Origin of the sequence: Paenibacillus aceris, assembly GCF_017874035.1 — a bacterium.
In the GTDB taxonomy this organism is placed as follows: Bacteria; Bacillota; Bacilli; order Paenibacillales; family NBRC-103111; genus Paenibacillus_E; species Paenibacillus_E aceris.
Genome location: NZ_JAGGKV010000027.1, coordinates 1 through 93,205, shown reverse-complemented (window position 1 = coordinate 93,205; position 93,205 = coordinate 1). Strand labels below are relative to the sequence as shown.

Genomic DNA, 93,205 nt, shown 5'->3' with positions numbered 1-93,205 from the left:
CTAGATGATCAGAATTACTTCTACATTGTTGTTAATCCAATTCTGTCTTATCAATCTAAAAAGTCTTCGAGCTTACGTAAAGTAAAAACAGATGCCATTGATGCCTATGCCTTATGCGAATTTTTTTACAAGGAGGACTTCAAGCATCGTAAGAATAGAGGAGTGCAGTTACTAAATCTGCGCAATCTCACAAGACAGCATGTATCGGTAACAGGACAATTTGTTCAGATCAAGCTTCAATTCCAAGCGGTGTTAGATCAGGTATTTCCGGAGTTTAGGGGCGTTTACGGCGCTTTGTACTCTGTGGTGTCGCTGCAAACCTTGTTAGCCTTTCCAACGTCTGAGGACGTTCTCAGTGCAGGTGAGGCTAAATTAACCGAGAAGATTGCGGTTTTATGTGCAGGCCGTTCAGAAAATGGGCTAAAGAAAAGGCTCAGAAGCTCATGGCAGCTGCAATTCGAAATCCGTTTCGAAAAGCGCCATATCAAAGTCACTTATTTAGTATAAATATGTATATTAGCATGCTCCTCCATTATAAAGAGCATCTATCGACCCTAGAAAAGCAAATAGATGCACTCGCTAATGAAGTTGAAGAATATGAGATTATCCAATCCATCCCCGGCATCGGTCAGAAAATCGCGGCAACGATTATCTCTGAAGTTGGTGAGATTGATCGGTTTAATCATCCTAAAAAGCTCGTTGCCTTTGTTGGCGTAGATCCCAGTGTTCACATCTCGGGAAAGTTTACGGCTACGATTAATCGGATCACAAAACGTGGCTCCAGCAGACTCAGGCACGCCTTGTACATGGCTGTGCTCTGCGGGCTGAGGCGTACTGGGAGTAAGAAGCTCAAGGCTTTTTACGACAAAAAAATGGCCGAAGGAAAACCTCACAAAGTAGCGATGATCGCATGTGTGAACAAGTTACTACATTGGATATTTGCCATGCTTAAACGAAAAGAAGCATACCTTGAGTTGATTTAATTGGAAATCAAACGAAATCAATGAAAAACTTTCCAAAGTAATTTTGGAGGGTTATTTGGCATGCTCAGTAATTAGTATAGCACCATCTTCTCGATTTTCTATTGAAAAATCTTGACAAGTTATTAGCTGGTTTACTTCAACAGACATAAGCAATCGTTCGTGTCAGCCATCGTACGAACTCCGCCTTGACCCTCTTCTACTCTATTAACAAAATCTAAACTCCCTTCCTTTATCCTTTCAAAGCGAAAATAAAAATAAGGGTAAGCTACGCTTACCCTTACCCCAAAGTTTAAATCATAAAGCCTCCGTTAATATCGAGCGACGCACCGGTAATATAGCTTGCTTCCGGGCTGGATAAGAATATAACCAAGCTAGCGATGTCATTTGCGGTACCATATCGTCCAAGAGCGATCATATTCTTTAAAATGGAAGCCATAGAACCTTCAGCAGGATTCATATCGGTATCAACCGGACCTGGCTGAATATTATTAACTGTTACCCCTTGCGGTGCTAGATCCCTAGCAAGACCGCGAGTCATAGCGGCGACTGCGGCTTTGGACATGCTATATAAACTCATTCCGGGAAAACCGGTTACATCGGCATTTACACTGCCTATCGTAATGATTCTGTCACCACTTTGCATTTGGGGGCCGGCTGCTTGAATGGCAGCAAAAACCGCTCTAACATTAACAGCAACCGTGCGGTCGAACTCTTCCATTGTAAATTGGTCATATGGTTTAACATCAAGGATCCCTGCATTATTAACCAGTATATTTAAATGACCGAAAGTTTTAATCGCTTGAGTAACTGCTGACTTCACCGAGTCGGCATTTTCACTATTGGCTCTAATGGCCATAGCTCTCCCACCCTCAGCCTCTATGCTCTTAACCAATTCATTAGCTTTCTCAGCAGAATTGGCATACGTGAACGCTACAGCTGCGCCGTTTTTAACCAACCTTTTAACAATCGATGCCCCAATACCGCGAGAACCGCCCGTAACAAATGCCGTTTTTCCATTTAAGAAATTTGAATTCATGATATCTAGTCTCCTTTTATGTGATTTACATATGAATTTTAAGGGAATGATCATTCCAAATCAGAACAAAAAAAATTATCGTAAAAAATAAAGAGAAGTCTCTAAAATGGTATCCAATGTTTTTCGATCTGCAGCCGCGGAGGTGATGGTTATTCCATTCGTAACGTTTACAAGATATTGAGAAAGATCACGTAAATTGGGATTACCTTTTATTTCTCCATTGGCAATTCCGCGTGTAAGCAATTGAAAGAAAGCTCTTTCTCTTAAGTTGTTATTCGTACTAACTCTTGCTCGAACTTCCGGATGCTCACTCATTTCCAAGGATGCATAGACTAGTAAGCAAGTTTTAACACTATTATGTTCAAACAGTTTATTGAAAAACCTCAATAGCACTTCTTTACAAGTGCCCGGTTCATATAAGATGGAAGTAATATCGCTCGTTTTCTCCCCATAGCGATCCAGTGCCACTAAATACAAGTCTTCTTTACTTCGGAATGTCTGATAGATGCTGCTCCGATTTAGAGACAACGCACTCACCAAATCCTGCATGGATGTACCCTGGTAACCTTTTTCTCGAAAAACATCAATTGCCTTATCGATTGTCTCTTCTATCTGAAATGTTTTTAGTCTAGACATTATTCATCATCCCCTGTTACGTATGCTATCTCAATTTAGACCCACTGTCAATATTTTCGGAAACGATCATTCCAATACAAGTATATCAAAGATGCTGAGTCACATTCTTTGTTAAGTTGAACGAATAGAGGCTTTTTCATTCATCGGAACTATCCTGCCAGTTAGTTGATCGGATCTCACAGAAACGAAAACAAGCGATGGTTCGGTTCCATCGCCACGCTATAGTTCCCAGTTAGCGGAATATTTAATCTACCTCTACTCAGTTCTAGGGTTTGTGATAAACCGATAATTTCTATAAACTCGGCTTCAGCAACACGTCTTTGTCCTTCCAATTTGACGTAAAAGTTTAGTTTCCCGTTAGAACTACGAAAAAATATTGTTATAAGAATAAAAAAGGCGCATCCACCAAAAAAGAAACTTCGAAAGACCATTATCCAATTAACTGATCCTTCTTCAAGCAATAGACATCTTCCAGTAATTATTCAAGAGGGTTTACAAATTACTGGACAGCCCCCAAGTGAATTTCTCTCTCACTCGGGGAGAAAATATCAAATTTTTGGCATAACTACATAATCCCAGAATGGGATTATGCTGCTGTTGTTTAAATCCAAAAATAGCTATTTGCCAGTCGAATGACCTGCACGAGTTTTCCACAAAACTAGTCGGATTTATTCACAATTTAGCCGTGAATCCAATTGTGCAAAACAACAATTGACAGCCATCCTGTTTTCCAGTAAAGTTTAACTTATAATTAGTACCTGGTACTAATACTTGATAACAAAAAGGAGCGAGCTTCTTATGCCAGTCTCGAACCCTCTGCATGCCCGTATCTCAGCAATAGGCAGCTATGTGCCTTCGCATATTTTAAGTAACGCCGATCTGGAAAAAATGGTGGATACGAATGATGAATGGATCGTTCAGCGCACCGGCATTCGGGAACGCAGAATCGCCGCCCCCGAACAATTCACCAGCCATTTATGTATAGCTGCCGTGCAAAACTTGCTGGACCGATATCCGGAATCGCTGAACGATGTGGAACTCATCATTGTCACTACGCATACGCCAGACCTGCCCTCAACACCAGTCGCATGTATGATTCAAGCTCATTTCGGCCTTCCAGCTGTTGGCGCCTATGATCTTAACGCAACCTGCGCAGGGTTTGCCTATGCACTCCATACTGCAAGCGGACTTGTCGCGGCAGGCTTGCATCGCAAGGTGCTCGTCGTAGGCGGGGACTCCATGTCCAAAATCACAGACTACACGGACCGCTCGACCTGCATTCTATTCGGCGACGGCGCCGGGGCGGTGGTCGTGGAACGCGAAGATGAAGAGCCGGCCTTCCTAGCCCACCATGTTGGCTCGGACGGCGCCGGAGGCAAGCATGTGTACCGCACCGGCCTCGCTGAGCAGTGGCAGGACATACCGCTCACAGGCAGCGGAAAGCTTGTCCAAAACGGCAGCGAGGTATATAAATTTGCGGTATCTACGGTTCCGCAAGGGGTAGAAAAGCTGCTTGCGAAGAGCCGCATGCAGCTTGATGATTTGGATTGGTTCATCCCCCATAGCGCTAACTTACGGATGATTGCTTCTATCTGTGAAAGAAGCGGTATTCCCTTTGACAAAACGCTGTACAGCCTTGAATATTACGGCAACACCTCCGCCGCTTCGATACCGTTAGCGTTGGATCTTGGCGTCAAAGAAGGAAAAGTGCGCGCAAAAGATACGCTTCTGTTATATGGTTTCGGCGGCGGTTTAACCCATGCAGGCTTAATTATCCGTTGGGGATAAAGCACGGCTACAGCTTGCACAGCGTCTCAAACCCGTCAATGACCATGGGATATCTTCGCATTTGACCGATTCTGGCTTTCTCCTCTTGTATCTTTAAATACGATGGCTCATCGGGAGGGAGAAGCTTCGTAACATCCAATTTATGCGCTAAACGATAGCTGGCTCTTTCCAGAAGTGATACGAAGGTTTGTTTAAAAAGTCCGAATTCTCTTGGATTCTCCTGACAGAGTGCTTTGTACTGCGTAAGAATCTGATTCAGTTCATACAAAGTTTTCGCATTTGGAATTAAATTAAGAGCAAAGATTTGGACGTCGATTACTTTATGTTTCATTTGAAACTTGTAATAATTCAGATTAGCTTCATCCACAATAGACGCGGAAATGGGATGCTCCTGGTGGTAAGTCCTCATACTGCCGAGATTTACAAATAAAGCCCCCATTGTAAACAAGCGATAGCCCATTTCCACGTCATCCCAGCCATAGCCATCCCACTCCTCGAAAAAACCGGCCTGCCCAAGAAAGCTTCTCCGCACAGAAATGTTCCCGGTATAAAAGAAGATCCATGGAAACATAAACCCAGACAAATGGTCTCCATGATGCTGGAGAACTTCTTTCTGGTAATACTCCTCATGCGGCTTCATAAAAGACAAAGCATTAAGTAATTGTACATTACCTACATCTTCTTTATTTAAAAGCGTGGAGATTTGGGGATTGCTTATATATTTCCGCCATTTCTTTGTATAATCCCGCTTACACTTGCTCATTAAAGCTTTCATCTGTTCGAACTGTACGCTGCTAAATCCAGGATGAATAAGCGAGTAGACGCCCCTCAAATGTATAGTCCCTATTGCAATTTGGCGATCACGCCTTTGATGAGCCAGCACATGCTGTTCAATAAAGTCAGGGCCAACAAGCACTTCGGCATCCAGGAAAATGATGATTTTCCCGATCGCCGCTCGTATCCCCATATTTCTTGATCGGGGCCTGCCCACATTCTGCTCACACTTTATATATTTGAACACAAAAGGAAACCCATTCTTCTGCGCGATCGAAGGCGTTGAATCACCGGATGCGTTATCCACCATAATGACCTCTACTTTGGAGAGATCGAAGGTCTGATTTTGGAGGGAATACAAGGTCAGTAAATTATAGGGATACCGATTGTATGAGGGGAGCACGAGGCTAACCTCCATGGTTCTCTTCCATCCTTGATGTACGAGAAGATTCGACTTGCCATTCGAATACCAATACAGTCCAATTTCCTCACCGGATAGCGAAGAATGCATGCAGCAGCTAACTTGCCCTGGCGTTCTGGCGTGATTCCAAATCCTTAACTCCTTCATCTCACCTTGAAAACAACCATATGGCGAACATCCTCCCAAAATAAGTGACGGGTAGACCTTGCTTTTGATGCTTGGCAGTCCTTTTTTGACGAATCTTCCATTCACATAGAGAGAGGGCACCTGATCTTGATAGACTAGGGCCACATGTATCCACTGGCTTATGGAAACAGGATAAACAAGGACAGCAGGCAGATGATCAATGGAATGTTCATAGACCGAGATCCCATTCACCCCAATGGAAATGCCTACACCGGCTTCATCCCCTTGCTCTCCGCAGGCCGGTCCGATGAAGTACAACTGTCCCGTGTTTCCGTATATGCCATAAGATGACTCTGCGTCCAGACGAATTCCGGCCCCAGCCGGCTTCACCCAAAATTCATAGGTAAAAGAATTGGGGAGCTCTCTAATGACATTCTGAATGGTCGTAGATTCATTCCCGGAGAACGATATCGGTTCGTGCCGCATATAGGATTCACCCTTTCTAACGAACAGGAGCTTACTTCATTTCGTTGATTAAACGTTCGAGACTTGCTTTATATTTTTCATTAACCGCTTGAATCTCGATCCATTGTTTCTGACTATACACAACGCTGCCCATAGCATCATGCACACGATACAGAGTCAGTGATTCATTCAGCGAATGAAACTTATAGACTTGTGCAGCCCTTTTCCAGTAGTCAAAATCGTGCGTATACGGAAGGGTTTGATCAAAGAGTCCGACCTTTTGGAACACTTCCATTCTCATCATGATCGTCGAGCCGTTCACAGGGCAGCTGTTCACCAGATGCTTTAAAAAGTAGAGCCGGTCTTCAAAATGAAGGCCAACATTCGTCCTTGTGATTTGATCGTTCCCATCGATGAGATGGAAGTTCGTGTAGCTAATCGCGGCATTATGACGATGCATAAAGTCGACTTGCTTTTCTATTTTTGTAAGCTCGTAGACATCATCAGAACTCAACCAAGCGAACAGATCACCTGTTGCCCGCTGAATGCCCGCATTTAAAGCAGTCGCCGTTCCGCCGTTTGCTTTCTCCACATAAACGATCTGAGATAAGTACGGCTTTACGAGATCGGTATGCATGGTGGATCCATCACTGACGACAATGAGTTCGATATGCGGATAGGTTTGCTTCAAGACGCTTTGAATCGCCCGCTCTACATAAGGACAATTATAAAAAGGCATTACGACAGATACTTTCGGCATGCTACGCTTATCCATGAGCTCCTCCCTTCACCAATCCTTGTTCTTGGCTTGCCCTAATTCAATCAATAAATCTCCCGCTACCTCTTTAAATGCATCCTTGATTTCGTGATCAAAGGCTTTCTCCCAACCTCCGATTTTGCCCTCTCGAAATGTAGGCGATCCGAAAGGATTGATATTGCTTTCCATTCGACCTACCATCTGCTCTATTGATATAGGAGGAGTGCGTCCTTCCCACAAGTATTCGGCTATTTTCGTGATCGTCGCTCTGCGAGATGCTGGAGATTGCATCAAATCTTCGAAGGAAACCGTGCATACGCCCGGTTCATCCAACCACCCCAAAAACAAGCGGTAATAGTCCGCAAGATGGGGATATTCGATCTCAGGAATACCGTAAATAATTTGCATGTAACTTTCTTTCAGCGGGAGGTTCGGATCTGCGAATGAAAACGGATAGGGGATGGTTCGAACAAAATGAACAAAAGAAACGAGGATATCACGTAAATCCCTGATCATAAAAATTTGTTTCATCTGCAATTGCCGAAACATGGCTGCCCACTCCGGCATATGGTAGATATGTCCCGTAATCATTTCATTGTCTGCGGCACCGCGCAATACTCCATAGTGCGTCTGGACCTGGTTCGCGTTTCCTTCATACATATGTTTGAATTCATCATGCGTAACATCGGGTATGCCCAGCAGAATTTGCAGTAACAAATGGGTTCCGCTCTTGGGAATCGTATTTTGAAAGAATCCAGGAAGCTTTGAAGGTGTAGTCACAGAACTCCCCCCTTCTCAATTAATCAACGGTTGCCGTCGTACAAAACATATCGATATTATACACAAAATGGCATAAATTGGATTGTACAAGAACCTATTTTTGCTCAAAAGTCTGAACTCAGCGGCAAGCTGTTTTAATAGGAATGAGAGTCTCTCTATGTTTCTATCTATATTTGTAAAAATATGTTATTTGTACAGTCAATCTATCAATTTGCTTCATAGATTAAGAGCAGCATCATAGAAATTCCTTGATGGTGCATGTTATGAGGAGAGGGGGGATTCACCATGGTCAAACAAGTCGTTGATGCTTTTCAAAGTGTTCCTTCTAACGCAACAGGATCGATTAACAGACCGATTCCAGCAGCGCCAGGAAGCATTGTATTAGCCGATTTTGGTCTTACGTACCCAGCTAATACGAGTGTGTTTCTTGATGTCACTGTTGGCTATGCGGCTACGCTCGGATTTCCGGATGTGACATTTCGTATCATCAGAGACACACAACCGATCTTCACAATAACTTCAAGAACTTTGGCATTACTTGAGCAAGGCAATATTTCTTTTAATACAGTGGATATTAACCCGCCAGCGGGCAGCCACGATTATCGTTTAATCGCCGAAGTAACGTCTGGTCTCTTAACAGCTGCAACTGTCGTAGGCCCGGTCGCTTTCAGCGGCATTGCACTTGCCCCGTAATAAACAATAGACCTGGCCGCGGCTAGGTCTTTTTTGCGTAAACTTTCCATATTAGAACAAGCGTCCACTCCGACTAACGACCTTACTCATAAGATATCTCACATCCGATTGTATAGGAGGGAGATAGAGCGATGAAATTTACATTCCCTATTATTACGTTGTCTATGGGAGGCGCTCAGCGAATGCTCGCCGAACTCGTCAATGGTTTAGTAGAAAGAGGGCATGACGTAACGATTCTAATGCCGCGCTGCGGAATTATCGAATACGCCATGAAAGCAAGAATCATCCGTACTCGCCAGCTTGATTACATCGACGTAGATGAATTCCCCCAAAGCGACTTCATTATTTCAAACTACTACACCATCGTCTCCGGTTCGCAAGTTGCCAGTGAGCAAGGGAAGGGCGTGCATATCCGGCTAAGCCTCTGCTATGAGCCTTCTTTTCTCCCCAATAATGATATTACTTTCCGTACTTATCATTTAACGAGACATCTTCTCGTTCTGTCTGCTTGGCAGCAGCAATTAATTGCTCTAAACCACGGCGTTATGGGGCATATCGTACCGGTAGGTATCAGTCCTTCCTTTCGCAATGAACATGTCCGCGATCGCCAGAGCAGACTGCACATATCCGCCATATTAAGAAGGCCTGAATGGGGACATGTTTGGCATCGGGAGCAGGATTATTTGCTCTACCACCTCCAACTTATCAAAGAGCAATACCCTGATGTGTCAATCAATATCTTCACCCCGCCTTATGAATATTCGACTTCTCCTTATCTGCAATCCCTAAAAAAACAATACGATTTTCGTTTCCTGCAACCTGTGGACGATAAAGCCATGAGCCGGCACTATAGTGAAGCGCATATTTTTGTTAGCTCATCCACGTATGATACAGCTCAAATACCCGGTTTAGAAGCCATGAGGTGCGGGGCTGCCCTTGTTACTACCTATGCCGGCGGGAATATGGATTATTGCCGCAACGGCGATAACTGTCTGCTTTCGTATCGGTATGAAAACAATTTATCCGCTAATATCCGTCAATTAATCGAGAACCCGGCATTGCGAAAAAAGCTTGCAGCCGCAGGGGAAGAGGAAGCCGCGAAATGGACATGGAAGCGAAGTCTGGATAAGTTTGAGGATGCCCTTCATGCAATCACTGGTAAAAGAATATAAGACACTTTGGATGAAAGGAGGTGCGTAATGACTAACAAACACATTCAGTGGCAGCCATCCATAATAACGCAGATGAACCGTCAGCTCATGAATGGCCACAAAAGCTGTGTACTGTGGCTCACTGGCTTATCGGGCTCCGGGAAATCATCGTTGGCCTATGAAGTCGAAGGCATCCTTTATCAACACGGTGTCCGTGCTTATGTCTTAGATGGAGACAACCTGCGGCACGGTATCAATCGAAATCTTGGATTTTCCGCTGAAGATCGAAGTGAAAACATTCGCCGGACCGCAGAGGTTGCTAAACTCATGGTCGATGCAGGTGTGATCACGCTGGTAGCGCTGATTTCCCCTTACCGGGCGGACCGGGAATTGGCGAGATCTTTATTCGTCTCCAATGATTTTATCGAGGTTTATGTAGATTGCCCCTTACATGTGTGTGAACAGCGAGATCCGAAGGGGCTTTATGTAAAGGCAAGGTCCGGTATTATTCCTGATTTCACTGGCATTACATCCCCTTATGAACCGCCTATTCAACCGGAAATCACCATTTCCTCGAATCAACTGCCCCTACGGGAATCAGCTGCCTGTATTCTCGATTATTTGATAGCTCATACCCTCATCCCCTATCCTCAAGGATAAACGACTTCGTCGTCCTATTAGGACGAGCGCGTTTGTCAAGGTAGATGCGAAGCAAAAGTATAAAACTTATACTTTCTTATCTACTAATGAGAAAAACCTAGCCTGCGGCTAGGTCCTTGTCTGCCCTGCCATAAATAGGGGAACTCCATTCCCTTATTTATGTAAATAGCGAAATTTTGTGGGTTTGGGGGAACTACAGGCTCTTATTCCACCTCCATTCTATTGTCCAAATAGGTGTCAAAATGGCGAAATAGCGGACCCTAGTTCCCGCTCCCTCACGCAAAGGGACCTTTTTGGCAAAATAGCGGCCTGTAGTTCCCCGAAATGCTATCATGTTGAGAAAAACCACCCCCCGCCATAATGGCATTTTCAAAGATACCTCATGAACCTTGGGTGTTTTTTTATTTGCGAATCAGCGCCTCTAAGGATTTTCTGTAGTTATATTGTACTTGATGAATTTCTTTCGTGATGGACGAGGCATATTTCTGACTCCCCATTTCGGGATGCACACGGTACAACACAAGCGGTTCATCCAAGTAATAAAAGTCATATTTATGCAGGAGCCGCATCCACATGTCATAATCCTGGGTGTATTTCAGACTTTCGTTGAATAAACCGACTTCATTCCATACATCCATGTTCAGCATCACGGTACAGCCATTAATAAAACATCCTCTGAGCATCGTTTTAATAAATTGCCCCCTCTCCGGATAAGTGATTCCTGCCTTTCCTCCCATTACCCTGCAGTTATTTGAATCGATATGATAATAAGCGCCGTAGCTAACCGAAACCCCATGCTCCTGCATGAAAGCTACCTGTCTCGCTACTTTATCAGGTTCATAGAGATCGTCGGAGCTAAGCCAGCTGAAATACTTTCCGGAAGCCCGCCTAATTCCCGCATTTAGGGCACTGCCCGTCCCTCCGTTCCTTTTGGCCAAATAGACGATTCTTCCCAAGTAGGGATTGATTTTGTCCAGATGTTTGGAAGAACCGTCATTCACAACAATGACCTCAATATGGGGATAGCTTTGTTTAAGCGCACTCTCTATCGCTTGATGAACATAAGCGCAGTTATAGAAAGGAATAACAATCGAAACAAGCGGATCCTGACTCACGGTTTTCTCCTCCCTTACCTAATTGCTAGATTCATCCTCCTTGTACATAGAAGATCTTCAATATGTTATTGCTATGGTCTGCTAAATGTTCCTGGCCTGGCTTAGTTCGAGTTATACGTCTATATAGAGATAATTACTCGCAGTTTAGCGTACGAATCGAAACTTTTTTACATACCCATTTATTGGATAAAATGGGATTGAGTCCACTACAAAACTTTCAACTGCGAATAATTTGTTACTATATGTTGAAAAGGAGTGAAACCGTTCATGATGAGAGGTAAACATGCATTGGTAACAGGTGCCGCGGGCTTTATCGGCAGTCATCTCGTTCATCAGCTTGTTCTTGAGGGGGCCAAAGTGCGAGCCTTTATTCGATATAATTCCAGTAATTCACGTGGCTTTATCGATACGCTTCCTACTAACATTCAAAAAGAGATTGAAGTTATTAAAGGAGATTTGCGCGATCCCCATGCCGTATATCGTGCTGTCAAAGGGAACGACACCATTTTTCACCTTGGCGCATTAATCGCCATTCCTTATTCCTATCTCCATCCCAATGATGTTGTGCAAACGAATGTGCTCGGCACCTTGCATGTCGCACAAGCGGCATTGGAATTAGGCACATCCAGACTCGTTCATACATCCACAAGCGAAGTTTACGGCAGCGCCCGATATGTACCAATGGATGAGACTCATCCACTGCAAGGCCAATCTCCTTATTCGGCCAGTAAAATCGGTGCGGATAAAATTATCGAAAGTTTTTGCTGTTCTTACGCACTGCCGGCCGTAACGGTTCGCCCTTTCAATTCCTACGGTCCTCGTCAATCCATGAGAGCTGTAATACCTACGATCATTAATCAAGCACTTCACCAATCCGAGATTGTGCTCGGTAACTTAACGTCATCCCGGGACCTTACCTTCGTAGAAGATACTGCCCGTGCTTTTGTATGCGCAGCCGTTCATGATGAAGCCATCGGACAGGTCATTAATGCGGGATCAGGAACAGAAATATCAGTCGGCGAGTTAGCGGACAAAGTCAAACAGATAATTGGACGAGAGCTCCCTGTACGTGTAGCAGACGAGCGTGTACGTCCGGAGAAAAGCGAGGTCGACCGCCTCTTCTCCGATAGCAGTAAAGCAGCTTCGCTGATCGGTTGGAAACCAACCGTCACCCTGGAGCAAGGCTTAGCCCGAACGATCGACTGGATAAAAAGCCATCCAGAGCTTTATCGTCCAGATGAATATGTAGTATAAGGGGATGATTCTGTGGAAGTTGTCATAATGACGGGAGGAAAAGGGATGCGTATGGCTCCCTATACAAAAGTACTGCCGAAAGGATTATTACCCGTCGGAGAGCAGCCCATTCTAGAGATTATTGTAAAACAGCTTCGTAATTATGGCTTTACCACGATTACCATGGCATGCGGCTATTTATCCGGACTGATTCAAACTTATTTCGGGGATGGAAGCTCTAGAGGCGTCGACATTTCTTATCATGTCGAACGTGAACCCTTAGGCACGATTGGTCCATTAAAGTGTCTCCGGCGGATGTCAGGACCTTTCTTGCTTATTAATTGCGATGTTCTCACAACACTAGACTTCGCTAAGTTTAGAGATTTTCACATCCAAGGAGGCAGTTTGCTTACCATTGCCTCCCAAAAAAAAGGAATTCCAATCCAGCTTGGCGTTCTCGAAACGAAGGAAGACTACGTGACTAACATCGTCGAGAAACCAACTCATACCGCTTGCGTAAGTATGGGCATTTACATGATGAATCCAGAAATCACCGATTATATCCCAACCAATGAGTTCTTTGACATTCCTGATTTGATACATGCCGTTTTAGCGGCTAACGAAAAGGTTCGGCATTTCGAAAATAATGATTTTTGGCTTGATATCGGGTGTCCTTCCGATTATACCCTTGCGAATGAAGAGTACAGCAAAATTAAAGCCTTATTGCTTCCCGGTGAATCCTGATGACGGAATCTCCACTCGTTCTGTTAACGGGCATAAACGGATTCGTCGGACAGCATATGGCCGCCTTTTTATTTGCTCAAAATATGAACGTTCTGGGGATTGGACGAAGCACCAGCTGCCCCCTTCAACACGCACATCTGCAGTACGTCTCAGGCGATTTGACGCAAGTTTCCTTCGTCAAACAGCTTCTGCAAGATCATAAGGTTACCTACATCATCCATCTTGCAGGAGTAAACGATGTGAACATTTCGTATGCCAGCCCTGCTGAAGTCATCCATGCGAATGCCTGGGGAACACTGAATATCCTGGAAGCCGTAAGAACTTGTCCGGATAAGCACCTCCGTGCCTGTTTGGCTGTCGGTACGGCCTATGAATATAAGCTTCAAGATGAGCCTTTAACCGAATCATCGCAGCTTCAGCCTGTAAGTCCTTATGCATGGAGCAAGCAGCTGATGTCCTCTCTCATGCAAATGTATGGACGCGTTTATTCGATTCCCACCGTTGTCGCAAGGACGTTTAATCTGATCGGTCCCGGACCTGCAGCAGGCGTTTGCGCGCAGCTTGCCAAACAAGTAGCTAGGATGGAAAAAGGCCTCATCCCTCCCAAACTCGTTATCGGAAACATGGACGTGCAGCGGGATTTTCTGGATGTGCGCGATGCCGTCGCCGCTTATTTCTCGCTTTTGCAAGTAGCAGCGGGTTCACCTGGTGAAATCTATAATGTATGCAGCGGAACAGCTTATACGATCCGCGCCATTGTTAGTTTGCTAGAGCAATATGCCTCTGTTCCGTTTGAAGTATCGATTCAGGAACATTTACTGCGCCGTCAGGAAGCCAGCGTTGTGCTTGGGGATGCTGCGAAGCTGAAAGATGCTTCCGGCTGGGAGCCAATAATTCCATGGCAGCAATCCATCTTGGATACATTAAATTATTATCGGAATCTATAACGGAACTTCACATAATAAGGAGGCATTCGATATGAAAATCATGACCGTTCTAGGTACACGTCCGGAAATTATCCGGTTAAGTTTAGTGATATCCAAACTCGATCTCCTTGCCGATTCACATATTCTCGTACATTCCGGACAAAATTATGACCGTTCGTTAAGCGACGTATTTTTTGACCAAATGGGAATTCGAAAACCGGATGTTCACATCCAGCTTCAAGCACAAACCGTTGGTGAGCAGATTGCCCAAATGTTCACCCAGGTCGAGAAGGTGCTGATCCAAGAGAAGCCGGATCGAATGCTCGTGCTGGGAGATACGAATAGTGCACTAACAGCCATTATTGGCGAACGTCACGGCATTCCTGTTTATCACATGGAAGCCGGGAATCGTTGTTACGATACGCGTGTGCCTGAGGAAATCAACCGTAAAGCCATTGATGCAATCTCTACCTGCAATATGCCTTACACGCCTGGTGCTAGGGAGAATTTGCTCCGAGACGGAGTCCCTCCGCAGCGAATTTGGATGACAGGCAATCCGATTTATGAAGTTATGCAGCACTATAAAGAGCATGCGAACAGGAGCACCATTCTTACAGACTTGGGACTGCAGGATAAAGGCTATCTTCTTGTGACGGCACACCGTGCGGAAAATGTGGACGATGCTTCCCGCCTGCAGCAAATTGTCCAAGGTTTGAATCTATTGGCAGACGACCTTCAGGTGCCTATCATTTGCAGTACGCATCCAAGGACGCAAGACCGGCTGATCAAATCGGGGATAACCGGCTATAATCCTCTCATTCAATTTCTCCCTCCTTTTGGATTTTTCGACTTTCTGAAACTGCAAATGCATGCGGCCTGTGTCATTACAGACAGTGGAACGGTTCAAGAGGAAAGCTGCATTCTCGGTGTCCCTGCTGTCACGATTCGGCAGAGCACGGAAAGACCGGAAACTTTAATTTGTGGAAGCAACCTCCTTTCCGGGCTTGTACCTGAACGCATTCATGCTTGTGTTAAGTTAATGCTGAATTCCCATCTTACATGGGATTATCCGGAAGGCTATCTGGACCCTCATGTTTCTTCGAAGGTTGTCAATATTGTGCTGGGAGGACAAAGCTATGTTCACTAATCAAACGCTTCTCGTGACCGGAGGTACCGGGTCATGGGGACAGGAGCTTGTTCGAAAGCTGCTGTTGGAACAACCAAGGGAAATACGGATCTTCTCCCGTAACGAATTCACGCAAGTACGGATGCAGCGCGAATTTCAATTTAACCCAAAGCTTAAATTTATTATTGGCGACGTCCGGGATCTGGAAGCGCTCGATGCAGCTTGCAAAAACGTAGATTACTTATTCCATTTAGCTGCCCTCAAGCATGTTCCTGTCTGTGAGGACCAGCCGGATGAAGCACTCAAGACCAATGTCAAAGGAACTGAAAATGTCATTCGGGCCAGCATACGAAATCAAGTCAAAAAAGTTATCGATGTTTCCACAGACAAAGCTGTGAATCCAATAAATTTTTATGGAATGACCAAGGCACTCGGTGAGAAACTGATGATTCGGGCCAACAGCCTCGACACCTCAACCCGGTTTGTCTGTATTCGAGGCGGGAATGTGCTCGGCACCAACGGAAGTGTTGTCCCTTTTTTCAAGAACCGCATTCTGCAAGGAGAAGATCTCCCTCTCACAGATAAAGAAATGACTCGCTTTTTCCTAACTCTGTCGGAAGCCATTGACCTGCTGTTAAGTGCCGCACGTGCCGCTATTGGAGGAGAAACCTTTGTCATGAAAATGAACGCCTGCCGGATTACCGACATCACCGATGTTCTCCTCGACCGCTTATCTACCAAGACGCTTCATGTCAGAGAGGTCGGCATCCGTCCTGGTGAGAAGCTTCATGAAGTGCTGATCTCCGAGCATGAAACCCCCTATACCTATCAGTATAGCGATAAGTACTTCGTCATTCTTCCTTCTAATGCTGACCCTGATCTCTATAGCCACTATAACCATCTGCCTAAAACGATGATTACACAGTATGCTTCGAATGACCTGCTCATGAACACAAACGAAGTTCAAGAAATGCTTGAACAAGGAGGTTTCCTTCCATGAAGCTGCTCATCATCGGGGGCCGTGGCATGGCAGGGCACATCGTAAAACAATATTTCAGCGCTCAACCTCATGTTGAAGTCTGGGATACCGCACGAACCGCACTCCAGGGAGATCCCCATTCCTTAGCGTTGGATATCCGGGATACGGGGCGTGTGCAGGAACTGCTTGACTATATCAAACCTGATGTCGTGATTAATGCTGTTGGCCTTCTCAATGAGGAGGCTAGGCTGCATCAGGCTGAGGCGATAGAAGTAAACAGTTTGTTTCCGCATTTACTGGCACAATGGGCAGAGCTTTACTTCTTCAGGCTTATTCATATTAGTACAGACTGCGTATTCTCAGGTCTGCGGGGGAATTATACCGAATCCGATACTGCCGACGGTGCGACGATATATGCCAAAACCAAAAGCTTGGGCGAGGTAACAGGTCCGAACATCTTAACGATCCGCACCTCGATTATCGGCCCAGAATTAAAAGAAAATGGGATCGGACTGTTCCATTGGTTCATGCAGCAAAAAGGTGAGATCCCCGGCTATGGCCAAGTATTCTGGAATGGCGTGACAACTTTGGAGCTTGCCAAAGCAATTCACTGGTGCCTCCGGCATCCGGCGATTCACGGACTTGTCCACTTGGCAGGTCAACCTAAGCTTTCCAAATATGAGCTGCTGCAGATGCTGCAAATGCAGTTTGCTAAAGATGACGTGACTATTTGCAGAAATGACCAATATGTCTCGGATAAAAGCCTTCTCACCACTCGGACTGATTTCACTTATGCCGTTTCTGATTACCCTCGGATGATCGCCGAGCTGCACGCTTGGATGACCCTTCACCATCAAGGACTATACAAGTACCAAGGATAAACGAATTCGTCGTCCTTTTAGGACGAGCGCGTTTGTCAAGGTAGATGCGAAGCAAAAGTATTAGAAAGAAACCTCGTCTTTTCGTAATAGCCGCATCACGACATCACGAAAGAGAGGTTTCTTACTCTTCATTAAGAGGCTGAATACATATGCTCAAATCCATCCTCGAATCCTTTGTTGAAGCCATCCGAGTAGCCTGTATCGTATCCTTTGTCAAAGCCTTGATTATATCCTCCGCTTCGAATCAGCGACAAAGTGGATCTCCGTTTCTTGACGATCTTTCTAAGCCGTTTTTTTACAATTATTTTTTTCGGTTTTACTTTGGTTCTTATTTTGCGTTTGGAACTCAGCGATTTGCCCTTCCGCGGTGATCCAGCACGCTTTCGGCGTGCAGTTCTTTTAACGCTCATCGTACCTAACTCCTTTATACGTTATTCGCTACAATTGAGGCTGGCGCAATAATAGGCATTCCTTGTGCATATTGCTCCAAAGATTGCCCGTCGATCGTTACTTGATGCCGCTCCTTCAAATGCCAAAACAACATCGCCCAATCATTGATAAAGCGGTGCAGCTTATCGCCTTTGACTTGATAGACGATGTTTTCGGAAGTTCTGACAAGCAAGCCGTCCGGAAACGGTCCTTCTGTCTTCACGACTTGAGCCAGATGAGCCAACTTCTCCTCCACAGCCTGTGAAGAGATCGGGGGACCGATGCGCCAACTCCGCAAGTCAACCTGAGAGATACGGCTTGCAAGAAGCGACATCCCCCCTTCGATCGGATGCCGGATGCCATTTTCAACCCAGTACAACTGCGGCAACACACCTCGAACGATCGTATGGCTCGGATAGAAGTCATTCATAGAGGCCGTGCTTCCGCCCAACTTCTGTTGAACCTCATGAAGTAAGCTATGCGAGTCACCCCACTTGCGCGAGTAAAAGTCGAGGTTTTTGCTATACACTTTCTCGAATTGATCCCCCAGCGCCTTAATGGAAACACTGCCGACATGGTGAATAAAAGTGTCTTTGGCCACGACGAGTTCAAGTCCCATCATCCGTGCTCTGAACCCGAAATCATCATCCTCGCAGTTGCCGATTTCGAAGCCTTCATCCAAATAACTGAGACGCTCGAACACATTACGCCGCATGAGCACGCAGAAGCCTGTTAACCTCCCTGCAGGCACCCACTTTCCAGGGTCAGACTTATTAAACGCCTTTGCGAAGCGGTGCATCTCCTCCGTAGAGGTGTAATGTGTCTCAATCAACTGCTCGCCGCTGATGTAATTGGTAACAGGCCCGACAAGGCCGATCTTCTCGCTGCTATGCAGACAAGTCAGCATATTGGTCAGCCAATTCTTCGTTACGATCGTGTCGTTATTGAGGAAGAGTAGCGTATCACCTCGCGCCAACCTGAGCCCTTGATTCGTTCCGCCGGCGAAGCCGAGGTTCGATTTAAACACGCGATAGCGAACCTTCCCCTTCAATGACTTCAAGTAGGCGGCGGTATCGTCGGTTGAAGCATTATCAATAATAATGATTTCGAAAGGCTCTGGTGTATAAGCATAAATACTGTCTATGCAGTTCTGAAGATGAACCCGCTGATCATTCGTCGTGACAATGATAATGCTAGTGCCTCCAAAAGGCTGAGAATAGCTGACAACACCAGCTTCCCAACCGTTTTGATAACCATAGTCATGAGCGTTGTCATAACCCAGGTTGTAGCCCATGCGGTACAATTGATTAAATTTTTTGCTTCGCTTAGATCTCCTTGCCGTGAACGACCGTCTTTCTATTCTTCTCACCTGTAAGGCGCCTCCCCTTTGACAATAGCATCCGCCAAATGACCGAAATCAATAGCGACTTTGCCCAAAGCCGATGCAATCCACTCTGAGATAATAACCGCTGAAATGCCTGCGGACACGAGCGCGATATCAAATTCATGCTGTTCGATAGCTGACTTAATCCTTGGGATGTCCTTTACACCATGAACCGGTGAAATTTCGCCTACAATTTCAACATGATGTTGGCGAAGCACATCCCCGAGCTGCGGTGCAAGGTTGCCTACAAGTAAAACCCGGCGGCCTTGTGTAATACGGGACAAATACCCCGTCTGATAGATATAATAATTGACTAATGAATCCGTTAATGTAAGTTGATGATAGTCGATATTTTCAAGTTTAAAAACAGCAAACGCGAGCGGTTGAAAGTTTCGTACGCGCAGCTTCGGGATTCCTACTATAGTCGCTCCGCGCACCGCTGCCAGCAGCTCACCCTTCACTTCCAAATCGGGTACTTCGACGCCTGCATACGGAAGAAAAGGCCCATCTTCTTTAATTTGCTCGATGGACATAACCGTCTCTTGCGCCAAGGTCAACAGCTCCCCATCGCCCAATCGAACTAGGGAAAAAGGAGTGCGGTTATTTAATGCGGCAATAATTCTTTCGCCTAAGTCCTGTGCTGTAACCAGATGAAGGATTTGCGGGCGCAGATGCTCGACCCCGACAGCAATGATTTGTTCGATAGACACTTCCGGCAGTATCTGATAATCTGGCAGACATTTATCAACGAAGGCATCGCCGCCTGCATGTTTACCATCCAGGAAACCTTTACCGAAGCCCTTATCATAGCCATGATCAAAGCCGCTGTTATAAGTTGGCAGCCCTTCTTGGAGCGATTGCGTTACGGGCGGTCGTACGTATACAACTTTCAACCGCTTCGACTTGGAACGCTTCCGGAGTTTTTTCGCAGCAGCTGACCGGAATTTTCGTTTACGGCTGCCTTTTGAGTTGCCTGATGAGAAAGAGATCATATAACCTTTACGCTTCGCATCACGCTGTTTCTTTTGAAGGGGTAACATCGTATCACCTGCCTTAACAATCTGTTCAATGAAAAATAAGATCCAACATGTGCACGATCCGATTGCGGTACGTATGGTCACGCATCGTTCTTTGAAGTCCTTGCAATGCGATTTGCCTGCGTTCTTCTTCGTGGTGAAGGTAATAATTGATTTTGGACATAAGATCCTGCGGAGAATCATAAGTTGCAATCTCCTGCCCAGGCGTATACATCGTGCCTAAGTTCGCACGACCATCTGTCAGCTGCAGTTGGCCGCAGGCGCTAATTTCAAACGAGCGGGGATTGATCGAGTGCGCTGGGATTAAACGGGTATTTTGATTGGTAGAATCGTCAATTGACCGGTGCAAATTGATCACGATTTTAGCACCATTGTAGTAACTCGCGCTATTTTCAGGCGACATCCATACTCCTGTTTTGATTTTGCTCTCCAACAAAGCATAATTGCGTAACCGATCCCACCAATAGCCGGCGATTAACAACTTCTTGCCGGCAAGCTCATGAGCAATTTGTTCAAAGAAGGCAACACGGTTCCAGAAGGCAACCCCGATAAAACAAATATCAACCCGGTATTCGGCACTAACAGGCATTGGGTGATAGATTGAGCGATTAACGCCAAATGGCAAATGATAGACTTCACTGCAGCCCGCCTCCTGATATAAGGGCACACAGCTTTGTTCTAGTGTAAACACAACATCGTAATGTTTGGCTATATCGATGGTGACATCGGTGTAGTAAGGATCGTCAGCGAACCACACAGCTGTCTTAATACCCATTGCCCTTACTTCATCCACGACTTGAACCTTGAGAAGTTCAACAGAGTTCAGCGATAATAGGAGATCAGGTCGAAAGGATCTAGCTGCATCCAAAACATCATCATAAGGGGCAAGCGTCAGCACTTCCGCACAAAGTGCCTCTAATTCAGCTAGAATGCCCTGATCCATAGGGCGGTAAGACCAGTTGCCAGAAGATACATACATGACTTTGATAGCTCTTCGAGAGCCGATCTCCGGAATTCGCCCCATAATGGCTTCACATCGGCCCAAATGATAACCATGCTGCCATCCGCTGCCATAACCATCCGCGTGTCCCCGATTCCAATCGCTTCGTCTTCCTTTCAATGTACTCACCTCTTCGAAATAGCGGATTCGCCATTCATAATCGTTAACATTTGATGTAAGCGGCCCCGGTAGGTATGTTCTTGAAGTGTACGAGATAAGCCCTTTAAGGCGATACGCTGCCGCTCCTCTTCATGATTCAAGTAATATTCGATCTTCGCTACCAGCTCCTGCGGGGAGCTAAATGTATCCAATTCTTCACCAGGCGTATATAAACTTGATAATTCTTGGCGTACATCCGTTAGCTGAAGCGTGCCGCAAGCTGCAATGTCAATAACTCGAGGATTAGGTGAATAAGCAGGAATGCGTCTACTGTTGCTGTTATGAGACTCATCATCGATGGATCGATGCAGATTTATCACGATTTTCGAGGCATGATAATGCTTGGCGGTTTCTTTAGGATCTAACCAGTAGCCTTGAATTTTGGATGCCAGTTTATCATAGGATCGAAGGCGATCCCACCAAAATCCATTAATCATGATATCTTTATCTTTGAGATAATCTGCAATTTCATCGATAAAGTGTACCCGATTCCAGAACGCGGTGCCTATAAAACAAATATCTTTGCGATATGAAGTAGGCACGTGCTCAATCATGGTGCTATCAGGATTAATGCCGAACGGAAGATAGTAAACATGATTGCAGCCTAGTGACTTATACAAATCTACACAACTGCTCTCCAGAGTAAATATGAAATCATAATTGGGTACAATCTTTATCGTGTGATCCGTATGATAAGGGTCATCGGACAGCCATATTGCCGTGCGGATGCCCAAAGAACGGAGTTCCTGCACTTTATCGACCGGGAATGAGGGCGCAAGCGTAAATAGCATTAGAACGAAATCTGGTCGGGTTTCCTCGGCAATTCTAACAAAATTGTCTTCAGGATTTACCACGATAACCTCGCGTACCAGCTTCCGCAGGCCATCCGCAATGCCTCCATCTAGAGAAACATAAGGAGCTCCATCGGCCCTCACGTACATGATCTTCAGATCCCACAGAATACCGCTCTCTTGCGGTATATCCCGGACGACTCTTTGACAGCGTCCCATATGATACCCATACGACCATCCCTTCGAGTACCCAACTCGTCGGCCGGCTTCCCAGTCCTGATTCATCGGAGTCGGCCGGGCCGTGCTGGGCCGCAGCTTCTTTCGTTCTCTTATGGCCTTCATCCTTGATCACCCCTGATCTCCTGTGTATCCCTTAAGTTGAAGGTATTCTCGCAATGAACTTTTCCACTCTGGCATTGGATAAATGCGGTTCATCTTTCCATTATCCAGAACACTGTAGGCAGGTCTTTGACACACGGACGGATATTGGCTGGATGGCACAGGCGTCGCTTCGTACGTTAGCTCGCATAAGGAAAATGCCTGGGTAGCCAGCTCATACCAACTGCACGCACCCTCTCCTGAGCAATGATAAATGCCGTATTCTGACACATTTTCATCGATAAAGAATTTAATAGCTCTAGCCACATCTAACGTATGGGTGGGTGACATGACAACATCGTTAACAACAGAAACCGGTTTCCCCTGCTTAACAAGACGAAGCATGGTTTCAATGAAATTTCCTCCTTTACCGCTAGATCCTGCAATTCCATATAAGGAGGAAACACGAAATATAAAATAGTGATCCAGATAGTCCGCGATAACTTTCTCGCCTGATGCTTTGGAATTCCCGTACACATTAAGCGGATGAGGTTCGTCCTCTTCGGTATAAGGCGTACCTTTGACCCCGTCAAATACATAATCTGTGCTGAAATGAATCAGGGTGATGCCGTACTGCTTGCAAAAGGTGGCCATCCGCAATACCGCAACAGCATTAACCATCAGTGCTTTTAACGGCTCTGTTTCGCATTGTTCCGTATTGTGAAAGGCCGTGCAATTGATTAGTATGTGAAACGGACCTAACTTCTCCAAGAAAGGAATAATTGATTCCGTATCCTCCACATTCAATTGATCGCGTGTAACGGCGATAATCTCATAGTGATTATTTCCTGCGAATTGACTGCGGATATCTGAACCTAACTGACCATTAGCGCCTAGCAGCGCGATTCTTCGCATCACTCATTCCATCCCTTGAGCTCCATGATGCCTCCATACAATTTGACATCTTCAATAATCCGATGCCACTTCATCAGCTCGCTGTACCAATTTAATGTAATCGTTTGAGCCATATCCGTCACTTCGCCCGCTTCCAGCGCATTGTAAATTTCAAGCGCTCCTTGGGCAGCCGTCCACTTTCCTGTCCATTGCAAATCCTTTTCAATTTTGTCAAAGCTGACACGATAAGAACGGTGGTCGGGTGCGCCGTACCAGTCAATACTGACTTGCTTGGGGATGCTGCTAGCAACCTCTTCAGCCAATTGACCAAGCTGGTAGTTATTACGATCAGAGCCAACGTTATAGATTTGTCCGTTAATAACATCTGGGGCGGCTTCGAGCAGCAGGCACATGACGTCTGTCGTATCTTGGACATGGACGAAAGGTCTCCATTGAGAACCGTCTCTCATTAATGGAATGCTGCCGTTTTGCCACGCGCCAAGCGCCATGCCGTTAATGGCCAGATCGAAGCGGATACGGGGGGAATGACCATATACGGTAGCCTGCCGAATGACAACAACCGTAAAGGAATCATCTGCTAACGGAAGGACGCCATGCTCCGCCATTTCGTTTGCTTTGGCATAGGTTGTAAGCGGATTGGTGGGGGATGTTTCATTGACGATAACCTCTGGCGGCTGAAAGCCGTATAGGCTGCAAGAGGAAGGAAGAATGTAACGTTTTACTCCCAGTTTCTTGGCTTTATGTGCCGTGCTGACACGGGAGATATGATTAATTTGATAAGTCGCTTCCTGAAACAGCTCTCCGCTGGGGTCATTGGAGATGGCCACCAAATCGATGACCGCCTCTACATCGGCGAAGACCTCTTCCTTTAGACGACGGGAATCTTCTTTGATGAGAACAAGATTCGGATGATCCGGGAGCTTATCGATGCCAAAGAAGAAACGGTCTACCGCTTTTACTTTGTAGCCTTTATCCAGCAGCTTGGGGACCAGTACACTTCCGATATATCCCCCGGCTCCCGTTACCAAGATTGTCTTCATAATGTTCCTCCTTAGCGTATTTAATTAAAGTTATTGTCCGCTTGCTGAAGGGGCGGATGTTGACGATCCTTAGCTGACAGAATGGGATCCGACATCGGCCAATCAATAGCAAGCTGCGGATCGTTCCACTGAATGCCCCGATCATGTTCCGGGGAGTAGTATTGATCGACTTTGTACATGAGTTGTGTATGAGGAACGAGTGTGCATACACCGTGCGCAAAACCCTGAGGCACCAAAATTTGACGCTTGTTCTCAGCACTCAAGATGACGCCAATCCACTCGCCATACGTTGGCGAGCTCTTTCGAATGTCTACAACGACGTCATAGACAGCGCCAGATAAGACTCGAACTAGCTTCGTCTGCGCTTTTGGCGCCAACTGATAGTGAAGGCCACGCAGTATACCCGCCTCTACGGATAAGGAGTGATTATCTTGAACGAACTCGCAGTGAATACCCAGCTGCGCCAGCTGCTCTCGATTGTAGCTTTCCATGAAGAAGCCACGATGATCGCCATGCGCTTTCGGTTCTAACAGCAGCACCCCGGGCAGTTTCGTCGAAACCACTTTCATGCCTGTGAGCCTCCTCGTAAATGTGTGATTTGATCGACCACATAAGCAGCAAACGGCATGGAACATGTGAAAGCCGGAGACACAGCGTTAAGCACATGCATGGAATGATGATCGCCTTCTATAACGAAGTCTTGCACTAGTTCCAACGTTTCTTTGTTTAACAGCTGCGCACGAATCCCTGGACGCAAGTAGTGTCCGAAGCCGTCCGGGTCGATATTCCAAACCATACTCATACCTAAACCGATGAAATAGGATCTTATATATTTTCGCATTTCCTCGAATACCAATCGTCTGAAATGAAAGGAATTCGTGAGAAACAATTTAGCCTCATAGCCTACGATTTGCAAAAATTCCTTCCAGCGGAACCCCCGGAAGCCCGAATAGTTTTCGCGCCAGAAAGCTGGAATCGCAGTAGGGCCAATCTTAATGCTGCCGTCTACAGTTTTGGTATAGTGCACGCCAAGAAAAGGGTTGCCCAAATTGGGAACCGGATAAATATTCGTTCGCACATCCGTTTTATTTTTCGTATATTTCAAGTAAATGCCCTTAAACGGAATGATGGTATAGTTCAATCCAAATCCAAAATCATGGGCAATGCTATCTGCATAGAGACCGGCCGCATTGATTAAATATTTAAATTTAAAGGTATTCTTGCTTGTAAAAACAAGATCCCCTTTATGCTTCTTATATTGGGTCTGAAAATAAAACGATACACCGCGAGCCATATTGTCATACTTGAGCATCTGGCAGACCTCGAGGGGATCCACCGATGCCGTTGTAGGAGAAAAGAGCGCTTTACGATGCGTCTTGGCATTAGGATCAATGACATGAACATCCGCCTCATCGATCCACTTCAGTTCAACCCCATTGATGTCGGCTCTCCGCTTCAGCTCTTCGAGTCCGGCTAGCTCGGACTCATCCTTCGCAACAACCAGTTTTCCGCATTCATTTAGGCTAAGCCCATTCTTCTTACAGTAAGCCCTCATCGCCTGATTACCTTCTTTGGTAAACTTGGCTTTTAGACTGTTTGCCGTATAATAGAAACCGGCATGCAGCACACCGCTGTTACGGCCACTCGCATGCGCTGCGACATCCTCTTCTTTTTCCAGAATGCATACGGTAGCCCCAGGCTCTCTCAGCTTAAGCTCACGCGCTATGGTGAGTCCGATAACGCCGGCTCCGATAATGACATAATCATACGCCTTCACTGTCACTGCCCATCACCTGTGTTTATTTTCGGGTATTCTCGCAGCTTTTCGGTTGCTTCATACCAGGAAGGAAACGTCCCGGCATCAATCCACCAACCGTCTAATATGTGATAGGTCAGTTTCCCTTTTGCCGCATACAAATTGTTTACGTCTGTTATCTCCATCTCACCGCGTGCGGATGGCTCGATCCCTTTGATCAGACCGAACACGGAAGAATCATACATATAGATACCTGTTACACAATAGGAGGATTGCGGATTTTCAGGCTTCTCATCAATTCGTTTAATCAATTCGCCGTCCATAACCGGAACTCCATAGCGCCTTGGATCATCGACTGCTTTCAGAAACACTTTTGCACCGTCCGGCTGCATGTCGAACTCTTTTACATAAGCAGTCAAAGAAGATTCAAATAAATTATCGCCTAGTAAGACGATCAGCTTCTCACCTGGGTGCACGATGCTTTCAGCAAGCTCCAGAGCCTCGGCAATCCCGCCGGCCTCCTCCTGGATTTTGTAGGTAATCTTGACTCCCCAATTCTTGCCGCTGCCCAAAAAATCGATATAAAGAGCTGCTGACTGCTTTCCCGTTACGAGCAGGATATCGCTGATTCCCGCTTCTCTCAATTTCTCTATTGCATAATAAATCATCGGATATTTGCCGACGGGAAGCAGGTGTTTGTTAATCATTTGGGTCAATGGCCGGAGACGAGTTCCCGTTCCACCTGCAAGAATAACTCCCTTCATCGCAACGCCCACCCTTTCATTAAGACTGCTTATATAAATTGATGTGGATCCACGCCCCATTTCTCAATAAAAAGATCTCGCGAGCGCTGCACAATCGCCTTAAACTGCTGCTTGCTCTTTTTGCCGAAGCTGGCGCTGCCATGATGGAAAATAAAAGTATCCTCCGCCATCATCAGCTTGAATCCTGCATGCCTTGCCCGGTAACAATAATCGTCATCCTCGAAATGTCCGGGGCTGAATCGTTCATCTAATAAACCGATACGATCCATCACTTCTCTTTTAAATAAGAAGCAAAAACCGATAAGACGCTGCACCTCGGTATAGGTTCCTTTTTTTTGTTCATTATAGTTAACCGTCATCTCTTCGAGCGTTGTATAAGGCTCTATAATTTTCTGCCTGCCGCTAGCATAGTTGGTCATCGGCCCCACAATGCCGACATCCGGGCTGTGATAAAGGCAATCCAGCATATTTACCAACCAATTCGGCGTCAACAGCACGTCATTATTCAATAATAGAATGGTGCTGCCCTTAGCCAATTTCATACCCGTATTGCAAGCTACCGGAAATCCTTTGTTGTCATGAAATGAAACGAAAGGGACCCGTTCCTGGATCAAAAAATCGAGAGTACCGTCGGTAGATCCATTATCGACAACAATAATTTCATACGGAGTTTGCGTGTGAAGTCGAATGGAATAGATGCAATCCATCAGCAATGCTTTTTCATTAAAAGTTGGAATAATGATACTGGTTGCATTCAATGGAATCCCTCCCCAAGTGCGGAACGCTTCCGGATTGCATCCTTATACTGAAGCCGACTGCTGTAGCTGCTGAGTAACATATGCATGGCCTCCAAATGGTCGCCAAGGATGAGACTCGAGACCGGATTGGATGCTCCCGTATTCAATTTGGTCACCTTATTGCTAGAAATTACATCGATGCTGGCAGGTGCACATATCTTAAGTTCAAGCTGTATAGCCAGTGACTGGGCTTTAGGAGGTACTGCCAAATTGGCTGCCCCTATTTGTTCAATCGCTTTTCGGGAGAGCATGTGAGGAATGGCTGTCATGGAATTCGTTTTTAAATCCGGTCTGCCTTGAATGGCGTTCAAGAACTGTTTCATCATCGTTACGCTGTCGCGATATGCGAACTGACCGATGAAGGGAGTCATATCGTTAAGGGCTACGTCCGCCCCCCGGTCAATAGCTCGAATAAACGGAGCCAGTTGTACCGCTTTAACCGGGATATCCCCATCGATAAACAGCACCATGTCTGCTGTAACTAATCTGGCCCCAATCGACCGTCCCACGTCATGACCGACGGAATCCGGATAATGAACAACCGTCGCAAGCGGGCATTGTCTGGAAATTGAGAAGCTATTATCCGTTGATCCATTGACAACGATAATGATTTCCTTCATAGGAAGACGCTGCAGCTGCTCAAGGACGCTTGCAATCGTAGATCCTTCATTAAAGACTGTGACGACTGCCGAGAGACTCTTCAGTGTTGGAACCAGTACCCCATCGGGTTTATCGATGCCCGCTTGTGCGCAGTAACCTGCAAGATAAGCTTCCGAGCATCTTTCATATAAGGCATCCGGAATTCTGCGCCCTTCTCCCAAGTAGAAGTAATACCACAGAAAATTGATATAGCGGATAGGCTGCTCCTCTTCCGGAAGCGGATGATCCACTGCATATCTGCGGCCTGCCTTCTGCGCCATGAGTATCCAAGGCATCGATGGCGTTATTCGTCTTCTTCTTTTCGTATACATGCTCTTTCTTCTAAACGGCCTCTTCTTAGGTAATTGTTGTACGATGGCTTTTCGTTTCATAACATCACCCCACAAAGGATCGATCCCGGGATAAATCTGTCTGGAGACCACGCTCGTTCGTATCCTGCAGTAACCATTCGATGGCTTCCAAGTGGTCTCCGACAATGAGATGCCGCAGCGGATCTACCTTGAATGCTTTCCTTCTTCGCGGATTCATCCGACCCACATTCACTTCATGCACCTTATGAAGATCAAGCCCTTTGCGAATAGCTATCGTTTGAGCTAGCGGAGGTACAGATAAATGTTTAGCTTCTATTTGTTCCAGCGCTCTTCTGCTTAACGCGTGAGGAATTGTCGTCATGGATGCTCCACGCAAATCAGGACGGGAAAGAGCGAGATTCAAAGCATGCTTTGCTAATACAACAGGATGTACTTCGTCCGTAAGAACTTTGCCTGTGTAACTGTTCAGCGCCACATCGACGCCTCGTTCAACTGCATAGATGAAAGGTTTCAAATCCCTCGCCTGTATCACAATATCGGCATCGGTAAACAGCAGGATGTCCCCTCTTGCATGCATCGCACCAATACTTCGACCTACATCATGGCCTAACGATTCCTTGAAGGATATCACTCTTGCCCCCATCTTCCTGGCAATGTTCTCTGTCCCATCCGTTGAGCCGTTACAGACAACGATTACTTCTGTAAAAGGATGTACCAATCGAGCCTGACGAATGACGGCGGCCAACGTCTTGCTTTCATTCATTGCCGGTATGACGACCGAAACTTTGGGTGATTCATGTTCGGATAAAGGTTTGGAGGCAAGGCGAGGTTTCGCTTTCGGCTTCAAGCTCTTTCGTATCACTCGCTTCTTCATATCCACGTCCTCCTGAGCCAATTGCCATTTAGTTTCGTTCCCATTGTATGTTTATCCATTTCGAAGGGCACGGCATACGTTTAAGCCCTTTGCAAGATTTCATGAAAATGGGACATTTATCCCTCTTACCTTTTCTTATATAAGTCCTAACTGAGATAACCGTTTTTTAACTTGTTGACCTACAACCCAAGGTGAGTACTCGGAGCGGATGGTTTGTTTACCATTATGCGCAATAGCCATTCTCCATTTGGTATCCTGAACCAACCTCTGCATGTAATGAGCCGCATGCTCTGTATCTGGTTTAGCCCATACTTGATGCGCTTTATAAGGCCCTATATCCCGACCAACCGGAACAAGCTTATAATTCACTGGACAAGAGTTGTCAGCGTTCATGAAGTCGGTATTTCCAGACCAATTCGTGCCGATAACCGGCTTACCTAGGTACATAGCTTCTGCCATGACAAGGCCAAATCCCTCCGAGCGATGCAGGGAAACAAAGCAATCCGTAGAGTTAATCAGCGTATCCACCTGATCACGGTTCATAATTTGTTGAATGAGATAAATGTTGGAGTAACCTTCCATTTGCTGCAGAAGATCTTCAAGATCCCGTGGGTTGGAGTTTGGATTATTGACTTTTACGACCAAACCAACTGTCAAATCGCTAGGTCGAAAAGCCTTCTTGAACGCTCTGATAACGGCTTGGGGGTTTTTTCTCGCTTTCGTACTGTGCGTGTCGTACATACATAAAAAAAGAAATTGCTCTTCAGGGAGCCCAAAAGATTTTCGGTCAAATGAACGGTCATTTTTCACATGAATAGCATGAGGAATTTTCACAACGGGGTGAGGAGACTTCATCTTAACGGCATCTACAATAAATTGAGACGGCGCCCAAACCTCGTTGACCAGCTCAAAGCTGCTGCACCACTCATCCGGGAAATCCGGCAGTTCCCATGCCCAGTACCCGATATTGAAGCGATTGTTAAAAATTTCCCGACCCAGCGGGTGGAAAGGCCGGTCATAGGCATCACGTAAATTACTGGCATTCATATGAAAAAAGTTAACATGAAACGGGACCTCATCCATTTCCTTATGAATCCATGTCAGATCTTTATTTCTTGCCGACCTGGCGCCCGGATCAGCAAAATTAACGATGCCAAAAGGAAGCTCTACAGTGTCGAATGACTTTGCCATTAATCGGCACGCTTCACCTATTCCGATTTCCGTACGAATGTAACCGATCAGGTTTACACCTTTCTGTAAAACCAATGGGGCAGGATTCGGCGGAGGTTCGATGACTTGCGGTTTCGCTTGGGGTTCGATGTATGGCGGTATTACTTCGGGATCAACTGTTTCTGTTAACGTTGGAGGCTGATGCAACTCATATGTTCCTACAGGTTGTTCTACCGGCATTGTGGCTAGCACTACTTGTCTTTTTCTCATAGGCTTATTAAGCAAAGATCTCCTCGTCTTGAACGGCTGTTTTTTCTTCGCGCTTGTCTTCATAATTCGCTTTTGAGCTGTATCTTTTAGCTGCTTTCTTGTTTTTACAACAGAGGTTTTCCTCATCGATTTCACTCCTTACTTGTCTAAATAGGTCATTCTCACTAACCTTCCTCCATACTATGAATACCTGTTTGTAGATTCATACGCATGAACCCAGCTTGGCTAAAAATTGGCGAATGACTAGAAGGATCGATGAATTTGCTTATTGCCAAAAGGGAATGGAATTAAAATAACCCCTCCTCATCTAACCTTAGATGAAGAGGGGGACTTTGAATGGACTTTTGCTCGCGGATTCACCCACGGCTGCGCTGGAGTCCCTGTATGTTTCTCACTGATCTGTATGCCTGTAATCTTTCTCGTTAGAACCTGCTGATATTTCGCAATAATGTCTAAGTTCTCCGCTACTTGCTTTGCTAATGGCGGTGAAGCCTCAATACACTGTGTCACACTCTCAATAATACGCGCCAAAGCGCGTTGACTGAGAGCCAGTGATTCTAACAAATCCAATTTGATAAGTTGTTTTCTATCCTCGGACCTCATTTTTCCATACCGCTTCCTACACCGAACAAATCTCCGAAGCCGCCACCCGCACCTCCGCTTGAAGCCTCCTCGCCTTTTCCAAGCAATACCCCCATATGTTTGGCAAACGCAACCTCCATCTTGGTAACCCCTTCAATGACAGACAGCAGCTGCGCATGAATGTTTTGCGATTCCTTGACATGCGCTGCGTTGTCTTCATAGGCAGCTGTAGATAAATGATTGCAAATCCAGTTTCTGGATTTCTCCGCATGGACAGCTTTGGCTTCTAATATTAAAGCCACATTGTACTGGATTTTCACCATGGCATCCAAGATAGATAAGTAGCTTTCCGTTCTGTCCATTGTCTTCACCTCTATCCTTATTCGTAGCTAGGAGTTTCCTTCATCATATTCATAATAGGCGTTATATTATCCACCAGAGCATCCTCTAAATCTGCTAGATTATTTAGATAGGTGGCTATTCCTTTCGCAACGTCAAGAGAATGTTCCATCAAAGGGTTGATATCTCCAAAAGATGGATCCTTATCCGGTATTTGCCCCACCATCTCTGCCATATGAGCAACAATGAAGCGTTTGGCCTCCAAGATGTCAGCCAGCTTGTGTTGAGACTTCGCCATATGCTCCAGCATCGAAGTAATCTTTTCCTCCACACGTATTCCTCCCTTGTATTCGCAATGGCTCAGTCTTCCGTTCTTCCCCTTTAGCATATGCGGTTCTATACGTATTGGGACTCCTCATCGGCAAAAACAAGTTTGGCTCCTTTACCAGAGCAGTCCCTTATAATGATCTGTTGTTGGCTTAGCATCTAAAATGCGCACCAAATCGATCACCTTCTTTGACGGCAAGATGTCCAGGATGAAATCACGGTTCTCCTGGTTTTTATGGGTTACAACAACGAGATCTGCGAATTCCTTAATTTCCTGCAAATCGGGTGCAAGCAGTTTGGCCAAATGCGGCACCGTAGATTCGATATAATTTTTATTCGCGCCCATCAATTGGGATGTAAGCACATTGTTATCATAAATCTTAATTTCATAGCCTTTGCCCAATAGCCGTTCCAACAGCTTCACTACGGGACTTTCTCGCAAATCGTCTGTCCCGGATTTAAAGGCCAAGCCCAGCACACCGACTCGAACCATCCCCTCCGCTACAATCATGTCGAGCGCCCTCTCAATCAACATCGCATTACTGCGCTCAACAGAGGACAGCACGGACAGTTCCACATTTCTCGAACGCGCCATAGCGTTAAGAGCCCTCAGGTCCTTAGGCAAGCAGGAGCCTCCATAAGCGAAACCAGGCATTAGATAGGCTGGCGATATATTCAAATGACGGTCTTTTACAAACAAGCCCATGAGTGTATGCGGGTCGACATTCATTGAATGACACAGAGCAGCAACTTCGTTTGCGAATACGACCTTCAAAGCATGGAAGGAATTGTTCACGTATTTGATCATCTCCGCCACTTCTCTGTCCGTCTCCAAAATGGGAGCAGGAATGGGGCTGTAGATCTGCCTAAGCATCTCCAAGGCCTTCTCATTTCGAGTCCCTATTAACGTATAAGGCGGATTAAAGTAATCCTCAATGCTGGTGCCTTCACGCAGAAACTCCGGATTACTGACGACGGCAAAATCCTCATCTACACGTTTCCCGGACCGGGCAATCCTCAGTTCAATCTCCCGGCATGTTCCAGGAGGCACGGTGGATCGAATGATGATGGTCTGAAATTTCTCGCTTCCCTTTATCGCTTCGCTGATTTGATCAGCCACATGCCGAATAAAGGAGAGATCGGGATAACCGTTTTTATCGGAAGGGGTCCCTACGCAGACTAGACAAATATCGGCTTGAGAGACTGCCGTCTGGATGTCGCTCCTTGCCGATAACCGGCCTTGTTTGTGCTGATCTTCCACCAGTTCAGCTATGCCTTTCTCAACGATCGTCGGCTTTCCCTGATTGATCAGATCCACTTTGTGCAGATTCACATCCACACCGATGACTTGATTACCCATTTCGGCCAGACAGGCAGCCGATACGCATCCTACATAACCAAGACCAAATACAGCTATTGTATAAGCAGTCATAGGCATATTCATCCCCTGTACTTTTCAATTTCATGAATGACCTTCTTCGCGGTTTCCCTCATACTATAAGTCTGCGTAAGCTCTTGTTTCGCGGTTTTGGCCTTCTCCTTTGCCTCCACCCGATTTGCCCATACAAGCCTCATCTTCTTTTGCAAGTCCGCTATGGAGGGATCTGCCCAGTAATGCCCGTTAAAAATCGGGTTATCATTACCGGAAATCTGAACTAGCCCTTTAATATCAACCAGATAGGAATTGTGTTCGTGCATAAAATCCGTATGTCCGCTCCAATTCGTTCCGATCACCGGTATTTCCATCAGCATAGCTTCAAAAAAAGGCCTCCCCCAGCCTTCGCCTCTCGTTGGGAGGACGAACGCATCGCAAGCGCGGTATAAGCTGACGATATCGCTAGGCACCAGCATATGGTCAATGATATAAATGCCGGGGCGCTTCCGTTTCGCCTTAGGGTGAGTATTTATGAATTGTTCAATGATTTCCGTCTGCCGGCTATCGCGCAATTTGATGACCAATGCAGCCTGATCCTCCTGCGAGAATTCGTTCAAATAAGCTTCGAGCAAAAGATCATACCCCTTGCGTTTCTTTAAATCGAAAACGGACAAAAACTTAAAAGACTTCGAAATCGGTAGAGATAATACGGGTCCTTCCGGAGAAAACCCCCGATAATCGAAAAAATTAGGAATTAGACGTAGAGGAACCTTTACGCCGGATGAAGTGAATGTCGTCTGATTGAACTTGCTCTGTACCCAAACTTCATCGAATTTGTTTAATTCGTGCACCCAGCTGTCCGGAATCCGGTCCGTCTCGAACGTCGTTCGGGCAATGTTAATGCGGAAATCGGGGTTGAAACGGGCAAAGGAGCCGATCCAGTTGTACAAATAGACATCGTTGGAAGGTAATCGATTGTTCTCAAAGGAAGAAATATAGTCGATTTCCTTCGGATGCAGTACCGTATATTTATCAGATGGATCCCTGGCTTTTATCCGGACACGATATCCTGCTTGGTCAAGTATCCTTAGCAGCATACGATTTCCCTCGGCAAGTCCGTGTCCGTTATAAAAGATGCCCTCAAGCAGAATATTCATCCGTTTCCCCGCCTTTCCGCTTCATTTGAATAAGTGCTGGTACTTATCCATTTCCCGAACTACACTCCTTGCTACTTCTTGCAGATTGTATCTGGTCAACAAATCATTGCGGGCTTTGCGGCCAATCGCCTTCGCTTCTTCCGGATGCTCATAAACGTATCTCATCTTTCTCTGCAGATCCTTTAGTGAAGGCTCCGCCCAATAATGCCCGTTAAACAGTTCATCCTCGGCATTCTCAATGCGGACCAGCCTTTTGACCTTCACAAGGTAGGAATTATCCTCATCCATGAATTCGGTATGGCCGCTCCAATTCGTACCAATAACAGGCATTTCCATCAACATCGCTTCAAAAAAAGGTCTTCCCCATCCCTCTCCTCTTGTCGGGAGCACAAAGGCGTCGCACAGCCGGTAAAGCTTCAGAATATCCTCCATTTGGAGCATATGATCGACAATATAGATGGCAGGGCGATCTTTCCGAGGTTTAGGATGGTCTGCAATAAATTGCTCGATCTTCTCGCTTTTACTGCTGTCCCGGATTTTGACCACTAAAGCCACATGATCGTCTTTTGAAAATTCGTTCAGATAAGCATTGAGCAGGACATCGTATCCCTTACGTTTTTTTAAATCGAAGACAGAGAGAAATTTAAAGGAAGGAGGAAAGGCATAAGGTAAGAGAGGACCTTGGGGTGCAAACTCGTTCAAGTCAAAAAAGTTAGGAATTAAGCGTATTGGAGCGGTCACGCCGGATGAGGTAAACGTCTGTTGATTAAACGTGCTTTGCACCCATACTTCATTAAACTTGTTTAACTCTGAAACCCAAGAATCTGGAATCCGATCCGTCTCAAATGTCGTACGCGCGATGTTCACACGAAAATCGGCTTGATACCGAACATGCGAACCGACCCAGTTGTACATATAAATATCGTTTGAGGATAACTGTGTATTTTCAAAGGTGGAGATGTAATTCACTTCATCGGATGGCAGAACCTTATGCTTTTCGGCCGTATCCCTGGCTAAAATACGCACACGATACCCGGCTTTGTCGAGTATCCGCAGCAGAATGCGGTTCCCTTCAGCAAGTCCGTGCCCGTTATAAAATTTACCATCCAATAAGATGTTCACTATTCTCACCTTCCTCTGCCTGAAACTTATTCAATTCCTTCGTCACTCTCGCAGCAATTTCGTTAGGCTTATAAGTACGGAGCAAGTCGCTTCGCGCCTTCTTCCCCATTTGTTTGGATTCAGCCGCATGTTCGAACACATACCTCATTTTATTCTGCAGGTCTTGGATAGAAGGCTGTGCCCATAGATGACCGTTAAACATGGGATAATCGCTGTTTTTAATTCGGATCAAACGATCAACCTGAACAAGGAAAGCATTCGATTCGTTCATAAAATCCGTTTGTCCGCTCCATCCCGTACCGATCACAGGCATTTCCATCAGCATGGCTTCAAAAAAAGGTCTCCCCCATCCTTCACCGCGCGTAGGCAGGACGAATGCATGACACGATTTATATAATCCGAGCAGCTCGCGCGTAGTCAGCATTTGATCGATCATATAAATCGTTGGCATTTCCCGTTTGGATTTATGATGCTCATCGATGATGCTCTCCAATTTATGAATACCGCCGCTGTTTCGGATCTTAACGACCAGAGCCACATCATCCATTTGTGAAAACTCATTTAGAAAGGCTTCGAGCAAGATGTCGTAGCCTTTGCGCTGCTGCAAATCAAACACAGCTAAAAACAAAAAGGATTTGGAAACAGGCAGCGATAAGGGCTTTACGCAGAGATCATAAGCGTTAATATCGAAAAAGTTGGGAATCAGCCGCAGCGGCACCTCCACACCGGATTTCGCAAAGGTGTCGACGTTGAATGTGCTCTGTACCCAAACTTCATTGAATTTGTTTAGCTCCGGTACCCAGTCGTCGGGAATGCGATCCGTTTCAAATGTCGTCCGCGCAATATTAATGCGGAAATCCGGATTATATCGAATGGACGACCCAACAAAGTTGCATAAGTAAATGTCGTTAGATCGCAATTTGTTTTTTTCAAATGAAGAGATGAAGGCAACTTCTTTAGGATCTAAGACTAGGTTTTTTTCATGTGAATCCCTGGCCAGTATCCGGACCTGATAACCGGCTCGATACAAGATACGCAGTAGAATGCGATTCCCTTCAGCGAAACCATGTCCGTTATAAAAGATACCCTCCAAGAGAATGTTCATGAATACTCACCTTCCATGCCATGGATTAAACGGAACGACCAACGGCGAATTTATTGATTTCTTTGGCTACATGTTTGGCAACTTTGCGCAAACTGTACGTCTTCAGCAGGTCTTGCCGGGCCCTCCTGCCGCAGGCTTTGGCTTCATCCTGATGTTCATAGACGAACCTCATCTTGCGCTGTACATCTTTCGTGGATGGCTCAGCCCAATAATGTCCTTCATATTTGGACGGATCAGGGTGATCCTTCAGACGGACAGGGATTAACTTTTTCACACGAATGAGATAGGAATTCTCTTCGTTCATATACTCCAATTGCCCGCTCCAACGGGTGCCAATCGTCGGCATTTCCATCAGCATCGCCTCAAAGAAAGGACGGCCCCATCCTTCCCCACGGGTAGGCAGTACAAAAGCGCTGCAAGCCCTATATAGGCTTAGCAGCTCTGGCGTTAAGAGCATTTGATCCATGATGTAGACCGGCGGACGCTCCATTTTGGATTTAGGATGAGCCTCGATCATCCTCTCCAGCTTTTCAACACCGTCGCGATCCCGGACCTTGATCACAAGAGCCACATCGTCGCTTCGTGAGAATTCATTTAAATAGGCACGAAGCAGCACATCGTACCCCTTACGTTCAATTAAATCGAATACCGAAAGAAATTTGAACGTTTGAGATAGCGGCAGAGGAAACTTGTCACCCTGCGGGAGATAAGCCGGATCGTTAAAGAAATAGGGAATAAACCGAAGAGGAGCCTTCACACCGGAAAATTCGAATGTTTTCATATTAAAATGGCATTGCACCCAGACCTCGTCGAATTGATTTAACGTAGATACCCATGAAGCAGGTATGCGGTCTGTTTCGAACGTCGTGTGCGCAATATTGATGCGAAAATCAGGACGGGTATGAAGCGCTGAGCCAGATCCCCGGAAAAGGAATATATCGTTAGAAGTTAATTCCGTATGTTCAAAGGAAGATAAATACTGCTTTTCCTCGCTTGTCAAAGCAAGCTTTTTGTCAGCTTCATTGTCCCTAGGTTCAATACGAACACGATATCCGCACCCATGAAGAATGCGCAGGAGCGCTCGATTGCCCTCTGCATAGCCGCTGCCCGTATAGAAGTAGCCCTTGAATAAAATATTCAATCAGGGGTCACCATCCTCTCTAGACCTCTATCTCCAATATATTTACACCAGTTAGTGCCCGTGTTGGGCAAACCTCCTAGTTCAAAGATCTATTTGTAAATTTATTGTTAAATGGATGAAAACTAAATGAGAAAGTTAGTACATCAGCCCCTGCTGTATCGATTTATTTGCATAACATACTACATATAGGAAATATCTTTTTCGAGACTAGTCAAATGCTTATGAAAAAGTTGTTCACGAAAACTCTAAGGAGGTTTTCTCATGTTTCAAGACGTATCTGTGCTTATCCCCTTTAAGTCAGACAATGGTCCCCGAGATGCCGCTTTCCAATGGATTAAAAAATTTTATAGCAAAGCAATGCCGGATGCCGAAATCTGTGTCGGAGAGGATAACAGCGAACTTTTCAACAGATCCAAAGCCATCAATAACGCCTTCAAGCAATCCACAAGAAACATCATTGTCGTGGCCGATAATGATACCATTTTCGATCCTGCCATCATTACCCAATCGATTGCACTCCTCGATCGCTATGCTTGGATCGTCCCTTTTCACGATGTGCTAAACATTTCGGAGGAAAACTCCAAAAAAATTTACGAAAGCAAAGCCAAGTGGCCATTAAAGGTCAAAATCAAGGACTATCGCCGCAAAGATTTCTCCCGCTGGGCTGGGAAATTAAATGTGCTGCCGCGCAAAACATTCAAAAAGGTCGGCGGGTTTGACGAACGATTTATTGGGTGGGGCTGCGAGGATACTGCCTTTGCCTTATCGGTTAACATGCGCTGCGGAGCCTATCACCGGTTAAGTTCCGATGTATATCATCTATGGCATCCTTATGTAGGCACGAAAGGCAACCCGAATCATGATGCGAATGAAGCGATTCTTAAACAATACAAAAAAGCGAAGAGTAGGGAAGCGATGAAGAAGCTGATCCTGGAACGTGGAAAATTCGTGTAAAAAAAAACAAGTGGAAGATTGAGGTGGAAACTCATTGACGCAGTCCGAATCAGACCTAGCGATTCCCTCAAAAAGGGACTATCAGACCATCCGTCAGTGGTTTAAGACGGGCCGATCTTTAAAATACAAGCATAAATTGAAGCAATTCCATTTCCACCAATCCGTGCCTTTTCCGGAGCCAAAAACGATTGAAAAAAAGCTCCACTGGTACTTCCGCAGATGCAGTGCAAAGTGGAAAGAAGATACGTTGTTCCCTACCATTCACACCGCTGTGATCAAAAAGGGCAGAATCTACGGAGCCAGAGGTATTGTGCTGACGCCAGAGAATAAACTCATCCGGCACATATCCTATCCGCATATTCTTGCCGGCAAGGACCGACTGCCCGAACCGGTCTATCTCAATAAAACCGTTGCTTATCTATCCTTCCGATATCCGAATAACTATTTTCATTGGATGTTTGACGTTCTTCCACGCATTGCGCTTCTCCGTGAATGTAAGGTCAACATTGATAAATACGTGATCAGCCCTCCCGGGAACTTTCCGTACAAAGAAATGCTGCGAGCTCTTGGAATTCCTGAGAAGAAAGTCATCATTGCTTCCGAGGACTTCCACATCAAAGCAAATAAAGTGGTCGTTGTTGATAAATACTCCAAGTGGGCGCCCTATGTCCATGTTTATCCCGAATGGACCAGCAAATTTCTGCGGGATGAATTATCCGGCTGCAACACCAAAGGAACCTCCAAAAAGTATGAACGGCTTTATGTAAGCCGCGCTCATGCAGGCGGGCGCAAGATGACGAACGAAGATGAAGTTGTCAGATGTCTTGAATCTCACGGGTTTCACTGCATCCATCCCGATACCATGTCATTCGCGGAACAGATCAGGGCTTTTCAATCGGCGGACATCATCGTATCGCCGCATGGCGCCTCATTGGCCAATTTAGTCTTCACGAAACCCGGAACGAAGCTGATCGAAATCTTTTCCCCGAACTATGTCAGAGATTACTACCTGGTCATAGCCGCCCATATGAAACTCGATTACTATTATTTGATCGGCGACGGTAAGCGCCCGATTAGAGATCACAAGTATACGAAAGGCCTGTATGACGATATCACCGTGAACATCGATGGTTTAACAAAGATTTTGCAGAAAGCCGGTGTTCACAAATAAGTGTATATATAAGGAAGTGAGCACATGGGCAATGTGAACAAAACGAGCATTCCCGACGGTTATTACACGGTTGTAAAAGAGTGGATTCGAGCAAATGGCTTGCGTAAAAAAAAGCATATGAAAAAGCTGGACTTTGGCGATCCCATTGATCTCATCGAGCCCGTTGGCTTGGAGGATCCGACGTTTTGGACAGTTCGATTCTCCGAAGCTGGGAAGCCTTTTAAGCAGAGAAACGGAATTGTCGACATCATCCCCCAAGGGATCATTTACGGCACGAAGCCGGATGTGATGACACCTGATCACAAGCTGGTATGGAGCCATTCGCGAGAAAAGCATAAGCTTCCCGAGGAGCATTCCATCTTTCAGCTAGACCGTTTGCCGGCACTAAAACAGACGTCATCCATCATAGCTTTGCTAAGCATCAAGGACAGCGGCATCTATTATCATTGGATGATGGATGTCCTTCCGCGTCTTCATATGCTCAAGGTTTGCGGAATCAAGCCAGATCAATACGTCATCAACGGGACCAAGATCGCCCCCTTTCAATATGAAACATTGGAAGCGCTTGGCATTCCCAAGGACAAGGTGATTGAAAGCCACGAGGGACTGTGCTTGCAGGCGAAACAGCTCGTGATTCCTTACTTCACCAGAGGCATACGGCCCAAATGGGCAGCCGACTTTCTGAAGCAAGAGCTAATGATTAACAAAAAAATAAAGCCAGTTCAAGGCTACGAAAGATTGTTCATAAGCCGTTCCAAGGCTAGGAAACGTATGCTGCTTAATGAATCGGACATTTATGATACCTTGGAGCCGTACGGCTTTCAATATGTCATCCTTGAGGACTTGACGGTAGCTCAGCAGATTCAGCTCTTTGCTTCAGCCAAAGTCATCGTTGCCCCGCATGGCGCAGGTTTGACAAACGCCGTGTTTAGCCCCCCGGGCACGACAATCATCGAATTATGCGCACCAAGCCTTGTTCACAATTGTTATCCCATCCTGAGCAGTCTGGTCGGACATAAACATTACTACGTCATCGGCGAAGGGGAGCGGCCTCCTGAGTATATCGATCCCCATGACAGGAGCGCGGATATTGCCATAAATATGGACGACTTCAGAGAGATCATGAGCATAGCTGGCATCACATGACAAATATCCGATACGCTGACTCCTCCACTGGAGCCGCATATCGGATATTTATTTACGTCTATTTCTTTCTTTTTAAGTACCATTTGATATAATCATCAATGGTTTTCGGCAAAGCTTTTTTGGCATATTTGATATGCCTGTAAAGTCTTTCTTTCGCATCCTCATCTACAAGCCAATCGCTTGACATGGAATAGATGAGTTTGTAAATCTCTTCATTTTTAATTTCAAGGATCCTGTCTACGTATGAATTTAATTGTTTGGTGTCGTCCAAAAGGGTGTTGCACCAACGGTATATTTCTTTTTTTCGAACTTTCAGCGGCAAAAATTTTCGCTCCGGATTCGACGTCGATATGTTGAAGCAATTTGCATGATCGATCATCTTGAACTCGTATTGATTTCCCTCTGCATCTGCGGGCAAGAAAAGTAAGTTTTTCGTATTTCGATCGGAATTTCCGATCCAGTGGTCAAATACGATAAGTCCAGCAATCTGATCGGCGTTGACGAGCTGATCTCTGGTCAAGTTACTCGGCAAATTGAGGAACGTAACAGAGTCTTCGATATATTGGCTGGCGAACTGGTTGCCCGGTTTAAATCCTATTTTCTCCAGCTCTTTATTCTCTTTAATAAACTGACTTCGAATCTTTACGACTTTGTATTGAGGAATTGGCAATTGAAGCCGTTTAGCCAATGTATTTACGATATATTCGTAGGTGACCACCCAGTTGCCCTGCGGATTATTTTTAAATTTAACCACATATTTATGACCATCATCGAACAGAATCAGGTGGGGAGAGGATCTCCCCCCGCTCATAGGTTTTACATAGGAAACAGGCTTAATTCTCCCCATTGGCTACTCCCTTCTGGATCGTTAATGCAGTCCCAAGCCCTCATACGCAAATCCTAACTCACTTAGATTCAGTTTCTTTAAAAAGTTTCTCGTATCCAGCACATACCGATTCTTCATTAGTTTATAAACCGTTTCCCAGTTCATCAGCCTGTACTCATCCCAGTGTGTTAGCAGGACAAGAGCATCTGCGCCTGCAACCGCATCGATCGGCCGCTCACAATAACGGATTTGGAGTCCCTTGTTCATTTGTTGAAACATGGACATTCCTTTTGGATCATGTACCGATACATTTGCCCCCAATTGAAGCAGCTTTCCAATGATATAAGAAGCTTGCGTATGACGGGCATCGTCCGTATTCGGTTTGAAGGTGAGACCGAGAACGGCAATGTTTTTACTGTTTAGGGACGTCAAACTTCTTTGAATCTTTTGAATGCAATAATCATGCATGCTTATATTGGAGTCGATGGCTGCTTTTACAAGCGTAAGTTCACTGCCATATTTCTGACTCTCGGATAATATTTCCGCCGTATCCTTGGGAAAACAGCTCCCGCTCCATCCACTGGACACTTGGAGAAATTTATTGCCGATACGTGTATCGAGCCCCATTCCGAAGGAGACATCGTTGACGTTAGCGCCAAGCGAATCACAGAGACGGGCAACCTCATTGATATAGCTGATTTTTACAGAGAGAAAAGCGTTGGATACGTATTTAATCAGCTCCGCACTCTTAGCATCTGTTTCAAAAAGAACCGTTTTCGTCGCTGCATGGTTGCTGGCAAACGTTAGGTGCTCGGCAAGTTCCGCATAATTCGTTCGTTCCAAAAGCGGTTTGTAGAGGCTTTGCATCACTTTCTTCGCCTTAGGCGAGCCTGAGCCGATAATAATCCGTTCAGGAAAGAAGACGTCTTCGATCGCATAGCCTTCTCTTAGAAACTCAGGATTGCTGACCACCGCAAAATGACGGTTGTTCTCCAATCCGGATACTTCCTCGATGATCGACGCAACCAAGTCGGATGTTCCTACGGGCACGGTTGATTTATTGACGATGACGGTGAAATGACTGGGATTCAAATGCTCCCCTATGCTTTTCGCAGCTGATCTTACATATTTCAATTCGACGGCTCCGTCCGGCTTGGATGGGGTACCGACAGCGATAAATACAACATCCGCCTGATACACACAATCGTAGGTCTGAGTGGCAGAAAGCCGCGAGGCGTTTACCATCTGCTCAATACAAGACGCCAGACCCGGCTCATAGATGGGACTGATGCCCTCGTTAATCTCCTTAACCTTTCGCCCGTCCATATCGATAATGATTGTCGGAAATCCTAAGATGGCAAAGGCTGTTCCCGTCACACTTCCTACGTAGCCAGAGCCTACACATACAACTTTCATGACCATCCTCCTCCACCTTTACTAGGGCCGTTGCGCCTGGTATGCCTCAATGGTCAGGCGCAGACCTTCCCTTAAATCAATGAATGGCTCCCAGCCTAATAGAGCCTTCGCCTTGTCAATTACCGGCCGCCTTACTTTAGGATCATCTTGAGGAAGTGGATTATAAGTTAGCTTACTGGAGGATTGTGCCAAACTCTTGACCAAATGAGCGACTTCCATAACGGATATTTCCACAGGATTTCCAAGGTTGATCAGTTGTCCATTCGCCTCATCACGTTCCATCATGAGCAGCAAACCTCTGACTGTATCGTCAACATAACAGAAAGAACGGGTTTGTGTGCCATCGCCATAAATCGTTATATCATGGCCATTCAGTGCCTGAGTGACGAAGTTGGAAATGACCCGGCCATCATCATTCCTTAAGCCCGCTGAATACGTATTGAATATACGAGCAACCTTTACCCGAGAGCCATAACGGTGGGCATATTCATAGCAAAACACTTCACCAAGCCGTTTGGCCTCATCATAACAAGCTCTTGGCCCCCACGTATTGACATTGCCCCGGTACTCCTCAGGTTGAGGATGAACCTCAGGATCTCCGTAAGCTTCGCTTGTACTGGTGAACACCAGCTTGGCGTTGTTCCTGCGAGCCAGTTCGAGCATATTCGCCGTACCTATCGTATTAACTCTTATCGTGGCAAATGGATCCGCTTGATAAAACTTAGGAGAAGCCGGAGAAGCCATATGATAAATTTCATCGATCCCGCTTAACGCCGGCATGAACCGCACGTCTTCCTCAGCAACGTCACACGCGATACATGTGAAAAACCCTGAATCGGATAATTCTCGTATATTCTCTGCCTTCCCCGTCGAGAAATTATCCAATCCAATGACCTGATGGCCTTGTTTAACGACTTCCTTCGCTAGATGGGATCCTAGAAATCCGGCCGCTCCAGTGATGACCACTTTTTTCAAAGCGGACCACCTTCCTCTGCTAAAATCCGGTACAAATATTTCTTGAATTCCTCTTGCAGTTCTTTATTTTTGCAGGCAAGCTCGACCGTCGCTTTCAAAAAGCCGAGTTTATCCCCAACGTCGTACAGCTTTCCTTTAAATTTATAAGCATAGAGAGGCTGACGCTTAAGCAGCTCCTGCATCGCATCCGTCAGTTGAATTTCATCCCCTGCGCCCGAGGGTGTATGCTCTAGAATATCGAATATTTCCGGCTCCAGAATGTATCTGCCTACGATGGCGGCATTAGAAGGAGGCTTCACAAGGGGTTTTTCAACCAAATTTCTCACTTGATAGAGACCATCATGAATGAGCTGTCCATCTACGATGCCATACATGCCGACATCCGACCAGGCAACTTCTTTCACAGCGATAACAGAGGCATGCTTTTCTTCGTATATTTGAATTAACTGTTTGAGACACGGGGGATCGCTATCGATGACCATGTCGCCAAGCAGCACGGCGAACGGTTCGTTGCCGATAAATTTACGCGCGCACCAAATGGCATGCCCGAGGCCAAGTGCCTGCTTTTGTCTCACATAATGAATATTTACCAGATTCGAAATGTCATCGACGATTTTCAGCAGGGTTTGTTTATTTTTTTCCCGCAAGTTAAATTCAAGCTCATAGTTGATATCAAAATGATCTTCGATCGATCGCTTGCTGCGTCCGGTCACAATGATGATATCTTCAATGCCGGATTCGACGGCTTCCTCGACAATATATTGAATCGTCGGTTTATCGACAATGGGAAGCATCTCCTTAGGCATCGCTTTGGTCGCTGGAAGAAACCTGGTTCCTAAGCCAGCTGCCGGGATAATCGCTTTTCTTATTTTTCCCATCACATACCCGCTTCCTTTCCTGGATGTAATGCCTTTACTGAAACTTTCCACTCACAACCAGATGCAGATTAGGCCTTCTTAAAGCCGACACGCTAGCTGCAAATACACCGTGATTGCTTAACTGATCCTGCTGCCAATTTTGAGCTAGCTGGGTACAGTCCCACGTAAAGAGCATGCTTTGGTTCGGCTTGGCTTTGTTGTTCATAGCGCTTTTGAAAATCGGATATTTACGAATTAGGGGTCTACGTCGCAATATGCTTTTAGTGGACCAAGAGGATCTAATCCGATGTATGCGAAGCACTTTTGTTATCGCCGGGATCTGCATAACAGCACGCTCTATCGTGCAGCCTGGCGGAAGTTCGTTCAGATTAAACGAAAAATAAGAGACGGGTCTCTTTCCTATTCGTATTCTTCGATATCGATTCGGGTAAATATAGATCGTACGGGTGGTTTCTTCATCAACCTTAGCTTTCGTAGCTTCATGTGCGGGTGCTGCGGCTTCTATGGCGTCTGAACTAGTCTCAGATTGCGGCGACACATCAACTTCAGATTGTTCATCTGCCAATGCCTCCTGCAATTCGTCGAACTTGCCATCCTCCACAATACCTTTAAATTTTTCTACGTATTTCGAAACCGGATGCTGCTCCGCTACAAAGTTTCTCGATCGCTGTCTCAACTGTTTGCGCAGATGTTTGTCTTTGTACAACTGACGCATGGCGATAAACAACTGATCTTCGACTTGATCATCATGTTTGATCTTACAAACAACATCGCTTGGCAGTTCTGAAAAGGAATCAACATCCGAAACAATCGCCGCTTTGCCGTGCGACAGAACGTCAAGCAAGCTCCCGGACGACTCTCCATCCGTTGGATTGCGCAATTGAATGCAAGCATCCGAGTGACTTAGCGTTGTTTGATATTCGGCATGATCCACATGTCCTTTAAATTCAACCATTTGGTCGAGTCCCAGCTCAGAGACAAAAGCTTTTAGCTTTTTGATATAACGGGATGAACCATCTCCTGCAATCGTGTACCTCATATCCGTACAGCCTTCATCTCTCAACCTTTTAAAGCAGCGGAGAGCCAGCTCTAAGTGTTTGTTTTCCTCAATCCGTCCAAAGCTGGAAAATACAAAATCACGATCCATCAAGAGGGAGATCATAACCGGAAGCTTCTGCGGCAGCGCACAATAGCCCACATTGCGATACCCCTTGCTTTGCAGCTTTTTTTTGGCGTATTGATTATGAACAATAATGGATTTGGCGGTCAGCAGCAGTTGATCCGCGTCGATGGGCTCAGCCTTGGTTTCCGTCCAATCACGGCACAGCTTTTTCAACTGAAGATCGTGAAGCACGACAACTCCTGGATATTTCCTTACATATGGAACCATATAGGTATGATTGCTGCTATTGCCTAGTTGAAACAATACTTCATCATAGTGGCTGGCCTTTTGATGAAAGGCATCATGAGGGTAAATGCGCTTCGATTGCTCTTCTCCGATCTCCGGCGGCAAACTGGGCGCGTAGTTTCCATCAATGAATAGATCGCATTCATAAATGGCTTGAAAAGCTGGCAGGATGACATTCATGTAAGCAGCAACTCCGCTTTTGAGCGGTGTGAGCGGTGCGAATATCGCCAGTTTTTTCCTCATAACAACCTGATAGGCCTCATGAACCTTCGTTCCTGTTGAATGCTCCTCCAACTGATCAATCAGATCATAGCCTTTATTCCGCAAATCGTTCCTTAACGTTTCGTCTGTTAAACATGCCAACAGCCCCTGAACGATACTATTTATACTCTCCATGTTAACAGCACAAGCCGCATCGTCAGAGTGCGTCCGGATTGTCCCCTGTGAGAAAGCAAGTACTGGCGTGCCGCAAGCCATCGCATCCAGCACCTGTACGCCGTAGCCCCTATGTGCAGACGGATATACAAAGACATCTGCATGGCTATAGAGTTGAGCCAGCTTTCCATCCGATACCTCCGGAAGCCACAGGGTATCTTGTTCAACTCCCACGAGGATGGCTTCAACCCGCAAGAATTGCTTTTCTGCTTCGCTCAATTTACCAGCAAATACCAATTGATAGTTTTTCTTCATCTGTTTGTTTGCTTGACCAAACGCTCTGAGCAGCTTAACGATATGTTTCGTATCAAACACATTTGTCGTGCATAGTGCAAATGGCTTGACGATACCGTACTTTTGCAAAACGTCTGCATCGCTTGAAACATGCTTAAACCGGTTATTCGTCCCGCCGTATACAGAAATAAGCCTCTCTGGACTGATGCCAAGTGCATTTATGGCTTCCTGTTTGACACGATCGCAATTAGCCAGAATCAGATCAGAGGACTGAACAAAGTTTATATAGCTGGCAAGGTTTTCACTTTTCGCGAATTCGCTAAACGGGATCATGTCATGCAGGAGCACGGCCACCTTCGTCTTCCCGAACCAAGCTTTCTTCATAGGCGTAATCATGAGATCCATCGGACTAAGAATTTGAAACAAATCAATCGCATAAGCATTCAAGAATTGCTCCAATTGAGCTTGAATAGGCCGTGCGCCAGGGCCCGTTTCCGGTTGGAAAAGATGATAATGATGGTTCGGATTTTCCTTTTGAATGGCACGAATGAACCTTTTAGCGAACTTGCCAACGGCACGCTTATGATTTTCCCTATTTATAAATGACATATCGAAAGCGACATTCATGCGTTCACCACCTGATTGAACTTAAATTTCTATTTAGAAGCTTCCATCATGCTGATCGCAAGTTTGATGTTCTGCTCCTCGGATTTCGGACAAACGAGTAAACCATCTTTCGTAGAAACGATGATCAAATCGTTGACTCCGATGGCAACCACTTTTTGGCCTTCCGCATAGATGATGGAGTTTGTGGCATGGAGTGAGTGAACATCTCCGAAAAACAAATTTCCCCGTTCGTCCGTTGGAAATACCCGCTCCAAAGCATTCCAGGAACCAACGTCATCCCATACAAAATGTACGGGAATCGTGTATACGCGCTCTGCCTTTTCCAAAATGGCGTAATCCACGGATAATCTGGGCAGTGAAGCGTACACGTGCTCTAATGGCAGATCGGATAGCCACAGCTTATTCCACATCTCACTTTGATGAAGCTTCATATAATAGTTAATCGTCGAAGGTTTCCAAATGAAAATACCGCTGTTCCAGTACATATTCGGTTCCTTCATGAATTCACGGGCGCGTTGTTCATTCGGCTTCTCTACAAACCTCAGCACACGTTTGGCCTGACCTAGCGTCGAATTCGCATCTGCGCGGATATACCCAAAGCCCGTCTCCGGCCTTGTTGGGACAATCCCTAAAGTGACGATCGATTCATCCTTCCTCGCAATCATTTCCGCTTCCCGCAAAACGTTCATTAATTCCGCATCATCTGGAATGTATTGATCAGAGGGCGTCGTCACGATGACATCATCCAGTTCTTGCTGCAAAAAGAATCTGGCTGTTAATGCCATGCAGGGTCCGGTATCCCTTTGATAGGGCTCCACAATCATACGGCTCGGATCCAAAAGCGGCAGTTGCTCGCGAATCAAAGGGATATAGGATGAGCCTGCAACAACATATATATCCGCCACGTCTACATACTTACTAAATCTTTGGTAAGTCTGCTGGAGCATGCTTTCATTGGAGGTTAGTGCAAGGAATTGTTTGGGCTTCGTTTCCACGCTTCGCGGCCAAAAACGCAATCCCTTACCTCCTGCCATAATCACGACTTTCATCAGAGACTCATCTCCTTCAAAGCATCCGGGATATCTGCTTCATTCTATGCGTTCAACTACTGCAGAACATGGACGAATAGCGGTGAAGACGTAAAAATGGGTTATATTCCTAGTCATAAGATGAGAATGGGCAGCAAAAAAGCAGGATCGAGCGCTAAGCACGATCCTGCCTGGTTACAACTTATTATTTATTTCCTGTTGCTATCCAATTGACGATCCCATATATTTCTGCTGAAAACCGTGTGCGTACTAAAGATAAAACCGCGTAATTCGTATATTTCTGCTTTACAATCGCGTAACAAGCCGTATGATTCGTTGTAGCAACTAGCACATAGTTGCTATCCGCAAAAGGCTCATCAAAGAAAATTTGCACATCGACGATTTCATCCTGCACTTTGAATTCAAAGGAGACAAGTCCGAATTGTTGTGTTACCACGGATTTTGAAGGAGGCAGTTGTAAAGTTCTGAATGATAATTTGCTTTCATCCACACTTCCTTCAGTTAGCTTCGTACCGCTAATCGAACCCATAGCAAGGTGTTCACCGTAAACAGAGCCAGGGGCTAACTTACTTCCGTCAATAGAGCCAACAGCCAGTTTGGAGCCGCTTAGAGCTCCGTCTGCAATGTGCTCGTCACTGACGGCCTCGCTAGCCAGTTTACTTCCGTCCACACTGCCGCTTGCCAGTTTCGCTGCACTCACGGCTCCAAGTGCCAGGTGCGCGCCGTTTACCACACCGAATGCCAGCATACTGCTATCTATGCTTCCAGCAGCAAGCTTACCTACGCTTATGGCTCCATCCGCAATGTGCTCGCCGCTTATTGAGCCAGGAACTAATTTGGTGCCATCCACACTGCCGCATGCCAGCTTTGACCCGCTTACAGAGCTGTCAGCGAGATGTTCGCCGCATACTGCTCCTTCCACTAACTTCGAGCTGTCTATGATACCATCCGCAAGATGTTTCTTATTCACAGCCCCCGGAACAAGTTTGTACGCGTCCACACTCTCAGCCATTAGCTTCGCACCGCTAATTGTTCCATCTACCAGATGCTCAGCGCTAACGCTGCCTTTGGTGAGCTTGGATCCATCTACACTATCGGCAGCCAGCTTTATGCCACTCACTGCTCCGTCTACAAGATGTTCATTGTTCACTGCGAATGCGGCCAGCTTGACTCCGTCCACACTGCCGGCTGCTAACTTCGATCCATTGACGGAACCAAACGCCAGATGATCCCCGTAAACGGAATTATAGGCAAGCTTGCTGGCATCCACACTGCCTGCCATCAGCTTCTTTCCGCTAATCGAGGCGTCGGTTAAATGCTCTCCCTTAATGACACTTTTGCCGATGATAGTTCCATCTACACTGCCCTCTGCCAGCTTTGCTGCCGTCACTGAGTGGTCTGCGAGATGATCGCTATTAACAGCTCCATCTGCCAGCTTACTTCCATCAACACTGTTTGCGGCTAGTTTCGCGGCACTTATGACACCATTCTCGATATGCTCACCATAAACAGAACCGCTCGCCAGCTTACTGGCATCAATGCTGCCAACCGCTAACTTGGCTCCAGTTACGGCGCCATCTGCCAGATGTTCGCTGTGCACACTGTTTGTGGTCAGTTTGCTGCTATCCACACTATCTTCAGCTAACTTGGCTCTGCTAACGGCTCCATCGACCAAATGTTCGCCATGTACAGCTTCCTTCGTCAGCTTTCTACTGTCTATCACTTCATCCGCAAGGTGTATGCCATTCACTGCGCCTGGGGCTAGTTTGTTCGCATCCACACTCTCTGCCATTAACTTTGCACCATTGATCGCACCATCTGTTAGATGCTCCGCGCTTATGCTGCCTATAGAGAGCTTGCTTCCGTCTACACTGCCTGCGGCCAGCTTCTCCCTGCCTACTGCTCCGTCTATGAGATGTTCATTGCTCACGATCCACGGAACTAGCTTGCTTCCGTCTACGCTGCCTGCGGCCAACTTTTCACCGGTAACGGCACCATCTACCAGATGCTCGCTGCTCACGGTCCACGCAGCCAGCTTGCTTCCGTCCACACTACCTGCTTCTAGCTTCGATCCACCTACTGAACCAAGTGCAAGATGCTCCCCGTAGACAGAATTATAAGCCAGTCTGCTCGCATCTACACTGCCTGCTAACAGCTTCGCTCCGCTAATCGAGGCATCTGTCAGATGCTCATTCTTTACGACACCTTTGGCGAGTATGGTTCCATCTACACTGCCTTCTGCCAGCTTTGCTGTTGTCACTGAACGGTCTGCGAGATGATCGCTATTAACAGCTCCACTTGCCAGCTTGCTTCCGTCCACACTGTTTGCGGCTAGTTTGGCGGCACTTATGACACCATCTTCGATATGCTCACCGTAAACAGAACCGCTCGCCAACTTACTGGCATCAATGCTGCCCACCGCTAACTTCGCTCCAGTCACGGCGCCATCTGCCAGATGCTCGCTATGCACACTGTTTGTGGTCAGTTTGCTGCTGTCTACACTGCCTTCCGCTAACTTCGCTTTGCTTACAGCCCCATTCGACAGATGCTCACCATGCACAGCATCACTTGCCAGTTTTAGGCTATCGACTGCTCCATCCATTAAATGCTCGCGGGTTATCTCGCCCGCCGCCAGCATGTAGCCCGAAATACTGCCTTCGGCAAGCTTGCTCATGCTGATGGCACCGTCAGCCAAATGCTCACTGGTTATACTTCCGATCGCCAGTTTACTGCTGTCTACGCTGCCTTCCTTCAGCTTAGCCCCACTTATAGCACCGTCTATGAGATGGGAATCTCCAACAGCTCCATGCGCCAGTTTAGTACCATCCACGCTGTTTGCGGCCAATTTGGCATTGCTTACGACAGCGTCAGCCAAATGTTTCCCGAAAATCGAGTTTATGGCCAGCTTGCTGGCATCCACACTAGCGGCTGCCAACTTGGAACCAAGGATAGCGCCATCCGCGAGATGCTCGCCTTCCACCGCTCCGCTTGCCAGCTTACTTGCGTTCACACTGCCTGGCATAAGTTTTACTCCGCTGATGGCACCATCTAAGAGATGCTCGCTGCTTACAGATCCAATTGCCAATTTGGTGCTGTCGATAATACCGTTCTCCAAGTGCAGATAACTAACAGCCCCAGCTGCCAGCTTAGATCCATCAACGCTTTCAGACGCCAATTTACTTCCATCAACCGCACCGTCTTGCAGATGTTCACGAGTTACCGTATCATTTACAAGTTTGCTTCCGTCTACACTGCCTGAGGCTAATTTCGCGCCATGTACGGCTTCATCGGCAAGATGCTCGCTGCTTACAGAACCCAACGCCAGTTTACTGCCATCCACACTGGCTGTTGCCAGCTTCGACGAGCTTACAGCTCCATCTGCGATATGTTTGCCAAACACCGAATTATTCGTCATTTTGCTAGCGTCAACACTGCCGGATGCCAGCTTAGTACTGGTAACTGCGCCGTCAGCCAAATGATCGTTCTCAACCGATGCATTGACTAGCTTGGTGGCATCGACACTGCCCGCAGCAAGCTTAGCACGGCTAACAGCGCCATACGAAATGTGGTGATTTTCAATACTTCCGCCTGCCAGTTTGCTGCCGTCTACGCTGTTTAGAGCTAAGTGCTCACCTCTGATTTCTCCGCTCACGAGCTTACTGCCATCAATACTTCCGGCTTCCAGCTTACTGCCGCTAATCGTTTCATCCGCGATATGTTCACCCTGGATAGTACCATTAGCAAGCTTACTGCCATCCACACTGGCTGCCGATAACTTCGATCCGCTTACCGCGCCATCAGCAAGATGCTCGGCTCTGATTGCTCCATAAGCAATCTTGCTGTCATCTACGCTCCCTGATGCCAACTTCTCCCTGCTTACTGCGCCATCTGCAAGGAGCTCGCTGCCAATCGTTCCGATTACCAGCTTGCTGCTATCCACACTGCCCGCCGCCAGTTTTGCTCCGCTTACAGCTGCGTCAGCGATATGCTCGGTATGAACGGCTTCATTCATCAGCTTACTGCCATCTACACTAGCTTCCTTCAGCTTCTCTCCGCTAACCGCACCATCTGCAAGATGCTGCGTTTCGATAGCTCCATTCGTAACTTTGGTGCTATCTACACTCCACGGCGCTAATTTCGCTCCTGTAACAGCCTCGTTGGCGATATGCTCAGTCCTAACAGCATCGCTCGCCAATTTACTGCTGATTACACTGCCCTCTCCCAATTTCTCACTACTCACTGCACCAGTTTCTAGATGTTCGTTCTGTACGGCACCACTAATCAGTTTACCGCTGTCCACACTGCCTGGCGCCAACTTCGAACCGGATACAGCATCATCCGCAAGATGACGCGAATGAATGGCTCCGCCCACCAGCTTGCTGCCATGAATACTTTCATTCGCAAGCTTAGCTGCCGTTATCGCTCCGTCCAGAATATGTTCACTACTTACTGCTTTTTCAGCAAGCTTGATTGCCGTTACACTGAAATCTGCCAGCTTTATTTCCGTTATCGCTTCGTTTTCAATTTTAGACGACTGCACAGCGCCATCTCGAATACTGGATGTCTGAACAGCACCTTCCTGCAAATGTTGCGGAGCGATTGCGTTAGCAGCGATCTTTTGCTCAGTTACAGCGCTGTTAGCAATTAGATCTTCGGTGACGGTTTGTTCCACAAGCTTCTTACCAGACAAACTTCGGTCAGCAAAAACGTCCAATTTGATCGAATTATCACCCAAGTGTTCGGAACGAATCGTGCCTGGTTTAATATGAATGCCTTCAATGATATGTTCTTGTAAATGGCGTGTTTCAACTGTAAATGGAGCGATTTTATTGCTCGTAACCGCTTCTTCGGCAATTTTACTGGTCGTTACCGATTCTTCATGCAATTGCCTTGTAGTAATTTCTTCGTTCGCGATATGCTCTCTATGGATCACATAAAGTCCCAGTTGTTCTTCTCCAATTGAACGCAACTCCAAGTGCTCTCTGGTTATGGCACCAAGCTGGACATGTTCCCCACCTATGCCACTAGGCACAATTTTCTCTGAGGTTACGCTCCTATCCTTAAGATGGTTGGAATCTACGCTCGCCGTAGCCAACTGTTCGGAAGTAATGGACTCCGGAACTAAATTAGAGGTAGTAACCGAGAATTCCGCCAAATGTTCCGTCGTGATGGACTGTTTTTGGATGTGCCTTGACTCGACGCTGCCGTCATCAAGCTTCTCCGCCGTAACCGAAGCATCCTGGAGTAAATCAGACTGGATGGAGCCTTTTCGTAAATGCTCGGTTCCAATTTCACCCGCTCCGATATTTTCACCGGTAATGCTTTCACTGCCAATATGCGCAGCCTGTATGGAGCCTTTTTTCAAATGGATGGATCCTACAGACTCCTTAGCTATTTTCGTGCTGGTAACCGCTTGATCCGCGATTTTTTCCTCCGATACAGCCCGCTGCGCGAGCTTATCTTCCGTTACAGACTCTGGTTGTAAGTGGAAGGCTTCAATGGTGTTATCAATAATATGAGTACCATTTATTTGACACGGACTAATCGTCCTGCTTTGAACACTCCCCGGAGCCAAATGCTGAAAGAGTATACTATCGTGCTGTAAATGGACGGAACCAACGCTTTCATCCGCAATTTTATCGTGAGTAACGGATTGATCTCTCAGCTTATCCGTTGTGATCGTAGCATCGGATATTTTAGCCGTATCAATAATCTTATTCGACAAATGTTTGGATTGAATGGCTCCGCTGCGTATTTTCTCAGAGCTGACGGCCTGATCATCAATCAGTTCAGTCGAGATCACCATTTCTGACAAATGGTGCGATAAAATCGATCCGCTTGCTAATTTAATGGAATCAATGACTTGATCCGCCAATTTATCCGCGGTAATACTGTTATCGATTAGCTTATCCCCGGAAATCGTATGATTATGAATTTTCTCACCGGAAATGCTCTGGAACGCAAGATGTTCATCATGGATAGCGCCGTTTGCTATTTTCTCTCTGGTCACACTAGCCGTAGCTAACTTCGTGTTGTCGATTGCAAAATCTTTTATGACCTTGGTGCTAATGCTCTGAGGTTTGATTTTACTTTCGTCCACAGCCCGGTTGGCAATTTTCTCTGCTGTAATCGCTTCTTCAACGATATCATCGGTGTAGATGACAGGGAAGGAAGATATCCCGGCTCTCCGTTCTGTCAACATAATGAGCGGAGGTGCAGGGTTGGATGAATGGCTAGGCGGTACTGGGCTTTGAGGCTGCGGTTTCTCTTTTTCCAAAGCAGGTGTTTCTGGTTTCTTGGGTTTGGGAATCATCTTGGTTGCATTCGTGGAGACAACGGCTTGAACAGCGTTCTTTTGCTCTCGTTCTTGCTTAGGCTGTGCAAGCGCGGAATCCGATTCATCCAACCATTTCAGCTCGTTCGTAAAGGAATTCACTCGTTGCACTTGCGGCTTTCGGGGGACGCCACGATTGCTATTCCGTTTGCTCATAGACTCCTCTCCATTTCTCTTCATGATCTAGTCATTTGTAACATATTCATGCATGCAATAAAATGTACGTTCGCCCTTAAAAATGTGCGTTAACCCAGATGCGATTCTGATACGCCCGGAAATAAGAATCGTCATTCAGATGCGGTTCTAATGCACCAGGATCACCTCGGCGTGCGCCTCCTCATGCTCTGATATCGTTCAAACCATTGTTCGGCGCTTCGTTCCCATGTAAACATATGCCTCACTCTTTGCAGCCCCTGTTCTCCCATCACCCGCCGAAGCTCCGCATCCCCCAGCAATCGAAGCAGATACCGAGGCAGCTCCTCTGCAATTTGGTTCGAATCAACCAAATAACCGGTTGTACCATGATCGACAACCTCCTGAATCCCTCCCGAACGAGTTGCCACAACCGGCACTCCCGTTGCCATAGCCTCTACATTCACCAGACCGAATGCTTCATTCGGTGCAGATGGGACGGCAACGATGTCTGCTGACTGGTACCATTTCGCAATATCGTTATGTGATACGTAAGGGATAAAACGAACATATTGCGGCATTGAGCTTCCCATTCTGTGTAATTTACGGACATAATCGGTTTGCGCCTCTTTGCCATAGTAGGCGCTGCCAACAATAAGCAAGATCGCATTTGGCTCGGTCTGGACGACTTGGAGCATGGCGTCTAAGAGATGATGTACGCCTTTCTTCGGAATGAGTCTCCCTACAAATAAGATGATTTTCTTATCCTCATATCCTAGCTCTTTCAGCAAAGCCATGCCTGACGCGCTTCCTTCCGGGGTCCATTTGGACGTAAATTGGGTTAAATCCGCCCCAAGATGCTGGGTCACAATTTTATGTGAGCAGCTTGGCACTTTACGCTGAATTAGCCGCTTTAGAAAATCACTGTTAACCACAATGATATTGGCTGCCCGAAGGCATGCCGACAGCTCTCGAACAGAGATATGCGGCCCCGAAATAAAAGACGTGGAATGAAGCATAAGACTAATCTTTACTCCCGGATGCTTCCTGCGTAAATACCGTACAAAACGCGGCCGATTCTCAACCTGAATAAAGGCCGGTTTCACCAGATTGATTTGCTGGCTTACCCTCTCTATATAAGAAGCAGGTTTCTCGTATCGAACACGTAAATAATGAACACCTTCTTTCATCTCACGGCTCGGCTGATGAAGCGTTTTACGCCCAAGCACGTAAACCCCCATATGTTTAACTAATTGCTTAGCTGTATGATAAACGACCATTTCTACAGAACTGCTCGTTCCTGAAGGTATGGGGAAAGTACCGGGTGTTACAATTGCTACTTTGATCGGTAAGCTGCACATCTTCTGGCCCCTTTCCGTATCCGTTAAATGCCTGTTACAGCCTCTTTTCTATACATATGCGGATTTTATGGGTTAGTCTGGGTATTCGCCCCTTCAACCTGTGCAAACGTCACATCTTCTTGTGCGTCTATCAGCATCCGTACAAACAAGCAGCCCTGCTTTTCCATAAGCTATATGAAGCAAAGGCAATGCCTGCCAGTCAATTGAATGTAAAGGAGTGGAAGGAATGCAATGGAAAATCCCTATGTGGGTATTTTAGTAAACGACACCTTATTCGATGGCATTCCCCAGGGGAAGACAATATATGAAGCTATCCATTACTACAGTGAAGCTGGCAAAGAATATGGGGTGATTCCTTGCTATTTCCGCATTCAAGACGTTCGAATGGATACGATGAAAGTGCGCGCTTACATCCCATCGGGTGAACACTACGTCCTTGCATGGATCGATCTGCCCAAAGTCATTCATAACCGTGCCATTTACTTGGATCATGCTTCTTACGATACGTTGGAAAGCTGGACGCAGCACGGTATCATTTTATTTAATCGTTGGAACCGTTACAGCAAGCTGCTTATCCACCAAATCTTGCTCAAAAATGACTCGATACGGCCGCATATGCCTGGTACGTATGCGGCAAACCCGATAAATGTAAGAATGATGATGAATGCCTATGATTCACTCATAATTAAGCCAACGAATTCCAGTATTGGCCGTGGTATTATGAAAATGGATCGACTTGGAACAGGGTGGAGGCTCATCTATCCGGCAAGCATGAGAATCAGCAATCGCATTTGGCGGCAAATTCGCTTTTCGAAACAGCTGCCCATTTCCCTGCAAAAAAAGCTCAAGAACCGCTCCTATATCGTCCAACAATGCTTACCTCTGGCTTTATATGACGGCCGCCCGTTTGATCTTCGCATTTCGGCCCAGCGCGATGAATGCGGTGAATGGGGCATCACAGGTATCGTAGCGAAAGTCGCTTCCCGAAAGCACTTTCTTACGAATGTGGCGCAAGGCGGCGAAGTCATGCGATTACCGGATATTCTTGCAAGAGAATATCCGTCACTCGATCCGACAGCTGTTTATCAGCAGATTACTGATTTTACGATGCGCGTCGCCAAGCATTTAAGTGCAGAACTGCCTCATTTGGCTGATATAGGGCTCGACATCGGACTTACCAGCCATGGCTTCCCTTTATTTATTGAATGCAATAGCAAAGATCAACGTTATAGCTTTAAGGAAGCCGATATGATGGAAGAGTGGAAGTCAACCTTTTATAAACCAATCGCCTATGCCAAATTTTTATTGGATGGCGGAACGCCGGTTTATTAATCGCGGCATGCTGAGATACAGCAAAAAAACCTTTATCCCCCAGTCAGATGACCAGGAAAATAAAGGTTTTTTCATTTGTTCAGATATTTTTGCAAGAGGAGCTTTACATCTGCATTGATTTGCTTCGTGTCAGGCGTTTTCACAACGGTATCATTCAACTGGTATTTCTGTTTTAGCTTCATAACTTGAATGACACTTCGGTCGATCGTTTCTATGGGAATTCGCTTCTCTTCAACCGCTCGGCGAAGTGCTTGGGCGACCGCTGCCACCTTCTCGTAATCATGCCCGACCATCACGACATTCGATCCGGCAAGAACCGACTTCACCGCAGCTTCCCCAAGATCATACGCTTTAATAATGGCCCCCATCGTCATATCATCTGTCATGATTAGTCCCTGGAATCCCATCTCCTGCCGCAGCAAGTCTGTCATAATCTTCTTCGACATGGAGGCCGGGTTCTGGGCATCTACTTTAGGCAGAAGGATATGGGCAACCATAACGGCATCCGCTTGCTGCTTAAAGGCTTCTGCAAAGGGCAGTAGTTCCAGCTTGCGCAGTCTCGCCAGATCATTCTGCACAACAGGAAGCTGAACATGCGAATCCACGGACGTATCTCCATGTCCCGGAAAATGCTTAACGACAGGCATCACTTTCTGAGCCTGCAGCCCTTTCATCGTTTGAATGCCCAAGGAGCTGACAATTGACGCATTCGCGCCAAAGGATCGATCGCCGATGACAGGATTATTAGGGTTGCTGTTAATATCGAGCACAGGTGCGAAATCAACATTTAAGCCGTAGGCTTTCAGCTCTTTCCCGAGCAGACTGCCAACACCGTAGGCGAACTCCGTACTTTTCGTGTTTCCTATATCTTTACTCGGAGGTGTTTTGGTGATTTCATCCGGCAAACGCGTCACTTTTCCGCCTTCTTCATCGACTCCGAGCCAGAGAGGCAGCTTATTCCCTGCATTCTTTTGCTTCAATGCATTAACAAGTTTAATTAACTGCCCTGTATCCTTCACATTCGTTTTGTACAAAATCATACCGCCGATATGATAGGAATCAATGAGTTCACGGGTATGCTGGTTCATTTCATAGCCATCAATTCCGGCAAAAATCAGCTGCCCTATTTTCTCATCCACAGACATGCCTTGGAGAATAGACAGAACAGGATCAACTGTCGGTGTTGGTGTCGGTACAGCAGATGGACTAGCCGGCGAACTACTTACAGGCGCCCCCGTCTGAGTAGACGTAGGAACGATCGAAGGATTGGCCGTTGAGCGTTGGAAGCATCCCGTCAATACAGACATACAAAGACCTAAACCTAGGCTGTATTTCATAAACCTGTAGACGATTCTAGTCATACTCTCACCCTCTTTATGTATGATCATGTCTATTATTGGACGTCATACGCCAGTTTTTAGTTTAACTCGCTTATTCTTGTCTCAACTGCTTCACAGTCCAGAGCTGAAGCATATACAGGCCATAGCTTCCCAAATAGGCTCCGCTGAACAGAAACCAATTATTTTGGAAAACCCCATGTATATTTGTCATAAACACCGTCTCATCGCGCAAAATCTCATAAACCGCCAAGCTGCTAATGATCCCGAATATATAGGCGCACAGCACGGCCAGCAAATCATAAACAATTCTCCACGATCTGAACAACCAAGTTCCTAACAGCATAATCAATGGGATGATGCATATAAAAACCGCTATCAACACGCTCATTTGCACTGTTCACCTCATGCATAGCATTGACGATTTTCATACTGAAAATACTTTAAAGTAAAAGTATTTGCTAGTTATATACCGTTTCTAGTTCACTTTCTCTTTCATATGATATATAGAAGAAGTTGCTATTTCATAGGAACTGGAGACCAGGCTATGGACGATGAACTGATGAACAAAGTGAACCAGATACGCGTGTGGAAACCCGACATCAACATTAGTATAGATAATCCTGTTGGCTGGCGACTCATTGGACAGGGGAAGCAAGGGGCTGTTTTTCAAATTGATGAGAAGCGCTGCGTAAAAATTTACTATCAGAAAAAAAACTGCAAGCGCGAACTTCATGCCTTGAAGCTAGGCAATAAAGCGGGGATTTGTCCTTATCTTTATTTTTGGGGCAGCCAGTATATCGTCATGGAGTATTTGACCTCCCCTAGTTTATTTGATTATTTACAGGAGAACGGAATGTCCATGAAATTGGCTGAGAAGATCGTCATGCTTTTGGATACCTTTGCTGAAGTGGGATTCAATCGGTTCGATCATTCTGCAAGGCACATTTTTGTGATGCCGGGAGAAGATCTGAAAATCATCGATGTTGTCCATGTCATCAAATCAACGCCCGTTGTATTCCCATTGAAGCTGCTGTCGGACATGGGAGATTACGCAGCTGATTTCCTCACCTATGTGAGCAAAATTAGTCCTGATTGGTACGATATTTGGGTCAATCATGATGATTTTGAACTTTTAAGACTAAAGTTATGAGGCTATCCCTATAAAACAGGCTCTGCTATTCAGCAGAGCCTGTTTTTTTGATAAATTCTTCCACGATCGTCGGGAGTTCTCTCTGTGCTTTCAAAAGATAGGCATATAATGCTTCCCTATCCAATGCAGAGACTTCCCAATCTTCGGGAATAGAATCAAGAATGTTATAGATAACCGTATCGCTTACGGAGGCTGCCTTTTCCATATGGGGAATAAGCTCCTCCCTGCCCTTCAGGAGGGAAAACCCCCATTTATGAACACTTAATTCCAAATTCATCCTCACGTTTTGCAGTGTATCGGGGGTCCAATTTGAATTGGCAAAACAACGTCCATGATCAATCAGATACAACTTAAATGCATCTTCTCCACAGTCCTGCAACAGCACATTCTTTTCTTTGCGGTCTGTATTGCTAAGCCAAAGATCGAACACAAGCATCCCCGCCAGCGCTTCCCTGTTCATGATACGGGGGCCTTCCCTCCGTATGAAATCCGAAATAAGAAGCGAACAATTTTCTATATATAGACTGGCAAACTGCTGACCAGCTTGAAAGTGATATTTACTATGGAAAGATGACTCCCTGATGAACGAATCGGAAATAGGGACGATATAAAAGGGCGCAATTGGAACTCCCAGCAACTGCGCTAACCTTGCGGCTACATACTCATTGACCAAAACACGAGTGCCGGTAGGGTTATTCTTAAATTTCACGACATACTTCATGCCATCGTTGAACGCTATAAGCTGCGGTTTGGAGTATCCAAATGGCATGGGACCCAAATGCTGAACAGGAAACAAATTAGGCTTCATTTAAATTATCAACCCCTATCTGAAATACGGCTTCACCGGAAGTGAGGGTAAGTGCCTTGCAAACCCCATGCCCGAATATAGGTGAACGGGCCAAATGCCATTTTACTCTTTCTGACTCTATGCGTACCCAAACGAACAAGTTACCACAGCGATAGCCCTGTTTCTCCCCCTCTTTATAGGGGGCTAGTGAAGCACGTCCTTCCCTTAACAGCCGTAAATAGTCAGGGGATAATCCGATATCAAGGGATAATGGCAAGATGCTGGGAGGAATGTGTTCATATTTGACGAGCAAGCGCTGCTCATCTTTATTCAAAACAAATCGCTTCCTCAAACCATAGGCACGGCTGCCCAGCTCCCTGTTGACAATGACCAATTCCGCCGATGCTCCCTCTTCGTTTAAAGCAGCTTCAATTTCATAAATATCCTGTTCAAATCCGTTATCCGCAAGAGCTCCCGGGTGATTCATCGGTTTCTCCATGAAGCTGTTCAGTTCTTCGAGTAAGTTCCAATCATCGGATGGATTGCCTATGATCATGCAGCCGTCTTTCTCGCTAAATGAAAATGCGTACAGAATCCGCCCCCCGAACCTAGGACTAATGACGACAGCAAATCGATGATTACGCAATATGACCTCTTCATGCCCATCCTCGTCCAAATCGGCTACTGTCAGCTTGAGCCGTTCGGTGTCATCCGTTTCTTGCTGCCACTTGGCAGCCTCCAGCAAGATGTAGGCCGCACGGGCATGACTAGCCAGCGCACGTGCCCACGGAGCAGGCGAAGCATCCTTCCAAGATACTCCGGGATCATGCCAGCCTGTCTCATAGGAGCAGGCTAATAAGTGCTTGATCGAGAGATCATGCAGCGCAGAAGAGCCCCCCTCCCTCGCAGTAAAACGATTGACTTTGTCCCAAGCTCTATCGAACATCATCTGATAAGGACGCCAGAGATCGGAGCCTGCCCAGCCCGAATAGTCCTCTCCGGCACCGAACTGGCCGGCCAGTTCCATATATGTGCCTGGGCCAAGGGGCTTTATCGGCCATTTACGGGTTCGCCCGCGCAGCCAAGAGCCAAGCAGAATGGGCTCGACATCCCGCCTTCTTTTCAGCCATTTCATAAACCGTTCGTAATGCTCTAACGATTGAGGGTCCCACATGGGTGGAATGCCTGCGGCTTTCTCCATATCGTCTCCATATATGGCAATGACATCTTGGCCACTTTTCGCCATCGTCTTCCATAAATTAGCCATTAGAATATCCAGTTTAGCTTCATTATGCTCTGTCCGAAACGGTAAGCCCAATCTCATCTCGGTAGATAGCGGAAGCGCAAGAAGACCTTGGGTACCTTTAATCCTACTAGGCTTAAAAAGATCAGACTGATAAGAGGGGTGCTGGTCATAGGCGCTTCGCTCGGCATCTTGAAGAAACAGACGATCATCAGCCAATACATAGCTGAATCCCCTATTGCTGAGTGTGGAATCGGCGATGGTTTTGGCTAGCCGGCCGGTATTCCAGACCCGCTCCGGTATCCAGAATCCTTTTACTTCCGCAGGCTGGACACCTAACCATGCCTGATATAGTTTTAGCTCTTCCTCTATTTGATAACGGTTAAATGTATCGCTAAATAACGGCATAATATTTTGTGAATACGATGATCCAATCATTTCGACAAGTCCGGCATGCCACAGATCGGATATTTCTTCTAGAAACAGGGGTTCATACCATGCGCATGCTTCTATTAAAGTACCGCTAATATGAAGATGAAAGGGGATTTCATATCTGCTATGAAGCTCTAACACAGCTCTTAAGCCGGATGAACCGTCTTTGGGGCCAATCGTTTCTTCGATCCCTGGGCGATTCAAATATCCATTGGTGATCAAATACTGGTTCGCATGATGGACGATAGCTAGCGGAATACGAACGGGGGTCATTGAAATCCCTTACCCTGCAAAGAGAGTTCACATTCCAGAAGAAATGGCTCAATGATTTCAATTTTTTTGGTTTTGCAAACACAGATTTCATAATGCAAGCTTTCAAATAAGGATCGGGCACGGTAATACAAGATGCGTTTCAGGAAATCTTCATGCTCATCCTCAGGCACTTCGGTAAGATACGTTTGAATAAACGTCTTAACGCCTGATCGAAAATAGTGAAAATCCCCTTTTCTAAGAAATGCGTTCAATTGAATTTGACAGGCGTGATAAGCTACATCCCAGGCTGGGTCCCCTGTAAAATGGTGATCAAAATCTATCGCGGTCACAGCGCTATTGTCCCAAAACACATTTTTGATATGAAAATCCCCGTGCAGCATAGCTGGCTCTCCCACATAGGGTCGTGGCGGAAACTTTCGCATGCGTGCTGCAAACGATTGGATAGCAGTCTCTTGCTCCGGAGCCGAATTTATCATTTCTTGAATGAATCGCGAGATATCAGCTTCAGCTCTATTCCTAATAGGTAAAGGAGTGGGCAGAATCGGAACTTTATGCAAGAATGAAAGAAAGATTGCCGTATGGAAAGCTGCATGATGAACTCTATCCGTTTCGAAAATCCACTCCTGCACCGTCATCCCGGGTGCCTTAGACATAAGCATTAGATGAAAGGACGGAAGATAAGCGATCGGTCGAACAACTGTATAGGGACTATCTCCGTTCATCCCGTGCTGCCACAAGTGCTCAAGCAAGCGGTAACTTGCCATTCCCTTTTCCGGATCCGAGTATATTTTACCGATCATCGTTTCATGAGCTTCCTGACCAAGCGGATTATGGTAAATAACCGAATATTCTATAATCCATTTCTTCATTTTGGGCATGCAAGAAATCAAGTTCAATGAGATAACCCGCCGGCACTCATCACGAAATCCCGCTTCATAGGCTGCTATCAGTTCATTGTTTGGCAGCAAGGGAGGAACAGTGTCGTTATTCATCGTTAATTCTCCTCATTTGGTTGAATTGAGTAATGATCTCTGTATAGAGCACAAAGGTTTGAACAGCTACGGATTTCCATGAAAAATGCTTGACCTCCTCTGCTCCTTTCACGGCTAATGTTCTTTGCAGAGAACGATTGTCCAGTAAGGTGAGAATCCCTTGAGCCAGCTGTCCCGGGTTCCCGGGTTCAATCAGATACACATGCTTGACTATTTCACTGACGCCGGACGTTGTAGTGGTAATCGTAGGAATGCCCGAGGCCATGGCTTCCAATACCGTGATGCCGAACGGTTCCGAGATGGAGGGAAGCACGTAAACCCGAGCATGCTTGTAGCATTCAATCAGTTGTTCACCGGTGACTGCGCCAGTAAATGTGACGTGCTCATCTATTTTCCACATGCGTGCCTTTCTACGAAGGGAGGCCAACAGGTCGCCTTCTCCGGCAATCATAAAGCGCACATTTCTTTTGGCTAGAATCATACGCGCTGCTTTCAAGAAATCACCGGGCCCTTTCTGTCCGGTTACTCTCCCCAAGAAAAGAACGTGTCCGTCTGTTCTTGTATAATCCCTCGCTTTTAAATGTTCATAGGCGGAAGTATCAATTCCGTTGTAAATGACCGTAATAGCGTCTGGCAAAGCGCTGTAATTATCAATCAAGCTCGCTTTCGTTCTAGCGGATACCGCAATTGTATGATCCGTGGCATGCATGGCTTCTTGCTCAATGGCCATAATCCCTGGATGAGGAGACGAACCAGCGGCTCTATCGGATTCAGTGGAATGAACCGTCCATACGAGTGGAACCCTATAGCGATCATTCATGCCAAACGCCGCATAGACGCCCATCCAATCATGAGCATGTATCAAGTCAACCCCCTCTGGCTGAAAAACCTCTTTGAGTCTGTTCTTGAACTGATTAACGGTTTCCCAGATGACATGATCACTATTTAAATAAGCCGGTAGAAGCCGATCCATATCCACCCGATGCAAAACCATGCCTGCAGGAATATCAAAGTCCGTTTGACCATAAGAAGGCAGGTAAAAATCGATGTTTACACCCTGCTTAACCAATTCATGAACGATTGCATGGCAATGGACACCTAATCCACCTGAGAACTGCGGCGGATACTCCCAAGCAATCATAGCGATTTTCATTTTAAATACCTCCTATCGATTTAGATTCTTTGTATGTGACATAAACTTCGGGTGAGTTGTCCATTGCTCGTATAGAATTGGATCCAACTCCTTCATATACGTAAGAAATTCTTTGACACGCACACCCAAACCACCTAACAAATATTTGGCAGGGTGATCCGCAAGAGAGCCGGTATCGCGAATATTAACGGCTTTCAGCGTACCGTCCTGCATAACATAAATGTCTTCCGGCGAATGACCGCCACGAAACCCGATTCTACCCGACACTATGTGCAATTGCAGCAAGCTTGCTGCGAACTCCTTTGTAAGATCATTCCTCTGTAAATAGACGGAAGCTTTCGGAGCCAGCATCAAGGGCATAACCAAATATTTGGGGCCATACTCATACGGATCGGGTGTAATGCCATGAGGCGCCCCTAGTTTAAGCAAGCTATATTCCTTCTCCGCCTTGCCGGGTTTTGTGTATATGGCAAGGCTGCTCGTCCTATCGATTTGGAACACAGCCCTCTTTTTTTCTTTGGCTATTAAAGGAAGATCAGTAGGATTGTCAACCATCATTTTTTCACTAGGGTCGATTCTTACCACTTTCATCTGATTTATTTTTTTAATGAGACCCGCTTCCCTTAGCTTATTTAACTCGTTCATAATCCCCATCGCGCCTACCACTCTTCTCATACAAATATTTAAGATTATTTGTATAAATTATGAAAAATTAATAGTAATAGAAACGGCACTTTCCCAGAAAATAAAAAAAACCTCACGCATGAGGTTTTACATCCGATTTCCCTCTTTTTGATCCACTTTATAAAAGGATAAAAAAAAAGCCGTACGAATACGGCTCTTGATGCTTCAAAACCTATTAAATTGTTATTCAATATTTATTTATTATTTATTTTTTCTTGCTATCTTTTTTACTGCTGTTTGCAGCTTCTTGTTGGGCATTCGCATATTGCTGTTGTTGTTCGTTGTTTTTGTTCACGTAGCTGATGTTGCGAATATGAAACGGCATAACGCGAACAATTTCACTGCCTACAGTCAATGTAACGAGGATATCTGTCACATCCGTTAATACGCCCTCAAGTTTTTCCGGGCCTCCACGGTTGATTTGTATCCAGCGAAATTTCATGTCTTTCACAACAGCAATGAAGTCTACACCATCAATGATCGGTGGCAATAAAGGTTCCGGCAGATCTGGATCGATAACTACAACCGAAGTGTCAGCAATCGTGCGTGTGTCTACACTAATGCTTTTGATATGTTCGGTTTTATAATAAACGTTTCCAGTATCCTTAATATAGACAACAATGTAATCGTCTTTTACGACGAGCAATTTGCCCATTCTCGACTCCGGTCCCCCCCTATCTACACGAACATCTTTCCCAACCAGCAATTCCAGCGTTGCTTTGTCCATCGATATCCCTTCCCTCTTCCGGTAGTTATTTACTTGCACTAGAAGTATATGAGCCTTACATCTATTGTGATTGGGATAGGTATCTATTTGTCCATATTTTTCCACTATAACCCAAGGCAAGCCGGTTTTCAGTGAGTTAAATCAAAAAATAAAAAGAAAGTAGAGGAATGGATATAGGACATGTACCGTGTCAGCCCCCAAATATACATCATATGGTAAAAAGGTATACTTCAGTAAATGAATAACGAGCTTAAGGAGGTAAGAGCTGTGGGGAAATCGGAACATTTAAGACAGGAAATTAACCTTCTAAGAGTAACCAAACCTATGAGCTATCTACTAAAAGAATTAATGCTGCAGTCAGTGACTGTTCAAACCAGTGCTGGACTCGTTTCAGGAGAACTCATGATTGTTGGCAGTGATTTTATTCTCGTCAAAGAAGTTAGTGGCGAAGGCGTCATGATTCCTATGACGAGTATTGAAGTTATTTATTAAGAAAGGAGTGTTCGAGAATGCCGCATCCTCATCCGCCACACCATCACGAAGAGCCTCATTGGACCTTTGAATCCTTCCTAAATGGCCTTATTGGCAGAGATATCGAGATTTACTTTATGAGCCAATTTTACACAGGTCAATTAGAAAGCGTACATGAAGGCTATTTTACAATAAGCGCGATTTCTGCCTACTATCTCCCAACTCAAACAATTACTGTTTTTAGCCGCAGTGTTGAGTATTTACGCATAATGAACTAATAGCTTGGTAGAGGAGACCTATAGGGTTTCCTCTTTTTTATTGCTTCTCAATCCACTCCCTCCAATTGGAAAATTGAGCATAATTCTGATGGGTGATGCTAGATCTACGCAACCTCCGATGATACAACGGCCTGGGAATATGGCTGAATGGAAAACCCTTCGAGAGGCGTGTGATCATTTCAAAATCTTCATATAAGCGCCCTTGTGAAGGATCTTTCTGGGACCATCCGCCAATTTGCTTCAAGGCATCAACGCGGTATAACCTTGGAGCAAGTGGCAGTCCCATTGCCAGAAATTGTTGTTTGTCAAATACGCGGGGCATGTTTCGCACGCCACTAAAAATCAGTTGATGCGTTCCCCGTTCGTACCACTCATAATAATTACCATATAAAAGCGCAGTATCGCTTGATGTCATTGATACATGTGTTATCAATAATTCAAGACAATCCGGTGTCAACCAATCGTCCGCGTCAAGCTCCAGCAGCCACCCGCTGCGTATTTGATGCAAAGCTTGATTTAAACATCCTGCCTTGCCTTGATTACTCTCGTTTTCAATGAAACGAATACGTGAATCTTTCTCAAGGGAGCGCAGTACTTCCCGCGTATGATCTGTCGAACCATCGTCAACAATTAGCAGTTCCCAATTAGCATTACTTTGGGCACATACACTGCGAATCGCCCATGGCAAGTAGATCGCATTATTGTACGTACTGATGACGACAGAAATTAGCGGATCAATTGTATCGTGCCGGACTAGCGATTTGCAACGCAAGATAGGCTCAGCAAGTGTCCATTCTTCATCGCTTCGCTTCCAGCTGGGAGGCTTGCTCGCACAAGGTATCCACTTCTCAGAATACATGTGCTGCCATTCCCACGTACCGCTTAATTGAATCCATTTCTCATACATAACATAGGACTCGAAGGGCAGCCGATCTTTCCCGGAAAAACAATCTGTCCCTCCTTGTTTCACAGCGGCCGTTCGCCAGACTGCCGGAGCTTTCCCCCTTTGTGCCGGGGAATTGCTTTCCTTGGGGATGGGATGAATAAACAGACCCGCGCAATTGTCGGGAACACGCAGGAGCTGTTCGTTCAGCTCATCAAAGAAAGTCGCATCAAACCGATCACCTGCATGAATCGTCATAAAAAAAGCGTCATGATAGGCAGAAAGCTCTTTATTCAATTGCTTGCCGGTATCCTCTGTAAGGAATATGACAGGCCACTCAGGGACAGCAGATGCTAGCCCCGCTTGGGTTATCCTAGCATTCATTCGAGAGGCTGCATCCAATACGAAGACGAGCATAGCCCTCCTCCTCCATTACGTTCCAATCTATTTAAACATTCTATGCGCTTATCATGGGTTTGTTCTTCTAATAGGCTGCATTACTCCTGCAAACATGGGATCAGACGCCTAGTTCGCATATTCCACCTCAAACAGCCTTCATACTGTTTTTTAAAGCTCCTACCTTTTCTTTCCTTCTCCATTCGACAATTGATTCTTTTACCTTTCTGTGGCAAGATTAGCGAAGAACCAATCATAGGGATCTTTGATCTTGATCAAAGTCTCTCCGCATTGAAGGGAATCTTTGATCATTAATCAAAAGTCTGCCTAACCACGAATGAACAGGAGTCAATCTATGTCAAAACCGTTTTTCAAATTGCTAACCGAGCTCTCCTCACGCAAATGGGTATCCCAAGTGACAGGAGCTTTTGCCAGGTCCAAAGCAAGCAAGATGTTCATTCCTCGTTTTGCCCAAACCTACGGTATACGAATTGAAGATGCTGAGAAGCATGTAAAGGATTACAAGTCTTTGAATGATTTCTTTACCCGCCGTTTAAAACCGGGATTACGCCCGATTCACGAAGATCAAACGCGCGTCGTAAGTCCGGTTGATGCCATGATTACCGGGATCGGCGACATTAAAGAAGGCTTGATCGTCAATGTCAAAGGTCAAGACTACACGATTGAGGAGCTGCTTAACCGCTCGCCCCGTACGATCAATTACAAAAATGGCTTTTATTTCGTGCTGTATTTAAGCCCAACGGACTATCACCGCATCCATTCGCCGATAACAGGGGACATCCTTGAGAAAGAGCATGTGCTAGGCAAAGTGTATCCCGTGAATGAATTCGGCCTTCGCCACATGAAGCGAGTACTGAGCCGAAATGAGCGATTAATCACATTCATCCAGCATAATACGGGAGAAGTTGCCGTTGTGAAAGTTGGGGCGCTGAATGTAAGCTCGATTCAATACGTTAAGCCGCTTCCCAAAACGTTAGAGCGCGGTCAGGAGCTGGCCTACTTCGAATTCGGCTCAACTGTTGTGCTTCTATTTGAAGATGATATGTTCGAACCTCGTCCAGATTTAAAACTTGGTTCCAAAGTGAAAATGGGAGAAGACCTCGGCCGTTTCCTAGACAAATAAGGATACGCGATCACGAGAGGAGGGCCTCATGGCTGCTATAACAACACCGTCTTCCGGCTCCAAAAGCTTACAGGGCACCGGAGATATAAAACCAACTGTGTATCGAATTTTATTTGCAATTGGCCTGGTCCATTTGCTGAACGACTCGATTCAATCTGTTATTCCTGCGATCTTTCCGATCCTGAAAAGCGAGATGGGTTTAAGCTATACCCAGGTTGGATGGGTACAGTTTGCCATCAACTTCACGGCTTCCATCATGCAGCCCGTTGTCGGGATCTATACGGATCGCAAACCTTCCCCCTACATGCTGCCGATCGGCATGGCTTCCACCCTCGTGGGGATGCTGCTGTTAGCCTTCGCACATTCGTATTGGGTCGTCTTGTTGTCCGTTTGCTTTGTCGGGCTGGGCTCGGCCGCTTTCCATCCGGAAGGTTCTCGGGTGTCGCATATGGCTGCCGGGGGACGCAAGGGTCTTGCGCAATCGATCTTCCAGGTCGGCGGTAACTTCGGCCAGTCCTTGGCGCCGGTCATGACCAAATGGATTTTCATCCCGCTTGGACTCTTCGGGTCCATCTGGTTCACGGGCGTAGCCGCTGTCGCGATTGCCGTACAGCTATTTATTGCCCGCTGGTACAAATCCATGCTGGTCACAGCTCCGGTCAAAGCCAAATCCGTCGTGAAACGAGCCGTCAATCCCGCTCACCGCAAACGCGTCATGTTCGCCATTTACGTATTGATCTTTCTTGTATTCATCCGTTCTTGGTACGGCGCTGCAATGAGCGGCTACTTCGCTTTCTTCCTGCACGACACCTACGGCATGTCAATCAACCGTGCGCAGGATTTCATCTTCTTGTTCCTCGCGGCAGGCGCGGTGGGAACTTTCTTTGGCGGGCCGCTCGCAGACCGTTTCGGCAAGCGCAACGTCATTTTCTTTTCCATGCTCGGGTCAGCACCGTTCGCTTTGCTGCTGCCGCACGTCGGCATGACTTGGTCTTATATTTTACTCGTCGTCATCGGCGTGATCTTGTTATCCAGCTTCTCCGTCACCGTTGTCTATGCTCAAATGCTGTTCCCTGGAAAAGTAGGGACCGTATCCGGACTTATTACCGGGTTGGCCTTCGGGCTCGGCGGTATCGGCAGTGTAGTGCTTGGAAATCTGTGCGACATTTTCGGAACGACACGTGTGATGGAATTATGCGCGTTCTTGCCGCTTCTCGGCATTCTAACCTTCCTGCTTCCGACTGATCGCAAGCTAAGAGAATGGACAGAAGAACAAATATAATGAAAAAACCTTGCTCAGCAGGCTAAACAGCTGCTTGAGCAAGGTTTTTTTGCGTGGTCGCAAGAACAAGAGCATAACTTGCAGCAGCAAAAACAGTCCGATGCGCGCTCTTCAAAGAGCTGCACCGGACTGCTAGTTTCATAACATCTATTCGTGGTGGGAATCGTGCCCCTCACGCTGGCTGCGGCGGCGAGCCACACCGGATTCAAAAGCGGCTTCCATCACGGCTTCGCGCACTTTCTCAACGACCGCATGGTTGAATACGCTTGGAATAATGTAGTATTCGTTCAGCTCATCTTCATTCACAACAGCCGCAATCGCTTTGGCTGCTGCGAGCTTCATCTCTTGCGTGATGCGGGAAGCTCGGCAATCCAACACGCCGCGGAAAATTCCCGGGAAGCAAAGCACATTATTAATTTGATTCGGGTAGTCCGAGCGGCCTGTCGCCATAACGCGTACATAAGGCTCCGCTTCTTCCGGCGTAATTTCCGGTGTCGGGTTCGCCATAGCGAATACGATCGGATCGGCAGCCATTCTTTTCACATCGTCTACCTTCAAAACGCCCGGGCCGGATAGACCGATGAAAATATCTGCTTCCGCAATTACATCAGACAAAGTCCCTTTTTGCATAAATGGGTTCGTATTATTCGCATACCAGTCCCAAGCGGAATTCGTATAGCTTTCTCCGCGTATGATCGCTCCTTGCCGATCTACCCCGATGACATTGGTAACACCAGCAGCAAGCAGCATTTTCGTGCATGCAATTCCTGCCGCTCCGATGCCTGTGATGACTACCTTACACTGCTCCAGCTGTTTACCTACCAGCTTAACTGCATTGAGCAGGCCTGCGAGGATAACAACCGCAGTTCCGTGCTGGTCATCGTGGAATACGGGAATATCCAATTCATTAATTAATCGTTCCTCAATCTCAAAGCAGCGCGGTGAGGAAATATCCTCTAGATTAATGCCGCCGAACGCAGGTGCGATCGCTTTAACGGTACGAATAATTTCTTCCGTGTCTTGTGTGTCAAGGCAGATAGGGAACGCATCAACGCCAGCCATTTGCTTGAACAGCATGGCTTTCCCTTCCATTACCGGCATAGCCGCTTCCGGTCCGATGTTGCCAAGTCCAAGTACCGCGGTCCCGTCGGATACGACAGCAACGGTATTTCTTTTAATCGTTAACGAGTGCGCTTTAGCCGGATCTTCATGAATCGCCATACAAACCCGGGCAACTCCCGGCGTATATACACGGGACAGATCGTCCCGATTTTTAATCGGAATCTTCGGAGTGACCTCAATTTTGCCGCCCAAATGCATAAGGAAAGTTTGGTCGGAGACGTTAATTAACCGAACACCGGGAATACCCTTCAATACTTTAACAATAGCTTCGGTATGTTCCGGATCGCTTACTTGCACCGTTATATCCCGCGTTGTTGTTGTTTTGCTTGCTCGCGTTACGTCAACCGCGACGATATCGCCGCCGGCATCGCCTATGGCTGTAGCAATTTTCCCAAACGTGACCTGTTCTTTATGTATTTCCAAACGCACAATCACGCTTGTGCCTCCACCATTTAATCCTGCCATTTAGGGATCACTCCTACAATAAAATGATTAATTGACCACATGTTAGATCATAGCATACTATGTCAACCATGCCAAAATCATATTGGTGATTTTGTGACAATTTCATAGACTTTCCTCATGACGGCAACGCCGCGGCTTATCTCCTCATCCGTGAGATGCGCAAACCCGAAGATTGCCCCGGCTCTTCCTTCGGGGACGCCGTAGGAGCTGGCGTCGGTCCACGAGACGCCGAATTTACGGCACTCGGCTGCATAATCGGCATAGCTGCGGGCATCCCCCCGCCACCAGCCGAACAGATGCAGCCCCGCATCACTCTCCACCCAGTCGAAGAGGGTGGAGAGCCGCTCCTGCAGCAGCGCTTGCAGGAGCAGGAACTTGCTCGCGTACACCCGCCGCATGCGGCGCAGGTGCCGCTCGTAGCCGCCGCTGGCCATGAAAGCGGCGAGCGAGCGCTGTTCGAGCAGCCCCGAAGGGTGCGGCTCGTATAGCCGCTTCGCGGCCACAAATGCCCCGAGCAGCGCCTCGGGCAGCACGACATATCCGATGCGCAGATCCTGCAGCATCGTCTTAGAGAAGGTGCCGATGTAGACCACCCGGCCCTCCTGGTCCAGCACCTTGAGCGGCTCGATTGGCCGCCCGCGGTGCCTGAACTCGCTGTCATAGTCGTCTTCGACGATGACAGCGCCCTGCTCCGCCGCCCAGCGCAGCAGCTGCTGGCGGCGCTCCAGGCCCAGCACCGCTCCCGTAGGGAACTGGCGGCTGGGCGTCACGAACAGCAGCCGTGCGTTCCACGGCTGCGGGACAAGACCTTGCCCATCCACAGCCGCGTGGATGGGCACCCCGCCGGCCGCCAGCACAGCGCGGCTGGCGCCTTGGTAGCCCGGGCGCTCCAGGATGACGGGATCGCCCTCGTTCACGAGCACCTGGGTCAGCAGCGCGATCGCTTGCATCGACCCGTTAACGATCACGATGCGCTCCGGCGGAGCATCGATGCCGCGCATCCGCCTCAGGTGCTGTGCGATCGCTTCGCGAAGCGCATAATGCCCCTCGGCGACGTGAGCCTCTTCCTGCGGCGACTCCGTCATCCGCCGCACCTGTTCATACATCCCGCGGTTCCATAGCTCCCGCGGGAACTCATCCAAGTGAGGCCGACCCATCGCGAACGAAACCTCCTGCTCTTGCTCCAGCTCTCCCTCAATCTCCCCCACTACCTCTCGCCCTCGTCCAACCGGCGCCATCTCACGAACCCGCATCCCCCAGCTCGAAAGGCGAATATCCTTCCCTTTATACGGCTGGTGCTTCACTTGTCCTCCGCTATAAACGACAAAAGTCCCTCTGCCTACATCAGCTTGTAAATAGCCTTCAGCCGTCAACATATCGTAGACCTGATTAACTGTTCCCCGCGAGAGCCCATACAGGGCAGCCAACTCACGACTCGATGGGAGTTTCGTACCGCAATGCAGCTTATTCTCAAGGATGCTGTCGTGCAAAGCGTGATACAGAGCAGCATATTTACTCGCATATTGCGTTCGATAGGAAAGGTACGGTATATGAAACTCCATGCTTGCTCCACCTCTCATCCTTCTTAAAGCACTCTCTAGTTCCCCATACGCTTTTTAAATGGTACATAAAAAGACAACAATATTGGATCTTTTTATTACACCATTTTTCCATTATGCTAACTAAAATCTCATAAATCTGACACTTTGACAAGGAGAATTATGCCAATGAATTTCCAGCCTGTCCTTTTAGAAAGAACTCAAGTGGTTCTGCTTCCCATGCAGGAGTCCCATATTTACGGTCTTACGGAGGCCGCCTCGGATCCAGCCATCTTTGCTTACATGACCCCGCTGCTGCACCTTTCGGCTGTTGAACAGTTTGTCCGCCAAGCGCTTGATGAGCAAAAAGATGGCTTAGGCATCCCTTACACCGTCTACGATAAACACACCGACAGCTTCGTCGGCAGCACGCGCCTATTCGATTACTCTCACGCCAATCGACATGTCGAGATCGGACATACCTGGTACAATCCCCGTGTATGGCGGTCCAGAGTCAATACGGAATGCAAGTATATGCTGCTGAAGCACTGCTTCGAAACCTTAGATCTGCTCCGTGTTCAAATAAAAACAGACCTGAGAAACGAGCGCTCTCAAACGGCAATTGCCCGTTTAGGCGCCCAAAAAGAAGGCGTACTCCGTCAGCACCGCGTACTTCATGACGGCTATGTGCGAGATACGGTCATGTTCAGTATCATTGCTCGCGAATGGCCGGATGTGAAGCTGCGGTTAGAAGGATTTTTAAATAAAGTGAGCGTCTAGATTGAGATAAAAACCTTCCCCAAAAAATTTGTTTCACGCAGTGACGTACGTATGTGAAAGTGGTATAATAACTGCAAAAAATGAATAGCAAATTGGAAGGAATGACCCATGCTTATGAATCCTCTGGCACGACAGTTAAACGAGACCCTGGAACGTGAAAATTCTCACGTATTTGACATGCTTTCTGCATTAGGTAAATCGATTTACTTCCCGAAAGAAGGCATTCTCAGCCAATCTGCTGAAGCAAAGGCCAAAGCCAAGAAATACAATGCTACAATCGGCATTGCGATCGAGAACGGTCAGCCGATGCATTTGAAGGTCATTCAAGATACTCTCTCCACCTACGCACCAAAAGATATATATGAATACGCACCTCCAGCCGGTAAGCCCGAGCTTCGCAGCGCATGGCGCAAAAAGATGCTTGAAGAAAACCCTGAAATCGGCAGCAAGCTGATCGGCAACCCGATCGTAACGAATGCTCTGACGCATGGACTCAGTATTGCCGCTGACTTGTTCGCCGATGTTGGCGATACCGTTATTATTCCGGATAAAAACTGGGAAAATTACGAGCTCACATTCGAAATTCGCCGCGGCGCGAAGATTGTGAACTATCCGCTATACAACGAGGATCAAAGATTTAATGCCGCTGGCCTCCGCGAAGCGCTGCTTGCTCAGCAATCCAAAGGCAAAGCGATCGTCGTCTTGAACTTCCCGAACAACCCGACAGGCTATACGCCTGGGGCTGAAGAAGGCAATGAAATTGCCGCTGCCATCAAAGAAGCTGCCGAAGCCGGAATCAACGTTGTTGTACTAACAGACGATGCCTATTTTGGACTGTTCTTCGAAGGATCGCTGCATGAGTCTTTATTCGGTAAATTAGCTGACATTCACCCGCGTGTGCTTGCAGTCAAAATCGACGGAGCTACTAAGGAAGAGTACGTCTGGGGCTTCCGCGTTGGTTTCGTTACGTATGCCGGCCAAAGCGAAGCGCTGCTTAGCGCGCTGGAACAAAAAACGATGGGCATCATCCGTGCGACAATCTCCAGCGGACCTCACCCATCCCAAACTTTCGTGCTTCATGCGCTTAACTCCCCTGAGTTCAATGAGCAGAAGCAAGAGAAGTATGAGATCATGAAAGGGCGCGCCAACCGCACGAAGTCCATTTTGGACTCCGGCAAGTTCGATGATGCATGGGGCTACTATCCGTTTAACTCCGGCTACTTCATGTGTTTAAAACTCAAAACGGTCGATGCCGAAGCTTTGCGCGTCCACTTGCTGAACCAACATGGTGTAGGTACCATCGCTCTAGGAACGACTGACCTTCGCGTCGCGTTCTCCTGCATTGAAGAAAGCAATCTGGAAGAACTGTTCAACCTCATTTATCAAAGCGTTAAAGAAATAGAAAACGTCTCGGCGACGAAATAACCGAAACGATAAAAAGGCTGTCTCGTGGGTCTGAAATGACCTATGAGCAGCCTTTTTTATGCAACGTGATACGAAATCTTGCGTTTGCGGGAACTATGATCCCCTATTTCCTGCGGGAACAGCCTTTGAACCACTCAATAGGAACACTGGTCCCCTATTCCCCCGATTTAGACAGATATTCGAACCTCCGAGGGCAAATAAGGCCCTGTAGTTCCATCTAGTCCCCGAATACTGCTGATTTCGCACAAATAAGGGATCAAGGGTTCCCTTCACAATAAGGTTGGATGTCTGCTGGTCAGGTATCTGATGGTAAGTTCCCTTCAACGATCGGGTTACGTATCAACCAACCTGTTTAACCAAAACATCATACTGCTCGTACCATTTTTTCCATTCGTCCATCGGAAAGTCTATCGCATGGCCGTCAAGCAGTGCAGCCATCATATCCAGGCAAACATGCCAGCCTGCTAAATCTTTTGGCGTATGCGGCGTCAACCCGCCAATGAACTCTTTTAAAACGAGCAAAGAACCTTCGGGTTTGGCGGATACCTCGAAGCGGACGCGATCTTTCCCCCATGTGAATTCCAGGACGGAAAGAGGTTCGTAATCCGTTATCTCCATATCGATAAAAGTCCCGGAGCCATCCTTCATATCGAATTTGATGTTTCCGCCTTTTCGCAGATCCTCAATTTGGAGATTGGTCATCCATTTTTCAAGGCGGTCATTTTCGGTCAGCGCAGCCCAGACTTCACTGACGGTTTGCTTAAGCGGACGATCATACTGAACGATATAAGCGCTCTCATTTTTGTGAATCGAAGCAATCATGTTCATTCCTCCTTGAACTCTATCGACTTTTAAAGAATACGTGCAGTAATCATAGATCTCGCTATTCTAGCTCCGTTCGCCACAATCTCCATATCAATCTTGCAAAATTTGCGCGTCAATTCTACGATCGTCGGCACAATTTCAATGACATCATCCATTTGCAGCGGGATCAGGAAATAACTCGATGAGCTATCCAGAATGAGATCGCCCTTCTTGTGCTCCTGAACCGTACGATAAGCTGCACGAATCATGATCGTGGTCAAGACTCCCTCTGAAACTAAGCCCTCGAAATTCGTCATTTGGGGCGTAATCGATCCTTTAAAATACAGCTTACCCTCCGCATCCCGCAGCTCGTCGATTCCTGCATAGATCTGCACCTCAAACGTCTCCGCATTCTGCGGCTGCTGCTGCATATGCTGCATCGCTTTCATAACGTCTTTGCGGCTTATGACGCCGATCATCTTTCGCTCGTTGTCAATGACAGGCAGCAGCTCAATGCCTTCCCACACCATCATGTGTCCGGCTGAAGCGACCGATGTTTTCAAGTTGATCATAAGGGGATTCGGCGTCATTAACGTGCTGATGAGCTGTCTAGGCTTCGCGCCAACGATATCCTTTGTCGTGATCATTCCAATTGGCACCTGATTGTCATCAATAACCGGATAGCGCGTATGCATCGTTTCCTCTACTAACTTCTGCATTTCACTGACCGTATTAGTCCCTGCCAGCGAGTAAATTGGACCATCTTTGCGCATGATGTCGTCGACAATCAAAATCTTTTTCTTAATCAGCCGGTCTTCCATCGCCCGATTGATCATCGTTGCTACCGTGAACGTATCGAAGGAACTGCCGATAATCGGCAGCTGCAGTTCATCTGCCAGCTCCTTGACTTCAGGCGTCGTATCGAAGCCACCGGTGATAAGAACCCCCGCCCCTTGACTGAGTGCACACATATGGGCTTGCACACGATTCCCGACGATGAGCAAGTTGCCCGCTTCAATATATTTCAGCATCGCTTCCAGCTGCATAGCCCCAATCACGAACTTGTTCAGTGACTTATGTATGCCTGTTGCCCCTCCAAGGACAACGCCCTCCACCACATTCACAATATCCGCAAAAGTTAATTTATCGATGACGGGCTCTTCCTTCTTCTCCATGCGAATCGTGCCGATCCGGCGTTTCGTGCTGACCAGCCCGATATTTTCCGCTTCTTTAATCGCTCGATATGCCGTTCCCTCGCTCACATCCAAATCCTGAGCGATTTGACGAACGGACAGCTTGGTGCCGACAGGCAATGATTCAATATATTTTGTAATTTGCTCATGCTTCGTATGAAGCTCTGAATGGCCTGCGCTCATGGTTCATACCTCGCTTAACTGTTCTATAACATTGAGATAAGTATAATCTATTCATTTGGAAAAAGTAAGCTGGACAGAGGGTCCCCTATTCGCGTCTAACGTGCAGGCACACAAGGATAAACGACTTCGTCGTCCTTTTAGGACGAGCGCGTTTGTCAAGGTAGATGCAAATAAAAAGCCCGCCGATTTTCGGCAGACCCTCTTCCTATCCAATATGCTCACTTAAGTCATTTATCCTATTTCTGAATCTAGATGAAACGCATAATAAAGCTCCAAAGCTACTGGTGATAAGGGATAGAAAGCTGTTTCGCCACACTCGTCGTGTTCGGTTCGTTCCTGCCGGTTCGCCATAACTCTCTGAAAGTCATAGGGGCGTTGACGTGAAAAACTTTTTACTTTTTTTCTATCGAACTCCATCGAAGATGCCAAGCTGCTCATGAACACTTCTCCCTTCGCAATCACAATTGTATTACTACAATTTATATTATTATAATATATTATATAATTAACAGAAATATATGTGCAACAATAAAATAAATTTCATTTATTTTATAACAATAAATCATGCACAGTCTGGTCAATTGGCTTAATAAAATGTTTAATCTAATTTGATTCCTAATGTCTTGTATTTCGTTGCATATAACATACAATAAGGGTGAAGTAAAAATTTGGGAGGGTTTGCTGAATGGCCAAGACATTTTTGAAAATTGCTGCGATTTACATCTCGCTGGGTGTTCTACTGGGAATGTTGATGGGCATCATTCAAGATTTTAGACTCGCCTCGGTCCATGCGCACTTGAATTTGCTGGGTTGGGTATCCATGGCGATCTTCGGTCTCATCTATCACTTCTATCCGCATGCAGCAGAAACGCGTCTTGCAAAACTTCACTTCTGGCTGCATAACATTGGCTTACCTCTTATGCAGGGCGGACTCGCAATCGAGCTTATTTCCGGCAATTCAGCCATGCTCCCTCTCGTCATTGTGAGTTCCTTGCTCGTCGTTATTGGCGTCATCCTCTTTACGATTAACTTATTCAGGCAGCTTGGAAGCACATCTGTAAAACAGGCGAACAAGAAGGATATGCCGGTTTAATCACATAAACAAACAAAACCTCGACAATCCATCTCGGAATGTCGAGGTTTTTTATACGCAATTGACTACTGGACGGCAAACACATCGTGAGACCCACCCAATTTAAGGGAACCTCATTCTCTTATTTAGGCGAGAAGCTGGATTTCGGGAAATGGAGGGGAACGTCAGAGCTTTATTTCACCTCATCCGTCCAAATATTGGTCCAGAACGGCGAAATAGCAGACCCCAGTTCCCTCTCCTTCGCCCAAAGGGCTGTTTTTGGCAGAATAGCGCCCTGTAGTTCCCCTACCTGCCTGCGAGGACTGAGTCTGGTCGTCTGACAAAAGGGGCATCTGGGAGGGCCGGGGTTCACATCATTGGGCACTGCGGAGGCAGAGTAACGACAAATATGAATATACTGCGAGAAAAGCGTTGGCTGCCCACAACAACCTCGTTTTCGTCGTACGCCTCCACAAGTCCACCACCCTTCATTTTTCCGTCTCTCAAGACCATCACATATTCGCCAAACAACATGGCGTTTTCAAGCTCACAATCCCGATGAATCGTTCTCATGTGAAAGTCCCACATCCCGTAATGCGCCTCCCGCATACTCCCGAATATACGTATAAAGTCCTATATGCTGCTATAGTTAAAATATACCATCTGCCCGGTTACATAATGGTTACAGTCAAAAAAATAAAAAAAGAGCCTTTTAAAGGCTCTTTTTGCCCACAAAAGGCTCTTTTCCCTACCCAGTTCAAAGGTTCGCGCTTCTAAAACGGCTTCTTGCCCTCATTCTCAATCAATTGCTCACGATCGCCTTCATCAATGATACTGCGCGTAGAGTTGCGGAACTCGCGCAAGGTATCTCCAAACGCTCGGCCTAGCTGCGGAAGCTTGGATGGCCCGAAGACGATTAAAGCAATCGCCAAAATTAAGATTAAGCCTGATACACCAATATTGTTAAACATGAGCATTCTCCTTTTATACAAACTTATGTGATCTTAGCTATTGATCTTAGCTATTGGTCGGGCTGCTCTGCCTCATTGCTCGCCATTGCCAGTTGGAAACTAAAGCGCTGATCTCAAACAACAGTAGCAAAGGAACCGTCACCGATAGATGCGAAACCATATCCGGGGGCGAAATGCAAGATCCTGTTATCGTTAACGCGATATATGCGTACTTCCTGGACGTTTTCAAGCGTTCTGGTGTCAGCAGTCCTATTTTGGTTAAGAACAAAAGAATCACAGGCAGCTCAAACGCAATCGCCATCGGAAATACAATTTGAAAAAGAAACCCAAAGTACCGATCAATCCCATAGGTTTCCACCGCGCCAATCGTTTGATTCATTCGCATCATAAAGCGAACCATCATGGGGAAAACGACCCAATAGCTGAACGCTACCCCGATAATGAACAGCGCAAAAGCCACGGGAATGTAAGGAAGGGCGCTTCTTGACTCCGCTTCTGTAAGGCCTGGCCGGACAAACGCCCACAGTTGGTAGAGCAGCACCGGCACCGTAAACAATAAAGCAAAGAGGAAAGCGCACTTCATATAGATCATCAGCCCGTCTGTAAACGAAAACACATTCCACTTAATTTCACCGATCATGGGCTGCGATTTCAAATATAGCAAGATGTCACTTGAAACATACAGCCCCGCGCAAAGCATAACCACAAACCAGACAAAAACAATAATCAACCGCTTGCGAACCTCAGTGAGATGCAAAATTAAATCTTCTTGCCCCATGTGATCCCTCCGATCTATAGGGTCATCTCGGCAGCTTGTTTAAACGACCATACCGCCTTGTTTCAAATACTTCGAGACCCCTTCAGCGGCCCTATAGGCTAACGCTCCAACCGTACCTGTCGGGTTGTAGCCACTGTTATGAGCAAACGCCGACGCTCCGACAACGAACACATTCTCGGCGTCCCACATTTGTAAATATGAATTTACAGCGGAAGTAGAAGGATCTGCGCCCATAATAACACCGCCGGTATTATGCGTCGATTGATACGGCACGATATTGTAAGGCCCCAACTGATCGGATGAGCCAATGGAGGTCGGATTCATTTCCTTCATAATCTCAGCCGCCTTCCCGCTCACGAATTTAATCATCTGCCGGTCCTGCTCTTCGAAATCAAACGTAATCCGCGGCAATGGGAGTCCATACGCATCTTTATAGGTTGGGTCCAAGTCTACATAATGATGCTTCCACGGTAAGCTTGAGCCTTGAGGGGATACGGCTAAGACACTGTTCGCGTATTTAAGCGATTTCTGTTTGAAATCTTTCCCCCACGCAGGTGTACCTTTGGGAACTGAGTTGGTAGCAATCGGCCGTTGTCCGGTTTGTGAAATCCGAATACCGGCTCCATGAAGGAAATTAAGACTACTGTGGTCAAAATTATCTCCATTGAAATCGGGAATCTCCATGCCAAGCGATCCTGCACCGGCAAACAAATTGAACTCTTTGTCATCAAAAAATCCGGTTGCCGAGCCGCCGTTCGTTTGGTAGCAGTAATTTTTACCGATTACTCCTTTACCGGAGGCTGGATCATAAGGTTTACCCAATTTGGAAGTCAACAGGAGCTTTATGTTGTTGAATACATAGCTGGCCATAATGACCACATCAGCAGGCTGCTCGAATTGTTCGCCGGTCACTGTGTTGACATAAACCACTCCGCTGGCCTTTTTGCCATCATTTAAAACTTGGATCACATTGGAGTAGGAACGCAGTTCGAAATTGCCCGACTTCTGAGCAACAGGGAGCACAGTGACGACAGCATCCGCTTTTGCTCCATACTCACAGCCAAAACGTTCACAATATCCGCAATACTGACACGCCGCCCTGGTAATGCCGTCCGGATTCGTATATTGTTCTGACAGATTCGCCGATGGCATCATATAGGGGTGATAGCCTAGCTTTTTCGTCGCATCCTCGAACAGCTTCAAGATTGGCGTTTTCACCATTGCCTTCGTTGGGAATGGGTTGGAACGCTTGCCCACCATCGGATTCTGATCCGGATCGCCAGAGATGCCTGCCAGCTTTTCAAACTTGTCGAAATACGGCTCTAATTGATCATATGTAATGCCCCAATCCTGGATCGTCATGCCATCCGGTATCTTCTGCTTCCCGTACCTCTCAACCGTTTTACTGTAGATTTCAAAATCGTAAGGAAGGAATCGGTACGTTTGTCCGTTCCAGTGAATACTCGATCCGCCAAGCCCCTCACCGAGCAAAAAAGAGCCGTACTCACGCATCGGGACAGCCGCTACTTTCTCCGTATTACGGAACGTTACGGTTTCCTTGGAAAGATCCTGCATCAGATCATATCTGGATGCATAGCGCAGCTCGTCGTGCACCATATAGTAGTCCTGTGTGCCCCTTGGTTTCCCGCGCTCCAATCCAACCACCTTTACTCCTTGCTTAGACAGCTCGGCGGCGATGATGCCCCCTACCCATCCCATTCCAACAATTACTACCGGAACTTTCGGCATTTTAGTAGCCATACACTGTTTTCCTTTCCCTCATTGGATTTCACCTTAGTGAACAAAATGATCATGCAAGCTTCGCGGTTCCATAGCGGCGAATTGATCCTTGTCCATGATCGCTACATAGCTCATTTGATTGCCCGGGTATTTCCGCATCTTCCAGCCCTGCATATCCTTGTTCCCTCCGTAAAGCGGGTCCGAATACACGCCTTCCATCACGAGCACACGGAATTGATTAAAAAAGGTTTTCCCTGTTACGCCATTTACCACATTAATTTCGCCTTTTTCCATCGATGTAAGAATCGCATCCTGTTCCTCAGGGGCCAGCTCTACAAATGATTTGGTATATTTAGATTTGCTCGCTTCCTCCATGCTCTGCAGGCCCATCGTAATCAATTCGTGGCGCTGAATGCTTAAGTAGTCGCCTTGCGTCGCTTCCCCCTTAACAAAGGGTCCTGTCCGATACGTGCGAGCATTCACTCCCCATGGACTAGCCAACTGATGATCGATGTAAAAGGCAACCCCTAACTCAGTAGCCCCTGGACCGCTCTCATCTTTCGGAAAAATACGCTCGGCAGCCGCTTCCGTCATCTGCAGCTGTGCTTGGTTGAAAAACATTGGAGCTCTGTTATAATCCATTCCTGCTTGAACTTGAGGGGATGCGGACGGAGATGGTGTTGGCGTCGTAGACTTCTTAGTAAATCCGCCCGAAATTGCGCTGCCAATCACACCTCCAACGACCGCTCCACCAATGGCAGTCCCGGTATACTTCAAGAAACTGCGTCGCGACTGGTCAGGGGAATTTCCCACATTTTTCTCAGCCATATTGATGCCTCCTTGGAATTTTATGAACAATAGGTTAGTTATGGTAGTTATGGATATCATGAGCCCTAGCTATTTTTCTTATTCATTTTTTGCATGAAAAATTGCAAACCCGGGCAATGTAAAGTTACAGACATTACGCAGAATTTTACATGCAACCAATGGCTGTCTTGCTCTTGAACCTACTCATATGAGGAGAAGTCCACATGAAGAAAACCTTATTAGTTCTTACTCTGCTGCTAGCCGGATCTCTAGCTGCTTGCGGCAAGAGCCAAACTACACCACAGACGAGTACGAATCCGTCCGCATCAACAAGTCCAGCAGCCACCCAAAGCTCTGGGGGTGCAACTAAAGCCGATGCACAAACTGTGTTCAAAGCCAACTGTGTAAGCTGCCATGGCGTCAACTTGGAAGGTGCCGTAGGACCTAATCTGCAAAAAGTAGGCAGTAAATTGTCCAAGGATCAAGTTTCTACAACGATTACGAATGGTAAAGGGGCCATGCCTAGTTTCAAAGGCAAGCTTTCAGACGATGAAGTTTCTTCCCTCGCTACTTGGCTTGCCGACAAGAAATAGATGCAAAAAAATCCCGCCTCGGATTGAGTGCGGGATTTTTATATTAATTAGAGATAATTAACGGGACAACTTGACCGTTATTCACATCGATTAAACCAAAGTCTGTAATTTTCAAGGCAGGACTTACAGGTAATGAATGCGTACTAATAGACATGATAGGATTATAATGGCAGTAACCTAACGACTCCATCGCTTTACGCAGTTGTTCTACTTCCTTGGCTACTTGCTCAAGGGGAGCTTCCGTTAAAATTCCCCCGACAGGCAGCCGAAGTGAAGCAATTACCTTACCGTCTTCCACAACGCTAAAGCCACCTTGATTTTGAATCACCTCATTAGCAGCGATCATCATATCGAGGGGATTGTGCCCGACAACAAGCAAGTTATGATTATCATGGGAATACGTCGTCGCCACGGCTCCTCGTTTAATCGTATCACCGCCAATTAAACCATAGGCACGATTTCCGTTTTTACCATAGCGCTCGAAAGTAGCAATAAGCCCCTTTCCGCTTTCCTGCCACATGAGCTCACCGGAACGAACATTCACCTCTGCATGATGCTCCTCAGTAAATGTAGAACCGTTCTTGACCATCATCACGCGGCAGTCATAACGGCCATCCATGATTTCCGTTTTAACCGAGAAATCCGCTTCCGTTAACGGAGGCATCTGGACACTTTGATAATAATGCGCCGGAAAAGCAGGAGACTTTGTTGCATAGGTGTAAGCCTCATGTACATCATAAACTTTACGTCCATGCTTAAATACCTGGTCAATCTTCAGTTCTTCCAGGTTGGAAATTAATTGAAAGTCGCCAATTTTGCCTGGTGCAATAACGCCGCGATCATACATCCGCATTCTTTTGGCTGGAGAAAGCGTACTGGCATAAATCGCATGCTCAGGCTTCATGCCCATCTCGATGGCTTTACGCACGATGTGATTCAAGTGACCTCTCCGATCGAAGGAGTCCGCCATTACGTCGTCGGTAACAAAGCAGAAGTGCTCAGACACTTCATGCTCAATCAAATACCCCATTACTTCAGGCGTCATTGACTTTTCCTGAATTTCAATAAACATGCCCGCAGCGATCCTTGCCTCCATACCCTCAATCGTCTGATGCGTATGATCGGAATCCACACCGCTATATATCATTCTGTGTAAATCCAAATCCAGTAGTTTCGGTACATGCCCCTCAATAATGAGATGAGGATAGTTCATGCGAATATGATTTAAGATGCGATTCGTCTTGCAATCGGGATCCGTGATGACATCTACGTAGTTCATGATTTCACCTAAACAAATGATGCGCTCCGTTCGCAACAGCTCGTCCAAATCCTCAATTTCAATCGAGCCGCCGGACGTTTCCATCGATGTGGCAGGAACCGAACTAGGAATGGCATAGAACATGTCCGCCACACAATACTGGCTAGCTTTTATGAATTCTTTTACCCCATCAAGTCCGAAAACATTGGCGATTTCATGAGGCTCCGGAACGATCGTCGTAACACCATTGCGAATGAGGCCGTAGGAGAACGTTTCCGGCGTGACCATCGTGCTTTCAATATGCAAATGGATATCGATGAGACCAGGAATCATGTAACGGCCTTCTCCATCCATGCGCTCGGCAGCTGCAAAGGTTTCCGCGCCTTTATTCCCAATATATAAAAACTTGCCATCTAGAATGGCTGCGTTGCCTTCGATGAATGTTTTAAAATAACTATTATAAATCCGTACATTCTCTATCAGTAAATCAACATGCATATGCCTTTACCTCCAAGTACACTACTCTACTAAAACTAATTTCTCGCTTGGAAAATGAAGCCGAACCTCTTGACTACTCGGATATGGTAATTCCATTTCCTTATTGACCGTGATGTCGCCCAACATCGTCTCGACAACGTATTGATAGCTTCTCCCTAAGAAAGTGCTCACCTTAATACGTCCCGTCAATACATTCGGTCCTTCTTCGATTTCACCCGGCATTCCAAGAATCACATCATCTGGACGAATAGCGCCTTGCATACCGGACTGCTCTCCCTTGCTGGCATGCTTGGTTACGGTAAACATATAGTCTTTCACTTTCAGTGCAATCATTTCATTTTCATCATTTCTGGTATCGAAGGCGATAAAATTCGTAAAACCGATAAAACGAGCTACGAACTCCGTTTTCGGATATTTGAAAATCGTTGCCGGCGCACCTAGCTGCTCAATAATCCCTTTGTTCATAATGGCTACTTGATCCGAAATCGAGAAGCACTCTTCCTGATCGTGAGAAACATAGACGGTAGTGATCCCGAGCTCCTGTTGGATACGACGAATCTCAACCCGCATGTTGATACGCAGATTGGCGTCCAAATTGCTCAGAGGCTCGTCGAAGAGCAGCAGTTCAGGCTCAATTACTAGGGCCCGCGCAATAGCTACCCGCTGTCTCTGGCCTCCTGAAAGTTCTTTCGGATACCGATTCTCAAATCCTGATAAACTTACCGTATCCAGAATGTTCCGGACACGCCGATCAAGTTCCGCGCCACTCACCTTCCGAAGACGAAGGCCGAAAGCCACATTATCGTAAATCGACAAATGCGGGAACAACGCATAACTCTGAAACACGAATCCGAAGTTGCGCTTGCTAACGGGAATCCGTGTGTAATCTTTACCGTTTAATGCGAATTTGCCTGCCTTCGCTTCTAAAAACCCGGCGATGAGCCGTAAAGTCGTCGTTTTCCCGCATCCACTGGGACCGAGAAGAGATATCAAATTTCCTTTTTCTACACTTAAATTGAAGTCCTTCAGAATATATTGCTGGTCGTAGGCAACCGAAATATTTTCCAGAGTTAGCAATGCCATGGATGAAAGCCTCCGTTATCGTTTGGTGAAGTAGGATAATCCCATCAACCGTTCAATGATGAACATAAGTACCGCGGTGAAGATCATAAGCAAAACAGAAATAGCAGCAATCGTAGGGTCAAAATGGTTCTCCACATACGTCAGCATCTGAATTGGCAGCGTACTGACTCCAGGACCCGTCATAAAGACCGAGATATCGACATTATTAAAAGATTCCAAGAACGCAATAAGAATGGCCGCGATAATACCGGATTTGATGTTCGGCAGGACCACTGTAAAAAAGGTTTTCAATTGGCCGGAGCCAAGACTTAATGCAGCTTCCTCAACCGCAAAATCGAAATTCGATAAGCTCGACGCAATAACGCGGATGATGAAAGGCAGCATGATCACCGTATGCCCAATCAGTAATGCTGCATAGATCGGAAGCTGATACGTGACGATTAGATACCTCAGCATCGTAAATCCAAGCACGATACCGGGAATAAGCACAGGGGAAATAAATAAGGCATTTAGCGCCTCTTTCCCCTTAAACGCAAACCTGCTTAACGCATAAGCCGCTGGGATTCCAAGCAGCAGAGCGAACAAATTGCCTATCAACGATACAATAATAGAGGTTCCCGCGGTCGTCATGAACATCTTAACTTCAAAAATATTGCGGTACCATTTCAACGAAAATCCTGTCGGCGGGAATTTCAATACACTCCCTGGCTCAAATGAAGCAAAAGCAATAATGACGAGCGGCCCGAGCAAGAAGATATAGACCAGAAGGGTAAAAAAGGCTAACCCTCGATTCTTTTCCCGCATACTTCTACCCCTTCGGATTTAATTTAGTAGCCAGTTTATTCATAAGCGCGATGACGACGAATGTGATCACGATCATAATCACAGCAATGACAGAGGCGAGATGCCAGTCGTTAAGAGTAATCGCATTTTGATAAAGGAAGGTGGAAATTACCCGCTGCTTGCCTCCTAGTAAAGCCGGCGTCGTGTAAGCCGTCAAGCTTCCCACGAAAACAAGAATGCTTCCTATGATTAATCCAGGTACGCTGAGAGGCACAATGACCTTTACAAAAGCCGTAAACCGGTTTGCGCCCAAGCTCTCCGCGGCTTTGATCAGATCCGGATCTATATTCTCAAGAACACCGACCAATGTAATAAGGATCAGCGGCAAAAACAAATGGATGAGACCGATCATCATTGCCGTTGGCGTGTACAAAATATCCAATGGTTCCTTAATGAGACCGATCGCGATCAGGGCATTGTTGAATAATCCTTTTTTCCCTAAAATAATCATCCAACTGAACGACCTGACGACAGAGCTCGTCAATAACGGAAATATCGCTAGAGCAAGCAGGATCGCCTTCTGTCTTGGACTTTGTTTAGAGATAAAATAAGCTACCGGAAAACCAAGCAGTATACAGATAAAAGTGGTTACCAAGCTGACACGCAGCGTCGTCCACACAATTTTGAGAAAGTACGGGTCTTTGAAGAAATTTAAATACCCTGCAAATGTAAATGTTCCCTTATCGAAAAAGGTTGAACCTATCGTTAGAAGGATCGGAACTACCATGAAAACCGTCAGGAACAATATGCCTGGCAGCAATAGTAAATATAAATACGTTCTTTTCATGCAGCTTTACTCCTGTTCCTGGGTTCGCTATGCACGCAGCGTGCGGATAAAAAGTTGGAGAAATTCATCAGCCGAAACTTCGGTACAAACTTGAACGTTCGCTGCTTTGGACAAGCGATTTTGGAAATCGCATACCGTTTGTCCATCGCACAGCTCACTCTTGGTTTCTACATCAACGTAATAATGACGGGTGGTCACCAGTTGTTTATTTAGAGCCACTCCGACAGCAAGAGGATCATGAAGCGCACAAGCTCTAACGCCATTGCGTTCGTAGTAACGCTCCATATATTCCGCTGTGCTCTCCTTGACATATCGGCCTATGGGCGAGTCGCCGAGTTCCCGGATATGCTCATCTGTCAGCAGCGCTTTACGGGTTACGTCCAAGCCTACGAGCGTCAGGTTTGGAAAGCCGGCTTGGCATACAATCTTTGCCGCTTCCGGATCGACGTACATGTTAAACTCCGCTGTAGGTGTCACATTGCCGAAGCCTTGGACGACGCCTCCCATCACAATCACTTCTTTCACCTGATGAATCAGATCAGGATACTTCATAACAGCCAGGGCCAAATTCGTCAGCGGTGCAGTCATGACCAAAGTCACTTCTCCTGCATGCTGTTTCACCTGATCCACGATGAAATCGGAAGCATGCCCGTCAACTGCTTTCACATGAACCGGCATGTCGATTAATGCCCCGCCAAGCCCGTCCTTACCATGGACGCGATGCTCAAAAAAAGTTGGGCGCATCAAAGGCTTGTTCGCGCCTTTAACGACACGAATCTCATGCTCCATCCCAAGCAATTGGAGGATCTTGCATGTATTCTCAGTCGCTTGATCCAGCGACACGTTTCCATTCACCGTTGTGATACCCAGAACATCCATTTCCCCGCTGCGTATGGCAAGCAGGATTCCCAGTGCATCATCTATGCCTGTATCTACATCGAGGATGACCTTCTTTTTCATAAATAAGCCCCCTTTATGTCCTCATGAAGAAAACAAAGGTATACACACAATCATATACCTTTGTCAAAATTTCATTTATTGAGCAACTTCCTTGTTCCAGCGGTCGATCCAAGATTTAAGATTCTGATTAACGAATTTCATATCCATTTTAATAAGTTTGTTTACGACATCAGCTCCGTAAGTAATCCCTTGTGCTTCATCAGCTGAGAGTTGAAGCGTTGTGTTTACAGGCGAATCCACTTTTGCTTTAGCTGATTTCTCCTGCACTTCTTTGCTCAAATGCCAGTTGATGAAATCTTCGGCTAACTGCTTATTTTTACTTCCTTTGATGACGTTGACCGTATTCATAACGGCATATGCCCCTTCTTGCGGGGAAATGAACTTTGTATCAGGCACAGCCGCTTTCAGATCCTTCACATACATCTCCATAATAGGACCGGCAGCAATTTCCCCTTGTGAGAACATATTTACGAATTCAGAAGTTTGCCCGTAATATTTGACGACCCCTTTGTTCAGTTCCTTAACTTTTGCGAAAGCTTGATCCGCATTGAACGTCGTGTTCCCGGCAGCGAGTGACGCTGCATCCAGAACCATTGGTCCCGTAGTAGACGTAATGTTAGGCAATGTTAGCTTCTTGGAGAGCTCAGGACTCCACAGGTCGTTCCACGACTTGATCTCTTTACCCGTTGCTTTCGGATTATAGGCAATTCCAAAACGGCCAATGGTATATGCAGGACCGTAATCTTCCCCAAGCGGAGCCTTAGCAATATCGTAGATATCTTTTAAATTTGGAATACGGCTGCGGTCGATCTTGTCGAAAAGTCCTGCTTCAATTCCTTGTTGTGCGTAATAGTCGGATAAATAGATAAGATCCACTTTTGAACTGCCCTGTTTTACTTTATTTAATCGCTCTGAGTTATTACCGATTTCCAAAACAATCTTCACATTATGCTCTTTCTCGAAAGGCGCATACACTTCTTTCTTAAAGAAATCATCGGAGAAACCCCAAGTAGAAATAACCAATTGTGTAGGTTCACCTTTAGATGCATCCGAAGGTGAAGTTGTTGCCGTATTAGTATTGCCCTCTTTCGCAGGCGCGGCTCCACATCCACTCAAAACCAGTCCCACTACAGATAAAGAAATCAAACTACGAAGCATTTTTTGTTTCATCTTCAAACATCCTCCCAAGTTTCATATATATAATTTGAAGCGTAAATCCATTTGTTAAATTTTTACTAGTATTTTCTGCATTGGATCACAAATATATGCCGAGCCCCCTTACTAGGACTAAAAAAAAATAGAAAAGTGCCCTTGGTAGAAGATAACTTCTAGCAAGAGCACTTTTCATCGTAAACAATGGAAAGAGACATCAAGTGATATACAAGCGGGTATCCTCTCAAGATAGATCAAAAGAGAATCACCGTGGTCTAAACTATTTAGTTGGTTTAAGAATAATATTCGTTATGGCCCACTGAGTCGGTGGATCATAGTCTCTTAAAACAGCATCCATGGATAACCCCAATTCTTGCTCTAGCTTTTCCCGGATTCTCTTCTTATAAATCGAGGACATATAAAAATCGACCTCGTGTTTCAAAGTGGGAGCTTCTCCTTCTAACGCTGTTGAGCGGGGTGAACGACGATGCTTTGCATGAAAAGTAATAATATTCTGATCCAAGGATACCTTCAGCAGTGTTGTACCAAAACCGAATAACTCTTTGGATATCTCGTTATACAGGTGACACAGCTTCTTCTTGTATTCATTAGAATCATCCGGTAAGGACATTAAATCACCTTCAAGAGGAATATTGATCTGTATGTTTTCGAGCTATCTTAATAATACATAGGATTTCTGAATTAATCAAGAAAATCGTTCGTGATTTTATATGGAATTAAACGTTATTCATCCTCATCATTCGGAAATTCACCGATTTTCCGAATGTACTTTATCAAAATGGTAGTTTCCGGAGAATGACGGGTCCAGAAGCATCCAAACTAAAGCAGTAATGCTGCTGCAATTACTGTGTAAAAGCAACGCAGGCTTCCTTATATCACGTATGGTCGGAAAAGGCACGTAATAGACACGTAAAAAGCACCCCTAAGCGCATGCTTGAGGGTATAAATTTTCAGAGTACCTACTTTGGGGACTCACCGTGCATCAAATCGGACGTGAGGCTTCTCTTTATTGGGGGTTCCGATGCCCTTCTTTCGCTGTTTCAAAACAAAAAAGACCTTACAATGTAAGGTCTTTTTTGTAAATCTGGGATGCGGTCGGAGGGATTTGAACCCTCACGCCTTGTGAGCGCCACCCCCTCAAGATGGTGTGTCTGCCGTTCCACCACGACCGCTTAAAGGTAATAAACTGGGGATCTAGGATTCGAACCTAGGCATGACGGAGTCAAAGTCCGTTGCCTTACCGCTTGGCTAATCCCCAATAATAGAAGGGAAAAGGGCGACCGATGGGACTTGAACCCACGAATGCTGGATCCACAAACCAGTGCGTTAACCCCTTCGCCACGATCGCCACAGTAGGGATTTATTCCCTGAAGACTAGATACGAAACTTGCGTAAAGGTAGGATTTGCTTAGGTTTTCTGGGCCCCGATCAAGTATTCGGAATTCGCTACAAAGCTGATCTTCACTTGGTTGGGAATAGGTTAAGCCCTCGACCGATTAGTATTCGTCAGCTGCATGCATTG

Annotated in this window: 84 protein-coding genes, 3 tRNA genes and 1 pseudogene; 24 read left to right on the top strand and 64 right to left on the bottom strand. The window is 46.3% G+C overall.

The genetic code is table 11. The features are described 5' to 3' along the window. Window positions 1-983 (top strand): annotated as a pseudogene (locus tag J2Z65_RS30530) (IS110 family RNA-guided transposase); the annotation flags it as partial. Window positions 984-1,272: 289 nt separating this feature from the next. Here the strand turns inward: J2Z65_RS30530 and J2Z65_RS30525 are convergent. Both J2Z65_RS30525 and J2Z65_RS30520 read right to left on the bottom strand, forming a co-directional pair. Further along, window positions 1,273-2,019 carry a 3-oxoacyl-ACP reductase family protein gene (locus tag J2Z65_RS30525; RefSeq protein WP_167068161.1) on the bottom strand — a complete coding sequence of 249 codons (747 nt, stop codon included), beginning with the start codon at window positions 2,017-2,019 and terminating at the stop codon, window positions 1,273-1,275. A gap of 75 nt (window positions 2,020-2,094) precedes the next feature. Next, on the bottom strand, window positions 2,095-2,655 hold the full coding sequence (locus J2Z65_RS30520; protein ID WP_167068157.1) for a TetR/AcrR family transcriptional regulator: 561 nt from the start codon (window positions 2,653-2,655) through the stop codon (window positions 2,095-2,097). A gap of 798 nt (window positions 2,656-3,453) precedes the next feature. On the opposite strand from J2Z65_RS30520, the gene J2Z65_RS30515 reads away from it, so the two are divergent. Continuing rightward, window positions 3,454-4,443: a ketoacyl-ACP synthase III gene (locus J2Z65_RS30515; RefSeq protein WP_167068154.1), complete on the top strand. Its 990-nt coding sequence runs from the start codon at window positions 3,454-3,456 to the stop codon at window positions 4,441-4,443. A gap of 7 nt (window positions 4,444-4,450) precedes the next feature. Here J2Z65_RS30515 and J2Z65_RS30510 read toward each other — a convergent pair whose 3' ends face one another. The 3 genes from J2Z65_RS30510 to J2Z65_RS30500 are packed head-to-tail and all read right to left on the bottom strand — an operon-like array spanning window position 4,451 to window position 7,766. Beyond that, window positions 4,451-6,250 (bottom strand): glycosyltransferase, encoded by a 1,800-nt coding sequence (locus J2Z65_RS30510; RefSeq protein ID WP_167068151.1) that lies wholly within the window; start codon window positions 6,248-6,250, stop codon window positions 4,451-4,453. Window positions 6,251-6,281: 31 nt separating this feature from the next. After that, on the bottom strand, window positions 6,282-7,004 hold the full coding sequence (locus tag J2Z65_RS30505; protein ID WP_167068148.1) for a glycosyltransferase family 2 protein: 723 nt from the start codon (window positions 7,002-7,004) through the stop codon (window positions 6,282-6,284). A 12-nt stretch (window positions 7,005-7,016) separates the two neighbouring features. After that, entirely contained in the window at window positions 7,017-7,766 is a 750-nt protein-coding gene (locus J2Z65_RS30500) for a sulfotransferase domain-containing protein (RefSeq protein ID WP_167068145.1), read from the bottom strand. 285 nt (window positions 7,767-8,051) lie between these two features. On the opposite strand from J2Z65_RS30500, the gene J2Z65_RS30495 reads away from it, so the two are divergent. From J2Z65_RS30495 to cysC, 3 genes are all read left to right on the top strand, one after another. Next, window positions 8,052-8,459, top strand: a complete 408-nt coding sequence (locus J2Z65_RS30495) for a hypothetical protein (RefSeq protein ID WP_167068142.1) — start codon at window positions 8,052-8,054, stop codon at window positions 8,457-8,459. Between the two features lie 131 nt (window positions 8,460-8,590). Beyond that, complete coding sequence (locus J2Z65_RS30490; RefSeq protein ID WP_167068140.1) at window positions 8,591-9,631, top strand: glycosyltransferase family 4 protein; 1,041 nt, start codon at window positions 8,591-8,593, stop codon at window positions 9,629-9,631. Between the two features lie 27 nt (window positions 9,632-9,658). Further along, window positions 9,659-10,270 (top strand): adenylyl-sulfate kinase, encoded by a 612-nt coding sequence (gene cysC, locus J2Z65_RS30485; RefSeq protein ID WP_167068138.1) that lies wholly within the window; start codon window positions 9,659-9,661, stop codon window positions 10,268-10,270. Window positions 10,271-10,671: 401 nt separating this feature from the next. On the opposite strand, the gene J2Z65_RS30480 is transcribed toward cysC, so the two are convergent. Next, the gene (locus tag J2Z65_RS30480; protein ID WP_167068136.1) at window positions 10,672-11,385 is read right to left on the bottom strand and encodes a glycosyltransferase; all 714 of its coding nucleotides are present in this window, start codon (window positions 11,383-11,385) and stop codon (window positions 10,672-10,674) included. A gap of 267 nt (window positions 11,386-11,652) precedes the next feature. Between J2Z65_RS30480 and J2Z65_RS30475 the strand changes: the two genes are divergently transcribed. From J2Z65_RS30475 to J2Z65_RS30450, 6 genes are read left to right on the top strand one after another with little or no spacing between them, the layout of a single operon-like run. Further along, the gene (locus tag J2Z65_RS30475) at window positions 11,653-12,639 is read left to right on the top strand and encodes an SDR family NAD(P)-dependent oxidoreductase (protein WP_167068134.1); all 987 of its coding nucleotides are present in this window, start codon (window positions 11,653-11,655) and stop codon (window positions 12,637-12,639) included. A gap of 12 nt (window positions 12,640-12,651) precedes the next feature. Further along, window positions 12,652-13,362, top strand: a complete 711-nt coding sequence (locus J2Z65_RS30470; RefSeq protein WP_167068132.1) for a sugar phosphate nucleotidyltransferase — start codon at window positions 12,652-12,654, stop codon at window positions 13,360-13,362. Further along, window positions 13,362-14,309 (top strand): GDP-mannose 4,6-dehydratase, encoded by a 948-nt coding sequence (locus J2Z65_RS30465; protein WP_167068130.1) that lies wholly within the window; start codon window positions 13,362-13,364, stop codon window positions 14,307-14,309. The genes J2Z65_RS30470 and J2Z65_RS30465 overlap by 1 nt, the downstream gene beginning before the upstream one ends. Window positions 14,310-14,340: 31 nt before the next feature. Next, window positions 14,341-15,435 (top strand): non-hydrolyzing UDP-N-acetylglucosamine 2-epimerase, encoded by a 1,095-nt coding sequence (wecB, locus tag J2Z65_RS30460; RefSeq protein WP_167068127.1) that lies wholly within the window; start codon window positions 14,341-14,343, stop codon window positions 15,433-15,435. After that, on the top strand, window positions 15,425-16,414 hold the full coding sequence (locus J2Z65_RS30455) for a polysaccharide biosynthesis protein (protein ID WP_167068124.1): 990 nt from the start codon (window positions 15,425-15,427) through the stop codon (window positions 16,412-16,414). Before wecB ends, J2Z65_RS30455 begins: the two co-directional genes overlap by 11 nt. After that, a complete protein-coding gene (locus J2Z65_RS30450) occupies window positions 16,411-17,274 on the top strand; it encodes a dTDP-4-dehydrorhamnose reductase family protein (protein WP_167068121.1) in 864 nt (287 codons plus the stop codon). The genes J2Z65_RS30455 and J2Z65_RS30450 overlap by 4 nt, the downstream gene beginning before the upstream one ends. Window positions 17,275-17,405: 131 nt before the next feature. Here the strand turns inward: J2Z65_RS30450 and J2Z65_RS30445 are convergent, their stop codons facing one another. The 21 genes from J2Z65_RS30445 to J2Z65_RS30345 form a co-directional block, all read right to left on the bottom strand. Then, window positions 17,406-17,684: a hypothetical protein gene (locus J2Z65_RS30445; RefSeq protein ID WP_167068118.1), complete on the bottom strand. Its 279-nt coding sequence runs from the start codon at window positions 17,682-17,684 to the stop codon at window positions 17,406-17,408. Window positions 17,685-17,698: 14 nt separating this feature from the next. Beyond that, the gene (locus J2Z65_RS30440) at window positions 17,699-19,072 is read right to left on the bottom strand and encodes a glycosyltransferase (RefSeq protein ID WP_167068116.1); all 1,374 of its coding nucleotides are present in this window, start codon (window positions 19,070-19,072) and stop codon (window positions 17,699-17,701) included. Beyond that, window positions 19,069-20,127 carry a GT-D fold domain-containing protein gene (locus J2Z65_RS30435; protein WP_240160067.1) on the bottom strand — a complete coding sequence of 353 codons (1,059 nt, stop codon included), beginning with the start codon at window positions 20,125-20,127 and terminating at the stop codon, window positions 19,069-19,071. Before J2Z65_RS30435 ends, J2Z65_RS30440 begins: the two co-directional genes overlap by 4 nt. Window positions 20,128-20,152: 25 nt before the next feature. Next, window positions 20,153-21,244 carry a CgeB family protein gene (locus J2Z65_RS30430; RefSeq protein ID WP_240160066.1) on the bottom strand — a complete coding sequence of 364 codons (1,092 nt, stop codon included), beginning with the start codon at window positions 21,242-21,244 and terminating at the stop codon, window positions 20,153-20,155. Window positions 21,245-21,249: 5 nt separating this feature from the next. Next, the gene (locus J2Z65_RS30425; RefSeq protein WP_240160065.1) at window positions 21,250-22,416 is read right to left on the bottom strand and encodes a CgeB family protein; all 1,167 of its coding nucleotides are present in this window, start codon (window positions 22,414-22,416) and stop codon (window positions 21,250-21,252) included. Window positions 22,417-22,422: 6 nt separating this feature from the next. Next, window positions 22,423-23,307 carry a dTDP-4-dehydrorhamnose reductase gene (gene rfbD, locus J2Z65_RS30420; RefSeq protein WP_240160070.1) on the bottom strand — a complete coding sequence of 295 codons (885 nt, stop codon included), beginning with the start codon at window positions 23,305-23,307 and terminating at the stop codon, window positions 22,423-22,425. Further along, window positions 23,307-24,347 carry an NAD-dependent epimerase/dehydratase family protein gene (locus J2Z65_RS30415; RefSeq protein ID WP_167068110.1) on the bottom strand — a complete coding sequence of 347 codons (1,041 nt, stop codon included), beginning with the start codon at window positions 24,345-24,347 and terminating at the stop codon, window positions 23,307-23,309. The genes rfbD and J2Z65_RS30415 overlap by 1 nt, the downstream gene beginning before the upstream one ends. Before the next feature lie 20 nt (window positions 24,348-24,367). Further along, window positions 24,368-24,916, bottom strand: coding sequence for a dTDP-4-dehydrorhamnose 3,5-epimerase (gene rfbC, locus J2Z65_RS30410; protein ID WP_167068107.1), 549 nt, complete (start codon window positions 24,914-24,916; stop codon window positions 24,368-24,370). Next, on the bottom strand, window positions 24,913-26,130 hold the full coding sequence (gene lhgO / locus J2Z65_RS30405; RefSeq protein WP_205301092.1) for an L-2-hydroxyglutarate oxidase: 1,218 nt from the start codon (window positions 26,128-26,130) through the stop codon (window positions 24,913-24,915). The genes rfbC and lhgO overlap by 4 nt, the downstream gene beginning before the upstream one ends. Beyond that, window positions 26,127-26,867: a sugar phosphate nucleotidyltransferase gene (locus J2Z65_RS30400; protein WP_167068104.1), complete on the bottom strand. Its 741-nt coding sequence runs from the start codon at window positions 26,865-26,867 to the stop codon at window positions 26,127-26,129. The genes lhgO and J2Z65_RS30400 overlap by 4 nt, the downstream gene beginning before the upstream one ends. Before the next feature lie 29 nt (window positions 26,868-26,896). Beyond that, the gene (locus J2Z65_RS30395) at window positions 26,897-27,625 is read right to left on the bottom strand and encodes a glycosyltransferase family 2 protein (protein WP_167068101.1); all 729 of its coding nucleotides are present in this window, start codon (window positions 27,623-27,625) and stop codon (window positions 26,897-26,899) included. Beyond that, a complete protein-coding gene (locus tag J2Z65_RS30390) occupies window positions 27,622-28,695 on the bottom strand; it encodes a glycosyltransferase family 2 protein (protein ID WP_240160064.1) in 1,074 nt (357 codons plus the stop codon). Before J2Z65_RS30390 ends, J2Z65_RS30395 begins: the two co-directional genes overlap by 4 nt. 4 nt (window positions 28,696-28,699) lie before the next feature. Next, window positions 28,700-29,509 (bottom strand): glycosyltransferase family 2 protein, encoded by an 810-nt coding sequence (locus J2Z65_RS30385; RefSeq protein WP_167068098.1) that lies wholly within the window; start codon window positions 29,507-29,509, stop codon window positions 28,700-28,702. A 135-nt stretch (window positions 29,510-29,644) separates the two neighbouring features. After that, the gene (locus J2Z65_RS30380) at window positions 29,645-31,075 is read right to left on the bottom strand and encodes a glycosyltransferase family 4 protein (protein WP_240160063.1); all 1,431 of its coding nucleotides are present in this window, start codon (window positions 31,073-31,075) and stop codon (window positions 29,645-29,647) included. Between the two features lie 473 nt (window positions 31,076-31,548). After that, entirely contained in the window at window positions 31,549-31,893 is a 345-nt protein-coding gene (locus J2Z65_RS30375; protein WP_167068095.1) for an alpha-helical endospore appendage domain-containing protein, read from the bottom strand. A 17-nt stretch (window positions 31,894-31,910) separates the two neighbouring features. After that, complete coding sequence (locus J2Z65_RS30370; protein WP_167068091.1) at window positions 31,911-32,201, bottom strand: hypothetical protein; 291 nt, start codon at window positions 32,199-32,201, stop codon at window positions 31,911-31,913. A gap of 111 nt (window positions 32,202-32,312) precedes the next feature. Further along, the gene (locus J2Z65_RS30365) at window positions 32,313-33,629 is read right to left on the bottom strand and encodes a UDP-glucose dehydrogenase family protein (protein WP_167068089.1); all 1,317 of its coding nucleotides are present in this window, start codon (window positions 33,627-33,629) and stop codon (window positions 32,313-32,315) included. A gap of 8 nt (window positions 33,630-33,637) precedes the next feature. After that, window positions 33,638-34,729 carry a glycosyltransferase gene (locus J2Z65_RS30360; protein WP_167068086.1) on the bottom strand — a complete coding sequence of 364 codons (1,092 nt, stop codon included), beginning with the start codon at window positions 34,727-34,729 and terminating at the stop codon, window positions 33,638-33,640. 21 nt (window positions 34,730-34,750) lie between these two features. Next, window positions 34,751-35,851, bottom strand: coding sequence for a glycosyltransferase (locus J2Z65_RS30355; protein WP_167068083.1), 1,101 nt, complete (start codon window positions 35,849-35,851; stop codon window positions 34,751-34,753). Continuing rightward, window positions 35,829-36,956 carry a glycosyltransferase gene (locus tag J2Z65_RS30350; protein ID WP_167068080.1) on the bottom strand — a complete coding sequence of 376 codons (1,128 nt, stop codon included), beginning with the start codon at window positions 36,954-36,956 and terminating at the stop codon, window positions 35,829-35,831. The genes J2Z65_RS30355 and J2Z65_RS30350 overlap by 23 nt, the downstream gene beginning before the upstream one ends. A gap of 25 nt (window positions 36,957-36,981) precedes the next feature. After that, window positions 36,982-38,097, bottom strand: a complete 1,116-nt coding sequence (locus tag J2Z65_RS30345) for a glycosyltransferase family 4 protein (RefSeq protein ID WP_167068077.1) — start codon at window positions 38,095-38,097, stop codon at window positions 36,982-36,984. A 261-nt stretch (window positions 38,098-38,358) separates the two neighbouring features. On the opposite strand from J2Z65_RS30345, the gene J2Z65_RS30340 reads away from it, so the two are divergent. Genes J2Z65_RS30340 through J2Z65_RS30330 form a run of 3 tightly spaced genes read left to right on the top strand, consistent with a single transcriptional unit; the run spans window position 38,359 to window position 41,368 of the window. Then, window positions 38,359-39,051: a galactosyltransferase-related protein gene (locus J2Z65_RS30340; protein ID WP_167068074.1), complete on the top strand. Its 693-nt coding sequence runs from the start codon at window positions 38,359-38,361 to the stop codon at window positions 39,049-39,051. Window positions 39,052-39,085: 34 nt separating this feature from the next. Next, window positions 39,086-40,222, top strand: a complete 1,137-nt coding sequence (locus tag J2Z65_RS30335; RefSeq protein ID WP_167068071.1) for a glycosyltransferase family 61 protein — start codon at window positions 39,086-39,088, stop codon at window positions 40,220-40,222. 24 nt (window positions 40,223-40,246) lie between these two features. Next, window positions 40,247-41,368 carry a glycosyltransferase family 61 protein gene (locus tag J2Z65_RS30330; protein WP_167068068.1) on the top strand — a complete coding sequence of 374 codons (1,122 nt, stop codon included), beginning with the start codon at window positions 40,247-40,249 and terminating at the stop codon, window positions 41,366-41,368. A 58-nt stretch (window positions 41,369-41,426) separates the two neighbouring features. On the opposite strand, the gene J2Z65_RS30325 is transcribed toward J2Z65_RS30330, so the two are convergent. The 8 genes from J2Z65_RS30325 to J2Z65_RS30290 form a co-directional block, all read right to left on the bottom strand. After that, window positions 41,427-42,215 carry a HipA family kinase gene (locus J2Z65_RS30325; protein ID WP_167068065.1) on the bottom strand — a complete coding sequence of 263 codons (789 nt, stop codon included), beginning with the start codon at window positions 42,213-42,215 and terminating at the stop codon, window positions 41,427-41,429. 21 nt (window positions 42,216-42,236) lie between these two features. Beyond that, a complete protein-coding gene (locus tag J2Z65_RS30320; RefSeq protein ID WP_167068061.1) occupies window positions 42,237-43,610 on the bottom strand; it encodes a UDP-glucose dehydrogenase family protein in 1,374 nt (457 codons plus the stop codon). A 21-nt stretch (window positions 43,611-43,631) separates the two neighbouring features. Beyond that, on the bottom strand, window positions 43,632-44,585 hold the full coding sequence (locus J2Z65_RS30315) for an NAD-dependent epimerase/dehydratase family protein (RefSeq protein WP_167068058.1): 954 nt from the start codon (window positions 44,583-44,585) through the stop codon (window positions 43,632-43,634). Further along, window positions 44,582-45,463: a UTP--glucose-1-phosphate uridylyltransferase GalU gene (gene galU / locus J2Z65_RS30310; RefSeq protein ID WP_167068055.1), complete on the bottom strand. Its 882-nt coding sequence runs from the start codon at window positions 45,461-45,463 to the stop codon at window positions 44,582-44,584. The genes J2Z65_RS30315 and galU overlap by 4 nt, the downstream gene beginning before the upstream one ends. Window positions 45,464-45,497: 34 nt before the next feature. Continuing rightward, the gene (locus J2Z65_RS30305) at window positions 45,498-48,167 is read right to left on the bottom strand and encodes a glycosyltransferase (RefSeq protein ID WP_167068051.1); all 2,670 of its coding nucleotides are present in this window, start codon (window positions 48,165-48,167) and stop codon (window positions 45,498-45,500) included. Between the two features lie 29 nt (window positions 48,168-48,196). Beyond that, a complete protein-coding gene (locus tag J2Z65_RS30300; RefSeq protein ID WP_167068048.1) occupies window positions 48,197-49,216 on the bottom strand; it encodes a mannose-1-phosphate guanylyltransferase in 1,020 nt (339 codons plus the stop codon). Between the two features lie 184 nt (window positions 49,217-49,400). Further along, window positions 49,401-55,706, bottom strand: a complete 6,306-nt coding sequence (locus tag J2Z65_RS30295; protein ID WP_167068045.1) for a WIAG-tail domain — start codon at window positions 55,704-55,706, stop codon at window positions 49,401-49,403. A gap of 161 nt (window positions 55,707-55,867) precedes the next feature. Further along, a complete protein-coding gene (locus J2Z65_RS30290; RefSeq protein ID WP_167068042.1) occupies window positions 55,868-57,043 on the bottom strand; it encodes a glycosyltransferase family 4 protein in 1,176 nt (391 codons plus the stop codon). A gap of 231 nt (window positions 57,044-57,274) precedes the next feature. On the opposite strand from J2Z65_RS30290, the gene J2Z65_RS30285 reads away from it, so the two are divergent. Next, window positions 57,275-58,375 carry a YheC/YheD family endospore coat-associated protein gene (locus J2Z65_RS30285; protein WP_167068039.1) on the top strand — a complete coding sequence of 367 codons (1,101 nt, stop codon included), beginning with the start codon at window positions 57,275-57,277 and terminating at the stop codon, window positions 58,373-58,375. Between the two features lie 71 nt (window positions 58,376-58,446). Here J2Z65_RS30285 and nagZ read toward each other — a convergent pair whose 3' ends face one another. Both nagZ and J2Z65_RS30275 read right to left on the bottom strand, forming a co-directional pair. Next, complete coding sequence (gene nagZ / locus J2Z65_RS30280; protein ID WP_167068036.1) at window positions 58,447-59,736, bottom strand: beta-N-acetylhexosaminidase; 1,290 nt, start codon at window positions 59,734-59,736, stop codon at window positions 58,447-58,449. Window positions 59,737-59,806: 70 nt separating this feature from the next. Then, window positions 59,807-60,103 (bottom strand): transposase, encoded by a 297-nt coding sequence (locus J2Z65_RS30275; protein ID WP_167068033.1) that lies wholly within the window; start codon window positions 60,101-60,103, stop codon window positions 59,807-59,809. A 156-nt stretch (window positions 60,104-60,259) separates the two neighbouring features. On the opposite strand from J2Z65_RS30275, the gene J2Z65_RS30270 reads away from it, so the two are divergent. Beyond that, window positions 60,260-60,865: a protein kinase family protein gene (locus J2Z65_RS30270; RefSeq protein ID WP_167068030.1), complete on the top strand. Its 606-nt coding sequence runs from the start codon at window positions 60,260-60,262 to the stop codon at window positions 60,863-60,865. 25 nt (window positions 60,866-60,890) lie between these two features. On the opposite strand, the gene J2Z65_RS30265 is transcribed toward J2Z65_RS30270, so the two are convergent. The 6 genes from J2Z65_RS30265 to J2Z65_RS30240 all read right to left on the bottom strand — a co-directional run bounded on the left by J2Z65_RS30265 (window position 60,891) and on the right by J2Z65_RS30240 (window position 67,156). Further along, window positions 60,891-61,673: a HipA family kinase gene (locus J2Z65_RS30265; RefSeq protein ID WP_167068027.1), complete on the bottom strand. Its 783-nt coding sequence runs from the start codon at window positions 61,671-61,673 to the stop codon at window positions 60,891-60,893. After that, window positions 61,663-63,600, bottom strand: a complete 1,938-nt coding sequence (locus J2Z65_RS30260; RefSeq protein WP_167068024.1) for a hypothetical protein — start codon at window positions 63,598-63,600, stop codon at window positions 61,663-61,665. Before J2Z65_RS30260 ends, J2Z65_RS30265 begins: the two co-directional genes overlap by 11 nt. Further along, window positions 63,597-64,592: an aminoglycoside phosphotransferase family protein gene (locus J2Z65_RS30255; RefSeq protein ID WP_167068021.1), complete on the bottom strand. Its 996-nt coding sequence runs from the start codon at window positions 64,590-64,592 to the stop codon at window positions 63,597-63,599. The genes J2Z65_RS30260 and J2Z65_RS30255 overlap by 4 nt, the downstream gene beginning before the upstream one ends. Further along, window positions 64,585-65,745 (bottom strand): glycosyltransferase family 4 protein, encoded by a 1,161-nt coding sequence (locus tag J2Z65_RS30250; protein ID WP_167068018.1) that lies wholly within the window; start codon window positions 65,743-65,745, stop codon window positions 64,585-64,587. The genes J2Z65_RS30255 and J2Z65_RS30250 overlap by 8 nt, the downstream gene beginning before the upstream one ends. A gap of 12 nt (window positions 65,746-65,757) precedes the next feature. Continuing rightward, on the bottom strand, window positions 65,758-66,390 hold the full coding sequence (locus J2Z65_RS30245; RefSeq protein ID WP_167068015.1) for a hypothetical protein: 633 nt from the start codon (window positions 66,388-66,390) through the stop codon (window positions 65,758-65,760). Window positions 66,391-66,634: 244 nt separating this feature from the next. Further along, the gene (locus J2Z65_RS30240; protein ID WP_167068012.1) at window positions 66,635-67,156 is read right to left on the bottom strand and encodes a hypothetical protein; all 522 of its coding nucleotides are present in this window, start codon (window positions 67,154-67,156) and stop codon (window positions 66,635-66,637) included. Window positions 67,157-67,423: 267 nt separating this feature from the next. Here J2Z65_RS30240 and J2Z65_RS30235 point away from each other — a divergent pair, with 267 nt between their 5' ends. Together J2Z65_RS30235 and J2Z65_RS30230 are read left to right on the top strand one after the other, a co-directional pair. Next, entirely contained in the window at window positions 67,424-67,648 is a 225-nt protein-coding gene (locus J2Z65_RS30235) for a hypothetical protein (RefSeq protein WP_167068009.1), read from the top strand. Window positions 67,649-67,665: 17 nt separating this feature from the next. Next, on the top strand, window positions 67,666-67,905 hold the full coding sequence (locus J2Z65_RS30230; protein ID WP_167068006.1) for a hypothetical protein: 240 nt from the start codon (window positions 67,666-67,668) through the stop codon (window positions 67,903-67,905). A gap of 37 nt (window positions 67,906-67,942) precedes the next feature. Here J2Z65_RS30230 and J2Z65_RS30225 read toward each other — a convergent pair whose 3' ends face one another. Beyond that, window positions 67,943-69,205 (bottom strand): glycosyltransferase family 2 protein, encoded by a 1,263-nt coding sequence (locus tag J2Z65_RS30225; RefSeq protein ID WP_167068003.1) that lies wholly within the window; start codon window positions 69,203-69,205, stop codon window positions 67,943-67,945. A gap of 334 nt (window positions 69,206-69,539) precedes the next feature. On the opposite strand from J2Z65_RS30225, the gene asd reads away from it, so the two are divergent. Then, window positions 69,540-70,328 carry an archaetidylserine decarboxylase gene (gene asd, locus J2Z65_RS30220; RefSeq protein ID WP_167068000.1) on the top strand — a complete coding sequence of 263 codons (789 nt, stop codon included), beginning with the start codon at window positions 69,540-69,542 and terminating at the stop codon, window positions 70,326-70,328. A gap of 28 nt (window positions 70,329-70,356) precedes the next feature. Beyond that, complete coding sequence (locus tag J2Z65_RS30215; protein WP_167067997.1) at window positions 70,357-71,610, top strand: MFS transporter; 1,254 nt, start codon at window positions 70,357-70,359, stop codon at window positions 71,608-71,610. Window positions 71,611-71,757: 147 nt separating this feature from the next. Here J2Z65_RS30215 and J2Z65_RS30210 read toward each other — a convergent pair whose 3' ends face one another. Together J2Z65_RS30210 and pdxR are read right to left on the bottom strand one after the other, a co-directional pair. Beyond that, window positions 71,758-73,197, bottom strand: a complete 1,440-nt coding sequence (locus J2Z65_RS30210) for an NAD-dependent malic enzyme (protein ID WP_167067994.1) — start codon at window positions 73,195-73,197, stop codon at window positions 71,758-71,760. A 77-nt stretch (window positions 73,198-73,274) separates the two neighbouring features. Further along, window positions 73,275-74,759, bottom strand: coding sequence for a MocR-like pyridoxine biosynthesis transcription factor PdxR (gene pdxR, locus J2Z65_RS30205; RefSeq protein WP_167067991.1), 1,485 nt, complete (start codon window positions 74,757-74,759; stop codon window positions 73,275-73,277). Between the two features lie 165 nt (window positions 74,760-74,924). On the opposite strand from pdxR, the gene J2Z65_RS30200 reads away from it, so the two are divergent. Next, a complete protein-coding gene (locus J2Z65_RS30200; RefSeq protein WP_167067988.1) occupies window positions 74,925-75,515 on the top strand; it encodes a GNAT family N-acetyltransferase in 591 nt (196 codons plus the stop codon). Window positions 75,516-75,629: 114 nt separating this feature from the next. Then, window positions 75,630-76,940 (top strand): aminotransferase class I/II-fold pyridoxal phosphate-dependent enzyme, encoded by a 1,311-nt coding sequence (locus J2Z65_RS30195; protein ID WP_167068164.1) that lies wholly within the window; start codon window positions 75,630-75,632, stop codon window positions 76,938-76,940. 339 nt (window positions 76,941-77,279) lie between these two features. Here J2Z65_RS30195 and J2Z65_RS30190 read toward each other — a convergent pair whose 3' ends face one another. The 3 genes from J2Z65_RS30190 to J2Z65_RS30180 all read right to left on the bottom strand — a co-directional run bounded on the left by J2Z65_RS30190 (window position 77,280) and on the right by J2Z65_RS30180 (window position 79,558). Next, window positions 77,280-77,762, bottom strand: a complete 483-nt coding sequence (locus J2Z65_RS30190; RefSeq protein WP_167067985.1) for an SRPBCC family protein — start codon at window positions 77,760-77,762, stop codon at window positions 77,280-77,282. Between the two features lie 29 nt (window positions 77,763-77,791). Continuing rightward, window positions 77,792-79,120 (bottom strand): DRTGG domain-containing protein, encoded by a 1,329-nt coding sequence (locus J2Z65_RS30185; RefSeq protein ID WP_167067982.1) that lies wholly within the window; start codon window positions 79,118-79,120, stop codon window positions 77,792-77,794. Between the two features lie 231 nt (window positions 79,121-79,351). Beyond that, window positions 79,352-79,558: a hypothetical protein gene (locus J2Z65_RS30180; RefSeq protein ID WP_167067979.1), complete on the bottom strand. Its 207-nt coding sequence runs from the start codon at window positions 79,556-79,558 to the stop codon at window positions 79,352-79,354. A 247-nt stretch (window positions 79,559-79,805) separates the two neighbouring features. On the opposite strand from J2Z65_RS30180, the gene J2Z65_RS30175 reads away from it, so the two are divergent. Next, window positions 79,806-80,213 carry a heme-copper oxidase family protein gene (locus J2Z65_RS30175; RefSeq protein WP_167067976.1) on the top strand — a complete coding sequence of 136 codons (408 nt, stop codon included), beginning with the start codon at window positions 79,806-79,808 and terminating at the stop codon, window positions 80,211-80,213. 348 nt (window positions 80,214-80,561) lie between these two features. On the opposite strand, the gene J2Z65_RS30170 is transcribed toward J2Z65_RS30175, so the two are convergent. The 5 genes from J2Z65_RS30170 to J2Z65_RS30150 form a co-directional block, all read right to left on the bottom strand. Next, window positions 80,562-80,780 (bottom strand): hypothetical protein, encoded by a 219-nt coding sequence (locus tag J2Z65_RS30170; RefSeq protein WP_167067973.1) that lies wholly within the window; start codon window positions 80,778-80,780, stop codon window positions 80,562-80,564. Window positions 80,781-80,965: 185 nt separating this feature from the next. Continuing rightward, window positions 80,966-81,163 (bottom strand): twin-arginine translocase TatA/TatE family subunit, encoded by a 198-nt coding sequence (gene tatA, locus J2Z65_RS30165; RefSeq protein ID WP_167067970.1) that lies wholly within the window; start codon window positions 81,161-81,163, stop codon window positions 80,966-80,968. Between the two features lie 46 nt (window positions 81,164-81,209). After that, on the bottom strand, window positions 81,210-81,941 hold the full coding sequence (gene tatC / locus J2Z65_RS30160; RefSeq protein WP_167067967.1) for a twin-arginine translocase subunit TatC: 732 nt from the start codon (window positions 81,939-81,941) through the stop codon (window positions 81,210-81,212). Window positions 81,942-81,980: 39 nt separating this feature from the next. Then, the gene (locus J2Z65_RS30155; protein WP_167067964.1) at window positions 81,981-83,702 is read right to left on the bottom strand and encodes a GMC family oxidoreductase; all 1,722 of its coding nucleotides are present in this window, start codon (window positions 83,700-83,702) and stop codon (window positions 81,981-81,983) included. 33 nt (window positions 83,703-83,735) lie between these two features. After that, window positions 83,736-84,509 (bottom strand): gluconate 2-dehydrogenase subunit 3 family protein, encoded by a 774-nt coding sequence (locus J2Z65_RS30150; RefSeq protein ID WP_167067961.1) that lies wholly within the window; start codon window positions 84,507-84,509, stop codon window positions 83,736-83,738. 203 nt (window positions 84,510-84,712) lie between these two features. Here J2Z65_RS30150 and J2Z65_RS30145 point away from each other — a divergent pair, with 203 nt between their 5' ends. Then, window positions 84,713-85,081 carry a c-type cytochrome gene (locus J2Z65_RS30145; protein ID WP_167067958.1) on the top strand — a complete coding sequence of 123 codons (369 nt, stop codon included), beginning with the start codon at window positions 84,713-84,715 and terminating at the stop codon, window positions 85,079-85,081. 43 nt (window positions 85,082-85,124) lie between these two features. Here J2Z65_RS30145 and J2Z65_RS30140 read toward each other — a convergent pair whose 3' ends face one another. The 10 genes from J2Z65_RS30140 to J2Z65_RS30095 form a co-directional block, all read right to left on the bottom strand. Then, entirely contained in the window at window positions 85,125-86,837 is a 1,713-nt protein-coding gene (locus tag J2Z65_RS30140) for an adenine deaminase (RefSeq protein ID WP_167067955.1), read from the bottom strand. 21 nt (window positions 86,838-86,858) lie between these two features. After that, window positions 86,859-87,920 (bottom strand): ABC transporter ATP-binding protein, encoded by a 1,062-nt coding sequence (locus tag J2Z65_RS30135; RefSeq protein WP_167067952.1) that lies wholly within the window; start codon window positions 87,918-87,920, stop codon window positions 86,859-86,861. Between the two features lie 15 nt (window positions 87,921-87,935). Then, a complete protein-coding gene (locus J2Z65_RS30130; protein ID WP_167067949.1) occupies window positions 87,936-88,724 on the bottom strand; it encodes an ABC transporter permease in 789 nt (262 codons plus the stop codon). A gap of 4 nt (window positions 88,725-88,728) precedes the next feature. Continuing rightward, window positions 88,729-89,550, bottom strand: a complete 822-nt coding sequence (locus J2Z65_RS30125) for an ABC transporter permease (RefSeq protein WP_167067946.1) — start codon at window positions 89,548-89,550, stop codon at window positions 88,729-88,731. 27 nt (window positions 89,551-89,577) lie between these two features. Beyond that, complete coding sequence (locus J2Z65_RS30120; RefSeq protein WP_167067943.1) at window positions 89,578-90,510, bottom strand: nucleoside hydrolase; 933 nt, start codon at window positions 90,508-90,510, stop codon at window positions 89,578-89,580. A gap of 75 nt (window positions 90,511-90,585) precedes the next feature. Continuing rightward, on the bottom strand, window positions 90,586-91,680 hold the full coding sequence (locus tag J2Z65_RS30115) for an ABC transporter substrate-binding protein (RefSeq protein WP_167067940.1): 1,095 nt from the start codon (window positions 91,678-91,680) through the stop codon (window positions 90,586-90,588). A 262-nt stretch (window positions 91,681-91,942) separates the two neighbouring features. Further along, the gene (locus J2Z65_RS30110; RefSeq protein ID WP_167067937.1) at window positions 91,943-92,293 is read right to left on the bottom strand and encodes a DUF2294 domain-containing protein; all 351 of its coding nucleotides are present in this window, start codon (window positions 92,291-92,293) and stop codon (window positions 91,943-91,945) included. A 480-nt stretch (window positions 92,294-92,773) separates the two neighbouring features. After that, window positions 92,774-92,855 (bottom strand) — tRNA-Leu (locus tag J2Z65_RS30105). A 14-nt stretch (window positions 92,856-92,869) separates the two neighbouring features. Continuing rightward, window positions 92,870-92,941, bottom strand: a tRNA-Gln gene (locus tag J2Z65_RS30100). Between the two features lie 17 nt (window positions 92,942-92,958). Then, window positions 92,959-93,031 (bottom strand) — tRNA-His (locus J2Z65_RS30095). Window positions 93,032-93,205: the final 174 nt, after the last annotated feature.

Bases quoted from the DNA above. Each gene is read 5' to 3' on its own strand.
- J2Z65_RS30525 (WP_167068161.1), bottom strand. From the start codon at position 2,019: ATGAATTCAAATTTCTTAAATGGAAAAACGGCATTTGTTACGGGCGGT.
- J2Z65_RS30520 (WP_167068157.1), bottom strand. From the start codon at position 2,655: ATGTCTAGACTAAAAACATTTCAGATAGAAGAGACAATCGATAAGGCA.
- J2Z65_RS30515 (WP_167068154.1), top strand. From the start codon at position 3,454: ATGCCAGTCTCGAACCCTCTGCATGCCCGTATCTCAGCAATAGGCAGC.
- J2Z65_RS30510 (WP_167068151.1), bottom strand. From the start codon at position 6,250: ATGCGGCACGAACCGATATCGTTCTCCGGGAATGAATCTACGACCATT.
- J2Z65_RS30505 (WP_167068148.1), bottom strand. From the start codon at position 7,004: ATGGATAAGCGTAGCATGCCGAAAGTATCTGTCGTAATGCCTTTTTAT.
- J2Z65_RS30495 (WP_167068142.1), top strand. From the start codon at position 8,052: ATGGTCAAACAAGTCGTTGATGCTTTTCAAAGTGTTCCTTCTAACGCA.
- J2Z65_RS30490 (WP_167068140.1), top strand. From the start codon at position 8,591: ATGAAATTTACATTCCCTATTATTACGTTGTCTATGGGAGGCGCTCAG.
- cysC (WP_167068138.1), top strand. From the start codon at position 9,659: ATGACTAACAAACACATTCAGTGGCAGCCATCCATAATAACGCAGATG.
- J2Z65_RS30475 (WP_167068134.1), top strand. From the start codon at position 11,653: ATGATGAGAGGTAAACATGCATTGGTAACAGGTGCCGCGGGCTTTATC.
- J2Z65_RS30465 (WP_167068130.1), top strand. From the start codon at position 13,362: ATGACGGAATCTCCACTCGTTCTGTTAACGGGCATAAACGGATTCGTC.
- wecB (WP_167068127.1), top strand. From the start codon at position 14,341: ATGAAAATCATGACCGTTCTAGGTACACGTCCGGAAATTATCCGGTTA.
- J2Z65_RS30455 (WP_167068124.1), top strand. From the start codon at position 15,425: ATGTTCACTAATCAAACGCTTCTCGTGACCGGAGGTACCGGGTCATGG.
- J2Z65_RS30450 (WP_167068121.1), top strand. From the start codon at position 16,411: ATGAAGCTGCTCATCATCGGGGGCCGTGGCATGGCAGGGCACATCGTA.
- J2Z65_RS30445 (WP_167068118.1), bottom strand. From the start codon at position 17,684: ATGAGCGTTAAAAGAACTGCACGCCGAAAGCGTGCTGGATCACCGCGG.
- J2Z65_RS30435 (WP_240160067.1), bottom strand. From the start codon at position 20,127: ATGTTACCCCTTCAAAAGAAACAGCGTGATGCGAAGCGTAAAGGTTAT.
- J2Z65_RS30425 (WP_240160065.1), bottom strand. From the start codon at position 22,416: ATGAAGGCCATAAGAGAACGAAAGAAGCTGCGGCCCAGCACGGCCCGG.
- rfbD (WP_240160070.1), bottom strand. From the start codon at position 23,307: ATGCGAAGAATCGCGCTGCTAGGCGCTAATGGTCAGTTAGGTTCAGAT.
- J2Z65_RS30415 (WP_167068110.1), bottom strand. From the start codon at position 24,347: ATGAAGACAATCTTGGTAACGGGAGCCGGGGGATATATCGGAAGTGTA.
- rfbC (WP_167068107.1), bottom strand. From the start codon at position 24,916: ATGAAAGTGGTTTCGACGAAACTGCCCGGGGTGCTGCTGTTAGAACCG.
- J2Z65_RS30400 (WP_167068104.1), bottom strand. From the start codon at position 26,867: ATGAAGGGAGTTATTCTTGCAGGTGGAACGGGAACTCGTCTCCGGCCA.
- J2Z65_RS30390 (WP_240160064.1), bottom strand. From the start codon at position 28,695: ATGAAACGAAAAGCCATCGTACAACAATTACCTAAGAAGAGGCCGTTT.
- J2Z65_RS30385 (WP_167068098.1), bottom strand. From the start codon at position 29,509: ATGAAGAAGCGAGTGATACGAAAGAGCTTGAAGCCGAAAGCGAAACCT.
- J2Z65_RS30380 (WP_240160063.1), bottom strand. From the start codon at position 31,075: ATGAGGAAAACCTCTGTTGTAAAAACAAGAAAGCAGCTAAAAGATACA.
- J2Z65_RS30375 (WP_167068095.1), bottom strand. From the start codon at position 31,893: ATGGACAGAACGGAAAGCTACTTATCTATCTTGGATGCCATGGTGAAA.
- J2Z65_RS30365 (WP_167068089.1), bottom strand. From the start codon at position 33,629: ATGACTGCTTATACAATAGCTGTATTTGGTCTTGGTTATGTAGGATGC.
- J2Z65_RS30360 (WP_167068086.1), bottom strand. From the start codon at position 34,729: ATGAATATTCTGCTTGAGGGCATCTTTTATAACGGACACGGACTTGCC.
- J2Z65_RS30350 (WP_167068080.1), bottom strand. From the start codon at position 36,956: ATGAACATTCTCTTGGAGGGTATCTTTTATAACGGACATGGTTTCGCT.
- J2Z65_RS30340 (WP_167068074.1), top strand. From the start codon at position 38,359: ATGTTTCAAGACGTATCTGTGCTTATCCCCTTTAAGTCAGACAATGGT.
- J2Z65_RS30330 (WP_167068068.1), top strand. From the start codon at position 40,247: ATGGGCAATGTGAACAAAACGAGCATTCCCGACGGTTATTACACGGTT.
- J2Z65_RS30325 (WP_167068065.1), bottom strand. From the start codon at position 42,215: ATGGGGAGAATTAAGCCTGTTTCCTATGTAAAACCTATGAGCGGGGGG.
- J2Z65_RS30320 (WP_167068061.1), bottom strand. From the start codon at position 43,610: ATGAAAGTTGTATGTGTAGGCTCTGGCTACGTAGGAAGTGTGACGGGA.
- galU (WP_167068055.1), bottom strand. From the start codon at position 45,463: ATGGGAAAAATAAGAAAAGCGATTATCCCGGCAGCTGGCTTAGGAACC.
- J2Z65_RS30305 (WP_167068051.1), bottom strand. From the start codon at position 48,167: ATGAATGTCGCTTTCGATATGTCATTTATAAATAGGGAAAATCATAAG.
- J2Z65_RS30300 (WP_167068048.1), bottom strand. From the start codon at position 49,216: ATGAAAGTCGTGATTATGGCAGGAGGTAAGGGATTGCGTTTTTGGCCG.
- J2Z65_RS30295 (WP_167068045.1), bottom strand. From the start codon at position 55,706: ATGAGCAAACGGAATAGCAATCGTGGCGTCCCCCGAAAGCCGCAAGTG.
- J2Z65_RS30290 (WP_167068042.1), bottom strand. From the start codon at position 57,043: ATGTGCAGCTTACCGATCAAAGTAGCAATTGTAACACCCGGTACTTTC.
- J2Z65_RS30285 (WP_167068039.1), top strand. From the start codon at position 57,275: ATGGAAAATCCCTATGTGGGTATTTTAGTAAACGACACCTTATTCGAT.
- nagZ (WP_167068036.1), bottom strand. From the start codon at position 59,736: ATGACTAGAATCGTCTACAGGTTTATGAAATACAGCCTAGGTTTAGGT.
- J2Z65_RS30275 (WP_167068033.1), bottom strand. From the start codon at position 60,103: ATGAGCGTGTTGATAGCGGTTTTTATATGCATCATCCCATTGATTATG.
- J2Z65_RS30270 (WP_167068030.1), top strand. From the start codon at position 60,260: ATGGACGATGAACTGATGAACAAAGTGAACCAGATACGCGTGTGGAAA.
- J2Z65_RS30265 (WP_167068027.1), bottom strand. From the start codon at position 61,673: ATGAAGCCTAATTTGTTTCCTGTTCAGCATTTGGGTCCCATGCCATTT.
- J2Z65_RS30260 (WP_167068024.1), bottom strand. From the start codon at position 63,600: ATGACCCCCGTTCGTATTCCGCTAGCTATCGTCCATCATGCGAACCAG.
- J2Z65_RS30255 (WP_167068021.1), bottom strand. From the start codon at position 64,592: ATGAATAACGACACTGTTCCTCCCTTGCTGCCAAACAATGAACTGATA.
- J2Z65_RS30250 (WP_167068018.1), bottom strand. From the start codon at position 65,745: ATGAAAATCGCTATGATTGCTTGGGAGTATCCGCCGCAGTTCTCAGGT.
- J2Z65_RS30245 (WP_167068015.1), bottom strand. From the start codon at position 66,390: ATGAACGAGTTAAATAAGCTAAGGGAAGCGGGTCTCATTAAAAAAATA.
- J2Z65_RS30240 (WP_167068012.1), bottom strand. From the start codon at position 67,156: ATGGACAAAGCAACGCTGGAATTGCTGGTTGGGAAAGATGTTCGTGTA.
- J2Z65_RS30230 (WP_167068006.1), top strand. From the start codon at position 67,666: ATGCCGCATCCTCATCCGCCACACCATCACGAAGAGCCTCATTGGACC.
- J2Z65_RS30225 (WP_167068003.1), bottom strand. From the start codon at position 69,205: ATGCTCGTCTTCGTATTGGATGCAGCCTCTCGAATGAATGCTAGGATA.
- asd (WP_167068000.1), top strand. From the start codon at position 69,540: ATGTCAAAACCGTTTTTCAAATTGCTAACCGAGCTCTCCTCACGCAAA.
- J2Z65_RS30215 (WP_167067997.1), top strand. From the start codon at position 70,357: ATGGCTGCTATAACAACACCGTCTTCCGGCTCCAAAAGCTTACAGGGC.
- J2Z65_RS30210 (WP_167067994.1), bottom strand. From the start codon at position 73,197: ATGGCAGGATTAAATGGTGGAGGCACAAGCGTGATTGTGCGTTTGGAA.
- pdxR (WP_167067991.1), bottom strand. From the start codon at position 74,759: ATGGAGTTTCATATACCGTACCTTTCCTATCGAACGCAATATGCGAGT.
- J2Z65_RS30200 (WP_167067988.1), top strand. From the start codon at position 74,925: ATGAATTTCCAGCCTGTCCTTTTAGAAAGAACTCAAGTGGTTCTGCTT.
- J2Z65_RS30195 (WP_167068164.1), top strand. From the start codon at position 75,630: ATGAATCCTCTGGCACGACAGTTAAACGAGACCCTGGAACGTGAAAAT.
- J2Z65_RS30190 (WP_167067985.1), bottom strand. From the start codon at position 77,762: ATGATTGCTTCGATTCACAAAAATGAGAGCGCTTATATCGTTCAGTAT.
- J2Z65_RS30185 (WP_167067982.1), bottom strand. From the start codon at position 79,120: ATGAGCGCAGGCCATTCAGAGCTTCATACGAAGCATGAGCAAATTACA.
- J2Z65_RS30180 (WP_167067979.1), bottom strand. From the start codon at position 79,558: ATGAGCAGCTTGGCATCTTCGATGGAGTTCGATAGAAAAAAAGTAAAA.
- J2Z65_RS30175 (WP_167067976.1), top strand. From the start codon at position 79,806: ATGGCCAAGACATTTTTGAAAATTGCTGCGATTTACATCTCGCTGGGT.
- J2Z65_RS30170 (WP_167067973.1), bottom strand. From the start codon at position 80,780: ATGTGGGACTTTCACATGAGAACGATTCATCGGGATTGTGAGCTTGAA.
- tatA (WP_167067970.1), bottom strand. From the start codon at position 81,163: ATGTTTAACAATATTGGTGTATCAGGCTTAATCTTAATTTTGGCGATT.
- tatC (WP_167067967.1), bottom strand. From the start codon at position 81,941: ATGGGGCAAGAAGATTTAATTTTGCATCTCACTGAGGTTCGCAAGCGG.
- J2Z65_RS30155 (WP_167067964.1), bottom strand. From the start codon at position 83,702: ATGGCTACTAAAATGCCGAAAGTTCCGGTAGTAATTGTTGGAATGGGA.
- J2Z65_RS30150 (WP_167067961.1), bottom strand. From the start codon at position 84,509: ATGGCTGAGAAAAATGTGGGAAATTCCCCTGACCAGTCGCGACGCAGT.
- J2Z65_RS30145 (WP_167067958.1), top strand. From the start codon at position 84,713: ATGAAGAAAACCTTATTAGTTCTTACTCTGCTGCTAGCCGGATCTCTA.
- J2Z65_RS30140 (WP_167067955.1), bottom strand. From the start codon at position 86,837: ATGCATGTTGATTTACTGATAGAGAATGTACGGATTTATAATAGTTAT.
- J2Z65_RS30135 (WP_167067952.1), bottom strand. From the start codon at position 87,920: ATGGCATTGCTAACTCTGGAAAATATTTCGGTTGCCTACGACCAGCAA.
- J2Z65_RS30130 (WP_167067949.1), bottom strand. From the start codon at position 88,724: ATGCGGGAAAAGAATCGAGGGTTAGCCTTTTTTACCCTTCTGGTCTAT.
- J2Z65_RS30125 (WP_167067946.1), bottom strand. From the start codon at position 89,550: ATGAAAAGAACGTATTTATATTTACTATTGCTGCCAGGCATATTGTTC.
- J2Z65_RS30120 (WP_167067943.1), bottom strand. From the start codon at position 90,510: ATGAAAAAGAAGGTCATCCTCGATGTAGATACAGGCATAGATGATGCA.
- J2Z65_RS30115 (WP_167067940.1), bottom strand. From the start codon at position 91,680: ATGAAACAAAAAATGCTTCGTAGTTTGATTTCTTTATCTGTAGTGGGA.
- J2Z65_RS30110 (WP_167067937.1), bottom strand. From the start codon at position 92,293: ATGTCCTTACCGGATGATTCTAATGAATACAAGAAGAAGCTGTGTCAC.